General features: G+C 71.2%; 100 protein-coding genes and 2 pseudogenes (2 of these 102 running past the window's edge). 47 read left to right on the forward strand and 55 right to left on the reverse strand.

Features of this window, described 5'->3' with window-relative positions:
- The 6 genes and pseudogenes from ABEA82_RS00250 to ABEA82_RS00275 form a co-directional block, all read left to right on the forward strand.
- Nucleotides 1-1,115, forward strand: partial view of a hypothetical protein gene (locus ABEA82_RS00250; protein ID WP_345659250.1) — the 3' portion only. 352 nt of this gene lie to the left of the window's left edge; the window shows 1,115 of its 1,467 coding nt (coding positions 353-1,467); its start codon lies beyond the left edge, outside the window; its stop codon occupies nt 1,113-1,115.
- An 11-nt stretch (nt 1,116-1,126) separates the two neighbouring features.
- Nucleotides 1,127-1,507, forward strand: coding sequence for a cupin domain-containing protein (locus ABEA82_RS00255; protein ID WP_345659251.1), 381 nt, complete (start codon nt 1,127-1,129; stop codon nt 1,505-1,507).
- Between the two features lie 99 nt (nt 1,508-1,606).
- Nucleotides 1,607-2,524 (forward strand): zinc metalloprotease HtpX, encoded by a 918-nt coding sequence (gene htpX, locus ABEA82_RS00260; RefSeq protein ID WP_345659252.1) that lies wholly within the window; start codon nt 1,607-1,609, stop codon nt 2,522-2,524.
- Nucleotides 2,525-2,528: 4 nt separating this feature from the next.
- Nucleotides 2,529-3,113, forward strand: coding sequence for a PspA-associated protein PspAB (gene pspAB / locus ABEA82_RS00265; protein ID WP_345659253.1), 585 nt, complete (start codon nt 2,529-2,531; stop codon nt 3,111-3,113).
- Nucleotides 3,114-3,187: 74 nt separating this feature from the next.
- Nucleotides 3,188-4,867, forward strand: a pseudogene (locus tag ABEA82_RS00270) (alpha/beta fold hydrolase); the annotation flags it as partial.
- Nucleotides 4,868-4,953: 86 nt separating this feature from the next.
- A complete protein-coding gene (locus tag ABEA82_RS00275) occupies nt 4,954-6,141 on the forward strand; it encodes a winged helix DNA-binding domain-containing protein (protein ID WP_345659254.1) in 1,188 nt (395 codons plus the stop codon).
- A 102-nt stretch (nt 6,142-6,243) separates the two neighbouring features.
- Here the strand turns inward: ABEA82_RS00275 and ABEA82_RS00280 are convergent, their stop codons facing one another.
- Nucleotides 6,244-6,558, reverse strand: a complete 315-nt coding sequence (locus ABEA82_RS00280) for a hypothetical protein (protein WP_345659255.1) — start codon at nt 6,556-6,558, stop codon at nt 6,244-6,246.
- A gap of 228 nt (nt 6,559-6,786) precedes the next feature.
- Between ABEA82_RS00280 and ABEA82_RS00285 the strand changes: the two genes are divergently transcribed.
- The 9 genes from ABEA82_RS00285 (at nt 6,787) to ABEA82_RS00325 (ending at nt 15,191) form a co-directional block, all read left to right on the forward strand.
- Complete coding sequence (locus ABEA82_RS00285) at nt 6,787-7,146, forward strand: arsenate reductase family protein (protein WP_345659256.1); 360 nt, start codon at nt 6,787-6,789, stop codon at nt 7,144-7,146.
- 111 nt (nt 7,147-7,257) lie between these two features.
- On the forward strand, nt 7,258-7,962 hold the full coding sequence (locus ABEA82_RS00290) for an RlpA-like double-psi beta-barrel domain-containing protein (RefSeq protein ID WP_345659257.1): 705 nt from the start codon (nt 7,258-7,260) through the stop codon (nt 7,960-7,962).
- A 354-nt stretch (nt 7,963-8,316) separates the two neighbouring features.
- The gene (gene glnII / locus ABEA82_RS00295; RefSeq protein WP_345659258.1) at nt 8,317-9,348 is read left to right on the forward strand and encodes a glutamine synthetase; all 1,032 of its coding nucleotides are present in this window, start codon (nt 8,317-8,319) and stop codon (nt 9,346-9,348) included.
- A gap of 135 nt (nt 9,349-9,483) precedes the next feature.
- Nucleotides 9,484-9,606 carry a hypothetical protein gene (locus tag ABEA82_RS00300; protein WP_345659259.1) on the forward strand — a complete coding sequence of 41 codons (123 nt, stop codon included), beginning with the start codon at nt 9,484-9,486 and terminating at the stop codon, nt 9,604-9,606.
- A gap of 118 nt (nt 9,607-9,724) precedes the next feature.
- Nucleotides 9,725-10,312: a winged helix-turn-helix domain-containing protein gene (locus ABEA82_RS00305; RefSeq protein WP_345659260.1), complete on the forward strand. Its 588-nt coding sequence runs from the start codon at nt 9,725-9,727 to the stop codon at nt 10,310-10,312.
- 78 nt (nt 10,313-10,390) lie between these two features.
- Nucleotides 10,391-11,437, forward strand: coding sequence for an NAD-dependent epimerase/dehydratase family protein (locus tag ABEA82_RS00310; protein ID WP_345659261.1), 1,047 nt, complete (start codon nt 10,391-10,393; stop codon nt 11,435-11,437).
- Between the two features lie 51 nt (nt 11,438-11,488).
- Complete coding sequence (locus ABEA82_RS00315) at nt 11,489-12,748, forward strand: sensor histidine kinase (RefSeq protein WP_345659262.1); 1,260 nt, start codon at nt 11,489-11,491, stop codon at nt 12,746-12,748.
- Entirely contained in the window at nt 12,739-13,392 is a 654-nt protein-coding gene (locus ABEA82_RS00320) for a LuxR C-terminal-related transcriptional regulator (RefSeq protein WP_345659263.1), read from the forward strand. Before ABEA82_RS00315 ends, ABEA82_RS00320 begins: the two co-directional genes overlap by 10 nt.
- A gap of 203 nt (nt 13,393-13,595) precedes the next feature.
- Nucleotides 13,596-15,191 carry a DUF1996 domain-containing protein gene (locus ABEA82_RS00325; RefSeq protein ID WP_345659264.1) on the forward strand — a complete coding sequence of 532 codons (1,596 nt, stop codon included), beginning with the start codon at nt 13,596-13,598 and terminating at the stop codon, nt 15,189-15,191.
- A 76-nt stretch (nt 15,192-15,267) separates the two neighbouring features.
- Here the strand turns inward: ABEA82_RS00325 and ABEA82_RS00330 are convergent, their stop codons facing one another.
- Nucleotides 15,268-15,699, reverse strand: a complete 432-nt coding sequence (locus ABEA82_RS00330; RefSeq protein ID WP_345659265.1) for a hypothetical protein — start codon at nt 15,697-15,699, stop codon at nt 15,268-15,270.
- Between the two features lie 148 nt (nt 15,700-15,847).
- On the opposite strand from ABEA82_RS00330, the gene ABEA82_RS00335 reads away from it, so the two are divergent.
- The 3 genes from ABEA82_RS00335 to ABEA82_RS00345 all read left to right on the forward strand — a co-directional run bounded on the left by ABEA82_RS00335 (nt 15,848) and on the right by ABEA82_RS00345 (nt 19,171).
- A complete protein-coding gene (locus ABEA82_RS00335; RefSeq protein WP_345659266.1) occupies nt 15,848-16,375 on the forward strand; it encodes a tetratricopeptide repeat protein in 528 nt (175 codons plus the stop codon).
- Nucleotides 16,376-16,423: 48 nt separating this feature from the next.
- Entirely contained in the window at nt 16,424-18,388 is a 1,965-nt protein-coding gene (locus ABEA82_RS00340) for a hypothetical protein (protein ID WP_345659267.1), read from the forward strand.
- Between the two features lie 93 nt (nt 18,389-18,481).
- Nucleotides 18,482-19,171 carry a TetR/AcrR family transcriptional regulator gene (locus ABEA82_RS00345; RefSeq protein WP_345659268.1) on the forward strand — a complete coding sequence of 230 codons (690 nt, stop codon included), beginning with the start codon at nt 18,482-18,484 and terminating at the stop codon, nt 19,169-19,171.
- A 12-nt stretch (nt 19,172-19,183) separates the two neighbouring features.
- Here the strand turns inward: ABEA82_RS00345 and ABEA82_RS00350 are convergent, their stop codons facing one another.
- The 8 genes from ABEA82_RS00350 to ABEA82_RS00385 form a co-directional block, all read right to left on the reverse strand.
- Nucleotides 19,184-19,540 carry a 5-carboxymethyl-2-hydroxymuconate Delta-isomerase gene (locus tag ABEA82_RS00350; protein WP_345659269.1) on the reverse strand — a complete coding sequence of 119 codons (357 nt, stop codon included), beginning with the start codon at nt 19,538-19,540 and terminating at the stop codon, nt 19,184-19,186.
- 30 nt (nt 19,541-19,570) lie between these two features.
- The gene (locus ABEA82_RS00355; protein WP_345659270.1) at nt 19,571-21,190 is read right to left on the reverse strand and encodes a SpoIIE family protein phosphatase; all 1,620 of its coding nucleotides are present in this window, start codon (nt 21,188-21,190) and stop codon (nt 19,571-19,573) included.
- 72 nt (nt 21,191-21,262) lie between these two features.
- Nucleotides 21,263-26,698, reverse strand: a complete 5,436-nt coding sequence (gene pulA, locus ABEA82_RS00360; protein WP_345659271.1) for a pullulanase-type alpha-1,6-glucosidase — start codon at nt 26,696-26,698, stop codon at nt 21,263-21,265.
- Between the two features lie 138 nt (nt 26,699-26,836).
- Nucleotides 26,837-28,210: an alpha-amylase gene (locus ABEA82_RS00365; RefSeq protein WP_345659272.1), complete on the reverse strand. Its 1,374-nt coding sequence runs from the start codon at nt 28,208-28,210 to the stop codon at nt 26,837-26,839.
- A gap of 119 nt (nt 28,211-28,329) precedes the next feature.
- Nucleotides 28,330-30,012 carry a glycoside hydrolase family 13 protein gene (locus ABEA82_RS00370; RefSeq protein ID WP_345660090.1) on the reverse strand — a complete coding sequence of 561 codons (1,683 nt, stop codon included), beginning with the start codon at nt 30,010-30,012 and terminating at the stop codon, nt 28,330-28,332.
- 198 nt (nt 30,013-30,210) lie between these two features.
- A complete protein-coding gene (locus ABEA82_RS00375; protein WP_345659273.1) occupies nt 30,211-31,128 on the reverse strand; it encodes a sugar ABC transporter permease in 918 nt (305 codons plus the stop codon).
- Nucleotides 31,129-31,143: 15 nt separating this feature from the next.
- On the reverse strand, nt 31,144-32,148 hold the full coding sequence (locus ABEA82_RS00380; protein WP_345659274.1) for a carbohydrate ABC transporter permease: 1,005 nt from the start codon (nt 32,146-32,148) through the stop codon (nt 31,144-31,146).
- Between the two features lie 116 nt (nt 32,149-32,264).
- Nucleotides 32,265-33,533 (reverse strand): extracellular solute-binding protein, encoded by a 1,269-nt coding sequence (locus ABEA82_RS00385; protein ID WP_345659275.1) that lies wholly within the window; start codon nt 33,531-33,533, stop codon nt 32,265-32,267.
- Between the two features lie 390 nt (nt 33,534-33,923).
- On the opposite strand from ABEA82_RS00385, the gene ABEA82_RS00390 reads away from it, so the two are divergent.
- Together ABEA82_RS00390 and ABEA82_RS00395 are read left to right on the forward strand one after the other, a co-directional pair.
- Nucleotides 33,924-34,958: a LacI family DNA-binding transcriptional regulator gene (locus ABEA82_RS00390; protein WP_345659276.1), complete on the forward strand. Its 1,035-nt coding sequence runs from the start codon at nt 33,924-33,926 to the stop codon at nt 34,956-34,958.
- Nucleotides 34,959-35,068: 110 nt separating this feature from the next.
- Nucleotides 35,069-35,947 carry a phosphatase PAP2 family protein gene (locus ABEA82_RS00395; RefSeq protein ID WP_345659277.1) on the forward strand — a complete coding sequence of 293 codons (879 nt, stop codon included), beginning with the start codon at nt 35,069-35,071 and terminating at the stop codon, nt 35,945-35,947.
- Between the two features lie 9 nt (nt 35,948-35,956).
- Here ABEA82_RS00395 and ABEA82_RS00400 read toward each other — a convergent pair whose 3' ends face one another.
- Nucleotides 35,957-38,965, reverse strand: coding sequence for a bifunctional [glutamine synthetase] adenylyltransferase/[glutamine synthetase]-adenylyl-L-tyrosine phosphorylase (locus tag ABEA82_RS00400; protein WP_345659278.1), 3,009 nt, complete (start codon nt 38,963-38,965; stop codon nt 35,957-35,959).
- Nucleotides 38,966-39,244: 279 nt separating this feature from the next.
- Between ABEA82_RS00400 and ABEA82_RS00405 the strand changes: the two genes are divergently transcribed.
- Complete coding sequence (locus ABEA82_RS00405) at nt 39,245-39,691, forward strand: VOC family protein (RefSeq protein ID WP_345659279.1); 447 nt, start codon at nt 39,245-39,247, stop codon at nt 39,689-39,691.
- An 18-nt stretch (nt 39,692-39,709) separates the two neighbouring features.
- Here ABEA82_RS00405 and ABEA82_RS00410 read toward each other — a convergent pair whose 3' ends face one another.
- The 4 genes from ABEA82_RS00410 to glnA form a co-directional block, all read right to left on the reverse strand.
- Nucleotides 39,710-40,255: a TetR/AcrR family transcriptional regulator gene (locus ABEA82_RS00410; RefSeq protein WP_345659280.1), complete on the reverse strand. Its 546-nt coding sequence runs from the start codon at nt 40,253-40,255 to the stop codon at nt 39,710-39,712.
- Between the two features lie 19 nt (nt 40,256-40,274).
- Nucleotides 40,275-40,856, reverse strand: coding sequence for a sugar O-acetyltransferase (locus tag ABEA82_RS00415; protein WP_345659281.1), 582 nt, complete (start codon nt 40,854-40,856; stop codon nt 40,275-40,277).
- Nucleotides 40,857-40,912: 56 nt separating this feature from the next.
- Nucleotides 40,913-41,344, reverse strand: coding sequence for a DUF5959 family protein (locus ABEA82_RS00420; protein ID WP_345659282.1), 432 nt, complete (start codon nt 41,342-41,344; stop codon nt 40,913-40,915).
- Between the two features lie 96 nt (nt 41,345-41,440).
- The gene (gene glnA / locus ABEA82_RS00425) at nt 41,441-42,802 is read right to left on the reverse strand and encodes a type I glutamate--ammonia ligase (protein WP_003989771.1); all 1,362 of its coding nucleotides are present in this window, start codon (nt 42,800-42,802) and stop codon (nt 41,441-41,443) included.
- A gap of 290 nt (nt 42,803-43,092) precedes the next feature.
- Between glnA and ABEA82_RS00430 the strand changes: the two genes are divergently transcribed.
- Complete coding sequence (locus ABEA82_RS00430; protein ID WP_345659283.1) at nt 43,093-44,280, forward strand: globin domain-containing protein; 1,188 nt, start codon at nt 43,093-43,095, stop codon at nt 44,278-44,280.
- A 36-nt stretch (nt 44,281-44,316) separates the two neighbouring features.
- Here ABEA82_RS00430 and ABEA82_RS00435 read toward each other — a convergent pair whose 3' ends face one another.
- Nucleotides 44,317-44,751, reverse strand: a complete 435-nt coding sequence (locus ABEA82_RS00435) for an RrF2 family transcriptional regulator (protein ID WP_345659284.1) — start codon at nt 44,749-44,751, stop codon at nt 44,317-44,319.
- A 198-nt stretch (nt 44,752-44,949) separates the two neighbouring features.
- On the opposite strand from ABEA82_RS00435, the gene ABEA82_RS00440 reads away from it, so the two are divergent.
- From ABEA82_RS00440 to ABEA82_RS00460, 5 genes are all read left to right on the forward strand, one after another.
- Nucleotides 44,950-45,624 carry a thioredoxin-like domain-containing protein gene (locus tag ABEA82_RS00440; protein ID WP_345659285.1) on the forward strand — a complete coding sequence of 225 codons (675 nt, stop codon included), beginning with the start codon at nt 44,950-44,952 and terminating at the stop codon, nt 45,622-45,624.
- Nucleotides 45,621-46,241 carry a DUF305 domain-containing protein gene (locus tag ABEA82_RS00445; RefSeq protein ID WP_345659286.1) on the forward strand — a complete coding sequence of 207 codons (621 nt, stop codon included), beginning with the start codon at nt 45,621-45,623 and terminating at the stop codon, nt 46,239-46,241. Before ABEA82_RS00440 ends, ABEA82_RS00445 begins: the two co-directional genes overlap by 4 nt.
- Nucleotides 46,242-46,399: 158 nt before the next feature.
- Nucleotides 46,400-48,340 carry a S53 family peptidase gene (locus ABEA82_RS00450; RefSeq protein WP_345659287.1) on the forward strand — a complete coding sequence of 647 codons (1,941 nt, stop codon included), beginning with the start codon at nt 46,400-46,402 and terminating at the stop codon, nt 48,338-48,340.
- Between the two features lie 88 nt (nt 48,341-48,428).
- Complete coding sequence (locus ABEA82_RS00455) at nt 48,429-50,183, forward strand: NAD+ synthase (RefSeq protein WP_345659288.1); 1,755 nt, start codon at nt 48,429-48,431, stop codon at nt 50,181-50,183.
- 121 nt (nt 50,184-50,304) lie between these two features.
- Complete coding sequence (locus ABEA82_RS00460; RefSeq protein WP_345659289.1) at nt 50,305-51,123, forward strand: DUF3592 domain-containing protein; 819 nt, start codon at nt 50,305-50,307, stop codon at nt 51,121-51,123.
- Nucleotides 51,124-51,301: 178 nt separating this feature from the next.
- On the opposite strand, the gene ABEA82_RS00465 is transcribed toward ABEA82_RS00460, so the two are convergent.
- From ABEA82_RS00465 to ABEA82_RS00480, 4 genes are all read right to left on the reverse strand, one after another.
- Complete coding sequence (locus ABEA82_RS00465; RefSeq protein WP_345659290.1) at nt 51,302-52,519, reverse strand: MFS transporter; 1,218 nt, start codon at nt 52,517-52,519, stop codon at nt 51,302-51,304.
- Nucleotides 52,520-52,669: 150 nt separating this feature from the next.
- Nucleotides 52,670-53,719 carry an endonuclease/exonuclease/phosphatase family protein gene (locus tag ABEA82_RS00470; RefSeq protein WP_345659291.1) on the reverse strand — a complete coding sequence of 350 codons (1,050 nt, stop codon included), beginning with the start codon at nt 53,717-53,719 and terminating at the stop codon, nt 52,670-52,672.
- Nucleotides 53,720-53,897: 178 nt separating this feature from the next.
- Nucleotides 53,898-54,527, reverse strand: coding sequence for a TetR/AcrR family transcriptional regulator (locus ABEA82_RS00475; protein ID WP_345659292.1), 630 nt, complete (start codon nt 54,525-54,527; stop codon nt 53,898-53,900).
- A 48-nt stretch (nt 54,528-54,575) separates the two neighbouring features.
- Nucleotides 54,576-56,174 (reverse strand): MFS transporter, encoded by a 1,599-nt coding sequence (locus ABEA82_RS00480; RefSeq protein ID WP_345659293.1) that lies wholly within the window; start codon nt 56,172-56,174, stop codon nt 54,576-54,578.
- A gap of 214 nt (nt 56,175-56,388) precedes the next feature.
- Between ABEA82_RS00480 and panB the strand changes: the two genes are divergently transcribed.
- The 3 genes from panB to ABEA82_RS00495 all read left to right on the forward strand — a co-directional run bounded on the left by panB (nt 56,389) and on the right by ABEA82_RS00495 (nt 59,269).
- Nucleotides 56,389-57,264 (forward strand): 3-methyl-2-oxobutanoate hydroxymethyltransferase, encoded by an 876-nt coding sequence (gene panB, locus ABEA82_RS00485; RefSeq protein WP_345659294.1) that lies wholly within the window; start codon nt 56,389-56,391, stop codon nt 57,262-57,264.
- A gap of 161 nt (nt 57,265-57,425) precedes the next feature.
- On the forward strand, nt 57,426-58,445 hold the full coding sequence (locus ABEA82_RS00490) for an ATP-binding cassette domain-containing protein (protein WP_345659295.1): 1,020 nt from the start codon (nt 57,426-57,428) through the stop codon (nt 58,443-58,445).
- Nucleotides 58,442-59,269, forward strand: coding sequence for an ABC transporter permease (locus ABEA82_RS00495; RefSeq protein WP_345659296.1), 828 nt, complete (start codon nt 58,442-58,444; stop codon nt 59,267-59,269). The genes ABEA82_RS00490 and ABEA82_RS00495 overlap by 4 nt, the downstream gene beginning before the upstream one ends.
- 34 nt (nt 59,270-59,303) lie before the next feature.
- Here the strand turns inward: ABEA82_RS00495 and ABEA82_RS00500 are convergent, their stop codons facing one another.
- Together ABEA82_RS00500 and ABEA82_RS00505 are read right to left on the reverse strand one after the other, a co-directional pair.
- Nucleotides 59,304-62,579 carry an AfsR/SARP family transcriptional regulator gene (locus tag ABEA82_RS00500; RefSeq protein WP_425588459.1) on the reverse strand — a complete coding sequence of 1,092 codons (3,276 nt, stop codon included), beginning with the start codon at nt 62,577-62,579 and terminating at the stop codon, nt 59,304-59,306.
- Between the two features lie 574 nt (nt 62,580-63,153).
- A complete protein-coding gene (locus ABEA82_RS00505; RefSeq protein ID WP_345659298.1) occupies nt 63,154-63,894 on the reverse strand; it encodes a DUF6578 domain-containing protein in 741 nt (246 codons plus the stop codon).
- Between the two features lie 104 nt (nt 63,895-63,998).
- Here ABEA82_RS00505 and ABEA82_RS00510 point away from each other — a divergent pair, with 104 nt between their 5' ends.
- The gene (locus tag ABEA82_RS00510) at nt 63,999-64,799 is read left to right on the forward strand and encodes a site-2 protease family protein (protein ID WP_345659299.1); all 801 of its coding nucleotides are present in this window, start codon (nt 63,999-64,001) and stop codon (nt 64,797-64,799) included.
- Between the two features lie 4 nt (nt 64,800-64,803).
- On the opposite strand, the gene ABEA82_RS00515 is transcribed toward ABEA82_RS00510, so the two are convergent.
- Complete coding sequence (locus tag ABEA82_RS00515; RefSeq protein WP_345659300.1) at nt 64,804-65,034, reverse strand: hypothetical protein; 231 nt, start codon at nt 65,032-65,034, stop codon at nt 64,804-64,806.
- A gap of 13 nt (nt 65,035-65,047) precedes the next feature.
- Entirely contained in the window at nt 65,048-65,767 is a 720-nt protein-coding gene (npdG, locus tag ABEA82_RS00520; RefSeq protein ID WP_345659301.1) for an NADPH-dependent F420 reductase, read from the reverse strand.
- Nucleotides 65,768-65,913: 146 nt separating this feature from the next.
- On the opposite strand from npdG, the gene ABEA82_RS00525 reads away from it, so the two are divergent.
- Nucleotides 65,914-66,516 (forward strand): hypothetical protein, encoded by a 603-nt coding sequence (locus tag ABEA82_RS00525; RefSeq protein ID WP_345659302.1) that lies wholly within the window; start codon nt 65,914-65,916, stop codon nt 66,514-66,516.
- A gap of 57 nt (nt 66,517-66,573) precedes the next feature.
- On the opposite strand, the gene ABEA82_RS00530 is transcribed toward ABEA82_RS00525, so the two are convergent.
- Nucleotides 66,574-66,804 (reverse strand): hypothetical protein, encoded by a 231-nt coding sequence (locus ABEA82_RS00530; protein ID WP_345659303.1) that lies wholly within the window; start codon nt 66,802-66,804, stop codon nt 66,574-66,576.
- Between the two features lie 58 nt (nt 66,805-66,862).
- Here ABEA82_RS00530 and map point away from each other — a divergent pair, with 58 nt between their 5' ends.
- Nucleotides 66,863-67,720, forward strand: a complete 858-nt coding sequence (gene map / locus ABEA82_RS00535; RefSeq protein WP_345659304.1) for a type I methionyl aminopeptidase — start codon at nt 66,863-66,865, stop codon at nt 67,718-67,720.
- Nucleotides 67,721-67,846: 126 nt separating this feature from the next.
- Nucleotides 67,847-68,494: a biliverdin-producing heme oxygenase gene (locus tag ABEA82_RS00540; RefSeq protein ID WP_345660091.1), complete on the forward strand. Its 648-nt coding sequence runs from the start codon at nt 67,847-67,849 to the stop codon at nt 68,492-68,494.
- Nucleotides 68,495-68,518: 24 nt separating this feature from the next.
- On the opposite strand, the gene ABEA82_RS00545 is transcribed toward ABEA82_RS00540, so the two are convergent.
- Nucleotides 68,519-69,163, reverse strand: a complete 645-nt coding sequence (locus ABEA82_RS00545) for a PhzF family phenazine biosynthesis protein (protein ID WP_345659305.1) — start codon at nt 69,161-69,163, stop codon at nt 68,519-68,521.
- Nucleotides 69,164-69,455: 292 nt separating this feature from the next.
- Here ABEA82_RS00545 and efeO point away from each other — a divergent pair, with 292 nt between their 5' ends.
- From efeO to ABEA82_RS00565, 4 genes are all read left to right on the forward strand, one after another.
- Nucleotides 69,456-70,604: an iron uptake system protein EfeO gene (efeO, locus tag ABEA82_RS00550; protein WP_345659306.1), complete on the forward strand. Its 1,149-nt coding sequence runs from the start codon at nt 69,456-69,458 to the stop codon at nt 70,602-70,604.
- Between the two features lie 10 nt (nt 70,605-70,614).
- Nucleotides 70,615-71,853 (forward strand): iron uptake transporter deferrochelatase/peroxidase subunit, encoded by a 1,239-nt coding sequence (gene efeB, locus ABEA82_RS00555; RefSeq protein WP_345659307.1) that lies wholly within the window; start codon nt 70,615-70,617, stop codon nt 71,851-71,853.
- 5 nt (nt 71,854-71,858) lie between these two features.
- Nucleotides 71,859-72,701 carry an iron uptake transporter permease EfeU gene (gene efeU / locus ABEA82_RS00560; protein ID WP_345659308.1) on the forward strand — a complete coding sequence of 281 codons (843 nt, stop codon included), beginning with the start codon at nt 71,859-71,861 and terminating at the stop codon, nt 72,699-72,701.
- A 320-nt stretch (nt 72,702-73,021) separates the two neighbouring features.
- Nucleotides 73,022-74,020: an SCO2278 family lipoprotein gene (locus tag ABEA82_RS00565; RefSeq protein WP_345659309.1), complete on the forward strand. Its 999-nt coding sequence runs from the start codon at nt 73,022-73,024 to the stop codon at nt 74,018-74,020.
- Nucleotides 74,021-74,038: 18 nt separating this feature from the next.
- Here ABEA82_RS00565 and ABEA82_RS00570 read toward each other — a convergent pair whose 3' ends face one another.
- Nucleotides 74,039-74,773 carry a bifunctional DNA primase/polymerase gene (locus ABEA82_RS00570; RefSeq protein ID WP_345659310.1) on the reverse strand — a complete coding sequence of 245 codons (735 nt, stop codon included), beginning with the start codon at nt 74,771-74,773 and terminating at the stop codon, nt 74,039-74,041.
- Between the two features lie 210 nt (nt 74,774-74,983).
- Here ABEA82_RS00570 and ABEA82_RS00575 point away from each other — a divergent pair, with 210 nt between their 5' ends.
- On the forward strand, nt 74,984-75,889 hold the full coding sequence (locus ABEA82_RS00575) for a glycerophosphodiester phosphodiesterase (RefSeq protein ID WP_345659311.1): 906 nt from the start codon (nt 74,984-74,986) through the stop codon (nt 75,887-75,889).
- Here ABEA82_RS00575 and ABEA82_RS00580 read toward each other — a convergent pair.
- The gene (locus ABEA82_RS00580; RefSeq protein ID WP_345659312.1) at nt 75,868-76,503 is read right to left on the reverse strand and encodes a TetR/AcrR family transcriptional regulator; all 636 of its coding nucleotides are present in this window, start codon (nt 76,501-76,503) and stop codon (nt 75,868-75,870) included. The genes ABEA82_RS00575 and ABEA82_RS00580 overlap by 22 nt on opposite strands.
- 106 nt (nt 76,504-76,609) lie before the next feature.
- Here ABEA82_RS00580 and ABEA82_RS00585 point away from each other — a divergent pair, with 106 nt between their 5' ends.
- Both ABEA82_RS00585 and ABEA82_RS00590 read left to right on the forward strand, forming a co-directional pair.
- The gene (locus tag ABEA82_RS00585; protein ID WP_345659313.1) at nt 76,610-76,819 is read left to right on the forward strand and encodes a DUF6243 family protein; all 210 of its coding nucleotides are present in this window, start codon (nt 76,610-76,612) and stop codon (nt 76,817-76,819) included.
- Between the two features lie 133 nt (nt 76,820-76,952).
- On the forward strand, nt 76,953-78,317 hold the full coding sequence (locus tag ABEA82_RS00590; RefSeq protein WP_345659314.1) for a S28 family serine protease: 1,365 nt from the start codon (nt 76,953-76,955) through the stop codon (nt 78,315-78,317).
- On the opposite strand, the gene ABEA82_RS00595 is transcribed toward ABEA82_RS00590, so the two are convergent.
- Complete coding sequence (locus ABEA82_RS00595; protein ID WP_345659315.1) at nt 78,318-79,304, reverse strand: small ribosomal subunit Rsm22 family protein; 987 nt, start codon at nt 79,302-79,304, stop codon at nt 78,318-78,320.
- A gap of 296 nt (nt 79,305-79,600) precedes the next feature.
- Between ABEA82_RS00595 and ABEA82_RS00600 the strand changes: the two genes are divergently transcribed.
- A complete protein-coding gene (locus ABEA82_RS00600; protein ID WP_345659316.1) occupies nt 79,601-80,746 on the forward strand; it encodes a cytochrome P450 family protein in 1,146 nt (381 codons plus the stop codon).
- Nucleotides 80,747-80,892: 146 nt separating this feature from the next.
- On the opposite strand, the gene ABEA82_RS00605 is transcribed toward ABEA82_RS00600, so the two are convergent.
- The 4 genes from ABEA82_RS00605 to ABEA82_RS00620 form a co-directional block, all read right to left on the reverse strand.
- Entirely contained in the window at nt 80,893-81,687 is a 795-nt protein-coding gene (locus ABEA82_RS00605; RefSeq protein WP_345659317.1) for a thioesterase II family protein, read from the reverse strand.
- Nucleotides 81,684-83,579, reverse strand: coding sequence for an amino acid adenylation domain-containing protein (locus tag ABEA82_RS00610; protein ID WP_345659318.1), 1,896 nt, complete (start codon nt 83,577-83,579; stop codon nt 81,684-81,686). Before ABEA82_RS00610 ends, ABEA82_RS00605 begins: the two co-directional genes overlap by 4 nt.
- Nucleotides 83,566-85,413 (reverse strand): cobalamin-dependent protein, encoded by a 1,848-nt coding sequence (locus ABEA82_RS00615; protein ID WP_345659319.1) that lies wholly within the window; start codon nt 85,411-85,413, stop codon nt 83,566-83,568. Before ABEA82_RS00615 ends, ABEA82_RS00610 begins: the two co-directional genes overlap by 14 nt.
- 252 nt (nt 85,414-85,665) lie before the next feature.
- On the reverse strand, nt 85,666-86,562 hold the full coding sequence (locus ABEA82_RS00620) for a DMT family transporter (RefSeq protein WP_423659870.1): 897 nt from the start codon (nt 86,560-86,562) through the stop codon (nt 85,666-85,668).
- A 194-nt stretch (nt 86,563-86,756) separates the two neighbouring features.
- On the opposite strand from ABEA82_RS00620, the gene ABEA82_RS00625 reads away from it, so the two are divergent.
- Nucleotides 86,757-87,209 (forward strand): Lrp/AsnC family transcriptional regulator, encoded by a 453-nt coding sequence (locus ABEA82_RS00625; protein WP_345659321.1) that lies wholly within the window; start codon nt 86,757-86,759, stop codon nt 87,207-87,209.
- Here ABEA82_RS00625 and ABEA82_RS00630 read toward each other — a convergent pair.
- The 12 genes from ABEA82_RS00630 to ABEA82_RS00685 form a co-directional block, all read right to left on the reverse strand.
- Nucleotides 87,193-88,269 (reverse strand): histidinol-phosphate transaminase, encoded by a 1,077-nt coding sequence (locus ABEA82_RS00630; protein WP_345659322.1) that lies wholly within the window; start codon nt 88,267-88,269, stop codon nt 87,193-87,195. The genes ABEA82_RS00625 and ABEA82_RS00630 overlap by 17 nt on opposite strands.
- A gap of 38 nt (nt 88,270-88,307) precedes the next feature.
- Nucleotides 88,308-89,294: an ornithine cyclodeaminase family protein gene (locus ABEA82_RS00635; RefSeq protein WP_345659323.1), complete on the reverse strand. Its 987-nt coding sequence runs from the start codon at nt 89,292-89,294 to the stop codon at nt 88,308-88,310.
- 16 nt (nt 89,295-89,310) lie between these two features.
- Nucleotides 89,311-89,904, reverse strand: coding sequence for a prephenate dehydratase domain-containing protein (locus ABEA82_RS00640; RefSeq protein WP_345659324.1), 594 nt, complete (start codon nt 89,902-89,904; stop codon nt 89,311-89,313).
- A gap of 22 nt (nt 89,905-89,926) precedes the next feature.
- Nucleotides 89,927-90,904 carry a branched-chain amino acid transaminase gene (locus tag ABEA82_RS00645; protein WP_345659325.1) on the reverse strand — a complete coding sequence of 326 codons (978 nt, stop codon included), beginning with the start codon at nt 90,902-90,904 and terminating at the stop codon, nt 89,927-89,929.
- Nucleotides 90,901-92,325 carry a phenylacetate--CoA ligase family protein gene (locus ABEA82_RS00650; RefSeq protein ID WP_345659326.1) on the reverse strand — a complete coding sequence of 475 codons (1,425 nt, stop codon included), beginning with the start codon at nt 92,323-92,325 and terminating at the stop codon, nt 90,901-90,903. Before ABEA82_RS00650 ends, ABEA82_RS00645 begins: the two co-directional genes overlap by 4 nt.
- 21 nt (nt 92,326-92,346) lie before the next feature.
- Nucleotides 92,347-92,763, reverse strand: a complete 417-nt coding sequence (locus ABEA82_RS00655; RefSeq protein ID WP_345659327.1) for a DUF2000 domain-containing protein — start codon at nt 92,761-92,763, stop codon at nt 92,347-92,349.
- Nucleotides 92,764-92,794: 31 nt separating this feature from the next.
- Nucleotides 92,795-93,088, reverse strand: a complete 294-nt coding sequence (locus ABEA82_RS00660) for a Dabb family protein (protein WP_345659328.1) — start codon at nt 93,086-93,088, stop codon at nt 92,795-92,797.
- Between the two features lie 2 nt (nt 93,089-93,090).
- The gene (locus tag ABEA82_RS00665) at nt 93,091-93,972 is read right to left on the reverse strand and encodes a menaquinone biosynthetic enzyme MqnA/MqnD family protein (RefSeq protein WP_345659329.1); all 882 of its coding nucleotides are present in this window, start codon (nt 93,970-93,972) and stop codon (nt 93,091-93,093) included.
- Nucleotides 93,969-94,286, reverse strand: a complete 318-nt coding sequence (locus ABEA82_RS00670; protein ID WP_345659330.1) for a chorismate mutase — start codon at nt 94,284-94,286, stop codon at nt 93,969-93,971. Before ABEA82_RS00670 ends, ABEA82_RS00665 begins: the two co-directional genes overlap by 4 nt.
- A 402-nt stretch (nt 94,287-94,688) precedes the next feature.
- Nucleotides 94,689-97,556: an AfsR/SARP family transcriptional regulator gene (locus ABEA82_RS00675; protein ID WP_345659331.1), complete on the reverse strand. Its 2,868-nt coding sequence runs from the start codon at nt 97,554-97,556 to the stop codon at nt 94,689-94,691.
- A 435-nt stretch (nt 97,557-97,991) separates the two neighbouring features.
- Entirely contained in the window at nt 97,992-99,158 is a 1,167-nt protein-coding gene (locus ABEA82_RS00680; RefSeq protein WP_425588460.1) for a serine hydrolase domain-containing protein, read from the reverse strand.
- A complete protein-coding gene (locus tag ABEA82_RS00685; protein ID WP_345659333.1) occupies nt 99,119-100,414 on the reverse strand; it encodes a multidrug effflux MFS transporter in 1,296 nt (431 codons plus the stop codon). The genes ABEA82_RS00680 and ABEA82_RS00685 overlap by 40 nt, the downstream gene beginning before the upstream one ends.
- Before the next feature lie 85 nt (nt 100,415-100,499).
- Between ABEA82_RS00685 and ABEA82_RS00690 the strand changes: the two genes are divergently transcribed.
- Together ABEA82_RS00690 and ABEA82_RS00695 are read left to right on the forward strand one after the other, a co-directional pair.
- Entirely contained in the window at nt 100,500-101,522 is a 1,023-nt protein-coding gene (locus tag ABEA82_RS00690) for a Gfo/Idh/MocA family protein (protein ID WP_345659334.1), read from the forward strand.
- 91 nt (nt 101,523-101,613) lie between these two features.
- Nucleotides 101,614-102,203, forward strand: a pseudogene (locus ABEA82_RS00695) (SDR family oxidoreductase).
- Between the two features lie 263 nt (nt 102,204-102,466).
- Here the strand turns inward: ABEA82_RS00695 and ABEA82_RS00700 are convergent.
- A complete protein-coding gene (locus ABEA82_RS00700) occupies nt 102,467-102,793 on the reverse strand; it encodes a nuclear transport factor 2 family protein (RefSeq protein WP_345659335.1) in 327 nt (108 codons plus the stop codon).
- Nucleotides 102,794-102,944: 151 nt separating this feature from the next.
- Here ABEA82_RS00700 and ABEA82_RS00705 point away from each other — a divergent pair, with 151 nt between their 5' ends.
- Both ABEA82_RS00705 and ABEA82_RS00710 read left to right on the forward strand, forming a co-directional pair.
- Nucleotides 102,945-103,502, forward strand: a complete 558-nt coding sequence (locus tag ABEA82_RS00705) for a DoxX family protein (protein WP_345659336.1) — start codon at nt 102,945-102,947, stop codon at nt 103,500-103,502.
- A 47-nt stretch (nt 103,503-103,549) separates the two neighbouring features.
- On the forward strand, nt 103,550-103,891 hold the full coding sequence (locus ABEA82_RS00710; RefSeq protein WP_345659337.1) for a MazG-like family protein: 342 nt from the start codon (nt 103,550-103,552) through the stop codon (nt 103,889-103,891).
- 23 nt (nt 103,892-103,914) lie between these two features.
- Here the strand turns inward: ABEA82_RS00710 and ABEA82_RS00715 are convergent, their stop codons facing one another.
- The 9 genes from ABEA82_RS00715 to ABEA82_RS00755 form a co-directional block, all read right to left on the reverse strand.
- The gene (locus ABEA82_RS00715; protein ID WP_345659338.1) at nt 103,915-105,111 is read right to left on the reverse strand and encodes an ATP-grasp domain-containing protein; all 1,197 of its coding nucleotides are present in this window, start codon (nt 105,109-105,111) and stop codon (nt 103,915-103,917) included.
- A gap of 73 nt (nt 105,112-105,184) precedes the next feature.
- Entirely contained in the window at nt 105,185-106,135 is a 951-nt protein-coding gene (locus tag ABEA82_RS00720) for a cupin-like domain-containing protein (RefSeq protein WP_345659339.1), read from the reverse strand.
- 44 nt (nt 106,136-106,179) lie between these two features.
- Complete coding sequence (locus tag ABEA82_RS00725) at nt 106,180-106,923, reverse strand: alpha/beta hydrolase (RefSeq protein ID WP_345659340.1); 744 nt, start codon at nt 106,921-106,923, stop codon at nt 106,180-106,182.
- A 2-nt stretch (nt 106,924-106,925) separates the two neighbouring features.
- Entirely contained in the window at nt 106,926-107,531 is a 606-nt protein-coding gene (locus ABEA82_RS00730; RefSeq protein WP_345659341.1) for a GNAT family N-acetyltransferase, read from the reverse strand.
- Nucleotides 107,528-109,162 (reverse strand): AMP-binding protein, encoded by a 1,635-nt coding sequence (locus tag ABEA82_RS00735; protein ID WP_345659342.1) that lies wholly within the window; start codon nt 109,160-109,162, stop codon nt 107,528-107,530. Before ABEA82_RS00735 ends, ABEA82_RS00730 begins: the two co-directional genes overlap by 4 nt.
- Entirely contained in the window at nt 109,155-111,158 is a 2,004-nt protein-coding gene (locus ABEA82_RS00740; RefSeq protein WP_345659343.1) for a class I tRNA ligase family protein, read from the reverse strand. The genes ABEA82_RS00735 and ABEA82_RS00740 overlap by 8 nt, the downstream gene beginning before the upstream one ends.
- The gene (locus tag ABEA82_RS00745; RefSeq protein WP_345659344.1) at nt 111,155-112,249 is read right to left on the reverse strand and encodes an NAD(P)/FAD-dependent oxidoreductase; all 1,095 of its coding nucleotides are present in this window, start codon (nt 112,247-112,249) and stop codon (nt 111,155-111,157) included. Before ABEA82_RS00745 ends, ABEA82_RS00740 begins: the two co-directional genes overlap by 4 nt.
- The gene (locus ABEA82_RS00750) at nt 112,246-113,574 is read right to left on the reverse strand and encodes a lysine N(6)-hydroxylase/L-ornithine N(5)-oxygenase family protein (RefSeq protein WP_345659345.1); all 1,329 of its coding nucleotides are present in this window, start codon (nt 113,572-113,574) and stop codon (nt 112,246-112,248) included. Before ABEA82_RS00750 ends, ABEA82_RS00745 begins: the two co-directional genes overlap by 4 nt.
- Before the next feature lie 116 nt (nt 113,575-113,690).
- Nucleotides 113,691-113,788 carry the final stretch of an MFS transporter gene (locus ABEA82_RS00755; protein ID WP_345659346.1) on the reverse strand. It continues 1,174 nt past the right edge of the window, so only the last 98 of its 1,272 coding nucleotides appear in the window; the start codon falls outside the window, past its right edge; it ends in the stop codon at nt 113,691-113,693.

Genomic DNA, 113,788 nt, shown 5'->3' on the forward strand with positions numbered 1-113,788 from the left:
GGGCCGCCGGGTATCCCGCCCTCCTGCCCTTGGTCGTCGTTCGCTCTGCCGACTGGGCCGCCCCGGTGCGCGCCAGAGCACGGGAACTGCTGCCGGCTCGCCTCGATGTGGACACCGCCGTCTCCCTGGCGTCCCTGATCCTGCGCATCGGCCGCCGCGACCGGGGCGCGTACGGCGTCGAGCTGCTCGGCGAGGTGCTCCGCCAGGCATCGCCGCGCGGTCGTCTCGCTTCTCTGTTCGTCCACCCCGACCGCGCTGTGCGGCGGTTCGCGTACAGGCTCGCCTGCGAGGAGGGGCTCCTGTCCCCCGGACGACTGGCCCGCACCGCCGCCTGGGACGACGACGTCGTCGTCCAGACCCTGTGTGCCGAGGCCGCCCTGGCCGTCGTGCGGGAGGACGGCGACCACGACGACGTGCTCGAACCGCTGCTCGCCGCCCGCAACCCGCGGGCCCGTTCCGCCGGTGTCACCGCCCTGCGGCGGGCGGGCCGGGCCGGGCGGGCACGTGAATTCCTGGTCGACCGGTCGGCCCTGGTACGGGCCTGTGCGCGGTATGTCGTACGGCAGTCCGGCACGGAGCCGCTCCCCCTCTACCGGAACCTGTGCGCGGACGCGAGCGACCCGGCCCTGCCTCCCGGCGCGGCCATCGGACTGGCGGAGTGCGGGGAGCGCGCGGACGCCGATCTGCTGTACCCGCTGCTCACGCACCCTGCGCCGCAGGTCCGGGCCCGGGCGGTGGCCGGGTTGCGGACGCTGGAGGTGACCGACGTGGAGCGGCTGCGACCGCTGCTCGACGACCCCGCGCCCGCTGTCGTACGGGAGGCCACCGCGGCTCTGCTGCCCTCCGCGGCGCTGTTGCCCGACGCGTACCTGACGCGGCGCCTCGCTCCGGAGTCACCCCGGCACGTGCGCGCCGCCGCGTTCCGGCTGCTGGACGCGCGGGGTGGGATCGTGCGGCTGCGGGCCGCGGTCGGGCTGCTGGACGACCCCGACGGGAAACTGCGTACCCGGGCCGCGCGGTCGGCGGCGGCCTGGTATCCGGCGGCGGTCAGTGCCGACGCGGAGGGCGGTGAGCTGTTGGAGAGGGCGCGGCGACTGCTCCAGAGCGGCTGCTAGCGTCCGGCCTCGTGGGCGACAGTATGTACGTGGGCAACGCCGGTGAGGACGCCGCGTTGGACCGGGGGTGGATCCTCGGGCACTTCAAGGGCGTCGGGGATCCGCGGCGCAGTGAGGATGTCGAGGTCAAGTGGGGGGTCCATCCCCGCGGTGACGCGCGGGCGCGGTGGGTGCGGGGTGAGGAGCGTACGGCGCTGCTGGTGCTGATCAGCGGGCGTTTCCGGGTGGAGCTGCCCGGGCGCAGTGTGCTGCTGGAGCGGCAGGGGGACTACGTCGTGTGGGGGCGTGGAGTCGATCACTCCTGGTTCGCCGAGGAGGAGTCGGTGGTGCTGACCGTTCGGTGGCCGTCCGTGCCCGGATACGCGGTGGACTCGGAGCCGGACACCCCCTAGCACTCCTTTGCTCGTCCTGGGGGCGAGCGCGACCCGTTCATGGGCGGGGGCGGGTGCACACTGGCAGTGGGACGAGTGCCTGACTGCGGGGTGATGCAGATGCAGAGCCGCTTCCGGAGCGACCGGCGGTTGACCACCCGGATGGGGGTCACGCTGTTCCTGCTCGGGTTGTTGTACGTGGGGTTCGTCGCCGCGCTGATCGTGGTGCTGAAGTCGTGGGTGCTGGTCGTGGTGGTCGCGGCGGGGCTGCTGGGTGCGCAGTACTGGTTCTCGGACCGGGTCGCGCTGTTCGCGATGCGCGGGCGGGTCGTGGAGCGGGACGAGTATCCCGAGTTGCACAGCGTGATCGACCGGCTGTGTGCCATGGCCGACATGCCGAAGCCCGTGGTCGCCGTGTCCGCTATGGACATGCCGAACGCGTTCGCCACCGGGCGGAACCCGGACCACGCCGTGGTCTGTGTGACGACCGGGCTGCTCAGGCGGCTTGATCCCGCCGAGCTGGAGGGCGTGCTCGCGCACGAGCTGTCGCACGTGGCGCACAAGGACGTCGCCGTGATCACCGTCGCCTCGTTCCTGGGTGTGATCGCGGGGCTGATCGTGCGGTTCGCCTTCTACTCACAGCTGTTCAGCGAGGGCCGCAGGGACCAGAACACCGCGGCGATCTTCGCCGTGGTGATGGGTGTGTCGGCGGCCGTGTACGCGATCAGTTTCCTGCTGATCCGGGCCCTGTCCCGGTACCGGGAGCTGGCGGCGGACCGGGCGGCGGCGCTGCTCACCGGTCGGCCCTCGGCGCTGGCCTCCGCGCTGACCAAGGTGTCCGGGGACATCGCCCGCATCCCGACGAAGGACCTGCGGACCGCCCAGGCCTTCAACGCCTTCTACTTCACTCCGGCGCTGGGCAGCGAGCCCGGTGTCGCGCGGCTCTTCTCGACCCACCCGAGCCTGGAGCAGCGGCTCGACCAGCTGGGCCGGATCTCCGCCGAGCTGGGCGAGGCGGCGGCACCCGGAGGGGTGTGAGCGAATGGGGCTGCTGGACATCCTGCTCGGCAGGACGAAGCCGGTCGCGCCGGATCTCGACCGGCTCTTCGCCCTGCCGTCGGCGGCCGTGACGCTGGAGGCCGCGGCGGGCTTCACCCCGACCGGGCAGGGCGCGGTCTGTTTCGCCACGGTCGAGGGCGCGGCCTTCGAGCAGAGCCACCGCGAGGTGCAGGCGCTGCTGGACGCGGACACCGACCGCGAGGGCCCTCCGGTGGAGCTCCGGCAGGACGGCTACGGCTACTCCTGGCTGCTCTCGCACCGCACGCCCGACCAGCTGGCGGCCCTGGTGAACGACCTGCACGCCGTCAACAGCCAGATGGAGGTCAACGGGTTCGGCCCGCAACTGCTGTGCTCCCTGGCCGGGTTCCGGGACCGGTCGGGCCGGCGGCTCGCGCTGGTGTACCTCTACAAGCGCGGCACGTTCTACCCCTTCGCGCCCCTGCCGGGCGAGGCGGAGCGGCGCGACAACGCGCTGGAACTTCAGGTGCGGGCCGCGCTCGCCGACGATCTGCGCATCGAGCAGGACCTGAGCCGCTGGTTCCCGGTCTGGGGAGCTCCGGGACTGTGATCACACCTCAGGGGGCCGCCCCGCGTGGCCTCAGGGGGCCGCCCCGCGTGGCCTCAGGGGGCCGCCCCGCGTGAATGAATGGCCCCATGAGTGAGCTGATCCCTTTCACGCACGACGTCGACGGTGAACGACTCAGCGGGCTCTACGGCGGCACTCGCGCCGGTGAGGCGGCCAGGGCGACCGCCGTCCTGCTGCACGGCGCGGGCAAGGGCAGCAAGGAGCGCCTGATGCCGCTGCTGTCGGAGTTCGCCGCCCACGGCTGCCGCACCCTCGCCTTCGACTTCTCCGGGCACGGGGAGAGCACCGGCCTGCTGAGCGAGCTGAGTCTGCGCCGCCGCTTCGACCAGGCCGTCTCCGTCATCGACGCGCACGCGCGCGTGGACGAGCCGTTGGTCCTGGTCGGGTTCAGCATGAGCGGCCAGACGGTGGCCGACCTCGTCCGGCACTACGGGGAGCGGGTGGAGGCGCTGGGCCTGTGCGCGCCGGCGGTGTACGCGGCACAGGCCTGGGACGTGCCGTTCGGGGCGGGCGACGGGCGGTTCAGCGAGGTCATCCGGCGGCCCGGCAGCTGGCGGGAGTCGCCCGCGCTCGACGTCCTGCGGACGTACGAGAGGCGGGCGGTGCTCGTGGTGCCGGGCACGGACGAGGTCATCCCGCCCGCCGTGACGGAGGCCGTCTCGGAGGCACTGTCCCGGCGCGCGCAGTTCACCCACTGGGAACTGCCCGAGGCGGAGCACCGGCTGGGGCTGTGGTTCCGCGACCGTCCCGACGACGCCCGGGAGTTCGCCGGCGCGGTGCTGACCGGGCTCGGCGAGCGGGGCTGGACGGCGACCCGCGCCTGGGTGGCCAAGCAGCTCCCGGAGGGGCGTACCGTCGGCGGGTCGGCGTTCCTGACGGGTGGCTGGAGCGCCCAGATGCGGCGGCTCACCCTGGACGACGGCACGGCACTCGCCCTGCGGACCTTCGTGAAGCCCTTCTTCCGGCGGCACGCGCCCGGGCTGCTGGCGCGCGAGGCGGAGATGTTGGCCCTGCTGGCCGGGGAGGACGGTGTGCCGGCTCCCGGGCTGGTCGGGGTGGACGCGACCGCCGACCACTGTGACCACCCGTCCCTGCTGATGTCCGTGCTGCCGGGGCGGGTCCGGGTCGACGAGGAGGACCTGGATCGCCGGGTGGACCTGCTGGCGGCCCAGCTGGCCCGGATCCACCGGGTGGTTCCCGGGGTGCGGCCCCGGGACTACCAGGCGTGGACCTCTCCCGAGCGGGTGCGCGCCCCGGAGGGTGCGATGTGGGAGCGGGCGGTGGACGTGATCCGCCGGGATCCGCCGCCGTACGAGGGCTGCTTCCTGCACCGGGACTTCCACCCCGGGAACGTGCTGTTCACGGGCGCGGGCGACGGTCTGCGGATCAGTGGTGTCGTCGACTGGGTGGAGACCTCGTGGGGGCCCGCCGACCTGGACGTCGCCCTCCCCCACTGCCTTAAGGGCGTGGGAGGTGCCCCCAGCTCGACAGGGCTCGCGCTGCTGCACGGGCCCGAGCACGGCCTCGGTTTCCGGGAGCGCTACCAGGCGCACGGCGGGCGCCCGCTCTCCGACGGGCGGGACCATCTGTACTGGCGGCTGCTCGACACGCTGGCCTACGTCCCCGACGCGGCGAAACTGGCGGGCCCGTGGCGGGAGCTGGGCCGGACCGACCTGACGCCTCAGGTGCTGGCCGGGCGGCTGGAGGCGTACGTGGCGGGGCTGCTGGAGCGGTACGCTGACGCGGGCCGCCGAGGGTCGGTTGTCAGTGGTGTTCGCGATGATGCGGTGGGGTCGGACGGACGCGACGAGTGGAGGCCGGTATGGGCGGGGCGCGGCGGTTCATCGGGGTGGCGGAGCGGCGGGCGCGGCTCGCGCTGCGGCAGCGGCTGGCCGGACCGGCGCGGGCGCGGACGCCCGAGGAGGTCGCCGGTTCGCTCGTCGCCCTGCACGGCACGGACCCGGCGACGGTGTATCTGGCGGTGGGCGCGCGGCTGGCCGACCCCGCGCGGACGGTGGCGGAGACCGGGCGCGCGCTGTACGAGGACCGTTCCCTGGTGCGGATGCACGGCATGCGGCACACCGTGTTCGTGTTCCCCACGGCCCTGACCGCCGTGGTGCACGCCTCGACGGGTCTGGCGGTCGCCGCCCGGGAGCGGGCCGCGCTGCTCAAGGACATGGCGACGGCCGGGGCGCCGGACGCGGCCTGGCTGAAGGAGGTCGAGGAGTCGGCCCTGGCGGCGCTCGCCCGGCGCGGACAGGCGACCGCCGCCGAGCTGGCCCGGGACGAGCCGCGTCTGCGGGAGCAGTTCGTGTACGCGGCCGGGAAGCGCTACGAGGGGGTGCACACGGTCTCGACGCGGCTGCTGAGGGTGCTGGGGGTCGAGGGGAAGGTCGTACGCGGCCGGCCCCTCGGCTCCTGGACGTCCAGCCAGTTCCGCTGGGCCGTGGCGCCCGAGCATCCCGAGCTGGACGCCGCTCAGGCGCAGGCGGAACTGCTGAGGCGGTGGCTCGCCGCGTGCGGTCCGGCCACCGAGGACGACCTGAAGTGGTGGACGGGGTGGCGGGTGACGGAGGTCCGCGGGGCGCTGGCCGCGATCGGGGCGGAGCCGGTGTCGCTGGACGAGGGGACGGGATACGTGGCCGAGGGCGACGACGGCCCGCCGGGCGACATCGACGAGCCCTGGGCGGCCCTCCTCCCCGGTCTCGACCCGACGGCGATGGGGTGGCAGCAGCGCGACTGGTATCTCGCGCCCGAGCTGCGGCCCCGGCTGTTCGACCGCAGCGGGAACGTCGGGCCGACGGTGTGGTGGAACGGACGCGTGGTCGGCGGCTGGGCCCAGCGGCCCGGCGGGGAGATCGTCTGGCGCGTCCTCGACGAGAAGGGCGTGGGCCGGGATGCGCACGCGGCGATCGAGAGGGAGGCGGAGCGGCTGACCGGCTGGCTCGGCACGGCCAAGGTCACCCCGCGCTTCCGCACCCCACTGGAGAAGGAGCTGGCGGCGGGCTGACACCGCCCCGGCACCACGGCGACGTGGCGCGAGCGCCGGACGGGACAGCGGCGCCGGGCGCCCCGTCGGACAGGGCACCCGGCGCTCCGGAGCGGGTCGGGGTCAGCGCGCGTATCGCATCAGCGCCCGCACCATGTGGCAGGTGGTGTCGGACGGGGGGTGGACGCCGATCAGCTCCGCCGTGTCACGGATCGTCTCGTTGCGGGCCTGGTTCGGCATGTGGACACCGGAGTCGAGCAGGGCGATGGCGAGTCGCATCGCCTTGAGTCGACGGTTGTGCGTGACGTACCACTCGCGCGGCCGGCCCGGCGGCAACGGCCGCTTCGCCACGGGCGCGTACGGCAGGTCGAGCAGGACAGGGCGCTTCGCGGTGGACTGGGTGGGCAACGGCTTCGGCTTCAGAGCGGCAGCGGGCACAGGCATCCTCCTGTCGCGGTCGGGTGGCCCACGGAGACTTCGGCGTCCCCGGCGCCACCCTCGAACACTGCTTACAGTTTACCGCCGGGCACTGACATCAGGGAGTCCGCAGAGCCCGGCAAATGCCCAGGTGGGGAAGGAAATTGGCGCCGCGTCACAGCAGGTCCGGGAGGGGCGGATGGGTCGGCGGAAAATCGAACAGAGTCGAGGCGGCGTACTGTGAGCCGCATGGAAATCTGGATCAACCCGGCCTGTTCGAAGTGCCGCAGTGCCGTGCAGTTGCTCGACGCCGAGGGCGCCGACTACACCGTCCGCCGTTACCTGGAGGACGTACCGAGCGAGGACGAGATCCGGCAGGTGCTGGACCGCCTCGGCCTCGAGCCCTGGGACATCACGCGCACCCAGGAGGCCGAAGCCAAGGAGCTCGGTGTCAAGGACTGGGCCAGGGACGCGAGTGCGCGGGACCAGTGGGTCAAGGCCCTGGCCGGGCACCCCAAGCTGATCCAGCGGCCGATCATCACCGCGGACGACGGCACGGCGGTGGTCGGGCGCACCGACGAGGCCGTACGGGACGCCCTTTCCCGCTGACGACCCCACCGTGACGCAGGTCACTTCAGCGACTCACGGAACCGCTGAGTAACTTCGTTCGGTATCTCGTACATAGCGACGTACGCTCCCCTACCTCTTCAGGAGGCGCGCATGTCGCGCAGGAGAACTCTCGGGCCCAAGAAGAAGATCGCGCTGCTGGTGAGCGCGATGACCGTGGCGGGCGGCGGGGCCTTCGTCATGGCGAGCACGTCGAACGCCACGCCGCCGGCCACCAAGTCGGCCGCGGAGTCGACGGCCTGTCTGGGACTCGCCACCGCTCTCGGCAACAACGAGAAGTTCATCGCGGACCAGAAGGCCAACCCCGACGCCCAGTCGGAAGCCCGGATCGCCAACCGCGAGGCGGTCATCGAGGAGATCAAGCGGAAGCAGGAGGCGTCGGGGTGCGCGGTTGGGGAGTCGGCTCAGGACTCCCAGACCGCGCAGCCCTCGCAGCCCGCGCAGGACGGTGAGCAGGCCGGCGGCGCGGAGGAGGCCGGGGGTGCCCAGGCCTCGCAGCCCGCGGAGTCCGCACCGGCGGAAAACGCCGGTGGTGGCGCTGCGGCCTCCGGCCAGCAGGTGTGCAACGGCTCCACCGTCACGCTCTCCGGCGAGGGCGGTGCCCCTGCCGCGTCCAGCAACCAGTTCCCGGCCGGCACGAAGCTGAAGGTCACCAACCTGGACAACAACAAGTCCACGACGGTGGAGGTCACTTCGGTCTCCGGCAGCTGTGTGCTGCTCAACAACGCGGCCTTCGAACAGGTCCGTGAGGCCGGCAAGTTCCTCATCCGCCGGGCCGTGATCGAGAAGGTGGGGTGAGGCCGTACGGACGACTGAGTCACTGAGGCGGCGGCCCATCCCCTCGGCCGCCCCTCGTACGTGTCACCGGTCCTGCTGCTCCCGGCCAGGGGCAGCAGGACCGGCGCGTCGTCCGGGACGCCCGGCGCCGGTCACCGGCTTGACGGAGGGGAGCCGGTGACCGGCATCAGGGACTGCCGATCGCCCCCACGGCGTGAGCTGGGGCACAGTCCCGCCAGGTAACACGGGGTTCACATTCGAGCAATGGCCGGGAAATCGCCTGTTGACAAGCTGCCGGGCAGCAGACGCGGCGCACCGGTGCCGCAGCGCCGCGCACCCGCGATACGCGCCCAGACACACCCGAGGATGTGGCCCGTGACCTTCAAGGCTGAGTACATCTGGATCGACGGCACCGAGCCGACGGCCAAGCTCCGTTCCAAGACCAAGATCATCGCGGGTGAGCCCGCCGGTCTGGACGCGCTGCCGATCTGGGGCTTCGACGGGTCCTCCACCAACCAGGCCGAGGGCCACTCCTCGGACTGTGTGCTGAAGCCGGTCTTCACCTGCCCGGACCCGATCCGCGGCGGCGACGACATCCTGGTGCTGTGCGAGGTCCTGAACATCGACCTCACCCCGCACGCCACCAACACCCGTGCCGCGCTGGCCGAGGTCGCCGAGAGGTTCGCCGCTCAGGAGCCGATCTTCGGCATCGAGCAGGAGTACACCTTCTTCCAGGACGGCTACCCGCTCGGCTTCCCCAAGGGCGGCTTCCCGGCCCCGCAGGGCGGCTACTACTGCGGTGTCGGCGCCGACGAGATCTTCGGCCGTGACGTCGTCGAGGCGCACCTCGACAACTGCCTGAAGGCGGGCCTCGCCATCTCCGGCATCAACGCCGAGGTCATGCCCGGCCAGTGGGAGTTCCAGGTCGGCCCGGTCTCCCCGCTGGAGGTCTCCGACCACCTGTGGGTGGCCCGCTGGCTGCTCTACCGCACCGCCGAGGACTTCGACGTCGCCGCCACCCTCGACCCGAAGCCGGTCAAGGGCGACTGGAACGGCGCCGGCGCCCACACCAACTTCTCCACCAAGGCGATGCGCGAGTCCTACGACGCGATCATCACCGCGGCCGAGTCGCTCGGTGAGGGCTCCAAGCCCCTCGACCACGTCAAGAACTACGGCGCCGGCATCGACGACCGCCTGACCGGTCTGCACGAGACCGCCCCGTGGAACGAGTACTCCTACGGCGTCTCCAACCGCGGTGCCTCGGTCCGTATCCCGTGGCAGGTCGAGAAGGACGGCAAGGGCTACATCGAGGACCGCCGTCCGAACGCCAACGTCGACCCGTACGTGGTGACGCGTCTGCTCGTCGACACCTGCTGCTCGGCGCTGGAGAAGGCCGGCCAGGTCTGATCGACGCCGTCGAGGCTCCCGAGGGGGCGCCCACCGTTCGCGGTGGGCGCCCCCTCGCGTCGTCGGTGGGACGGCCGGTGTCCAAGCAGTGAGAGAAGGCTGCCCGTGCCGGGTCCCCTCTGGTTCAATGGGCCCATGGCCAGCTACCAGAAGCACACCGCGACGGGTCGTCACGACCTCGAGCCCTTCTGGCCGTCCCGTCAGCACCACGACTTCGACCGGGTGTGTTGCCGCGCGACGAACGCGCGGGCCCTCTAAAGCCGTACACCCCGGCCTTCGGCCAGCGCGAACCGCGTACGTCCTCGGCGACCCCGACCACGAACTCGCGGCCGTCGACCTCTCCGACGAACCTCTCGCGCGAAAGAGCTGACCTCTCATGGCGACCACTCGTTCCCTGTCCACCGCCACGCTCGACGCCCCCTCCACGAACGGTCCCCGGCACCGGCTGCGTGCCGTCGACCGGGACGAGGTGGTCACCGTCGCGGACCTGCTGCCGCCGGGCGCCACATGGCTGCCGGCGCCGCAGCACACCCTGCCCACGCTGCCGGGGCAGCCGCCGATGATCGGCTACCTGGTGCTCGTCCCGGCCGACCAGCAGCCGCCGTTCCCGGTGGCGGTGCCGGACCGGCCGGAGTCCGTCGGCGCCGCGTCCGGCACCGAGCCGGGCGGCGACGCGCTGATCAGCGTCGACACCGTGCAGCGCACCGCACAGGTGGCGGGGCGTCCGCTCGACCTCACGTACCTGGAGTTCGAGCTGCTGGCCCACCTGGTGGCGAACCCGGGCCGGGTGCACACCCGTGACCAGCTGGTCGGCACGGTGTGGGGCTACGGGCACGTGGGCGACGGCCGCACGGTCGACGTCCACGTCGCCCGCCTGCGCCGCAAGCTGGGCGCGGAACACCGCGACACGATCCGGACGGTACGCCGGGTCGGCTACAAGTACGTGCCGCCGACGGGACGCTGACCCCCGGGCCGGCCGGGCCGCCTCTGCTGACCGCAGATTCGGTTCCGCCGGACCGCCGCACCGGGCAGAGTCACCGGCATGAGACTTCTGATGCTGGGTGGTACGGAGTTCGTGGGCCGGGCCGTCGTGGAGACGGCCCTGGGGCGGGGCTGGGACGTGACCGTCTTCCACCGGGGACGGCACGAGGCGCCCCCGGGCGCGCGGTCGCTGCACGGCGACCGCACCGCGCCCGGCGGTCTCGCCGCCCTCGCGGCGGACGAGGGCGAGTGGGACGTCGTCGTCGACACCTGGTCGGCGGCGCCCCGCGCGGTGCGGGACACGGCGCGGCTGCTGCGGGGCCGCGCCGGCCGGTACCTGTACGTGTCGAGCTGCTCGGTCTACGCATGGGCCCCGCCCGCCGGGTACGCCGAGGACGCGCCCGTGGTCGAGGGCGCCTCGGCCGACGCGGAGCAGACCGCGTACGCGCAGGACAAACGGGGCGGAGAGCTGGCCGTCCTCGACGCCTTCGGCGAGGAGTCGTCGGTGCTCGTACGGTCCGGGCTGATCCTCGGGCCGTACGAGAACGTCGGCCGCCTCCCGTGGTGGCTGACCCGAACGGCTCGCGGTGGCCCGGTCCTGGCGCCGGGCCCCCGGGACCTCCCCCTTCAGTACGTCGACGTCCGGGACTTGGCCGAGTGGATCCTCGGCGCGGTGGAGCAGGGGCTGAGCGGGCCGTACAACCTGATGAGTCCACAGGGGCACGCCACGATGGGGACACTCCTCGACGCGTGCGTGCGGGTCACCGGCGGCGCGGCCGAACTTCGGTGGACCGAGCCCGAGGTGATCCTCGACGCGGGCATCGAACCCTGGGTCCAGCTGCCGGTGTGGGTGCCGCCGGGCAGCGACCTGCACGACGCCCTGCACAGCGCCGACGTCTCCCGGGCGCTGGCGGCGGGCCTGCGCTGCCGGCCGGTCGAGGAGACCGTGGCCGACACGTGGAACTGGCTGGGGGGCATAGGCGGTGTCGCGCCCCAGCGAGCGGACCGGACGCGGAAAGGGCTGGACCCGGAGGTGGAAGCGAAGGTGCTCGCGGCCGCAGACGCCCCCGGCACGGATGTCGGGGGTGTACGTAACACCACCCCGTGACCGGGTGTTCCGGCCAGTGACCCCGCGGTCCCGCTCCGCGAGACTGACGCCATGACCATGGACACGAAGAACGGCGACGTGCGGACGAAGGGGCGGGCCGTCGGGCTCGCCGCGGTGCGGGGGCTGGCGCTGGCCCTGATCTCGCTGCCGGGGGCGGTGCTGTGCTTCTGCCTGTCCCTCGTCTCCATCGCGCTGATCCCGATCGGGGTCGGGCTCGTCACGACGCCGTACGTGCTGGCGGGGGTGCGGGTGTTCGCCGACTGGCGGCGGGTGCTCGCCGCGGAGTGGGGCGGGGTGCGGATCCCTCCGGCGTACCGGCCGCTGCCGGAGGGCGCCAACCCCTGGGCGCGCACCTTCGGGATGCTGTCCGACCCGGCGACCTGGCGGGACCTGTTGTGGCTGCCGGTGGACATGACGGCCGGGTTCGTCACCGCGCTGCTGCCGGCGGTGCTGCTGGTCTATCCGCTGGAGGGCTTCGCGATCGCGGCCGGGCTGTGGCGGGTCTTCCCCGACGGGTACTGGTACGGGTTCGTGCCGGTCACCGGGCAGGTGTCCGCGCTCGGCGCGGCGGCCCTGGGCCTCGCCCTGCTGGGCTGCGCGTACTTCCTCACTCCGCGCCTGCTCGGCGTCCACTTCCGGCTCACCCGTGCCGTGCTCGGCTCGAACCAGGGGGAACTGGCCGAGCGGGTACGGATCCTGACCGAGACCCGGCGGGACGCGGTCGACACCTCCGCCGCCGAACTGCGGCGCATCGAACGGGACCTGCACGACGGGGCCCAGGCCCGGCTGGTCGCCGTCGGCATGGACCTCGGCACCATCGAGGCGCTCCTCGACAAGGACCCGGACCAGGCGAGGAAGCTGATCGCGCAGGCCCGCGCCTCCTCGGTCGAGGCCCTGTCCGAGCTGCGCGAGCTGGTGCGCGGCATCCATCCGCCCGTCCTCGCCGAGCGCGGGCTGGGCGACGCCGTACGGGCGCTGGCACTGCGGCTGCCGGTGGCCACCGAGGTGAGCGTGGACCTGCCCGGGCGGGCGGAGGCGCCCGTGGAGTCGGCCGCGTACTTCGCCGTCAGCGAGGTGCTGACCAACGCCGTGAAGCACTCCGGTGCCGACCGGATCTGGGTCGACCTGCACCGGGCGGACGGCATGCTGCGGGCGACCGTCACCGACAACGGCAAGGGCGGCGCGGTGATCGAGGCCGGTTCGGGACTGGCCGGGGTGGAGCGGCGACTGGGTACATTCGACGGCGTCCTGGCCGTCAGCAGCCCCGCGGGCGGTCCCACCATGGTCACCATGGAGATCCCTTGCGCGTAGTCCTGGCCGAAGACCTGTTCCTGCTGCGCGACGGACTCGTCCGGCTGCTCCAGGCGCACGGCTTCGAGATCGCGGCGGCCGTCGAGTCCGGTCCGGAACTGGCCGCCGCGCTGGCCGAGCTGGAGCCGGACGTCGCCGTGGTCGACGTCCGGCTGCCGCCCACGCACACCGACGAGGGGCTGCAGTGCGCGCTCGACGCCCGCAGGAAGCGGCCCGGGCTGCCGGTGCTGGTGCTCTCCCAGCACGTGGAGCAGTTGTACGCGCGCGAACTGCTCGCCGACGGCAGCGGCGGGATCGGATACCTGCTGAAGGACCGGGTGTTCGACGCCGAGCAGTTCGTGGACGCCGTACGGCGGGTCGCCGCCGGTGGCACGGCGATGGATCCGCAGGTCATCCAGCAGCTGCTGGCCCGCCGGTCGGGCGACGACCGGCCACTGGCACGGCTGACGCCCCGGGAGCTGGAGGTGCTGGAGCTGATGGCGCAGGGGCGGACCAACGCGGCGATCGCCGGACGGCTGGTGGTGACGGAACGGGCGATCGCCAAGCACACCGCGAACATCTTCGCCAAACTGGGACTGGAGGTCTCGGACGACGACAACCGTCGCGTGCTGGCGGTTCTCGCGTATCTCGACCACGGCCGGTGAAACCGGACCCGCCCCTGCACCCACGGTGGGTGATCAACAACTCCCGGTGGCAGAGGGGCTGTTGAGGCCACAAGGCCCTCACGAATCTCGCATCAATTTCCGAGACATCTGAACACCTGTGGGACCACCTCCGTATGGAAGGGAGCCGCTTCACTCCTGTCGGGCGCCTCGATGCCCCCGAAAAAGGAAGTCAGAGGAGTTCCATGGGACGCAACACAAGAAAACGCCGGACGCCGATGGCCACCAAGGCCATAGCCGCATCGGCGGCCCTAGCGCTCGGTGGGGGCGGGCTGATCTGGGCAAACTTCTATGCCTCGGCGCATGAGGAGAACTCGGCGAACCAGACGAAGTCCGCGGGCGCACAGGTCGCCACGATCCAGTGCCCGGACGTCGGTCAGCAGCTGACCGATGTGCCGGACGGTGCCCGCCAGGGGGTGGACAAGGAGCTGGCGAACCTCGACAAGCAGATCAGCGAGGCCTACACCCGGCTCGCGTCCACGCGTCAGGCCCAGGCCGGTGACTCCGGCTTCGTCAACAACGCCATCCTCGGCCCGCTGAAGTCGAAGCGGACCGCGGTCATCGACCGGATCGGCATCAACATCAAGCGAGTGGGCGGAAAGGCTCCGGACAACCTCGCCCAGATGGCCGAGTGCAAGGGCATGGCCGCCGACGCGAACACCACCGACGGCAACGGCGGCGGTGGGCAGAACAACGACGGCCAGAACCAGGACGGCCAGAACCAGGACGGCCAGAACCAGGACGGCCAGAACCAGGACGGCCAGAACCAGGACGGCCAGGACCAGGGCGGTCAGGACCAGGGTCAGAACAACGGCGGCCAGGACCAGGGACAGGGCGGCAACGGCGGTCAGGGCGGCAACGGCCCGGCGGCCGACGACTTCATCAACATCGAGGACGTCCAGCCCAACTCCCGCAACCTGCCGAACGGTCTGGCCGCCAACGGCGACGGCGGTTCCACCGGCACCTTCACCACCGAGTGCGGCACCAACGAGAACGAGAACCGCAACTCGGACAACGTGATCGTGGCGCCCGGTGTGTCCAACGGTGCGCAGCACCAGCACGACTACGTCGGCAACCAGAACAACAACGCCTTCGCCAGCGACGACGACCTGGCCAACGGTCAGACGACCTGCCAGAACCAGGGCGACAAGTCGACGTACTTCTGGCCGGTCATCCGTGTCCAGGACGGTTCGGACGACATCGACGCCGGTCAGCCCGGCGGTGGTCAGGACGGCAACGTCGGCAAGATCGTCGAGCCGGCCGAGGCGCAGCTGAAGTTCGTCGGCAACAAGACGAGCGACGTCGTCGCCATGCCGAAGGCCCTGCGCATCATCACCGGTGACGCCAAGTCCTTCACCAACGGCCTGAACAACGCCAACACCGCCTGGACCTGCACGGGCTTCGAGGACCGTCAGGTGACGGACAAGTACCCGATCTGCCCCGACGGCAGCAGCGTGGTCCGCCTGTCCAACTTCCAGAGCTGCTGGGACGGTCAGAACATCGACAGCGCCAACCACCGCACCCACGTGGACTTCGTGGAGGCGGACGGCAGCTGCTCGAACGGCTTCAAGGCCATTCCCCAGCTCCAGGTCCGTCTGGTCTACGACGTTCAGGCGCCGCAGATCAACAACGGCCAGGTGCAGAACGCCTTCGCGGTGGACTCCTTCCCGGAGCAGCTGCACAAGCCGATCACCGACCACAACGACTTCATCAACTTCTTCGACGAGAACGTGATGAACCAGATGGTCCAGTGCATCAACAGCGGGCAGGACTGCAAGTAGTCCTCGTCCGGGAACACGAGAAAGCCGGCGGTGGGATCTCCCACCGCCGGCTTTCTCGTGTTCCCGGACCGTGCGGTCAGCTGTGGTGGCCGCCCTTGTTGTGGCTGCCGCCGGGGTTCATGTGCTCGGAACCCTCCTCCATGGTCCCGCCGAGCGTGCCCTGGAGCGAGGTGACCGTCTTCTCCTGGCCGACCGCGACCCATTTGCGGCCGACCAGGTAGTAGCCGCCGTAGTCCTTGGCGCTGTTCAGCCACTCGCGCTGGCCGCGGTCGGTGGCGAAGGTGGCGAGGATGTACTTCTCCTTGCCCTTCTTGCAGATGGCCTGACGGATGGTGTCGGCGTCGGTCTGCATGTTGGGCTTGCACTCGGCCTCGGCCGCGATGTGCTCCAGGCTGCCGGTCACCTCCTTGGGGACGGCAGCCTCGTCCTTGCCGCCGGATCCGCAGCCTGCCAGCGCCAGTATCGCCACCGCGCCGCTCAGCGCGAGCATCGGTCGGGTCACCCTCATCTGTTCCTCCGGTCCTTGTCACGGCACGGTCCGGACGCATGCCGCACGGAGCCCCGGCAGAGGCTCTCTGGCCTTCGGTACGGCTGTGGAGCGCCCGGTGCTCAAATCTCCGGTGCCCGGGTGGACACGTCCGTGCGAGGGTGTCCGGGTGAACCAGGACTGGGAAGACCGTGTGGCCACCCTGTGGAGCCGATTCGACGACTACGGCGAAGGGGAGGGGGCCGAGGCGCGCTTACGGGCCGATGTCGACGCCCTCGTCGCCGAGCTGCCGGAGGGCAGCCCGCTCGGGCCCTTCGAACAGGCCTGCGCCTGGGACTCCACCGGCCACTCGGACAGGGCGGTCCCGCTGTACCGGGAGGCGCTGGCCCGCGGCCTTGGTGAGGTGAGCCCCTACAAGGCGCGCCGGACGAAGATCCAGCTGGCGAGTTCGCTGCGGAACATCGGGCAGGCCGAGGAGGGCGTCAAGCTCCTCGAAACCGAACTGGACGCCCCGTCCGACGAGCTGGACGATCCCGTGCGGTTCTTCCTCGCCCTGTGCCTGTCGAGCCTCGGCCGGGACCGGGAGGCGCTGTCCCTCGCCCTGGGAACGCTGGCGCCTCGTCTCGCTCGTTACCAGCGCTCGGCGGCGTACTACGCACAGGTACTCGTGAAGCCCGAGGAGCAACCGGGGGCGTGACGCTCCGCGGTCAGGTGACCATCGAACGATTCGCTCGTTCTGCTGAACGTGCAGCCACAGGATGTCGCCCAGCGCCCCGCGTCCCCCTCCCCCGCCGGCCCGGTCGTCGACGTCGAGCAGGCCGAGGCCGCTCTCGTCGAGCACTATCCGCGGCTCGTGCGGCTCGCCTACCTGGTGCTGCCGCCGAGCACGGGCCGCGGCAGGCGCGTCCTGACCGCGCACGCCCTCACCCAGCGGGCACTGCCCCGCGGCAACCGCACACCGGCCCCGGTGATCCCCACCCAGTCGACCGGCCGTGACGGCGACCCCGGCTACGCCCTGGTCCGTCTCCAGGTGCTGCGTACGGCGCTGGAGGCGGGGCTGCCGCTGACGCGCAAGGCGTGGCCCAGGCGGGCCCAGCTGCCGCCGCTGCTGCCGCAGGTGTGGGGCCTGAAGCTGTTCCCGCGGTCCGGCGGCGCCGACGAACTCGCCCTGGACCAACGGCTGTCCACCCTGTCCGGACCGGCCCGGGCCGCCTACGCGCTGCGCGGTCTGGAGCGGCTGGAGGACGACGCCGTGCGCAAGGTGCTCGCGGCCGCGGGCGTCGCCGACCCGGACGGCGCGCTGCTGGAGGCCGACGGGATCCCCGCCCAGTACGGGCTGCTCGACTCCCCCGAGTTCGACCCCTGCTCGCTCCAGGCCCGCCCCACCGACCTGATGCGCCGCCGCCAGCAGCTGAAGGCGGCGCTGGCCGCCGGGGCCGCACTGCTGGTCTGCGGGGCACTGCTCGGTCTGCCCGGCGGGGGCTGGGGCCCGGACGGCGCCGCCGCGCCCCCGTACGCGCGGAACGCGTCCGCCCAGGCCGCCCTGGACCCGGCGAAGCTGACCAGGGTCTCCCCCGCCGCCTGGCGGAGTTCGGCGCGCACCGACTTCTCCGTGTGGCCGGCCCGCGGCGATCTCACCGGCGACACCGCCCTGCTGCGCCGCGCTCTGGCCGTCTGGGCCCGTCCCGGCGGGACGGTCCAGGTGTCGGCGACGCCCGGCACCCCGTCCGGTGGCCCGGCCGGACCGCCGCAACTGCTGTACGCGGGGACGGTCGACGCCGCCCGGGTGGTGATCCTCTACGACGGTTGGCGCGTCGCCCGGTACGCCGAACCGAAGGACGGCACGCAGGGCGCCGTGCTCGACTTCGCCCGGGTCGACGGTGCCGGCCGGGCCGAGTCGAGCGCGGTGGTCCTGGGCCGGTCCGACGGCAACGTCCGTTACCTGACCGCCCCTTGGGTGGAGAAGGCGGGCGGGCGGGACCTGAGGAAGCCCGGCTCGGGCGCGATGGACCTCGCCCTCACCGACGGTGTCACGGCGCCGCTGGCCAGCCCGGTCCTGCGCTCCGGCGGGTGCACGTCGTGGCACGTGCTGCAACTGACCGACGGCACGGGCAAGCGGCTGCTGACCGACCTCGGCGAACTGGTCCCGGCCCGGCTCACCAGCGGGCGGCCGGGCTCACCGCGCGAGGTGTCCGGTGCCGAGGCGCTGCGCACCTGGAAGCCGTACGCGTGCTCGCTGGGCACGCTGCGCTCCGCGGGTGTGCGCAGCGTCAACGCCTGGGCGTTCAACAAGCAGCGGCTGCCCGACGCGAGCGAAGCGGGCTGGGGGTCCCCCCGCCCGGAGGGTGGGGCGGGCTACGCCGCATGGGTGTGCACACGGGCCGAGACCTGGCGGGGCGGCGGGGCGCGGGTGCTGGCGCAGTTCCACACGCCGGGCGGGACGCACGGGGCGGTCGCGGCGAAGGCCGAGAACGTCCCGGCGTGCGGGGCCCGCCATCCTCATGTGCTGGCCGGTGTGCTGTGGAAGTCGGGGGCGGGCGACTGGTATCTGCTGGCCGCCGGCAGCCGGGAGACCGCGTCGATCCGGGTGAAGGGCGGGGTCAGCGGGTCGGCGCGGGGCAGTCTGCTGACCGTGCCGGCCGAGCGGGGGGTGCGGGCCGAGCTGAAGGGGACGCTGCGGGACGGCCGGTCGGTCGGCGGGCTGCACTGACCGGCAGTTGAGGCGCCCGCCCGGCGCGGGTGTCTGAACCTCCGCGATCGATCCGGTCCGTTCGAGGCCGGAATCGATCGGTAAGGTGTTCGCATGACTACCGGGGTTCGCCGCAGATTGGGAGTCGAGGAGCGGCGGCAGCAGTTGATCGGCGTCGCCCTCGAACTGTTCAGCCGCCGCTCGCCCGACGAGGTCTCCATCGACGAGATAGCGTCGGCCGCGGGCATTTCACGCCCGTTGGTCTACCACTACTTTCCCGGCAAACTCAGCCTGTACGAGGCCGCGTTGAAGCGGGCCTCGGACGATCTCGCGGCGCGTTTCGTGGAGCCGCACGAGGGCCCGCTGGGGGCGCGGCTGCTGCGCGTGATGCACCGCTTCTTCGACTTCGTCGAGGAGCACGGACCCGGATTCTCCGCCCTCATGCGCGGCGGGCCGGCTGTCGGCTCCTCGAGGACCAACGCCCTGATCGACTCCGTGCGGCAGGCCGCGTATGTCCAGATCCTTTCGCACCTGGGCGTGACCGATCCGCCCCCGCGTCTGGAACTGGTCGTCCGTTCGTGGATCTCGCTCGCCGAGTCGACGGCGCTGATCTGGCTCGACGGCCGGCGCATTCCGCGGGCCGAGCTGGAACCCCAGCTCGTCAACGACTTCGCCGCGCTCGCCGCCGTCAGCGCCACCTATGACGAGGAGATGGCGGCCCTGCTGCGCCGCATCGTCGAGGACGAGCCGGCCGACGGCCCGTTCGCGAACCTGGCCGGCCGGCTGGTGGCGCTGGCGTCCTGAGCCCGACCGGCCTCAGCCCTCGAACTTCCGGTACGACGGGTCCAGGTCACGGACTTCGGCGGAGGCGTGCAGCACGATCCCCTCGGCGGGCTTGAGGTACGTCCGCAGCAGTTCGAGGGCGGCCTCGGTGAGCCGGGCCTTGGTCTGCTCGGTGCGGCCGGCGAGCAGCGCGAGGTGGACGTGCACATGGGCGTGTCCCTCGGCCTCCGGGCCGACCACGATGTCCTCGGTCGGGCGGAACCGGGTCTTGCACGCCGGCGGCTTCGCGGCCGCGATCTCGACGGTGGCCTCGTGCAGCGCCTTCGCGAACCCGGGCCGGTCGAAGTCGTCCGCGAGGTCGGCGGAATAGTCGACGGTGATCTGCGGCATCTGTGCTCCTGTTCTGGGCGGCCAACGGGCTCACCCTAACCGCAGGGCCAGCATCGCGATGTCGTCGTCCCGGTCGTGGCCGAAGCAGCCGAGCAGCACGTCACAGAGGGTGTCGAGGCCGTCGGGGGCGTCGGCGGCGGCGGTGCGCAGCTGTGCCATGGAGGTGTCGAGGGGGATGCCGCGGGTCTCGATGAGACCGTCGGTGACCATGAGGAGCCGGTCGGTGGGCTTCAGCTGCCCCTCGGTCGGCGGGGGACGCTCCAGCCCGAGCCCGAGCAGCGGACCACACGCGTCGACGTACCGGGCGCCGCCCCCACCGCCCAGGATCAGCGGCGGGATGTGACCGGCGTTGGCGATCCGCATCCGCCCGCTGCCGGGGTCGACCAGGGTCAGGCACACCGTGGCCGTGACGTCGGGGTGGTACAGCTGGAGCATCCGGTCGAGCCGCCCGGCCAGCACCGCCGGGTCGCTCTCGGTCACGCAGTAGGCGCGCAGGGCGTGCCGGATCTCGACCATGACGGTGGCCGCGTCCAGCGAGTGCCCGACGACGTCCCCGACGGCGGTGAGCACGCCCTCACCGGTGCGCAGGGCGGCGTAGAAGTCGCCGCCGATCTCGGTCTCCTGGGAGGCGGGCACATAGCGGACGACGATGTCGACGCCGGCCAGGTCGGGCAGCTTGTGCGGCTGCGGGAGGAAGCTGCGCTGGAGGGTGAGGGCGACGTGCCGCTCCACCTGGTACAGCAGCAGCGGTTCGGCGGCGAGCGCGGTGGCCTGGGCGAGGCGGGCGAGCAGCCCGTCGTCCGCGGGGTCGGGGACCGGGAGGCGCCGTACGGGCGTGGCCAGGCCCACCGCCGAGCGGCCGTCCTGGGCCGGCGCCACGGTCAGGCGGGCGTCCTCCTCGACGCCCGGCCGGAAGATCCCGGCCGGCCACAGCGGGGCGGGGACGACGGCGCTGTGCACACCCGTGCGGCCCTCCGCGAGCCGGGTGATGAGCCGGGCCGCCGTGCGGTGGGCGGCGCTGTCCGCCGGGGCGGGGCGGCAGTGCGCCGTGCCCCGGTGCGGCTCGCCGTCCGGGCCGATCACGAAGGCCACGGCGGGCGAGGCGGTGAGCCGTGCGGTGCCTTCGGCGGCCGCGGCGGCGAGCTCCTGCGGGCAGCGCGCCGCCTGTACGGTGATGATGGCCTCGGACAGCAGCGTCAGACGCTGTACGACCGACCCCGCGCCCGTGGCGCGGCGCGCACCGCGCACGGCGGCCCGCACCACGGCCTGGATCTCCTGTGGCTCGGCCGGCACGGTCAGGTAGGCGTCCCCGCCCGCGTCCAGGCCCCGGCACCGGTCGCCGGACGCGGTCGCGGCGGCGGAGAAGTGCACGACGGGCAGGGCCGCCATGGGCGGCTGGGCCCGGACCCGGCGGCACAGCTCGAAGCCGCTCATGTCGGGCAGGCCCACGTCGACGAGGGCCACGTCGGGCAGGGTGCCGTCCCGCAGCCGGACGTCGAGTTCGACGAGGGCCTCACCGCCGCTGGCGACCGGCACGACCTGGTGGCCGGCCCGGCGCAGTACGGCGCCCATGGCGTACCGGCTGGCCGCGACGTCGTCCACGACCAGCACGGTGGTGCCGTCGGCCTGCTGTGTGCCGTTGCCGTCCATCTCAGCCCTTCGAGGGCGTACGGGGGTGGGGCGGACCGTGGGACACGGCCCGCCCCACCCAACGTAGTGCGGCTACCGGGCGGCCCGGGTGAAGACCGCGACCGTGCGCCCCGGAACGGCGAACGTACCCGATTCCGCCGCGTAGGAGGAGGCCTTGACGGTAAGGTCCGCCCCCGCCGTCTGCACCGGGTGCAGGCGGTAGCCGGTTCCGGCGAGCGCGGGGACGCGCTGTTCGCGCCGCTCGGGTGTGGCGTTGAAGACGACGACGAGGTCACCGAGCCGCATGGTGATCACGCCGGGCGTCTCGTCCTCGCCGGAGAGCGGGAAGGAGAGCCGGGACTGCACCCGCTCGGCGGTGCCGAGGGAGAAGTCCTTCTCCGACGCCCGGATCCGCAGCAGGTCGCGGTAGGCGGCCGAGGCACCCTCGATCTGCTCGCAGCCCACCCTGACCTTGCTCAACAGGGGTTTCGCGTAGGGCCACTTGTCGGCGTTGTCGGCTGCCATGGGCAGTCCGCGGCCGAAGCCGTTGCCGTCGGCGCAGTTCCAGTGGACGGCGTTGAACCAGTCGCCGCTGTCGTAGGAGTTGCGGTCCAGGGACTTGGAGCGGAGCAGGTCGGTGCCCGCCTGGGAGAGGGCCGGGCCCTGGGACAGGGTGGCCGTCGCCATGGCCAGGACCTGCATCCGGGCGCGGTCGGAGGCGCTGGTCGTGGCGGGCAGTTTGAAGGCGAGGGCGTCGAAGAGCGACTCGTTGTCGTGGGCGTCGGCGTAGGCGAGGGCGTCGCCGGGTGCGTCCGCGTATCCGGCGGGTTGGCCGTTGTAGTCGACCTCGGAGCCCTTGACCTCCCTCCCGCCGGTGTCGGTGAACCGGTAGCCGGCGAGGTTGCCGGACAGGCCGACCTTGATCAGGTCCTGGTAGTGCAGCAGGCGGGCCTTCTGTTCGGCCGGAGTGCCGTTGTGCTCCGAGGAGTTGGGGTCGGTGTACAGGCCGGAGGCGAAGCCCTGGACGCCGGGGTCCTCGTCGAAGGGGCCGCCGCCGCGCACGGCGTCGCGGGCCCGGTCGGAGAAGGTGGCGATGCCGGTGCCCGCCATGTTCTTCTGCGTGGCCTGGACGAACCGGGCGTCGTCGGCGACCTCGCCGAAGTTCCAGCCCTCGCCGTACAGGATGATCTTCTTGCCGTCGACGCCGTCCTTCTCGGGCGTGAGCGCGTCGAGGGCCCTGCGGACCGCGAGGATGTTGGCCTTCGGGTGGTGGCCCATGAGGTCGAAGCGGAAGCCGTCGACCTTGTACTCCTTCGCCCAGGTGACGATGGAGTCGACGACGAGCTTGCCCATCATGGCGTTCTCGGTGGCGGTGCCCGCGCAGCAGGTGCTGTTCGCGACCGACCCGTCGGCGAGGAGCCGCTGGTAGTAGCCGGGCACGATCCGGTCGAGGACGCTCGTGCGCTCCTGGCCGCTCGCCGCGGTGTGGTTGTAGACGACGTCCATGACGACCCGCAGGCCGTCCTCGTTCAGTGCCTTGACCATCTCGCGGAACTCGACGGTACGGGCGGTGCCGTCCGGGTCGGTGGCGTAGGAGCCCTCGGGGACCGTGTAGTGGTACGGGTCGTAGCCCCAGTTGTAGGCGTCCTTGGCGGCGATCTTCCCCACGCACTCCTGCTGCTTGTCGGAGTCGGCCGGGTAGGAGGCCAGGTCGCAGTCGACCGTCGCCTGGTCGGCCTTGCGCTCCGGGACGGTCGCGATGTCGAAGGCGGGCAGCAGGTGGACGTACGAGGTGCCGGCCTTCGCCAGCTCGCGCAGGTGCTTGGAGCCGTCGCTGTCCTTGTCGGTGAAGGCGAGGTAGGTGCCGGGGTGTTGCGCCGTGCGGTCCTCGACGGAGAAGTCCCGGACGTGCAGCTCCTGGATCTGGGCGTCCCGCAGCGGCACGGCCGCGGGCTTCTTGAGGGAGGTCCAGCCGCGGGGCTTCAGGGCCTGGTCGCGCAGGTCGACGACGAGGCCGCGTTCGGAGTCGGTGGTGAGGGCGACGGCGTAGGGGTCGGTGACCTTGTTGGTGACGACCTTGCCGGCGCTGGGCGCCCAGACCTTGACGACGTAGCGGTAGGGCTTGTTCTTCCAGGACTTCGGACCGGTGACGGACCAGACGCCGGTGGCGGCGTCACGCCTCATGGGCACGGTGGCGGCACCGATCTCCAGCGAGACGCGCTGCGCGGTCGGCGCCCACACGGACAGTGTGGGGCGGCCGCGGGAGAACGTCGGGCCCAGGTCCGCCCGCGTCGCGCCGGAGTACAGGTCGTCGAGGACACCGGCGAGCTGGACCCCGGTCGCCGCGAGCACCGCGCCTCCCCCAGAGCCGAACGCCTGGGAGGTGCCCCCAGCGGCCCGCTGGGTGGCGACGACCTGGCCGCGCAGGGCCTCGCGCACCCGGTCGCGGTCGCGCGGGTCGACGGTCCAGGCGTCGTACTCCTTCAGGTGCGGGAATTTGGCCTTCTGCGCGTCGCCGAGCTCGGTCCTCGACAGCCGCAGCCACTTGGCGTCACCGGTGAGGGCGCCGTCCCGCACCGCGATCGAGCCGTCGCGGGCGTAGAGCAGCTGGGTGGAGGCGGCGGCGTCGGAGCCGTTCCAGGCGAGGGTGTTCCGGTCGATCCAGACCGCCTTGGACGTGGTCAGGTCGAGGGCGGCCGAGGCACCCGCGGGCTGCGGGAGCAGGTACTTCTCCTGGCCGCTCAACAGCCACACCTCGTGGCCGCTCGCCTTGAGGTCGAGCGACTGGTCGGCGGGCAGGTCCTTCTCGTCGCCCTTGTGGAGGATGTAGCTGAGGCTGGTGGCACCGTCGGTGAGCGGTACCTCGAAGACCGCACCATACGTATCAGTCTTGACCGGCTTCAGGGGATTCGACCACTCGGTGGGGTTCGCGGCGCCCGTCCAGACGTGCAGGCCCCAGCCGTCGTAGTTCCCGTCGGCGCGGTGGTAGTGCAGGACGGCCTTGGTCTTGTCGGGCGCCGGGTACGCGGGGCGCTCGGTGGTGACCTTCTCCTTGCCCTGCTCGATCCAGACCTCTCCGGTCTTCGTGGCGTCGATCGTGCGGTCGGCGGAGACGTCCTTGTCGCCGTCCTCGTCGATGACGAGGAAGTCGACGTTGGAGGCGCCGGGCTTGAGCTTGACGTAGGCGAAGGCTCCGTAGGCGTCCCGGCCGGTGAAGGGGTGGCTGTCGGGCCATTGAGTGGCCTCGCCGTCGGCGAGGTCGCCCCAGGCGTACAGGCCCCAGTCGGCGTAGTTCCCGTCGGCGCGCTTGTAGTGGACGACCACGTGGTCGCGGGAGGAGGCGCTGGGCGGCTCCTCGACGGGCGGGGTACCGGTGGTGGAGGTGGCCAGGGCGCTCGCGGTGCGGCCCGCCGAGTCGACCACGACCGCCTTGTAGCGCAGGGCCGTGCCGGGCGGTACGTCCTCGGCGATGGTGTGCGTGACCTTGTACGGGGCGTGGTCGGCGGAGCCGAGGGTCTGCCACTTGCCGTTGCCGGTCCGGGCCGCGAAGACGACCCGGTTCAGCCCCCCGCCGTCGACATCGGCGGAGAGCTCCACGGTGCCGGTGGCGCCGGCCGCCGGGGCCTTGAGGGTGATCGTCGGCTTCGTTGCGGGCTTCGGGAGCCTGCCGGCCGCCTTGAGGACGATCGCCGAACCGGCCGGGACGGTGACGGTGAGCTTCTTGTCGCCGTCGCTCCTCAGGGAGGCGTCGGTGCCGTAGACGCCCTTGAAGGTCATGCGGGCCGAGCCGGTGGCGAAGGTGGCGGTCTTCTTGCCGGTGGCGTTGTTGAAGGCGACGACGTACTCGGTGCCGGTGCGCGCGTCCGTACGGGAGAAGGCGTACACCCCCGGCCCGTCGGCCGCGTACCGCTGCTGCTGGACGCCGTCGGTGAGGGTGGGGTTCGCCTTGCGGAGCTTCGCCAGGGCGCTGATCCGACGGTAGAGGGGCGCACTCGTGTCGTAGGCGTCCTCGGCGTGGGTGCGGTCGGTGCCGATCCGGTCGTCGTCGAGGTAGTCGGCGGTGCGGGAGGCGAACATGCTCTGCCGGGCGTCCTTGTCGCCGCCCGCGCCCGTGAAGCCCTGTTCGTCGCCGTAGTAGACGACGGGGTTGCCGCGGCTGAGGAACATCAGCTCGTTGGCGAGCTTGTCCTTGGCGAGGATCCGGTCATCGGTGGCCGTGGGGTTGTCCTGCTTCAGGAAGGTCCCGATCCGGCCCATGTCGTGGTTGCCGAGGAAGGTGACCTGCTCGTAGGCGTTCGCCTTGCCGGTCGTGTACTTGTAGTCGTCGCCGAAGACGCCCGCGAGCTTCTGCGCGCTGCCGCCCTGCGAGGCGTACTGGCGGGCCGCCTCCTGGAAGGGGAAGTCGAGCGTGGCGTCGAGGCGGCCCCGGGTGACGTACGGGGAGGTGACGGCGGTGTCCGCCGAGTACACCTCGCCGAACATGAAGAAGTCGTCCCGTCCCTGCCTCGCCGCGTAGGCGTCGAGGGCGGTGGCCCACTGCGTCCAGAACTCCATGTCGACGTGCTTCACCGTGTCGATCCGGAAGCCGTCGACGTCGAAGTCCCGCACCCAGCGCTGGTAGATCTTCTCCATGCCCTCGACGACCTCGGGACGCTCGGTCCACAGGTCGTCGAGGCCGCCGAAGTCGCCGTGCTCGGAGCTCTCACCGGCGAAGGTGGAGTCGCCGCGGTTGTGGTACATCGTCGGGTCGTTGAGCCAGGACGGCACCTTGGCGTTCTTCTCGGCGGCCGTGACGGTCGGCCGGCGCGGGAAGGAGTCGGTGTCGACCGGCGGGAACCTCTTCGTGCCGTCCGCGTAGTCGGCGTCGTCGAACGGCACGCCGTCCTCGGTCAGGTACGGGAAGGCTCCCTTGGAGAGGTAGTCGTACGACTTCTCCTCATAGTCGACGACGTCCGCCGTGTGGTTGGTGATGACGTCGAAGAAGACCTTCATGCCCTTGGCGTGGGCCTTGTCGATGAGGGTCTCGAGGTCCTTGTTGGTGCCGAAGTGCGGGTCGACCTGGGTGAAGTCCGTGACCCAGTAACCGTGGTAGCCGGCGGAGGCGTTGGCCCCCGTCCCCTGCACCGGCCGGTTCTTGAAGATCGGGGCCATCCAGAGGGCGGTGGTGCCGAGGCCCTTGATGTAGTCGAGCTTCCCGGTCAGGCCCTTGAGGTCACCGCCCTGGTAGAAGCCCTTGTCGGTGGGGTCGTATCCGGTGGCGAGGCGCGAACCGGTCAGTCCGCCCTGGTCGTTGCGCGGGTCCCCGTTGGCGAAGCGGTCGGGGAGGACGAAGTAGAACTGCTCACGGGTGGCGTCGTGGCGGGCGGGCTCGGCGGCGAGCTTCGCGTCGGACGGGGGCGCGGGCGGAGTATCGGCCCGGGCCGCGAGGGGCTGGACGAGTGCTGCGGCCAGTGCGGTCGCGGTGACCGCAGCGACCCGTCCCGCACGGGCGGTTCGGCGCCTGGAGGGCACCGGCCATCTCGGTATCACTGACGTGGACTCCTTGCGATGTGCGGCTCTCTCGGGTCCGACCCCGCGCGACCGTATCGCCGCCGCAACGCTTACAGCAAGAGTCCTGAAACTGTTGGAAAGAACTTTCAGCGAGCCCTCACGCGCCCCGCGGACCGCTCAGCAGGTCGGCCTGCCCGTCTGGAGGGCGAGAGCCGTGTTCGCGCCGAGCGTCGCGGTGAACTGGCCACCGGAGTTCACGGTCACCGTCGTGTTGTTCTGCACGTCGCAGTACGTCCCCGCCGGCAGCGAGGTCTGGTAGGTCCGGGTCAGCGAGCCCGACTCGTGGTTGATGGCCACGAAGCCCTTGGCGCCCCGGCCGAAGGCGATGGCGTCGCCTCCGTTGTCCCACCAGTTGGTGACGGCCTCGCCGCGCGTGGCGTTGCGGAAGGCGACCATGGACCTGATCTCCGGCCAGTTGTGCTGACACTTCCAGCCGTCCTGCCAGCAGGCGTTCACCTGTCCGCCGCCCGGCGGACCCGCGTCCGTGTCCGAGAACTCGTAGCCGGAGTTGATGTCCGGGGCGCCGTAGGGCCAGGCCAGCATGAAGACGTTGGCCAGGGTGTAGCTGGCGCCGTCCTTGTAGCTGAGGGTGGAGCCGTTGCGCTCGGTGTCGTGGTTGTCGACGAAGACACCGGAGAGGCCGCTGTTCATGTAGCCCCAGCCTTCGCCGTAGTTCTTCAGATAGGCGAGGTTCTCGTTGTTGAAGACCCGTTTGAGGTCGTAGGCGTAGCGGAACTCCTGGACGTCGCCGTTACTCGTGTATTCGGTGGGCTGGACGGCCTCGCCGGCGCCGTAGATGGCCTCCTGCTTCCAGTACACCGACGGATTGCTCAACCGGGACTTGATGTTCGCCAGGTCGGCGGCGTCCATGTGCTTGGCCGCGTCGATGCGGAAGCCGTCCACGCCGAGGGAGAGCAGGTCGTTCATGTACCCGGCGATGGTCCTGCGGACGTAGTCCTCGCCGGTGTCGAGGTCGGCGAGGCCCACCAGTTCGCAGTGCTGGACGTTCCAGCGGTCCTGGTAGTTGCTGATCCGGCTCGTGCAGTCGTCGAAGTCGTACGAGGAGTACAGCCCCGGATAGTCGTACTTCGTGTACGACGAGCCGCCGGTGCCGGTGCCGCCGCCCGCCGACATGTGGTTGATGACGGTGTCGGCGACGACCTTCACGCCGGCCGCGTGGCAGGTGTTCACCATGTTCCGGAAGGCCGTGCGGTCACCGAGCCGGCCGGCGATCTTGTAGCTGACCGGCTGGTACGACGTCCACCACTGCGGGCCCTGTATGTGCTCGGCGGGCGGGGAGACCTGGACGTAGCCGTATCCGGCGGGGCCCAGGGTGTTCGTGCACTCGCGGGCGACGGAGGCGAAGTTCCACTCGAAGAGGACGGCGGTGACGTCCTTGGCGCCAGGTGGGGAGGCCTGTGCGCTAGTCGGGTTCATGACAACCGCAGTCGCGGCGAGCGCGACGGCGGCGGGAAGGAATCTGCGTGCCATGTGGGGTTTCCTTCTTCGTTGAAGGTTCTTGCTGCAAGGTTCAGAAACCTTGCGGTGACGCAGATGTTAAAGGCCCGCCACCCGAAAGGGCAGCGGGCCGTACGAAATTCAAAGGAAAATCAGGCGGTGCTCGCGGTGGTCCACCACACCGTGGTGTCCGCCGGCACCTTCGCCTCGTCGTCGACCTGGAGGATCTCCCCGCTCGCGACCAGCACCCGGCCGTACGCCGGCATCGCCACCGACTCGCCGGTGGTGTTCGCGACGCAGACGAACTCCCCGCGCCGGAAGGCGAGCACACCCTCGGGCGCCCGCAGCCACTCCACCGACGAACCGGCGCCGAGGTCGCGCTGCTCGCGGCGGACCGCGAGCGCGGCCCGGTACAGCTCCAGGGTCGAGCCGGGCTCGCCGGTCTGCGCCTCGACGCTCAGCTCGCCCCACCCGTCCGGCTGCGGCAGCCAGCTGCCGCCGTCACCGAAGCCGTACGACGACCCCGTCCGGGTCCACGGGATCGGCACCCGGCACCCGTCACGGAAGCCGTCCTGGCCCGCGCCCCGGAAGTACGCCGGGTCCTGGCGCACCTCGTCCGGCAGGTCGACGACGTCCGGCAGGCCCAGCTCCTCGCCCTGGTAGACGTAGGCCGAGCCGGGCAGCGCGAGCATGACGAGGGTCGCGGCCCTGGCCCGGCGCAGGCCCAGGTCCCGGTCGCCGGCCAGGCGGATCTGGGTGCCGAGGCCGGGCGGGTTGGCGAAGCGGGTGGCGTGCCGGGTCACGTCGTGGTTGGACAGCACCCAGGTGGCGGGTGCGCCGACCGGTCGCATGGCGTCCAGGGTCCGGTCGATGACCTCGCGCAGCTCCGCGGCGTTCCAGTGCGTGCTGAGGTACTGGAAGTTGAAGGCCTGGTGCAGCTCGTCCGGGCGGACGTAGTTCGCGGTGCGCTCGATGGTCGGCGTCCACGCCTCGGCGACGAAGATCCTCTCCCCGGCGTACTCGTCGAGGACGAGCCGCCACTGCCGGTAGATCTCGTGCACGCCCTCCTGGTCGAAGAACGGCATGACATCGTTGCCCAGCAGCTTCACCTGGTCGTGGGATCCAAGGTCGGGCAGGCCTTCCGCCTTCACCAGACCGTGGGCGACGTCGATGCGGAAGCCGTCGACGCCCATGTCCAGCCAGAACCGCAGGATGGAGCGGAACTCGTCGCCGACCGCCGGGTGCTCCCAGTTGAAGTCGGGCTGCTCGGGGGCGAAGAGGTGCAGGTACCACTCGCCGGGCGTGCCGTCGGGTTCGGTGACCCTGGTCCAGGCCGGGCCGCCGAAGATCGACTCCCAGTCGTTGGGCGGCAGCGCGCCGCCGGCTCCCTTGCCGGGACGGAAGTGGTAGCGCTCCCGCAGCGGGGAGCCCGGCCCCTCGGCGACGGCCCGCTTGAACCACTCGTGCTGGTCGGAGGAGTGGTTGGGCACCAGGTCGACGATGATCCTCAGACCCAGCTCGTGGGCGTCGCGGATCAGCGCGTCGGCGTCCAGGAGGTTGCCGAACATGGGGTCGACGGCCCGGTAGTCGGCGACGTCGTAGCCCGCGTCGGCCTGCGGCGAGGCGTAGAAGGGGCTGAGCCACACGGCGTCGACGCCGAGGTCGCGCAGGTACGGCAGACGGGTGCGGACACCCTCCAGGTCGCCCATGCCGTCACCGTTGCTGTCGGCGAAGCTGCGCGGGTACACCTGGTAGATCACGGCGTCCCGCCACCAGTCGCCTCGCTTGGCGACGGTGGGGGTCATGGCAGGGGCGGCAAAGGGCTGCTGGCTCATGTCGTCCTTGATGCGTAACAGGGTGTCGGTCATGGAAGGCGTGGGTGGGGTGTTGGGGCGGCCGCGGCACAGCGGGGTCGGATGGGCACCGCGGCCGCCACACCCGCGCCCCTAGGGGCGCGGGACTCTACCGATCTGCGGCTCCGCCGCGTGGGCGCGATCGGCCACGACGGCGCCGCAGCCGATCGACGGGGGAGGTCACCCCTTCGTACCACCGGCGGTCAACCCGGCCACCAGGTTCTTCTGCACGAGGTAGAAGAACAGGGCAGCCGGTATCGCGATCAGCACAGCCGTCGCGGCCATCAGGTTCCGCTGGGCGTCGTGCTCGCTCACGAACGTCTGCAGACCGACGGCGAACGTGTACTTGTCGTCGCTCAGCATGAACGTCGAGGCGAACGCGACCTCACCGAAGGCCGTGAGGAAGCTGTAGAACGCGGCGACCGCGAGACCCGGCTTGGCGAGCGGCAGGATCAGCCGCGCGAACGTGCCGAAGGGGGTCAGCCCGTCGACCCGGCCGGCCTCGTCGATCTCGAATGGGATGGTGTCGAAGTAGCCCTTCATCAGCCAGGCGCAGTACGGCACGATCGTGGTGCAGTTGACAAGGATGAGACCAAGGTAGCTGTCGATGAGCTGTAGATCCGAGAGGATCTGGTACATCGGCACGATCAGTACCGCGATGGGGAACATCTGGGTGACCAGCAGCACCCACATGAGCTTGCGGTAGCCGGGGAACCGCATGCGGGAGACGGCGTATCCGGTGGACGCGGCGACGACGACGCCGATGAGCGTCGTGCCGAGCACCACGATCAGTGTGCTCTTCAGCCAGTCGAAGAAGCTGGTGTCCTGGAGGACGAACGCGTAGTTGTCGAGCGTCATCTTGCTCCAGATGCGCCCGGGGTGGAGATAGTCGTCCTTGTCCGGGCCGAGGGACAGGAACACCAGCCAGGCGACCGGGAAGAGCGCGATCAGGCTCGCGCCGATCAGCACCGCGTGCGAGGCGAGGGAGGCGGCGCGGCTGTTCTCGCCGCGGCCGGGAACCCTGCGGGGCGCGGCGGCGGCGCGCCGCCCGGTCACCGCGGCGGAGGCCTCGACGGTGGTCGTACTCGTCGTACTCATGGCGATACTCCTGCCTCAGATCGCGAGCTGCTGCTCGTTGCGGTTCAGCCAGCGGCGGTAGAAGGAGGTGAAGACGATCAGGATGGACAGGAGCAGGATCCCGTAGGCCGCGGACTGGGCGTAGTCACGCGGCTGCTGCCCGAAGCCCAGGTAGTAGGCCCAGGTCACGAGGATCTGGGCGTCGGGCGCGGTGTTGCCGAACAGCAGGAAGATGATGGCGAACTGGTTGAAGGTCCAGATGACGCCGAGGAGCACGACGGTGGTGCTGACGGACCTGAGGCCGGGCAGGGTGACGTACCGGAACCGCTGCCAGGCGTTGGCGCCGTCCATCTCGGAGGCCTCGTACAGGCTCGCGTCGATCGACTGCAGTCCGCCGAGCAGCGAGACCATCATGAACGGCACCCCGCACCAGGTGTTGACCATGATCGCGGCGAACCGCTGCCAGAAGGTGTCCTCCAGCCACAGCGGGCTCGGCAGGCCCAGCAGGTCCAGGCCGCTGTTGATGACGCCGCCGTCGGCGAGCATGAACCGCCAGCCGAAGACGGTGACGAAGGTCGGCACCGCCCAGGGCAGCACGAGGATCATCCGGTAGAGGGCGCGGCCGCGCAGCTTCTGGTTGAGGAGCAGGGCGAGGCCGAGGCCGATGCCGTAGTGCAGGGCGACGCAGGCCGCCGTCCAGAAGATGGTCCACAGGAAGTGCGACCAGAAGCGGTCGTACGCCGTCGGGCCCCACAGGATGTCGGCGTAGTTGTCCAGCCCGATGAACTTGTAGGTGGCGTCGATGTGGTTGACGCCGATCGTGCGAGCGGTGTTCAGGCTGTTCGCGTCGGTCAGTGTGAGGTACAGGCCGTACGCCAGCGGGTACAGCACGAGGACCCCGAGGACGATCGCCACCGGGGCGATCATCGCGTAGGCGTACCAGTGCTTGTGGAAGCCGTTCTTCAGCCGCTGGCCCGGCCCGGGTCGCGGTTCCCGCTCACCGCGTCGCTTGCCGGTCGCTCGGTCGATGGCGACTGTCATGGTTCGACACCTTCTGGAGGTTCAAGGAGTTCAAGGGGAGCTGCCCGGCCCGGGCGCAGGCCGGTGGCCGCCGGCTCCCCTTCCCCATGACGGGGGGTCCGGCGGCCACGCGGCGGTCACTTGGAGAAGTCCGGCACCAGCTTGGCGATGGCGGTCTCGGCGTCGCCGAGGCCCTTGTCCAGGGACTCCTTGCCGCCGGCGATCTCGAGCAGCTGGTCGTCGAGCGGGGCCCACAGAGAGCTGTACTCGGGCAGCGCCGGGCGCGGCTGGGCGGCGGACAGCACGCTCTGGTAGCCGGCGATGCCCGGGTCGGCCTTGACCTCGGCGGTGTAGGCGTCCGCGCGGGTGGGGAGCGTGGAGTTCTTCAGCGCGATGGTCTCCTGGGCCTTGGCCGAGGTCATGAACTTCACGAACTTCAGCGAGGCCTCCTGGTGGGCCTTGTCCGAGCCCGCGTACACGGAGAGGTTGTGCCCGCCGGTCGGGGCGCCCGCCTTGCCGGTGGAGCCGGCCGGGACGGTGGCGATGCCGAGGTTGTTCTTGTCCTTGAAGGCCGAGCCCTTGTAGAAGTTGGTGATCTCCCACGGGCCCTGGACGATCGAGGCGACCTTGCCGCTGACGAACGCCTCCTGGATGTGGGCGTAGGCGTCGGCGGTGGTGTCCGCCTTGTGCAGGCCCTTGCCCTGGAAGAGGCTCTGCCAGGTGCCGTAGGCCTTCTTGGCCGCGGGCGAGGCGACGGTGATCTTCTTGGCGTCGGCGTCGACGGTGTCGGTGCCCTCGCCGTAGAGGAAGGACTGGGCGTAGTAGGCCTGGGTGGAGCCCCAGTAGCCGTCGACGCCGGTCTTGTCCTTGACGGTGGCGGCGGCCTTCTTCAGGTCGTCCCAGGTCCCCGGGGCCTCGACGCCGGCCTTCTTGAACAGGGCCTTGTTGTAGACGAGGGCGAGGGTGTCCGTGGTGAAGGGGACGCCGTAGGTCTTGCCCTCGTACGTGGCCTGCTCGATCAGGCTGGGCTGGAACGCGGCCTGGTCCTTGAGGGCCTCGGTGCCGTCCAGCGGCAGGAAGAAGCCCTTCTTGGCGAAGGCCGGGGTCCAGCCGACCTCGGAACGCAGCACGTCGGGGGCGCCCTTGGAACCGGCGGCGGTGTCGAACTTGTTCTGCGCCTGGTCGAAGGGGACGTTGACGTAGTTGACCTTGACGTCCTTGTGGGCGGCTTCGAACTCCTTGACCAGGGCCTTGTAGGTCGGCGCCTCATTGGTCGCGTTGGAGGTGTCCCACCAGGTGATGGTGACCGGGCCGTCGGCCTCGTCGCCGCTGTCGCTTCCGCCGCAGGCCGTCGCCGCCAGGGCGAGGGACGCCACCAGCGCGGTGGCCGCTATGCCACGCCGCATGAGTTCTCCTTGAGGGTGAAAGCCCGTTCGTGCTGCCGACTGCGCCGTTGGCCGCCGGGCGTCGGTGAGATTAGCCGCGCTGCAAGGAGTTGCGAAAGACCTTGCAGCAAAAAGTTGCAAGGGGTGCGGATGGTTATCCCGCCGTGACCTCCCTCCGACTGCCCGCTTCCCTGATTTCCGGCTGCTCGACGGGGAGTCGGACAGTTGTGCAAGACTCTGCAAGCACTTGCCATCCGTGTCCGCCAGAGGGAACATCCGTTGCGGATCGGACGCCGACCACGATTTCGAGGGACCGCGATGACCAAGCCATCCGCAGCGGGCCGCGCGACGGCACGCACCAGGCGTCCCGTCGGTGTGCAAGCAGAATCCCGGCCGCTACAGTCCGGTGCTGTGACCACCCGGCTTGCCGACATCGCCGCGCAGGCGGGGGTGAGCGAAGCGACCGTCAGCCGCGTCCTCAACGGGAAGCCGGGCGTCGCCGCCACCACCCGCCAGTCCGTGCTGGCCGCCCTCGACGTGCTGGGCTACGAACGCCCGGTGCGGCTGCGCCAGCGCAGCGAGGGCCTGGTGGGCCTGATCACCCCGGAGCTGGAGAACCCGATCTTCCCGGCCCTGGCCCAGGTCATCGGCCAGGCGCTGACCCGGCAGGGCTACACCCCCGTCCTCGCCACCCAGACGCCGGGCGGCTCGACCGAGGACGAGCTCACGGAGATGCTCGTCGACCGCGGGGTCGCCGGCATCATCTACGTCTCCGGGCTGCACGCGGACACCACCGCCGACATGCAGCGCTACGACCGGCTGCGCGCGCAGGGCGTGCCGTACGTGCTGGTCGACGGCTTCTCCCCGAAGGTGCAGGCGCCGTTCATCTCCCCCGACGACCGCGCGGCGATGAACCTGGCGGTCACGCACCTGGTGTCCCTCGGGCACACCCGGATCGGCCTGGCCCTCGGGCCCAAGCGGTTCGTGCCCGTGCAGCGCAAGATCGAGGGGTTCGTGCGCACGATGCAGGACCAGCTGGGCCTCGGCGCCCAGACCGTGGAGACGGAGCTGGTCCAGCACTCCCTCTACACCCTGGAGGGCGGTCAGGCCGCGGCGACGGCGCTGATCGAGCGGGACTGCACGGCCGTGGTGTGCGCCAGCGACATGATGGCGCTGGGCGCGATCCGGGCGGCGCGGCAGCGCGGTCTGGACGTGCCGAAGGACGTCTCCGTGGTCGGCTTCGACGACTCCCCGCTGATCGCCTTCACGGACCCGCCGCTGACCACGATCCGCAAGCCGGTCCCGGCGATGGGGCAGGCGGCCGTGCGCACGCTGCTGGAGGAGATCGGCGGGACGCCCGCGCCGCACAGCGAGTTCGTGTTCATGCCGGAACTGGTGGTGCGTGGCTCGACGGCTTCGGCACCCGGGGAGCGCGGTCGCTCCTAGGCCTCGGAAGCTCCCGAGCTCCATGGCCCGATTTCGCCGCAGAACATGCGGGTCCGACCGGGCCGCGGGATGATCGGTGAGGAAGTCCTTTTCTGGCAGACTCTGCGCCTATGAGTGACACGACCGTGACGACGCCGGAAGGCCGGGAAGCGGCCTTCCCGGACCCCGTCGCGGCCGAGACCCGACAGGGTCCGCTGCACCGGCTGCGCACCCCCCGTCGCCCCCGGTTCTGGTTCGAGATCCTGCTGATCGCGGTCAGTTACTGGACGTACTCGCTGGTCCGCAACGCCGTGCCCGAGCAGCGGGCCGAGGCGCTGCGCAACGCCGACTGGATCTGGCAGGCCGAGCGCTATCTGGGCATCGCGTTCGAGGAGTCGCTCAACCATGCTGTGAACTCGGTGACTTGGCTGATCATCGGCATGAACTACTACTACGCGACGCTCCATTTCGTGGTGACGCTGGGTGTCCTCGTGTGGCTGTACCGTCGCCATCCCGGCCGCTACGCGGCGACCCGCCTGGTGCTGTTCGCGACGACCGCCGTCGCGCTGGCCGGCTACTACCTGTATCCGCTGGCGCCCCCGCGGCTGATGAACGGCGGCGACTTCATCGACACGGTCATGGTCCACCAGACCTGGGGCTCGATGGCGTCCGGCGACCTGAAGCACGTGTCCAACCAGTACGCCGCGATGCCGTCGATGCACATCGGCTGGTCGGTGTGGTGCGGCCTGACGATCTTCGCTCTTTCGAGGGTCCCCTGGGTGCGGGTGCTGGCCCTGCTGTACCCGGCGCTGACGCTGGTGGTGATCGTCGCCACGGCCAATCACTTCTGGCTGGATGCCGTCGGTGGCCTGCTGTGCCTGGCGTTCGGTTTCGCGGTGTCGAGGGTGTGGTACGGCAGGCAGCCGTACGCCCTGCCGAACGCGGTGCCGGCCCAGCGGCCGGACGCGTCCCGGGGCAAGGACGTGCCGTCGGCCCGGGCCAGGGCCTGACCCGGGCCGTCAGCGCTCGGCGGCCCCGTAGAACAGCTCCTCCACCACGGCCCGGGCCCGGCGCGCCGTCCGCCGGTACGCGTCGAGCATGTCGCCCACGTGCCCGGGGCCGTACCCCAGGTACCGGCCCACCGCCGCCAGTTCACGCGGCTCCGAGGGGAACGTGTCGCCGGCCCGGCCGCGTACCAGCATCACCGCGTTGCGGACCCGGGTCGCGAGGACCCAGGCCTCGTCCAGGATCTCCGCGTCCTCGTCCGTGATCAGCCCGGCCGTGCGGGCGGCGGCCAGTGCCTCTCGGGTGCGGGTCGTCCGCAGACCGGGCTCGTCCGCGCCGTGCCGGAGCTGCGTCAGCTGCACGGTCCACTCCACGTCGGACAGACCGCCCGGCCCGAGCTTGGCGTGCAGCTTGGGGTCGGCGCCGCGCGGCAGCCGCTCGGACTCCATACGGGCCTTCAGCCGCCGGATCTCGCGGACGGCCTCGTCGCCGAGCCCGCCCGCCGGGTAGCGCAGCGGGTCGACCAGCTCGATGAACCGGCGGCCCAGGTCCTCGTCCCCGGCCACGGGCTCGGCCCGCAGCAGCGCGTGCGACTCCCACGTCAGGGCCCACCGGCGGTAGTACGCCTCGTACGAGGTGAGGGTCCGCACGAGCGGCCCGGACTTGCCCTCCGGGCGCAGGTCGGCGTCGATGAGCAGGGGCGGGTCGGCGCTCGGGATCTGTAGCAGGCGCCGCATCTCGGAGACGACCTTGTTGGCCGCCTGGGAGGCCTCGCGCTCGTCGACACCGTCGCGTGGCTCGTGCACGAACAGCACGTCCGCGTCGGAGCCGTAGCCCAGCTCGTGCCCGCCGAACCGGCCCATGCCGATGATCGCGAACCGGGTGGGCAGGTTGTCGCCCCAGCCCTCCCGCACCACGGCCCGGAGCGTGCCGGCGAGGGTCGCGGCCGTCAGGTCCGACACCGCGCCGCCGACCAGGTCCACCAGGGCGCCCTGGTCGGCCTCGGCGGGCTGCTCCTCGGTGCCGTAGGAGCCGACGATGTCGGCGGCTGCCGTACGGAACAGCTCGCGGCGGCGCACTCCGCGGGCGGCCGTGACCGCCTGGGCGGACCCGTCGGCCCGGCGCACGGCGGCGAGTATCTCCTGTTCGAGGTGGGGACGGGAGCGCGGCTCGAGGCCGCCGCCGTCCCCGTCGCCGAGCAGCGCCACCGCCTCCGGCGCGCGCATCAGCAGGTCGGGCGCGAGCCGGCCGGCGGACAGCACCCGGGCGAGGTTCTGCGCGGCGGCGCCCTCGTCCCTGAGCAGCCGCAGGTACCAGGGGGTCTTGCCGAGGGCGTCGGACACCTTGCGGAAGTTGAGCAGGCCCGCGTCCGGGTCCGCCGAGTCGGCGAACCAGCCCAGCAGGACGGGGAGCAGGGTGCGCTGGATGGCGGCCTTGCGGGTGACGCCGGAGGCCAGCGCCTCCAGGTGGCGCAGGGCCGAGGCGGGGTCGGCGTAGCCGAGGGCGACCAGGCGTTCCCGGGCCGCCTCGGCGCTCAGCCGGGCCTCGCCGCTCGCGAGCTGGGCGACCGCGTCGAGCAGCGGCCGGTAGAACAGCTTCTCGTGCAGCCGCCGTACGACGGTGGCGTGCCGCTTCCACTCGCGGATCAGCTCGGCGACCGGGTCGGTGCGCAGTCCGAGGGAGCGGCCGATGCGGCGCAGCTCGGCCTCCTCCTCGGGGACGAGGTGGGTGCGGCGCAGCCGGAACAGCTGGATCCGGTGCTCCATGGTGCGCAGGAAGCGGTAGGCCTCGTCGAGTTGCGCGGCGTCGGTCCGGCCCACGTAGCCGCCGGCGGCGAGGGCCCCCAGCGCGTCGAGGGTCGTGCCGCTGCGCAGGGAGGTGTCGGTCCGGCCGTGCACCAGCTGGAGCAGCTGGACGGCGAACTCGACGTCCCTGAGGCCGCCCGGGCCCAGCTTCAGCTGGCGGTCGACCTCGGCGACGGGGATGTTCTCCACGACCCGGCGGCGCATCTTCTGCACGTCGGGGACGAAGTTCTCGCGCTCGGCGGCCTTCCACACCAGGGGCTGGACGGCGGCTACGTACTCCTCGCCGAGCTCCAGGTCGCCGGCGACCGGGCGGGCCTTGAGCAGCGCCTGGAACTCCCAGGTCTTGGCCCAGCGCTGGTAGTAGGCGAGGTGGCTGGAGAGGGTCCGCACGAGCGGGCCGTTCCTGCCCTCGGGACGCAGGTTGGCGTCCACGGGCCAGATGGAGCCCTCGACCGTGGTCTCCGAGCAGATCCGCATCATGTGCGAGGCGAGCCGGGTGGCGGCCCGCACTGACTTGGTCTCGTCGGCACCCTCGACGGCCTCCCCGACGAAGATGACGTCCACGTCGGAGACGTAGTTCAGCTCGTGGCCGCCGCACTTGCCCATCGCGATGACCGCGAGCCGGCACAGCCCGGCGTCCTCCGGCGCGGCGGCCTCGGCGATACGCAGCGCGGCGCGCAGGGTGGCGGTGGCCAGGTCGGCGAGTTCGGCGGCGGACTCGGCGACGCCGGTGGTGCCGCAGACGTCCCGGGCGGCGATGGACAGCAGGCAGCGCCGGTAGGCGACGCGCAGGGAGACCGGGTCGTCCGCCTCGGCGAGACCGGCCTCGAACTCCTCCACCCCGGGGTGCAGGTCGTACGACTCGTACATGACGAGCGCCTGCCAGTCGTCGGGGTGCCGGGTGAGGTGGTCGGCGAGGGCGGTGGAGGCGCCGAGCACGCCGAGGAGCCGGTCGCGCAGGGGCTTGGCGGAGATCAGCGTGTCGAGCAGCTCCTGGCGGGCGCCGGGGTTCGGCTGGGCCTCCAGCAGCCGGACGAGCCCGAGCAGCGCGAGATCGGGGTCGGCGGTCGCGCCCAGCGCGTCCAGCAGCACCGGGTCGTCGCGCAGGGGCGCGAGTTCGGGGCTGTCGAGGAGCCGTTCGGCGGCGGAGGCGTCGGTGAAGCCGTGCCGCAGCAGTCGTGTGAAGGTGCTGCTCCTGCGCCCCGGCGCCGCCGTCATTCCGGGCCTCCCTCGGACTTGCCTCGGACTTTCCTCGGATCAAGGTCGTACGGCTTTGAGCGTAACCGCAGAGCCAGGGGTAAGCGTGGGTGAGTTCGGCGGGCGGACGGGTTCCGCCGCCCGTGAGGACGCCGAGGGGGCCAGGAACGCACGGCGGGGAACTTCGCCGCGTCGCCGTCCACTCGGTGGCGCCGCGCCCCGTTTTCGGCTTCGGTGAGGGGGAGCCGTTCCGCCGGACGAGGTGGCGGCTCGCATGACGCCGGACGAAGGAGTCTCGCCATGGACATCACCCTCGAAGTCATCCCGCTGCCCGTGACCGACATCGACCGCGCCCGGGACTTCTACCGGGACAAGGTCGGCTTCCACGTGGACATCGACCAGGAGGTCATGCCCGGGATGCGGATCGTCCAGCTGACGCCCCCGGGCTCCGGCTGCTCGATCGCCCTCGGCGACTCCATCTGGGAGATGACGCCCGGCCCCACCCCGGCACCCGGCTCCTACCAGGGCCTGCAACTGTGCGTGGCCGACATCAAGGCGGCCCACGCGGAGCTCGTCGCCCGCGGACTCGACGTCTCGGAACCCGTCCAGTACGCCCCCGACGACGGCGCCACCTTCATGCACTTCCAGGACCCGGACGGCAACGGCTGGGCGGTCCAGGAGTACCGGCGGCGGGCGACGGAGCCGCTGCACCGGGTGCTGGCGGACATGAAGCGGCAGCAGGCGTAGTGGGGCCCGGGGCCGTTCTCAGGTCCCGGACGTCATGCGGTGCACCGCCAGTCGCGTGAGCTCACGGCTCTGCGGCTCGGTGTCGAGGGAGCGGTGCAGGGTCAGTCCCTCGATCAGCGCGTCCAGTTGGCGGGCGGTGTCCGTGTCGAAGTGCTGCTCCAGGAGCAGCCGGCTGCGGACCATCCACGCGTGCGTGAGCCGGCGGTACTCCGGCCGCCGGGCGGCCAGGGTGTACAGCTCGTGGGCGAGCACGAGGTCGCGGCGGGGCCCCTCGGAGAGGGCGTGCACGAGGCCCGTGACGGCCTCACGGGCCTCATCGGGCGTCCCGGCGCGACCGAGGTGCTGCTCGAAGACGGCCACGATGTCGTCGGCGAACCGGGTGAAGGCCTCGCGCAGCAGCTCGTCGATGCCGGTGAAGTGGTAGGTCATCGAGCCGAGCGGCACGCCGGCCCGGACGGCGATCTTGCGGTGGGAGACGCCGGCGACTCCCTCGTCGGCGATGTGGTCGAGCGTGGCGGCGATGATGCGTTCGCGGCGCCGCGGGTCCGCGTGCCCGGTGGCCATGGAACTCCTTCTCCGGTGGTCAGAAGTTGCGGACGGGCCGGGCGGGGTTGCCGACGGCGACGACGTTGGCCGGCACGTCCCTGGTCACCACCGCGCCCGCGCCGACGACCGCGTTGTCGCCGATGGTCACGCCCGGGCACACGATGACTCCCCCGCCGAGCCAGACGTTGTCCCCGATGACGATCGGACGCGCGGCCTCCAGCTTGTCCCTGCGCGGCTCCGGCTCCACCGGGTGGGTGGGCGTGAGGAGCTGGACGTTCGGGCCGATCTGGCAGTCCTCCCCGATGGTGATCCGGGCGACGTCCAGCGCGGTCAGGTTGTAGTTGACGAAGGTGCGCGCCCCGATGGAGATGTTGCTGCCGTAGTCGACGTACAGCGGCGGCCGCACGTCGGCCCCCTCGCCCACCTCCCCGAGCAGCTCGCCCAGCATCGGCCGCGCCGTCTCGGCGTCCTCGGTGTAGGCGGCGAGGTACCGGGCGGCGAGCCGCATCGCCCGCTGCTGCCGCCGGGCGATCTCCGGGTCGTCGGCGATGTAGAGGTCGCCGGCGAGCATGCGTTCGAGGTTGGTGCGGGGATCGTTCGCGAAGTAGTCCGTGGCCATGCGTACGATCGTACGCTCTGGATGTACGATCGTACGCTCCTGCCTCGGTTCTCGCCTCAGTTCCCCTCGGGCGGCCAGGTCTCCAGCGCCAGGTCCAGGCGACGGTAGGCGTCGTCGAACCAGGCGTCGGCCAGCGGGACCGTCACCGTCACCGCCGTCAGGGACGCCGAGTGGTCCCGGACCGTGACCCGGCACCGGTCGTCGTCCTGGTCGCGTTCGATGAACAGCCCGGGCGCCCGGGTGTCCGCGCGCCAGGCGATGTCCTGTCCCGCGTCGAGCAGGTCCAGGGCCTGCTGCCACTGGCGCAGGTCACCGGGGAGGAGCCAGGTCGGGAGACCGCCGCTCACGAAGGGCGTGTCGATCCGGAACTCTCCGGCCAGGACGTCGGTCCGGCCGGGATGCTCCCGCCGCTCTCGTCCGGTGATCCGGAGGACGACGCTGTTGCCCTCACCCTCCAGGCGTATCAGGTCGATCGGCTCCTCAGCCATGGGGCACCTTCCAGTTCGCGCACGCCGAGGGCCGACGGCTCACGGCCGTCGGCCCCATGTTCCGGTCGCGGGGGAAACCCCGCTCCACCCTGTCTTTTACAGCGCCGGCAGGTTCTTCCGCAGCTCGAACGCGGTCACCTCGGACCGGTACTCCTCCCACTCCTGCCGCTTGTTGCGCAGGAAGAAGTCGAAGACGTGCTCGCCGAGGGTCTCGGCGACCAGGTCGCTGCGTTCCATCAGGGTCAGGGCCTCGCCGAGGTTCTGGGGGAGCGGCTCGATGCCCATCGCGCGGCGCTCCGCGTCGGAGAGGGCCCAGACGTCGTCCTCGGCGCCCGGCGGGAGCTCGTAGCTCTCCTCGATGCCCTTGAGGCCGGCGGCGAGCAGGACCGCGTAGGCCAGGTACGGGTTCGCCCCGGAGTCCAGGGAGCGGACCTCCACACGCGCCGAGCCCGTCTTGCCGGGCTTGTACATCGGCACGCGGACCAGCGCCGAGCGGTTGTTGTGGCCCCAGCAGATGTACGAGGGGGCCTCGCCGCCCGCACCCGCCGTGCGCTCCGCGCCGCCCCAGATGCGCTTGTAGGAGTTGACCCACTGGTTGGTGACCGCGGAGATCTCCGCCGCGTGCCGCAGCAGGCCGGCGATGAAGGAGCGGCCCACCTTCGACAGCTGGTACTCCGAGCCCGACTCGTAGAACGCGTTGCGGTCACCCTCGAAGAGCGACAGGTGGGTGTGCATGCCGCTGCCGGGGTGCTCGGAGAACGGCTTCGGCATGAACGTCGCCTGGACGCCCTGCTCCAGCGCCACCTGCTTCATGACCAGGCGGAACGTCATGATGTTGTCGGCCGTGGAGAGCGCGTCGGCGTAGCGCAGGTCGATCTCCTGCTGGCCGGGGGCGCCCTCGTGGTGGGAGAACTCGACCGAGATGCCCATCGACTCCAGCATGGTGATCGCCTGGCGGCGGAAGTCCATGCCGACGTTGGTCGGGGTGTGGTCGAAGTAGCCGGAGTTGTCGGCGGGCGTCGGGCGGCTGCCGTCCAGCGGCCGGTCCTTCAGCAGGAAGAACTCGATCTCCGGGTGCGTGTAGAACGTGAAGCCCAGGTCGGAGGTGCGGGCCAGGGCGCGCTTGAGCACGTAGCGCGGATCGGCGAAGGACGGGGAGCCGTCCGGCATGAGGATGTCGCAGAACATCCGGGCCGTGCCCGGCGCCTCCGCGCGCCAGGGCAGGATCTGGAAGGTCGACGGGTCCGGCTTGGCGATCATGTCGGACTCGTAGACCCGGGCGAAGCCCTCGATCGCGGAGCCGTCGAAGCCGATGCCCTCGTCGAAGGCCTGCTCCAGCTCGGCCGGGGCCACGGCGACGGACTTGAGGAAGCCCAGCACGTCCGTGAACCACAGGCGTACGAACCGGATGTCGCGCTCCTCCAACGTCCGGAGCACGAACTCCTGCTGCTTGTCCATCTTCCGCTTCCCCATCCTTGCTGGTCAGGCCGCCTTCTCTTCCGTACCACGGGAGGCGGTCGGGCACCTGAGCATCCCACCACACCATTTCGTACGCGTTGCACACCATGATCGCCCGGACGACCCGGATCCGAACGCTCCTGTACGGCGGGTGGACTGCTCTACCGCCCATAGTGCCTGCTCGCGCCCGCGTCCGTAATGGCCGGTCCCTTTCGCCGCTCCGACCCTTAATTTGCATCTCAGATGCAACTTTAAATATCGTGCGCCCAGTCGAGCACCGAGGAGCCCCGATGCTGTCCGAGCCGTCCGCCGCCACCGTCCGCGCCACCCTCCCCGCCGTCGGCGCGGCCCTGGGCACGATCACCGAGCGTTTCTACGCCGGACTCTTCGCGGCCCACCCCGAGCTGCTGGACGACCTGTTCAACCGGGGCAACCAGGCCGCCGGCACCCAGCGGCAGGCCCTCGCCGGTTCCATCGCCGCCTTCGCCACCCACCTGCTCGACCACCCGGAGCAGCGGCCGGACGCGATGCTGCACCGCATCGCCCACAAGCACGCCTCGCTGGGTGTCACGCCCGAGCAGTACGGGATCGTCCACGAGCACCTGTTCGCCGCCATCGCCGAGGTACTCGGCGACGCCGTCACGCCCGAGGTCGCCGCCGCCTGGGACGAGGTCTACTGGCTGATGGCGAACGCCCTCATCGCCGTCGAGCAGCGGCTGCGGGAGGAGCGGGGCGGGCACACCTGGCGCTCCTGGGAGGTCGTCGAGCGGGTCGCCGAGACCGACGACGTCGCCACCTTCCGGTTGCGGCCCGCCGACGACGGCCCGGTGCGGGACTTCCTGGCGGGCCAGTACGTCTCGGTCCGCGTCGCCCTCCCGGACGGCGCCCGGCAGATACGGCAGTACAGCCTCTCCGGGGCACCCGGCCCGGAGCTGCGGCAGATCAGCGTGAAGCGGGTCCACGAGGACGGCGCCCCCGACGGCGAGGTCTCCAGTCACCTCCACGCGCGCGTGGAGGTGGGTGACGTCCTGGAGCTGTCCGAGCCGTACGGCGACCTGGTCCTGGACGCCGACTCCGACACGCCGCTGCTGCTGGCCTCGGCGGGCATCGGTGTGACCCCGATGACCGCGATGCTGGCGCACCTCGCCGGCACGGGACACCGCGCCCCGGTCACCGTCGTGCACGGCGACCGCTCCCCCGCCACCCACGCCCTGCGCGCCGACCACGAGGCCTACGCCGCCAAGCTGCCCGACGCCGCCGTCCACTTCTGGTACGAGCAGGACGCCCCGGCGGGCACCCGCTCGGGCCTGGTCGACCTCACCGGCGTCCCGGTCGCCCCGGGCACGCGCGCGTACCTGTGCGGCCCGCTGCCGTTCATGCGGGTGGTCCGGGCCCAGCTGATCGACCGGGGCGTGGCACCGGCCGACATCCACTACGAGGTGTTCGGGCCGGACCTGTGGCTGGCCGGGCAGGCGTAACCGGGCGCCACCCCCTCGGCCCCCAGGGCCCCGCCCCTAAGGCCCCCGCGAGATCCCCAGCAGCAGCGCCCCGGTCGGCTCCGAGACGATGTCCGCCACGGTGATCGGGTCCAGTGAGGCGAAGAACGCCTCCTGGGCCCGGCGCAGGGCGCCGCGCAGCCGGCAGGCGGAGTTCAGGGGGCAGGGGGTGGGGCCCTCGCAGTCGACCACGTCGCCGTCGCCCTCGAAGGCGCGCACCACGGCTCCCACCGATGCCGCGCGGCCCTGCTCGGTGAGACTGAGGCCGCCGCCACGGCCGCGCCGGGCGGTGAGCAGGCCCATGTGCTGGAGCTCGGCGACGACCTTCGCCAGATGCGTGTACGGCACGTCCATGCCCTCGGCGACGTCCCGCGTCGTCGGACTCGACTCGCCCGCGACGGCGAGCCGCATCAGAACCCGCAGGGCGAGGTCGGTGGAGCGCAGCAGCCGCATGCGGGCAGCGTAGATAACCGGCATCTCGGGTTCAAATTTTCAGACGCCTGGTCCAGGCGGCGGACACCCGAAGCTGTCGGGCACCTGTCGGTGCCGTATCGATTCGGCCCATTCCCGCGACCGCGCTACGTAAGGCCAGGTCTCCCCCATTACGATCAGCCCACCCGACCGTCCCACTTTCCCCACGAAGGACACCTCATGGGCTCCGCCAACAAGAGCAACACGGCACGCAAGGCTCGAATAGAGGAGATGCGGCGTGCCGAGCAGGCCCGTGAGCGTCGCAACCGGATCCTCACCATCGCGGCCAGCGTCGTGGTGGTCGGCGGCCTCGTCGTCGGCGGTGTCGTGCTCGTGCGGTCCCAGTCCGGCGGCGACGGCGGCAGCGACACCGCCGCGTCGAGCGACTCCTCGGCCAAGGGGAAGTTCGTCACCGGCAAGGACGGCGTGAAGACCTGGGAAGGGGACCTGGCCCGCAACCACGTCACCAAGGCCGTGAAGTACGCCTCCGAGCCCCCGGTCGGCGGTGACCACAACCCGGTCTGGCAGAACTGCAACGGCGACGTGTACACCAAGAAGATCAACAACACCAACGCCGTGCACTCGCTGGAGCACGGGGCGGTGTGGGTGACGTACAACGCCGAGGCGAAGAAGGCCGACGTGGACGCGCTCGCGGCGAAGGTGAAGAAGACGCCGTACACGCTGATGAGCCCGATGGACGACCAGAAGGACCCGATCATGCTCTCGGCCTGGGGCCACCAGCGCACGGTGAAGAGCGCGAGCGACCCGGACGTCGACAAGTTCCTCGAGAAGTTCGTCCAGGGCAAGCAGACGCCCGAGCCGGGCGCCGCCTGCACGAACGGTCTGTCGCAGTGAGGCATGCCGGTCTGGTCGCCGGGGCCGCGGCGACGGCGGTCGTCGCGGCCGGCGCGATCACCTACGCCGTCGCGGGTGACGACGGCGGCAGCCGGACCCCCTCCGCCGAGTCCGCGGACGCCGGGTTCGCGCGGGACATGGCGGTGCACCACCAGCAGGCGGTGGAGATGTCGTACATCGTGCGCGACCGCACGAAGGACGAGGAGGTGCGGCGCCTCGCCTACGACATCGCGCAGACGCAGGCCAACCAGCGCGGCATGATGCTCGGCTGGCTCGACCTGTGGGAGCTGCCCAAGGTCTCCTCCGAGCCGCCGATGACCTGGATGGACATGGGCGGCATGGCCTCCGGCAAGGACGGCGCGCTGATGCCGGGCATGGCGACCGGCGCGGAGATGAAGAAGCTCGGCGAGCTCAGCGGGAAGCAGGCCGAGGTCTTCTACCTCCAGCTGATGACGGCCCATCACAAGGGCGGCGTCCATATGGCCGAGGGCTGTGTGGAGAAGTGCGCGGTCGGCGTGGAGAAGCGGCTCGCGCGGGGCATGGTGGAGGCGCAGCGGTCGGAGATCGCGTTGATGACGGACATGCTGAAGGAGCGCGGCGCCGAGCCACGCCCCTAGGGCATAAGCGTCAAATCGCCCCGCCCTGCGGCTCCTTGGGCTCTTCTTGGCCTGGGTAGGGCGCTTCTTGGGCTCCGTATTCCCCTTGCGTGAACGGTTCGTCGCGAGAGTGGCGACCGTCGAGTGATCCACTCGCGACGGACCGCACAGGGGGTTCCATGAGATCCAACCGCGCCACCGTGCGCGCCGGGGTGAGCATGGCAGCGACACTGCCGATGCTCGCCGGTGCGCTGGCGCTCGGCATACCCGCGGCGCACGCCGCCGGCCATCCGGGCCGTGACCCGCTCGCCGGGACCAGGCCCGCCTGGGCCACGACACGGGCCGACCAGGGCGCCACGTCCGACGGCGCCCAGCTGTCGGCCCGGGTCTATCTCCGGGGCCGCGACGCCACCGGCCTCGCCGCGTACGCGAAGGCCGTGTCCGACCCGAAGTCGGCCTCGTACGGCAAGTACCTGACCGCCGGGCAGGCCCAGGCCCGTTTCGGCGCGACCAGGGCTCAGGTGGCAGCCGTCAAGGCGTGGCTGACGGGTGCGGGGCTGAAGGTCACGGGCGTGACGCGGCACCACGTCGCCGTCACCGGTGACGTGGCCGCCGCCGAGAAGGCGTTCGGTACCCAGCTGCACGACTTCGCCAAGGGCTCGAAGACCTACCGCGCACCGGCGAGCACCGTCTCCGTGCCGGAGAGCCTGGCGGGCGCCGTCCTGACCGTCACCGGCCTGGACAACGCGCCGCACCGGGTGACGCACGACGACCGGCTGCCGCCGCCGGACACCGTGTTCCGCAACGCGGGGCCGTTCTCCTCGTACTACGGTTCGAAGATCGCGAGCACGCTGCCGGACGCGTACGGCACGAAGATCCCGTACGCGGTCAAGGGCTACACCGGCAAGCAGCTGCGGGCCGCCTACGGCGCGGGCACGCGCACCGGCAAGGGCGTCCGGGTCGCCATCACGGACGCCTACGCCTCACCGACCATCGCCTACGACGCCGGCACCTACGCCTCGCGGAACGGCGACGCGGCGTGGAAGACCGGCCAGCTGCACCAGGTGCTGCCGAAGAAGTACACGAACACCAAGGACTGTTCGGCCTCCGGCTGGTACGGCGAGGAGACCCTCGACGTCGAGGCCGTGCACGCGGTCGCGCCGGCCGCCGACGTCACCTACGTCGGCGCCGCGTCCTGCACCGACGCCGACCTGCTGGACGCGCTCGGCAAGGTCGTCGACGACCACCTGGCCGACATCGTCTCCAACTCCTGGGGCGAGGTCGAGGCGGCCCAGACGCCCGACCTCGCGGCCGCCTACGACCAGGTCTTCCAGCTCGGCGCGGTCGAGGGCATCGGCTTCTACTTCTCCTCCGGCGACGACGGCGACGAGGTCGCGAGCTCCGGGACGAAGCAGGTCGACTCCCCGGCCGACTCGGCCTGGGTGACCGCCGTCGGCGGCACCTCGCTGGCCGTCGGCAAGGGCGACACGTACCTGTGGGAGACCGGCTGGGGCACCGAGAAGGCCGTTCTGTCGGCCGACGGCAAGAGCTGGACGGACTTCCCCGGTGCGTTCACGTCCGGCGCGGGCGGCGGCACCAGCAGGACGGTGGCCGAGCCCGCCTACCAGCGGGGGGTCGTACCCGACGCGCTGGCCACGGCCGACGACGCGGCCGGCAACCGGGTCGTCCCGGACATCGCGGCGATCGCCGACCCGAACACCGGCTTCCTGGTCGGCCAGACGCAGACCCTGCCCGACGGGAAGAAGCAGGCGTACGGCGAGTACCGCATCGGCGGCACCTCCCTCGCCGCGCCGGCCATCGCCGCCGTCCAGGCCCTGGCCCAGGAGGCGCGCGGCAAGGCGATCGGCTTCGCCAACCCGGCGATCTACGCCAAGCCCGGCTCGAAGGTCTACCACGACGTCACCGACAACCCGACGGGCTCCGGCCTCGCCGTGGCCCGCGTCGACTTCGTGAACGGCTACGACGCCACGGACGGTCTTGCCACGTCCGTGCGCAGCCTCGGCAAGGACAGTTCGCTCGCGGCCGTGAAGGGCTACGACGACGTCACCGGCGTGGGCTCGCCCGCCAACGGCTACGTCGAGTCGTACGGGCGCCGCTGAGGTTCTCCGTCGAGTTTCTCCGGGGGACGGGGTGGCCCGGGTGACCCAGGCCACCCCATTGCGTCGCTCTGACGATTACACTGGGCCCGTGCCTCAACTACGTCTCGCCCTGAACCAGATCGACTCGAGCGTCGGCGACCTCGCCCAGAACGCCGAGTCGATCGTCCGCTGGACCCGGCACTCCGCCGAGCAGGGAGCGCATCTCGTGGCGTTCCCGGAGATGGCGCTGACCGGGTATCCCGTCGAGGACCTCGCGCTCAGGTCGTCCTTCGTGGAGGCCTCCCGGGCGGCGCTGCGAAGTCTCGCCGCCCGGCTGGCCGACGAGGGCTTCGGCGAGCTGCCGGTGATCGTCGGCTACCTCGACCGCAGCGCGACCGCCCAGCCGAAGTACGGCCAGCCGGCCGGCGCGCCGCAGAACGCGGGAGCGGTGCTGTACGGCGGGGAGGTGGTCCTGAACTACGCCAAGCACCACCTGCCGAACTACGGCGTCTTCGACGAGTTCCGCTACTTCGTGCCCGGCGACAGCATGCCGGTGCTGCGCGTGCACGGTGTGGACGTCGCCCTGGCCATCTGCGAGGACCTGTGGCAGGACGGCGGCCGGGTCCCGGCGGCCCGCTCGGCGCGGGCGGGTCTGCTGCTCTCGATCAACGCCTCCCCCTACGAGCGCAACAAGGACGACACGCGCCTGGACCTGGTCCGCAAGCGGGCCCAGGAGGCCGGCTGCACCACGGCCTACCTCGCCATGATCGGCGGCCAGGACGAGCTGGTGTTCGACGGCGACTCGATCGTCGTGGACAAGAACGGCGAGGTCGTGGCCCGGGCTCCGCAGTTCTCCGAGGGCTGTGTGGTCCTGGACCTGGACCTGCCGGCGGCGTCGCCGGACGCGCCGACGGGTGTCGTCGACGACGGCCTGCGCATCGACCGGGTGGTGCTGTCGGAGGAGCCTCTCCCCGCGTACGAGCCGGAGCTCACGGGCGGTTACGCGGACCGCCTGGACGACGACGAGGAGGTCTACTCGGCGCTGGTCGTGGGCCTGAGGGCGTACGTCGCGAAGAACGGCTTCACGTCGGTCCTGATCGGCCTGTCCGGCGGCATCGACTCGTCGCTGGTCGCGGCGATCGCCTGCGACGCGGTGGGCGCGCAGAACGTGTACGGCGTGTCGATGCCGTCGAAGTACTCCTCGGACCACTCGAAGGACGACGCGGCGGAACTGGCCCGGCGCACGGGCCTGAACTACCGCACGGTCGCCATCGAGCCGATGTTCGACGCGTACATGGGTTCCCTGGGTCTGTCGGGCCTGGCCGAGGAGAACCTCCAGTCGCGCCTGCGCGGCACGCTCCTGATGGCGATCTCCAACCAGGAGGGTCACATCGTGCTGGCCCCCGGCAACAAGTCGGAGCTGGCGGTCGGTTACTCGACGCTCTACGGCGACTCGGTCGGGGCGTACGGCCCGATCAAGGACGTGTACAAGACGTCGATCTTCCGCCTGTCCGAGTGGCGCAACCGGGCCGCCCGGGAACGCGGCCAGACCCCGCCGATCCCCGAGAACTCCATCACCAAGCCCCCGAGCGCGGAACTCCGCCCGGGCCAGGTCGACACGGACTCGCTCCCCGACTACCCGGTGCTGGACGCGATCCTGGAGCTGTACGTCGACCGGGACCGGGGCGCGGACGAGATCGTGGCGGCCGGGTACGACCCCGCCCTGGTCACGAAGACCCTGCGCATGGTGGACACGGCGGAGTACAAGCGACGGCAGTACCCGCCGGGGACGAAGATCTCGGCGAAGGGCTTCGGCAAGGACCGTCGGCTGCCGATCACCAACGCCTGGCGGGAGTCGCTCTGACGAGGCCCTTTCGAGGCTCCCCGCTCACGGGCCGAGGGGCCGACGGCCACAGACCGTCGGCCCCGGCCCTCCAGCGGGCCTCGACGTGCAACCGTCCGTCGAACGCGGCCGTCATAGGAGCGTGACGACAACGCCTTCTCCGCCTTCCCTCGTCCTGCGTGGCCGCAATGCCACGGCCCGATTCGCCGGTGATGGCGACCATGTGGAGTGGGAGCAGGACGGACGTACTCTGCGGATCCCGCTGGAGGGCATCGAGGAGGTCCGCAGCCTCGAGCGCGCCGTCGAGGTCGTTCTCACGTCCGCGCGGGTCGGCCGTCCGGCCGCTGTGTACGCGCTGCACGGTGCCGGCGCCCCCGCTGTCGCCGCGTTCAGTGCCGCCGTACAGGCCCGCCTTCGGGAACGGGCCCCCGACAGGCCACGAGCGGACGGTGAGGACCTGGTCGTGACCGTCTCCGTGCGGACGGGCCGGCGGCTCACCCGGCGCGCCTCGGCCATCGCCGCCGCGATCGCCGTCTGCGTGGCGATCGATGTGACGGTGTGGCTCCTCGGTGGCTCGCAGCCCGTGGTGGCACTGCCACTTGCCCAGCTCTTCGCGGCGGCGGGCGTGTTCATTCTGACGTTCCTGGGACGGGGCCTGTACGACGGCCGGCGCCTGCCCGAGCACGGCATCACCGTGCTGGCCGAACTCGACCACTACACCCACAACACCAAGGTGTACCGGTACACGGACCTCGACGGCGAAGTCCACTACTACCGGGAGGCGACGGGAGGACAGCAGCTGGAGCTCAGCTACGACCCCCGGCGCCCCAGCCGGGCCGTCGCCCGCCTGTCCCCCTACATGCAGGTCATGATGGCCCTGATGACGCTGGTGGGCCTCGCGATGGCCTGCGCGGGGGTCGGGTTCACGTTCCACGAACTCGCCGTCGCACTGCGCGGATGACACGTGGCTCTTCAGCGAGTTCCACCTGGTCGCCGGACTCGCGAACCGGCCGGTGAAGGTCCTCACCACGCCGACCGGTGCGGTGGTGGTCGCGGCCCGCAGGGGCTGACCGGACGAACGCAGCGGCGGTTCGCAGGATCCTCACCTGCGAACCGCCGCTCCTGTCATCGGGACCGCGTCAGTGGTGCACCGTTTCCACCTCCTGCGGGACGTGGCTCGCCACGACCCGCTCGTGCCCGGTGGCCGGCAGCGCGCGCCGGTCCACCGCGTAGGCCAGCGAGGCCACACCCAGACCGAGGACGGCCAGGGCCGCGCCGGCCAGCGCCGGGGAGGTGACCCCGAAGCCCGCGGCCAGCGCGAGGCCGCCGATCCAGGCGCCGCCGGCGTTGGCCAGGTTGAAGGCGGCCTGGTTGGCGGAGGAGGCCAGGGACGGGGCCGAGGAGGCCTTCTCCATGACCATCAGCTGGAGCGGGGAGCCGGTGGCGAAGGCCGCCATGCCGAGCAGGATCACGGCGACGGCGGCGGTGACCTCCGTGCGCATCAGGACCGGGAACAGCGCGAGGACGACCACCAGCGAGCTCAGGCCGCCGAACAGCGTGCCCCGCAGGGAGTGGTCGGCCAGTCGGCCGCCCAGCAGGTTGCCGGCGGTCGCGCCGACACCGAACAGGGCGAGCAGCAGGGTCACGCTGGCGTCGGCATAGCCGGCGGCGTCCATGAGCATCGGCGTGATGTAGCTGTACGCCGCGAAGAGGGCGCCGAAGCCCGCGACCGTGGTGCCGAGCGACAGCCAGACCGGGACGGAGCGCAGGGCGGCGAGTTCGCCGCGCAGGCCCTTGGCGGTGGTGTGCTCGTGGTCGTGCGGGATGAGGAACGCGAGCGCGGCGATCGCCGCCAGGCCGATGGCGCTGACGCCGAGGAAGGTCGCCCTCCAGCCGAGGTTCTGGCCCATGAGGGTCGCGACCGGTACGCCCGCGACGTTCGCGACCGTCAGGCCGAGGAACATCAGCGAGACCGAGCGCGCCTTGCGTTCGGGGGCGACCATGTTCGTGGCGACGACGGCGCCGACGCCGAAGAAGGCGCCGTGCGGCAGACCGCTCAGGAAGCGGGCCGCCAGCAGCCAGCCGTTGTCGGGCGCGAGGGCCGACAGCGCGTTGCCCACGACGAACAGCCCCATCAGCCCGATCAGGACCGTGCGGCGGGACATCTTGGCGGTGACCGCGGCCAGCAGCGGGGCGCCGATGACGACGCCCAGCGCGTACGCCGACACCAGATGGCCGGCGCTGGGTATCGAGATGTGCAGGTCGTCCGCGACATCGGGCAGCAGCCCCATCATCACGAACTCGGTGGTACCGATGCCGAAGGCGCCCACGGCGAGGGCGAGCAGGGCCAGGGGCATGTCGAACCTTTCGAGACTTGCTTGGGGATCCGTACTTTGTATGTTCAAGTACGGAACAAAGTCTCGCAGGCCGACTATTCCGTGAGGTTCCCGAGAAGTGAAGCCAGGGTTGCCGATCCGGGCCCGAACCGCTCTGACCAGCGGTTTCCCTCAGCCGCCTGTGGTGACCCTCACACGTGCCGCTATGGGCAGATGATCGCTGCCCGTCTGCGGAAGGGTCCACGAGCTCTCCGGCTTCAGGCCCTTGACCATGATCTGGTCGATCCGCGCCATGGGGAACGACGCGGGCCAGCTGAACCCGAAGCCGCTGCCCGCCGCGCCCTGGGTGGAGCGCATCTGGGCGGTGACGGCGTTGAGCGCGCGGTCGTTCATCGTGCCGTTCAGGTCACCGAGGAGTACGACGTTCTTCAGCGGTTCGTGGGCGATGGCCTCGCCCAGGAAGTCGGCGCTCCGGTCGCGCTGCCGGGCCGTGAACCCGGCCTCCATCTTCACGCGCACCGACGGCAGATGGGCGACGTAGACCGCGACCTGCCCGGCCGGCGCGCTCACGGTGGCGCGCATCGCCCGCGTCCAGCCCAAGTCGATGTCGACGTCCCGCACACCGGTCAGCGGGTACTTGCTCCACACTCCGACCGTGCCCTGCACCGCGTGGTACCGGTACGTCGACGCCAGCGCCTTCTCGTACGTCGGGACGGCCTCCTCCGTCAGCTCCTCCAGGGCCAGCACGTCCGCGCCGGAGGCGGCCACGTCACGGGCGGTGCCGGACGGGTCCGGGTTCTCGGCGTTGACGTTGTGCGTGACCACGGTCAGATCGCCGCCGGAGGCGGTCTTGTCGGTGAGCTGGCCGCCGAAGAGGTTCAGCCAGACCATCGACGGCAGCAGCACGGCGATCAGCGCGGTCGCCGACCTGCGCACCAGGGCGAGCACGAGCAGCACCGCGACGAGGAGCCCCAGCCAGGGCAGGAACGTCTCGGTGAGACTGCCCAGGTTGCCGATCTTGTTCGGGATGTGCGAGTGCAGCAGCATCACCACGGCCAGCAGTACCGCGCCGAGGGCGACGAACAGGCCCCGCCGCCAGATCCGCGGGTCGCCCCGCCGGCCGCCGAGCAGCCGGTCGAACAGGCGCCGAAGCCGGTTCCCCCGGGGCTCGTGCCCCGAGCCGCCGTTGTCCGTCTCCGTCATGTACGCCTGCTGCGCCATACCGTCGCCTCACTGCCTGCCGTGCACACCATCGCCCCCGTGTCTTTACGACCCTAGGGGATGATCCGTTCCGTTCCCGCCGTCCCTCGACGGCCGTACGGGGGCGAGGACGTTCGAGCCGGTGCGGCGAGTTCCGGTACGGCCCGGGGTAAGCGCCCTCTGTGACGAAACGCGCACACTAGCGGGCAGGTGGCCTGACGGGGCGTAGGCCTTCGAGCAGCGTGTCGACGACCCGGGCGGCGAGGTCGTCGGGAAGGTCGGCGTCCGGACGCAGGAGGGAGCGTACGAGCACGGGCCCGATGAACATGTCGCTCAGCAGCTCGACATCGACGTCCGTGCGCAACTCCCCGTTCTCCTGGCCGCGTCGCAGGACCTCCAGCCCGAGCCGGCGGCGCGGCGCTATGACGGTGGCGTGGTACGCCGACCAGATCTTCGGGCTGCTCTTCATCTGTGCGTGCACGTTGTGCAGGATCGCCGACGAGCGGCTGGCCAGGCCCCGCCGGCGCGCCTGTTCGAGAATGACCACGAGGTCGTCGCGCAGGGAGGTGCCGGGGAGCGGGGGGTCGTCGGGTTCGGCGGCGCGCAGGACGTCGACGAAGAGTTCCTCCTTGCCGCTCCAGCGGCGGTAGATGGTGGCCTTGCCGACCCCGGCGGTGCGGGCGACGCGCTCGATGGACAGCTCCGCGAGCGGCACGCCCTCCTCCAGGAGCTTCATCACGCCCTCGATGATGGCCCGTTCGACGGCCTCGCTTCTGGGGCGGCCCCTCGGGGGCCCGTCGTGCCGGGGGTGCCTTTCGGCGAGGCTCACGTCGCTCCGTCCCTTCTCGACCGGGTGTCGCTGCATTCTCGCGCAGGACTACGACCGCGCGTCCGACAACTCCTTCTCCTCCTCCCCCGGCCGGGACGCCGGGAGCTTGCCGGGCAGGAACAGCGCCACGACGACCGTGCCGATCAGCGCGACGCCCGCGCCCCACAGGGCGGTGACGTGCATCGCGTGCAGGAACGCGTCGTTGGCCGGGGTGACCAGGGCCTCGCCGCGCGGGCCGAGCTTCGCCGCGACACCGAGGGTGGCCTCGATGGACTCCCCCGCGGTGTGGCGGACGGCCGGGGGCAGCAGGCCCAGCTTGTCCTCGATGCCCGTGCGGTACGCCGTGGACAGCACCGAGCCGAGGACGGCGATGCCGAGGGCGCCGCCGACCTGCCGGAAGGTGTTGCTGAGCGCGGAGGCGGATCCGGCCTTCTCGCGGGGCAGGGCCTGCATGATGACGACGCTGACCGGCGTCATGATGTGCGCCATGCCGGTGCCCATGAGGAAGAAGACGACTTCCAGGATCCAGATGGGCGTGTCCGCGTCCAGCGTGGCGAAGGCGGCCAGCATCGCGGCGATGACCAGCATGCCGGCGGTCGTGGTGGCCTTGTTGCCGAAGCGGTCGACCAGCAGCCGGGCGCGTGGCGCGAAGATCATCTGGGCGGCGGCCAGCGGCAGCATCAGCAGACCGGTCTGCAGCGGCGAGTAGCCGCGCACGCTCTGCGTGTAGAAGACGGAGAAGAAGGTCACGCCCATCAGCGCGAAGAAGACCAGCGCGATGGCGGCGATGGCCGCCGAGAAGACCTTGTTCTTGAAGTACGTGACGTCGATGGACGGATGGTCGCTGCGCTTCTCGAACACGACGAAGGCGACGAGCACGGCGAGTCCGGCCCCGATCGTCGACAGCACGGTGACGTCGCCGAAGTCGGCGAGCTGGCCGCCCTTGATGATGCCGTAGACGAGCAACACAAGGCCGACGACGGACAGCACCACGCCGACGGGGTCGATGCGGCCCGGGTGCGGGTCGCGGGAGTCGGGCACCAGCCACAGCATCAGCGCCAGCGCGAGCAGCACGATCGGCACGTTGATGAGGAAGACCGAGCCCCACCAGAAGTGGTCGAGGAGCACCCCGCCGGTGATGGGCCCGATGGCGATGGCGAGGCCGACTCCACCGGCCCAGATGCCGATGGCCTTCGGTTGCTCGTCGCGCTCGAAGACGTTCATGAGGACGGCGAGGGTGGCGGGCATCACGAACGCGGCCCCGAGGCCCATCACGGCACGGAACGTGATCAGCTCCCCCGGGGAGCCGGAGAACGCGGCGAACGCCGAGCCGAGGCCGAACACGAGGAGACCGCCGAGCAGGACCTTCTTGCGGCCCAGCCGGTCACCGAGCAGCCCGGCCGTGAACAGCAGGCCCGCGAAGACGAGGGTGTAGGCGTTGATCGCCCACTCCAGCTCGCTCTGCGTGGCGCCCAGGCCGGTCGGGGCCGGGGTGGAGATCGTCTTGATGGCGACGTTCAGGATCGAGTTGTCGAGTACGACGATCAGCAGGCTCAGCATCAGTACGCCGAGGATCGCCCAGCGGCGCCGGTGCACCGCTTCCGGTATCCGGGGGCTCGCGGGTGCCCGGTCGGCAGGAGAAGTCATGCCGTCGAGCCTAGGACCATTGCGATACGAGACCGTCTCGTATCGGAAAGCTTTACCGAGAACTTAACCGCCGTGTGCGCGGGGCGCCGGGGCAGGGCCGTCCGGGCGGAACTCACAGGGGCTCCCCTAGCCCTCGATGGCACGAGGTGCCACCATGGACGTGGTCCGGGGACGCCGACAGGGCGCCTCGAGATGACGTGTAAGGAGCCGTGCAATGACGCAGCTTACGGCTGCCCAGACTGCTCAGAAGAAGCCCTCCGACGGCGGCAGGACGCTGTACGGCGGCAAGGGCACCCGGCGCATCACCGTGCGCGACATCGCCGCCGCCAAGGAGCGCGGCGAGAAGTGGCCCATGCTCACCGCGTACGACGCGATGACCGCGTCCGTCTTCGACGAGGCCGGGATCCCGGTCATGCTGGTCGGCGACTCGGCGGGCAACTGCCACCTCGGGTACGAGTCGACCGTGCCCGTCACCCTCGACGAGATGACGATGCTGTCCGCGGCGGTCGTACGGGGCACCTCGCGCGCCCTGATCGTCGGCGACCTGCCCTTCGGCTCCTACCAGGAGGGTCCGGTGCAGGCGCTGCGCTCGGCGACCCGGCTGGTGAAGGAGGCCGGTGTGCAGGCCGTGAAGCTGGAGGGGGGCGAGCGGTCGCACGACCAGATCCGGCTCCTCGTCGAGTCCGGCATCCCGGTCATGGCCCACATCGGGCTGACCCCGCAGTCCGTCAACGCCATGGGCTACCGCGTGCAGGGGCGGGGCGAGGAGGCGGCCCAGCAGCTGCTGCGCGACGCGAAGGCCGTACAGGACGCGGGCGCGTTCGCCGTGGTGCTGGAGCTGGTACCGGCGGAGCTGGCGGCCGAGGTGACGCGGGTGCTGCACATTCCGACGGTGGGGATCGGGGCCGGTCCCGAGACCGACGCGCAGGTGCTGGTGTGGACCGACATGCTGGGTCTGACGGGCGGGCGGGTGCCGAAGTTCGTCAAGCAGTACGTGAATCTGCGTGAGGTCATGGGCGACGCGGTGAAGGCGTTCGCCGACGATGTCGTGGGCGGAACGTTCCCGCAGGAGGAGCACTCCGTGCACTAGGACCACTGCGGTACCACGGGCAGCCCGCCGATCTTCCCCCGTCGGCGGGCTGCCGCGTTCCGCCCGCCGGCCCACGCGGTCGGACGGAGCACGGCAGGGCGTCGGAGGGCTGTCGGCGGTCTGTCGGTGGTTTGTCGGTGGGCCCTGAGACCGTCTGTCCCATGACGCGAATCGACACACGAACCGGCGGCGCCGCTGTCACCGTGCGGGGGCTGGTGAAGCACTACGGGGAGACCAAGGCGCTGGACGGGGTCGACCTGGAGGTGCGGGAGGGCACCGTGATGGGGGTGCTCGGGCCGAACGGGGCCGGGAAGACCACCCTGGTACGGATCCTGTCCACCCTGCTGAAGGCCGACTCGGGACAGGCGACCGTGGCCGGCTACGACGTCGCACGGCAGCCGCGGCAGCTGCGGCGGGTGATAGGACTCACCGGGCAGTACGCCTCCGTCGACGAGAAGCTGCCCGGCTGGGAGAACCTGTACCTGATCGGACGGCTGCTCGACCTGCCCCGCAAGGAGGCACGCACGCGTGCCGACGAGCTGCTGGAGCGGTTCTCGCTGACCGAGGCCGCCAAGCGGCCCGCGAGCACCTACTCCGGCGGTATGCGGCGGCGGCTCGACCTGGCCGCCTCGATGATCGGCCGGCCGGCCGTCCTCTTCCTCGACGAACCGACCACCGGGCTCGACCCCCGCACCCGCAACGAGGTGTGGGACGAGGTGAAGGCGATGGTCGGCGACGGCGTGACCGTGTTGCTGACCACGCAGTACATGGAGGAGGCCGAGCAGCTCGCCTCCGAGCTGACCGTCGTGGACCGGGGCAAGGTCGTCGCTGACGGGAGGATCGACGACCTGAAGGCCAAGGTCGGCGGGCGGACGCTGCGGATCCGGCCGGCCGACGCCCTGCAACTGCGCCCGCTCGCCGGGTACCTGGACGGCCTCGGCATCACCGGGCTCGCGACCACCACGGTCGACGGCGACAGCGGCACCCTCCTCGTGCCGATCCTCAGCGACGAGCAGCTGACCGCCGTCGTGGGCGCCCTCACGTCCCGCGGCGTCACGCTCGCCTCCATCACCACCGAACTGCCCAGCCTCGACGAGGTGTTCCTGTCGCTCACCGGCCACCGTGCCAGTGCCCCGCAGGACTCCGCGCCCGTCGACGACCGCGAGGAGGTCGCCGTATGAGCGCCACCACCGCCACCACCACCGCCGTGACCGCCACCGACGACGCCCGTATCTCGCTGCGCGGGCATCTGCGGCACACCGGCGCGCTCGTCCGCCGCAACCTGCTGTGGATCCGGCAGGACCCCGAGTCGATGGCCGACGCGCTGCTGATGCCGGTCATCTTCACCCTGCTGTTCGTCTTCGTGTTCGGCGGCTCGATCGGGCAGGCGCTGGGCGGCGGGCAGGACCAGTACGTGCAGTACGTGATCCCCGGCATGATCGCGATGATGAGCATGACGCTGTCCCAGGGCGTCGGCACCGGCTTCAGCCAGGACTTCAACTCCGGTGTCATGGACCGCTTCCGGTCCCTGCCGATCGGGCGCGGCTCGGTGCTGTTCGCGAAGATCTCCGTGGAGCTGCTGCGGATGCTGTTCGCGACCGCCGTGCTGATGATCGTCGCCGTGGCGGTCGGGTTCGAGATCACCGACTGGCCCGGGCTGTTCGCCACCGTGGCCCTGTCCACGGCGTTCGCCTCGTCGATCATGTGGGTGTTCCTCACCCTGGGCGTGATCATGAAGAACGCGCAGTCCGTGCAGGCGATGGGCTTCCTGGTGCTGTTCCCGCTCCAGTTCGGCTCGTCGATCTTCGCACCGACCACGTCGATGCCGGGCTGGTTGCAGGCGTTCACCGACTACAACCCGCTGTCCACGCTGGCGGACGCCGCGCGCGGTCTGATGGTGGGCGGGCCGGTCGCGCACGACCTGTGGGTGACGCTCGGCTGGTCGGTGGCGATCACGGCCGTGATGGCGCCCGTCGCGATCCACAAGTTCCGGACCAAGAGCTGACGGGGCGGGCCCGGGCGCTCACGGAGAAGGGCCTTCAGAGCAGGGCGGTGGCCTCCTCGGGGGAGAGGCCGCCGCCTTCCGCGTACGCGGCCTCGTAGGCCGTGTCGCCGAGCGCCGCCCGGGCCCGCCGCTCCGCCTGCTCGCGCGTCTCGCGCTCCTGCCGCCGGGCGACGTGGCCGGGCGGCAGCAGGGCATCGGCGGCGCCGAGGCAGCGGGCCGCGTCCGCGGCGCGGTGCCCGCCGTCGAGCGCGGTCAGGGCCGTGGCCCCGGTGGTGAGGTACACGGCGGGCATATGGGGAGCGATGGCCGCCGACACCGGGTCGGCGGCTCGCTCCAGTGCCCTGCGGATCCGGTCCAGGCACTCCTCGTACCGGCCCTCCACGGCGTCCAGCCACGCCTCGGCGCCCAGGATGAACGCGTCGAAGACGATGAAGTGGGCGATCCGGAAGTCCTGGCGCAGCCGCCGCAGTTGCTCGCGCGCCTCGGCGACGCGCCCGGTCATGCCGAGCCAGCCGGACAGGAAGAGGCGGGCGGCGGGCATGGCCTCGCTGTGCGAGTCCTCGCGCTGGGCGATCACCTCGCGCAGCAGCCGCTCACCGCGCTCACCCTCACCCGCCTCCAGCAGCACGATGCCGAGCCGGGCGCTGAGCACGGCCGCCTGGGCGTGGGCGCCGAGGAGTTCGGCGTGCCGGATGGCCGCCTCGAAGTCCGCGGCGGCCAGGGCGTACTCGCCCTTGCGCTCCTGGGCCTCGGCGCGTGCGGAGAGGGCCTCGGCGATGCCCCAGTCGTCGCCGAGACGGCGGTAGATCTCCAGCGACTCGTCGGCGTCACGGGCGGCGTCACCGGCCCAGTCGGTGCGGTTGGCGAGGAAGTTGGCCCGCATCTGGAGGCCGGAGGCCAGCTCCCAGTCGAAGCCGGGAGTGTCCCGGCAGGTGCGGATGGACGCGTCCATGATGACGCGCAGCCGGTCCATGTCGCCGGTCAGCATCACGGCGAAGAACCAGAGCAGGCCGGGGAGCCGGCAGTTCTGCGGCAGGCCGGGCTCGTAGGTGCCGGCGATGGTCCGCAGCTTCCGCTGGGACCGGGCGTTCTGCCAGGCGTCCAGTTCCGTGTCCATGCAGGCGAGATGGGCCAGGTGGATCCCGCGCCGGGCCTCCCACAGGACCTCGCCGGTCATCGGGGGCGGGGCGTCGGTGCAGCGCTCCCACACCGGGGCGGCGCGGCGGACGGGCTCGGTGAACGGGTCGGGGCCGAGGGCCATGACCTCGCGGCACCAGGTGCGGGCCTCGATGCGCAGGTCGCGCATCTGCCAGTACCAGACGAGGGACAGCGCCAGGCACAGCGCCTCCTGCTCGTCACGCAGGGCGACGGCGTGGCGCAGGGCGGTGCGCAGGTTCTCGTACTCCCGCTCCAGCCGGTGGATGGCCGCGAGCTGGCCGGAGCCGCGCAGCAACGGGTCGGTGACGCGGGCCAGTTCACGGAAGTACGTCAGGTGGGCGCGCTCGGCCGCCGGGCGCTGCCCGGACTCGTCGAGTCGTTCGGCGGCGTACTCGGCGACGGTCTCCAGCAGCCGGTAGCGCATCTCGCCGTCGGCCGTCTCGCCGGGCGGGGCGGCCACGACGAGGGAGCGGTCGACGAGGGAGCCGAGTGCCTCCAGGGCGACCGGCCCGCACACGGCCTCGGCGGCGGGCAGGTCGCAGCCGCCCGCGAACACCGACAGCCGCCGCAGCACGTCCCGTTCGTCCTCGTCGAGCAGGTCCCAGGACCAGTCGACGACGGCTCGGAGGGTCTGCTGGCGGGGCAGGACGGTACGGCTGCCGGAGGTGAGCAGACGGAAGCGGTCGTCGAGCCGGTCGGCGATCTGGCGGGGCGTGAGCATCCGCAGCCGGGCGGCGGCGAGTTCGATGGCCAGGGGCAGGCCGTCGAGGCGCCGGCAGATCTCGGCGCACGCCTCGGGGTCGTCCTCGACGCGGAAGCCGGGCCGGGCCGCCGCGCCCCGGTCGGCGAGCAGCCGCAGCGCGACCGGCTCGGGCAGCGGTTCCACGGGCCGCAGCAACTCCCCCGGCACGCCGAGGGGTTCGCGACTGGTGGCGAGGACGGTCAGGCCGGGGCAGCGCGCCAGGAGTTCCTCGGTGAGCCGGGCGGCGGCGTCGGCGACGTGCTCGCAGTTGTCGAGGATCAGCAGCATGCGGGGCCGGGAGCAGTGCTCGGCGAGCCGCTCCACGGGGTCGTCGAGCCGGTCCCCGACGACGGCCCGGATTCCCTCGGCGCCGGCGCCGTACAGCACGGTCTCGCGGGCGCCGACGGCGGTGAGCACGGCCTCGGGTACGGCGGCGGGGTCGTCGACCGGGGCGAGTTCGGCGAGCCACACGCCCCCCGGCATGGTGTGCCGCACGGTCTCGGCGGCCTCCTGCGACAGCCGGGTCTTGCCGGCCCCGCCGGGTCCGAGCAGGGTCACGAGCCGGGCGGTGGTGAGATCACCCCGGATGGTGTCGATGTCGGTCTCGCGGCCGATGAAGGAGGTGAGCCGGGCGCGGAGGTTGCCGACGGGCGGCGGTGTCCCGCTGCCGCGCCTGGGCACCGGACCGTCTCCGAGGCTCAGCAACTCCGCGTGCAGGGTACGCAGTTCCGGGCCGGGGTCGGTGCCGAGCCGGTCGGCCAGCCGCCGCCGGACGTCCTCGTACGCGTCCAGCGCCTCCGCCGTGCGGCCGACGTCGCGCAGGGCCCGCAGCCGGAGCGTCTGGAGGGGTTCGTCCAGGGGGTGACTGTCACACAGGGCGGTCAGCTCCGGCAGGGACCGCTCCGCCTCGCCGAGGGCGAGGGCGGCGCTGTGCCGGGCGCGCTCCGCGTCCAGGCGGCGGGTGTCCCAGCGGGCCGCCTCGGCGGTGCGGTCGGGGAGGTCCGTGAGGGCCGGTCCGTGCCACAGGGCGAGGGCGTCGTCGAGGACCACGGCGGCCTTGGCGGGGTCGCCGTCGGCCAGGGCCCGCACCCCTTCCCCGGCCAGCCGCTCGAACCGGTGCAGATCGACGTCGTCGGGGGCGGCCGTGAGCCGGTACCCGCCCTCCACGGAGGCGACCGCGTCCGCCCCGAGCACCCGCCGCAGCCTCCCGACCAGCGCCTGGAGCGCCCCCGGCGCGTCGGCGGGCGGATCGCCGCCCCACACCTCCTCGACCAGCAGCCCCACGGGCACGGTACGGCCGGCCCGCAGGGCCAGCACGGTCAACAGCGCACGCAACCGCGCCCCGCCCACCGGTACGACCGTGCCGTCGGTGCGGAGCGCCTGCGTGGTGCCGAGGATGCGGTAGCGCACGGGGTCATTGTCCCTGCTGGCCGGAGAACGGGTCACGGTGTTCCGACGGCGCGGCGGTCACGGAACACCGGGTCCGCGGCGGGCGGGAGGGAGGAAGCGCCACTCGGTGACGCGAGCGGCGTGGAACCGGCACCCGTGCCCGGCCGGGGGCGCACGGCGAGAGTCGGCGGGACGACAGGCGGCGAGGCGGCAAGCGGCGAGGCCGACCGGTCGACAGGGAGCGAAACCGGCGTGACCGCAAGCAGTAGGGCCGGGCCGGCAGGAGACGAGGCCGGCACCGGCCGGCCGTAAGGCAGGCCGGGAGACGAGCAGTGAGCCCGGCCGGGAGACGAGCAGTGAGACCGGCCGGACGGCACGCCACGACACCGGCGCGCGGCCGGCGGCCGAGCCGACGCGGCGGCAGGCGACGAGACCGGCGGGCCGACGGGCGACAAGACCCACGGCCCCTCCCACCGCAAGGCCGGCCGGTCCGCAGACGGCCGACCGGCTGGGTGGTCGGCCACACGGCCGGTGTGGCGGCGGGCGGTCAGGGCTGTGCGGCCGCGGGCGGCCAGGGCCGGGTGGGGGTCGGTGGTCACCGGCGGGTGCCTTTGGTGCGGCCGTGGCGGCGGCCGGCGGTGGGGGCCGGTGGGGGCGTGACCGTGCTCAGGGTTGCCAGCAGGGCCGTCAGGGCCGCCGCCGGGAGGTCCTTCGTCTCCGCGCCGGGCTCGGGGTCCCGCTGGGGCATGCCCCGGGCCTCGCGGACGGCGTACGAGAGCCAGGAGTCCGTGCCCGGTACCTCCAGGGTCACCACCACTCCCGACGTGCGCCACCGCCGCCCCTGCCCGTCGGCCCGCTCGGCGTCGGCGTCGGCGTCGGTGAACCACTTCGGGCACCGCTCCACCGTCCGCAGCCGGCGCCGCCCCGCGACCGGCTCCCAGGTGCGCGAGCCCGGCGCGCTCTCGGCGTAGGCCTGGGTCAGCACCTGCACGGCCCGCACCAGCCCCGCGACCTGGGGCCATCGCGCACCGTGCCGTTCGACGGACAGCATTCCGACCGACCGGGTCCAGTCCCCCGGCAGCGGGCGCCGGTCCTCGTCGTCGTCGGGGTCCGCGCCCAGGGCCACCGTGAGGCCGGTCTCCTCCCGCACGACCCGGACGCCGCCCACGTCCTCGACCGGCCCGGCGACCTTGGTGAGCTGGTCGTGCCAGCCGCCGCCGAACATGTCGTCCGCGTCCAGGAGCAGCAGGGGCCAGCTCACCTCGTCCCCCACCGAGAACGGCGTGCCGCAGCACTCCATCTGCCAGTCCGCGTAGAACACGTGCCAGAGCCCCATGCCCCCACCCTCTCCGGAACCGACCGCCCCGCGCGAGACGTTTTCCCCTCGCGCCCGGTACGGTCGGGCCGTCCCATCGCGTGTTCGAGACTGCAGGGAGTCCGATGACCACCGCCACCAGCCGCCACAGTGAGCGGCGGATCAGTCCCGTGTTCCTCGGGATCCTGGCCGTGACGGCGGTCACGGGCTGGGCGACCTGGACCGGCTTCGCGGAGCAGCCCGGGGTCGCCGTGTTCCTCTTCGTGACGGCGGCGTGGGTCGTCTCGCTGTGCCTGCACGAGTACGCGCACGCCCGCACCGCCCTGCACAGCGGGGACATCTCGGTCGGGGCGAAGGGGTACCTCACGCTCAACCCGCTGAAGTACACGCACGCGCTGCTCAGCATCGTGCTCCCGGTGATCTTCGTGATCATGGGCGGGATCGGGCTGCCCGGCGGTGCGGTGTTCATCGAGCGAGGGCGGATCCAGGGGCGCTGGCGGCACAGTCTGATCTCGGCGGCGGGTCCGCTGACGAACGTGCTGTTCGCGGTCGTGTGCACGGCGCCGTTCTGGCTGGACGCGCTGGACGGCGTGCCGACGGACTTCCGGTTCGCGCTGGCGTTCCTCGCCCTGCTCCAGGTGACGGCCGCGCTGCTGAACTTCCTGCCGGTGCCGGGCCTGGACGGCTACGGCGTGATCGAGCCCTGGCTGTCGTACAACATCCGCCGCCAGGTGGAGCCCTTCGCGCCGTTCGGCCTGCTGTTCGTGTTCGCGCTGCTGTGGCTGCCGACCGTGAACGGCGTGTTCTTCGACGTGATCGACTCGATCCTGAAGTCCCTCGGGATCAGCGATTTCGAGACGTACTGCGGTCAGGAGCTGTACCGCTTCTGGAAGGGCTCGAACGACTTCTGCTCGGCCGCCCCGTGACGGGTCAGCCCGTGACCGACTTCCGTGCCTTGGCGCGCTTGACGTAGTACCAGGTCATGTTGGACGACAGACCGGCGAGCAGCACCCAGACGATCCCCAGCCAGCTGCCCTGCACGAAGGAGACCACGGCCGCGGCCACGGACAGAACGCAGAAGATCAGGGCGTAAACGGCGAGGCGGGGCATTTCGGTCGACTCCTGTCGGGGGACACTGCTACGGCCACCAGTGTCCCCCATGCGTCTCACCGGCTCACACGTCGGTGACGCGCAGCCCCGCGTGCGCCTTGTACCGGCGGTTCACGGAGATCAGATTCGCCACCAGCGACTCCACCTGGTGCGCGTTGCGCAGCCGCCCGGCGAAGACGCCGCGCATGCCGGGGATGCGGCCGGCCAGCGCCTGGACGATCTCGACGTCCGCCCGCACCTCGCCGAGGACCATCACGTCGGTGTCGATCTCGTCGATCTCCGGGTCCTGGAGCAGCACGGCCGACAGGTGGTGGAAGGCGGCCGTGACACGGGAGTCCGGCAGCAGGGCGGCGGCCTGCTCGGCGGCGCTGCCCTCCTCCGGCTTCAGCGCGTAGGCGCCCTTCTTGTCGAAGCCGAGCGGGTTGACGCAGTCCACGACGAGCTTGCCGGCCAGCTCCTCGCGCAGGGACTCCAGGGTCTTGCCGTGGCCGTCCCACGGCACCGCGACGATCACGATGTCGCTGCGGCGCGCGGTCTCGGCGTTGTCGGCGCCCTCGACGCCGTGTCCGAGTTCCTCGGCGGCGGCCCGGGCCCGCTCGGCCGCCCGCGAGCCGATGATCACCTTCTGGCCGGCCCGGGCGAGCCGGTAGGCGAGGCCCTTGCCCTGCGGCCCGGTCCCGCCGAGCACTCCGACGACGAGTCCGGAGACGTCGGGCAGGTCCCAGGGGTCCTTGGCGGGGGCCTTCTGGGCGTTGTCGGTGGCAGCACTGTCGGTAGAGGTCATGGCCCTGACTCTACGTCCGACGTGTTCACCCACGGTTCCGCCGGTCGTTCGACGGTGGTACGGGTGACCGGTCCGACTGCCCTGGCCGGGCGAATGCGTGTCGAAGTCCCTGCCGGCCGCGACCGGTCGGTGCAGGATGCGGTCGCATGGACGCGGTACGCGTGGCGCTGTTGCGGGAAGTGCTCGCCGGGACCCAGTGGCTGGGGGCGACGCGGCGGTTCGCCGGGGCGCTGCGGGGGTCGGTGGTGTCGCACGGGGGCGGGCTGCTGCTCGTCGGCACGCCGGAGTTCGAGCCGTGGCACCTGGCGGCGCACCTGGTCGACGAGGCCGCGTGGTCGGGCACGCCGGAGCTGGCCCCGACGCTGGTACGGCATGACGCGCGCCCCTCGGATCCGGCGCACCTGGCGGTCGGTCTCGGCCGGCTGGAGGCGGCCCGGCGGGGCGAGACGCTGCTGGTGGTGTCCCCCGAGGCGCCTGCCGCGCCCCTCCTCGAACGGGTTTCCGACGCCCGGCGCGCCGGAGCGACGGTGCTGTCACTCGGCCCCGGAGAGGGCGAACTGACGGCGATGGCCCACGAGCGTCTGGCCGTCCCGGACGGCTCTGAGCTGGACCTGGACACGGTCCAGCACCTGGTCAGCGCGGCGGCCGGGGAGAACGCCCTGCCGACGCCGCGCGGCCGACGCCGCTTCCGGGACCGGGTGGCGAGACTGGCGGAACACCTGACGGCCCCACCACCCGCACGCTGGTAGGGCCGGTTCCACCGGTGGTGCGGCCGCGTGAAGGGCACGCGGCCGCGGGAGTTGCGCCTACTCGTCGTTCCGGCCGCCCGCGGGGGCGTCGTGCCACTTGGGGTCGTTCTCCCACTGGACGTTGCGTTCGCGGGCCGTCTCCATCGCGTGCTCGGCCTCGGTGCGGCTCGCGTACGGGCCGAAGCGGTCCTTGCCCGGGCACTCCGGCCCCTCTTCGACCTTCTTGTGCTCCAGGCAGTAGTACCACTCGCCCGGCTTGCCGACCGTCCGCTTCTTGAACAGGGCCATGACCAGCTCCTCTCGCCATCGACATGTTCCCCCACGCGCGCTGGTTAGACTCGCTGGCATGTCTGGCCAGTCGCTGCTCGTACCGGGGGAGCTGTCCCCCACCCGTCCCGTGCCCGGAAACATCCGTCGTCCCGAGTACGTCGGCAAGCCCGCGCCGACGCCGTACACCGGTCCGGAGGTGCAGACGCCCGAGACGATCGAGGCGATGCGCGTCGCCGGCCGGATCGCCGCCCGGGCGATGGCGGAGGCCGCGAAGCTGATCGCCCCCGGGGTGACCACGGACGAGCTGGACAAGGTGGCGCACGACTACATGTGCGACCACGGCGCCTACCCCTCGACGCTCGGCTACCGCGGCTTCCCGAAGTCGCTGTGCACGTCGGTCAACGAGGTCATCTGCCACGGCATCCCGGACTCGACGGTCCTGCGCGACGGCGACATCGTCAACCTCGACGTGACGGCGTACATCGGCGGCGTGCACGGCGACAACAACGCCACCTATCTCGTCGGTGAGGTCGACGAGGAGTCACGGCTGCTGGTGGAGCGGACCCGGGAGTCCCTCGACCGCGCGATCAAGGCGGTCAAGCCGGGCCGGCAGATCAACATCATCGGGCGGGTCATCGAGTCGTACGCCAAGCGCTTCGGCTACGGCGTGGTGCGGGACTTCACGGGCCACGGCATCAACTCGTCGTTCCACTCGGGCCTGATCATCCCGCACTACGACAGCCCGCACGCCACGACCGTCATCCAGCCCGGCATGACGTTCACGATCGAGCCGATGCTGACGCTCGGGACGCACGAGTACGACATGTGGGACGACGGCTGGACGGTCGTGACGAAGGACCGCAGGCGGACGGCGCAGTTCGAGCACACCCTGGTCGTGACCGACACGGGCGCGGAGATCCTCACACTGCCGTAGCCCCGCACACGCCCTCCGACGCCCCTGACGGCCCGCCCTCCTCCCGAGGGCGGGCTTTCGCATGCCCTCACCGCATCACCGGAGTAGCGTTTTTACCGACACCGCGTCGGGAAAGTGGGGCTCATGGTGGAATCCTTCTCGACCCTCATCCGAACCGCTTCCCGGGAGCAGCACGAGGAGGTCAGGGGCTCGACGTTCATCAGCGACCTGCTGGGACACCGGCTGGGGGTCGACGCGTTCGCGCGCTACACGGAGCAGCTGTGGTTCGTGTACGGGGCGCTGGAGTCCGGTGCGGAGCGCCTGGCCGCGGACCCGGTGGCCGGCCCCTTCGTCCGCCCGGAGCTGTTCCGCATGGCCGCGCTGGAGCAGGACCTGGAGTATCTGCGCGGCCCGGACTGGCGGTCGGGCATGGACGCGCTGCCCGCCACGCGGGAGTACGCGCGCCGGGTCACGGAATGCGCCCGCGGCTGGCCGGCCGGCTACGTCGCCCACCACTACACCCGCTACCTCGGCGACCTCTCCGGCGGGCAGATCATCCGCGACACGGCCGAGAAGACGTGGGGGTTCCCCGTGAAGGGCGACGGGGTCCGCTTCTACGTCTTCGAGCGGATCGCCAACCCGGCCGCCTTCAAGCGGAGTTACTGGGAGCTGCTGGACGCGGTGCCGGGTGACGAGCTGGAGCGGCAGCGGGTCGTGGCCGAGTGCAAGAGGGCGTACGCGCTGAACAACGCGGTGTTCGAGGCGCTGGGCGAGGAGTTCCCGCTGTCGGCCTGAGCGGCACCGGGAGTTCGCGGCCGGTCAGCGTTCGAGGTGGACCCGGCCGCCGACCTCGGTCCATCCGCCGGGCTGCGGCGCCGTCAGGATCTGGGAGCCCGCGCCCTGGGTGATGTTGAGGGCCCGGCCCAGCCGGTCGGTGAGCAGCAGGGCCGCGGCTCCGGTCGCCTCGTCCTCGTCGATTCCGTCGCCGCGCCCGGGGAAGGCCCGGGCCCGAACCCGCCCGGCGGGCTCGTCCTCCCACGCCCAGGCGTACACCCACTCCCCCGGCGGCGGCACGGCCAGGTCGTCGACCTCGGCGGCGCTGCCGTACTGCCGCAGGGTCCGCGCGGGCACCCACTCCGCCCGCGCCTCGATCCAGCAGAACTCCCCGTCCTGCCGGGCCCCGACCACCCCGGCGGGCGTGACCAGTTCGGGCACGTCGAGCAGCCAGGCCGTGCCGACGCAGGGGTGCCCGGCGAAGGGCAGCCGGAGGGTCGGCGTGTAGATGTCGATCGCACCCCGCTCGGGGTCGTCGACGAACACGGTCTCGCTGAACCCGACCTTCGCGGCGAACACCTGCCGTTCGCTCTCCTCGGGCAGCACCGAACCCTCGCGCACGACCCCGAGCTCGTTGCCGTATCCGCCGTTCGGCCCGCAGAAGACGCGCAGCACGTCGTAGTCAGTCACAGAGGCATTCAAGCACCGCCCGGGCGACTGGCCGAAAGTCATGCCCTCCCGGTCAAGGGCGCACGCCGGTGACATGGTGGGCGTGGTGGTGCACGACGTTGAACTCGTCGTCCCCTCGCGCATCGGGCCACGCCCCGGTGCGCCGGTCATGCCTCGGCGGACCACCCGCCGGTCGGGACCTTCGACACGACCTTTGACCTTCCCTTGACCCTTTCATGAGGTCATTTTTTGGCCACTTAGGTGATCCTTATGTAGCTTAGGTGAGCCTCACCTTCCCGTCTCTGGAGCCTGCATGCGACCCGCCCGACCCGTTTCCGTCGTGATCGCCGCCGCCGCGGCTCTGTCCGCCGTCACCGGCTGCACCGAGAAGAGCGACGCCAAGGACGGCGACCACGTCGTCAACGTGACAGCGACCGACGACAAGTGCGAGGTGTCGAAGAAGGAGTTCCCGGCCGGGCACGTCGAGCTGGCCGTCGAGAACAAGGGCTCCAAGGTCACCGAGGTCTACGTCCTCTTCCCCGACGACCGCGTGGTCGCCGAGCGGGAGAACATAGGCCCCGGCACCAGGCAGCGGGTCACCGCCGAGGTGAAGGCCGGTGACTACCAGATCGCCTGCAAGCCCGGCATGAAGGGCGCCGGCATCCGCCAGACCGTCAAGGCCACCGGCGGCAAGGCCGTCCAGCGCGATCCGCGTCTGGACAAGGCCGTCGCGGCCTACCGCGCCTACGCCCAGGCGCAGGCCGACGAGACCCTGCCCAAGGCGGAGGCCTTCGCCAAGGCCGTCAAGGACGGCGACATCGAGGCCGCGAAGAAGGCCTACGCCCCCTCCCGCATCGGCTGGGAGCGCACCGAGCCGGTCGCCGAGTCCTTCGGCGACATCGACCCGAAGGTCGACGTCCGCGAGGACGGCCTGGAGGACGGCCAGGACCCGGCCAAGGACTGGACCGGCTGGCACCGGCTGGAGAAGTCCCTCTGGCAGGACAAGAAGATCGGCGACCGCGAGAAGGAACTCGCCGGCCGGCTGATCACCGACCTGAAGGACTGGCAGAAGCGGGTCGGCACGGCCGAGATCACCCCCACCTCCATGGCCAACGGCGCCAAGGAACTCCTCGACGAGGTCGCCACCGGCAAGGTCACCGGCGAGGAGGAGCGCTACTCGCACACCGACCTGGTCGACTTCAAGGCCAACGTCGAGGGCGCGCAGAAGTCGTACGCGCTGCTGAAGCCGGTCGCGCAGGAGAACGACAAGGCGCTCACCACCGAACTGGACAAGCAGTTCGCCGCCCTGGACGCCCTGCTCGACAAGTACCGCCCGAACAAGACGTCGTACGACTTCACCTCGTACGACAAGGTCGGCAAGGCCGACCGCAAGGAGCTCTCGGACGCGGTCAACGCGCTGGCGGAGCCCCTGTCGAAGCTCGCCGCCGCCGTCGTGAAGTAAGGGAGGCGCCATGACGGACAACGACACTCCCTCTCCCTCCCGGCGTTCGCTGCTCGGCTGGGGCGGCGCGGGCCTGGCCCTCGGCGCCGCGGCGGCGGGCGGAGCGGTGGCGATGGCCCGGCCGGACGACGAGTCCCCGCCCAACGCCTCAACCGCCGTGCCCTTCCACGGACCGCACCAGGCGGGCATCGCGACTCCGGTCCAGGACCGGCTGCACTTCGCCGCGTTCGACGTGACGACGGACGACCGGGAGGAGTTCGTCCAGTTGCTGAAGGACTGGACGCAGGCGGCCCGCCGGATGACGGCGGGGCACCCGGTGGGTGACGGCGCCTACGGCGGCCTGCCCGAGGCGCCCCCGGACGACACCGGCGAGGCGCTGGGCCTCAAGCCCTCCCGGCTGACCCTCACGATCGGCTTCGGCCCGTCCCTGTTCGAGAAGTTCGACCTCGCGGACCGGCGCCCCGACGCCCTGGTCGACCTGCCGAAGTTCGCCGGTGACGCCCTGGACAAGAACCGCAGCGGCGGCGACCTGTGCGTCCAGGCCTGCGCGGACGACCCGCAGGTCGCCGTGCACGCCATCCGCAACCTGGCCCGCATCGGCTTCGGCAAGGTCGTCATCCGCTGGTCGCAGCTGGGCTTCGGAAAGACGTCGTCGACGACGCCCGAGGCCCAGACACCACGCAACCTGATGGGCTTCAAGGACGGCACCCGCAACATCGCGGGCACCGAGACGGACCGGCTCCGGAAGTTCGTCTGGGCGTCGGAGAAGGACGGCCCGCGATGGATGGCGGGCGGCTCCTACCTGGTCGCCCGCCGCATCCGCATGCACATCGAGACGTGGGACCGCACCTCGCTCCAGGAGCAGGAGGACATCTTCGGCCGGGACAAGGGCGAGGGCGCGCCGGTCGGCAAGGCGAAGGAGCGCGACGAGCCGTTCCTGAAGGCGATGAAGCCCGACGCGCACGTCCGGCTCGCGCATCCCGACGCCAACCACGGCGCGACGATCCTGCGCCGCGGCTACTCCTTCACCGACGGCACGGACGGACTGGGCCGCCTGGACGCGGGCCTGTTCTTCCTGGCCTACCAGCGGGACGTCCGCGAGGGCTTCATCCCGATCCAGCGCAACCTGGCCACGGACGCGCTCAACGAGTACATCCAGCACGTGGGTTCGGCACTGTTCGCGATCCCGCCGGGCGTCCGCGACAAGGACGACTGGTGGGGCCGGACGCTGTTCTCCGAGGAGGCGTAGACCGCATGTTCTCCAACTATCTGATCGGCCTGCGCGAGGGCCTCGAGGCGAGCCTCGTCGTCTGCATCCTCATCGCGTACCTGGTCAAGACGGACCGCAGGGACGCTCTGAAGCCGATCTGGATCGGCATCGGCATCGCGGTGGCCCTCGCCTTCGGCTTCGGCTGCGCGCTGGAGTTCGGCTCCCAGGAGCTGACGTTCCAGGCCCAGGAGGCGCTCGGCGGTTCGCTGTCGATCCTCGCGGTCGGTCTGGTGACGTGGATGGTGTTCTGGATGCGGCGCACGGCCCGGCACCTCAAGTCGGAGCTGCACGGCAGGCTGGACGCGGCGCTGGCGATGGGTACGGGAGCGCTGGTCGCGACGGCGTTCCTGGCCGTGGGCCGGGAGGGGCTGGAAACGGCCCTGTTCGTGTGGGCGTCCGTCCACGCGGCGAGCGACGGCACGCCGCGACCCCTGGCCGGTGTCGCCCTGGGCCTGCTGACGGCGATCCTGCTGGGCTGGCTGTTCTACCGGGGCGCGCTGCGCATCAACCTGGCGAAGTTCTTCACGTGGACCGGCGGCATGCTCGTGGTCGTGGCCGCGGGCGTCCTGGCGTACGGCTTCCACGACCTCCAGGAGGCCGACTTCCTGCCCGGCCTCACGAACAAGGCGTTCGACGTCTCCGGCACGATTCCGCCGGACAGCTGGTACGGAACGCTCCTCAAGGGCGTCTTCAACTTCCAGCCCGACCCGACGGTCCTTCAAGTCACGGTGTGGTTGCTGTACTTGGTCCCGACCATGCTGCTGTTCCTGCTGCCGGCAGGCCTCGGACAGCGCCGGACGGCAGCGGCGGCGACCCAAGACAGCTGAGGCCGGGTGGGTGCGCAGCCCGGCGTTGCGGGGTGCCGCTGCGCCCACCCTCCCCCAAGCTCTCGACTTCGCTCGAGCAGGGGGGACCCCCATCGCCCCAGCGGCACGACTGCCCGCAGCGGGGGCACCACGCAAGGGGCCGTGTCGGGGGGTGTCCGCCCGCAGTGGGCGGCGCGTATAACTCCAGTTAGCCGGTAGGCGACTTGGTCGCGCCGTTCCGAGGACGGACACCCCCCGGCGCGGCCCCGACCCACCCCCACCCCACCGCCGGAGGCACCCGGTAGGGTTCGCCTCCGGAAAGGGGAAGGTGAAGAAAGCCGATGAGCTGGGATCGCGACCCTAGAACGCTCCGCAGGCCCGCCCGGAGTGCACTCATAGCCGCCTCGATGACCGCTATGTCATTGACGGCCAGTGGCTGTGTCGTCGTGCACGGCGAACGGGAGATCCTCCCGTCCACCACCCGCGCCGAAGCCGCCAAGGCCCTCCAGGAGTTCACGACCGCGTACAACGAGGCCGACAAGGCCTACGACGGCTCCCTGGACGCCGACCACACCACGGGCGCCCTCGCCGACATCGACTCGGCCCGTCTGAAGGCCGGAAAGGCCAACAACCCGGGCGGCAACCCGAACCACACGCCCCTGAAGCTGACGGACGCGAAGTTCACCATCCCCAAGAAGGCCGGCTGGCCCCGCTGGTTCCTCGTGGACGCGGCCGGCAACAAGGGCGGCACCGCCCGCTGGCTGCTCGTGTTCACCCGCAGTGGCCTCGACGACCCTTTCCAGGTCGCGTACCTGACCCTCGTCGCCCCCGGCAAGGTCCCGGAGTTCAAGCAGGACGCGGACGGCTGGGCCGAGTCGGTCCCCGCGAACGAGACCGGCCTCGCCGCCGGCCCGCAGACGCTGAGCCAGGACTACTCGACGTACCTGAAGAACGGCGGGGACACCTTCGCGGACGGCTCCCACACCAGCCAGTGGCGCGCCCTGCGCGAGAAGAACGCCAAGAAGCCGGGCATGGCCACCCAGTACATCGACGAGCCGCTGACGAACGGCGACTACGCGCCGCTGGCGCTGCGCACCAAGGACGGCGGAGCCCTGGTGTTCTTCACCACGCGGCACTACGAGAAGCAGACCGCGTACGCGGGCACGTCGATCCCGGCCCCCAACAAGGACGTCCTCGCGCTCACGACCGGTGAGATCAAGCAGTCCCTCACGATGGAGTTCGTCTCCAACGAGGTGGCACTGGACCCGCCGAAGGGCGCGGACCAGCAGGTGACGATCCTGGGCCGGATCCAGGGAATGACGTCGGCGGAAGGCTCGTAACGCCCGGGCCGACCCGGCTCAGTGCCGCAGGGGCCAGGCCGCACCCGCGTGGTCGGCCTCCTCGCCCGCGTACCGGGCGCAGGCCTCCGTCAGGGCCTCCAGCAGGCTCAGCGGATCCGGCAGCGGATGCTCCGGCCCCCGTACCCAGCGCACCCCCTGCTCCTCGCCGGGCAGCCGCGCCGGCGGCATCAGGACGTAGGAGCCGCGGCAGTGCCACCGCAGCCCGGGGTGCTCGTCCATCGTCTCGGGGTGGCAGTCCAGTTCGCACGGCCACCACTCGTCCTCGTCCTCGGGCGTACCGCGGGTGAGGGTGAAGAAGAGCAGGCGCCCGTCGTCGCTCTCGGCGACCGGCCCGACCTCGACACCGTCGGCGAGGAGCCGCTCCAAAGCACCGCGACCGGCATCCAGGGGCACGTCGAGGACGTCGTGCACCATGCCGGTCGCGGTGATGAAGTTGGCCTGCGGCTGATGGCGGGCCCAGCGCTCGATCTGGGCGCGGTCGGTGGTGGACTGCGTCTGCCAGGCGAAGGACACCGGATGCCGGGCGGGGGTGGGACAGCCGACCCGCTCGCAGGAGCAGCGGTAGCCGGCCGGGTGCGCGGCGGGCGCGAGGGGCAGCCCCGCGTCGGCGGCGGCGAGCAGCAGGGCCTCACGGTCGCCGTCCCCGGCGGCCTCCTTCGGCCGGCGTCCGGCGCGCAGCCACTGGGTGAGTTTGCCCTGCAGGCCGCTCCGGCCGCCGAACTCCGCGCTCATCTATCCCCTCGCCTCGCCGTCGTGCCGAACAGCATGCCCTATGGTCGCATCTTCCCGCGCACCGGGGGGCCAGTGCCCACATCCGGGGCACGAGGGACGAGACACGTACCAGCGGGGCGAGGCATATGCCGCCGGGGCGAGGCGTACTCCATACCCGGATGGGGTGTCATTGCCTGCTTTGATATGACATGGCGTCCTACCGTGGTCGCCATGCTCACAAGGATCGCGCTGACGGGACTGGCCTCCGCGGCTTCCCTGGTCTCGCTGACCTTCACGGGACCGGCCAGTGGCGCCCTGGCCCCGCTCGAGTGGGGCAGCGGCCCGCTGACGGTGGCGGCGCTGCCGCGGATCACGTACGTCGCCCACCGCGGCGGCGCCCGCGAGGTCCCCGAGAACAGCATGTCGGGACTGATGGCCGCCTACGAGCGCGGTACGGCACAGGTGCTGGACTTCGACACGCGGCTGCTGCGCGACGGCACGCCGGTGGTGTTCCACGACGAGACCCTGAACCGCACCACCTACCTCGGCGGCGAGGTGCGCCGCCTGGACGCCCGGGAGTGGCAGGGCGTACGGCTGCGCCCGAAGGACGCGCTGCCCGGCAGCTGGCGGTCGGAACGGCCACCGACCGTCGCCGAGGTGCTGGATCGATTCGGCGGCCGGATCGTGCTGATGCTGGAGGCGAAGGACCCGCGGAGCCTGCCTCGGCTGGCCGGGCTGATCCGGGCCCGCGGCCTGACCCGCTCGGTCTTCGTGAACTCCAACGACCCCGAGGTGGCCAAGCGTGTCCACCGCCTGGGACTGCTCTCGCAGTTGTGGCGCTCGGCGCAGCAGCTGCGCACCGACCGCCCGGAGCGCTGGCGGTCGTACGTGGACCTGCTGGACGTGGACCACCGGGCGCGCGACGCGGACCTGGTGCGGGCGGTGCGGTCGGGGATCGGGCGGGTGTGGGCGCACACCGTGGTGACGGACGCGCAGCGGAACCGGGTGCTGGCGCTGGGCTGCGACGGAGTCATCACGGACGCGCCGGGACGGCTGGCGCGGGCCGCCCAGCGGGGCGCTCAGCAGGGAGCTCAGCGAGCCGCCCAGCGGGGCGCTCAGCGGGGCGCGAGGCCGTGAAGGGCGTAGTCGACGAGGGTGTCCGTGTACTCGTAGGAGATCGGGCCCGTGTGCTGGAGCCAGCGCTGGGCGAGGGGGGAGATGAAGAACTCCAGGGCGATGCGCGGGTCGATCTCGGGCCGCACCTGGCCGGCGTCCTGAGCGGCGCGCAGCCGGCCGATGTAGAGGTCGAGTGAGGGCTGCATCAGCTTGGCGACGAGCTCGCGCCCGAGCTGCTCGTTGACGACTCCCTCGGCGGCCAGCGCGCGGGACGGCACCTCGAAGCGCGGGTCGCGCAGCTGGTCGACGGTGGCGCGCAGCACGCCCTTGACGTCGGCGGCGAGGTCCCCGGTGTCGGGGAAGACGTACGGCACCGGTCCCGCTTCCCTCATCGACTGCTCCCCCAGGTCGAGGAACGCCTCCATCAGCACGTCCGCCTTCGACGACCACCACCGGTAGATCGTCTGCTTCCCCACGCCGGCGCGGGCGGCGATGCCCTCGACGGTGGTCTTCGGGTAGCCGACCTCCACGACGAGGGCGAGAGCGGCGTCGTAGATGGCGCGGCGCGACTTCTCGCTGCGCCGGGTGGAGTCGGGGGCGGGCTTGGCGGGCTGGGTGGACTTCTGGGCTGCCATGGCTCGAATTTATCAGGTTGACAAGACGGTGCGTCTCGCCGACAGTGAACGGCATGCGCGAGACGAACCGTCTCGTCGCGAGGGAAGGTCAGGGAAGGAGCCCGAGATGACCCGAGGCGGAGCCGGAAACATGCTGGGTGTCGGCGGATCACGCAGGAACCTCGGCCGCGAGGAGCTGCGCGGCGGCGGCCGGGGCGGCCGGATCGGCGGCGGACTCGATCCGCAGGCCCAGAAGCGCGAGCTGCTGCGCAAGCTCCAGGAGAAACGGCAGCAGCAGGAGCGTCAGGAGGGCCGTACGACCGACCGGTCGTCATGAGCCTCCCCCGCACGGGGGAGACCGTCCCCTCGTGCGCGGGATCCTCCCGGGACGTCCGGCGGATGTACTGAAGCGGTCGCGAACCCGCGGCCGGGGACAGGCACACCCGACGGACATCCCGGGAGGACCAATCATGCGCGTGTGGACGAGACGACGGCTGCTCACCTCGGCGGCGACGGCCGTCTCGGCGGCGGGTCTCGCCGCGACGACGGCCCTGCCCGCGCGGGCCGCGGCCGGCGGCACCCCGTCCGGGGACCCCGACATCGCGGCCACCTTGCGAGCCCTGCCCGGTCTGCGGCTGATCGAGGAGCGGCAGGACGCCGAACCCGGGTACCGGCACTTCGTGCTGGGCCTGCGCCAGCCGGTCGACCACACCGACCCCGCCGCCGGCACCTTCGAGCAGCGCCTCACCCTGCTGCACACCGGTGCCGATCGCCCCATGGTGCTCACCACCACGGGCTACCACGCGGTCGTCTCGCCGTGGCGAAGCGAACCGACGATCCTGCTCGGCGCCAACCAGCTCCAGGTGGAACACCGCTACTTCGGCGACTCACGTCCCGCGGGGGCCGGCTACGCCCACCTCACGATCCGTCAGGCCGCCGACGACCACCACCGCGCCGTCCGCCTCTTGCGCGGGCTCTACCCCGGCGCGTGGATCTCCACGGGCAGCAGCAAGGGCGGCATGGCGAGCGTCTACCACCGCCGCTTCCACCCCCACGACGTGGACGGCACGGTGGTCTACTCGGCCCCGAACAACGTCGACGACCGCGAGGACTCGGCCCACCTCCGTTTCCTGGAGACGGTCGGCACCGCCACGGACCGCGAGGCCGTCAAGGCCGCCCAGCGGCGGATGCTGCTGCACCGGGCCGAGATGGTCGCCCGCTACGAGGCCTGGGCGGCGGCGAACGACGACACCTTCCGCATCATCGGCAGCGCCGACCAGGCATTCGAGATCGCCGTGCTGCGGGTGCTGTTCATGTTCTGGCAACGCAGCACACCGGCCGACGCCGCCGCGATACCCGGCCCGGACGCGACGACCGACGAGCTGTACACGTGGCTGGACGACTGGGCGGGGCTGTCCCTGTACGCCGACAAGGCGGCCCAGCGGTACGTCCCGTACTGGTACCAGATCGGCACGCAGCTCGGGTACGGCGACGTCCCCACGGACCATCTGAAGGACCTGCTGCGCCACTCCGGCGGCATCGCGGCGCGCAACTTCGTCCCCCGGGACATCCCCATGGTCTTCGACCGGGACGCCATGCCGGACATCGACCGCTGGGTCCGCCGGCGCGGCAGCCGGCTGCTGTTCGTCAACGGGACCCAGGACCCGTCCGTGGCCGAGTACTTCCACCCCGGCGGCCGCGACTCGCGGGTCCTGTGGGTGCCGGACGGCAATCACAGTGTCGACATCGCGAACCTGTCCCCCGCCGACCGGGCGTCCGCGCAGGACGCTCTGCACCGCTGGGCCGGCCAGGAGGTGCCTGCCAGGAACTCCTGATCAGGGCGCCGGCGGCCAGGCGTCGCCCCAGTCCGCGTCCCGTGCCGCCTTGTAGAGGTCGCCGTGGCGTTTGGTGACGGTGGTGCGGCGCAGTGAGGGGTCGGTCTCGCACAGGTCGAGGAGGACCTGGCCCTTGCGGATCTGCGGGCGCCGGACGACGCGGGAGGGCGCCGGAGAGACGGGGAACCGCGTGGCGGCGACGTAGCTGAACTTCTCGTCCTCGTACGGAAGGGAGCCGCCCTTGACCTGGCGGTGCAGGGAGGAACGGCTGACCCGGGCGGAGAAGTGGCACCAGTCCGTGCCGGGGGCGATGGGGCAGGCGGCGCTGTGCGGGCAGGGGGCGGCGACGTGGAAGCCGGCGCTGATCAGGCGGTCGCGGGCCTCGATCACGCGGGCGTAGCCGTCGGGAGTGCCGGGTTCGACGATCACCACGGCCTGAGCCGCGCCCGCGGCGGCGTCCACGAGGGCGGTGCGGTCGGGGGCGGCCAGCTCGTTGAGGACGTAGGAGACGGTGACGAGGTCGGTGCTCTCCAGGGTGAGCGCCGCTCCGATCCGGGAGCGCTGCCACCGTACGTCCCGCAGCGCCGGGTCGGCCGCGGCGATCTCCCGTCCGAGCGCGAGCGCGGGCTCGGCCCAGTCGAGCACGGTGACGGGCCGCTCCCCCTCCCAGGTGGCGCTGACGGCCCAGGCGGCCGCCCCCGTGCCGCCGCCGACGTCCAGATGCCCGCCGGGCACCCACTCCGGCACGGCCGCCGCGAACGCCGCGAGCGCCGACCGGACCGCCTCGAAGGTCGCCGGCATCCGGTAGGCGGCGTAGGCGGCCACGTCGGCCCGGTCGCGGAGGATGGGGGCGTCGGTCGGGGTGGCCCCGCGGTAGTTGGCGATCAGCCGCTCGACGGCCTGCGAGGCCTGCCGGGGCGGGAGCCCGTCGAGCAGGCCGGCGAGGGCGGCGCGGAGGGTCTCGTCGGTGCGTACGGGGGCGTTCACCCGGCGATTCTACGAGGGGCCGGGGACGGAGCCGCCGGCCGTGGGAGGGTCGTCGTCCTCGCCAGGGTCACCGACGGGCCGTCACGAAATATGCCGAATGGAACTCGACGGTTAACCAGCAATAGCTTTCCCGTGCTGCGCTCAGGAATTGAGCGGCATTACCCGCGGCAACTCCATCCGTATCCCTTGAGGACAAAGGCGCTCTTGGTTAGGCTGCCGACATGGTGAATACTGGGGGGAAAGCGCCGCTCACGACCGAGCGGCTCGGCGATTCATTTTTCCAGGATCCTCAGAGCTTGTTCGCACGGCTGCGCTCGTCGGCGCCGGTGACTCCGGTCATCACGCCCGAGGGCGTGCGGGCCTGGCTCGTCACACGGTACGAGGACGTGCGCGCCGCGCTGGCCGACCCCCGGTTGGCCAAGGACTGGGTGACGCACATGACGCCCGAGGATTTCGACATCAACGTCGACCCCGTGCAGGCGTACCTCGATCAGCACATGCTGAACCTCGATCCGCCCGACCACACCCGGCTGCGCCGCCTGGTGGTGAAGGCGTTCACGCCGCGCCGGGTGGCCTCCCTGCGGCCACGGATCTCGGACGTCACGGGCGAGTTGCTGGACACGATGGCGGCCGGCCCCGCCGAGACGGACCTGATCGAGGCGTTCGCGTTCCCGCTGTCGGTGACCGTGATCTGTGAACTGATGGGCATCCCGGTCGCCGACCGGAAGTCGTTCCGCGAGTGGTCGGGGACGCTGCTGTCCTCGCGAGGGACACGCGAGGAGGCCCGATCCGCCGCCGTCGCCATGCACGCGTACTTCACGCACTTGGTCGCGGAGCGCCGGGAGGCGCCGGCGGACGACCTGCTCTCCGCACTGATCGCGGCCCGGGACTCGGGTGACTCGCTGTCGGAGAACGAACTGCTCTCCATGATGTTCCTGCTGCTCGTCGCCGGGCACGAGACGATGCTGAACCTCATCGCCGGCGGGGTGCTGGCGCTGCTGACGCATCCGGCCGAGCTGAAGCGGCTGCGAGAGGATCCCACGCTGCTGCCTTCGGCGGTCGAGGAGTTGCTGCGGTACGCGAACCCGCTGAACCACGCGACCGAACGGTTCACGCTGGAGCCGGTGACCATCGGCGGCACCGTCATTCCCGCGAAGGAATGGGTCATGCTCGCGACGGCGTCGGCGAACCGGGACCCCTCGCGGTTCCGCGACGCCGACCGCCTGGACGTGGGCCGGGACACCTCGGGCCACGTGGGGTTCGGGCACGGGATCCACTACTGCCTCGGCGCGCCGCTGGCACGGCTGGAGGGCGAGATCGCGTTCGGCATGCTGCTGTCCCGGTTCCCCGAGCTGGCACTGGCCGTGCCCGAGTCGTCGCTGCGGTGGCGGCCCTCCAGCCTCGTCCACGGGCTGGAGGTCCTGCCCGTCCGACTGCGCTGACCCGCGTCTCCTCCGGTAGCCCGTACACGCGCAGGCTGATACTCGGGACCACCCGAGTATCAGCCTGGACGCGCAGAATTCCGAGTATCAGTCAGACCCCCGCACACGGCGGTTATCAGACACCGCGCGAATTTCTCGTGACCGCGCTATTCCGTGCTTTTCGGTGCCGTCGGGACGCGCTCCCCGAGCCGCTCCCTGATGACCGCCAGAACTTGGTCCGGCGCCGCGTGATGGTAGAAATGGCCGCCGTCGAACACCTCGAGATGGAAGTCGGCCGACGTCAGTTCCTTCCAGGCCCCGAGCAGGTCCAGGCCGACGCCGGGATCGCGCCGGCCGCCCATCGCCGTGATCGGCACGGGGAGCGGACTCCGGCGGTGGCTGTACGTCTCCCAGACCTCGAGGTCCGCGCGGAACAAGGGAAGCAGGAGCTGCACCAGCTCCGGCTGGGCGAGTACGTCCGGTGAGGTCCCTTCCAGTTTCGCGATGACCGTCACCAGCTCGTCGTCCGGCAGGTCGCACAGGCGTGGCCCCGTGGGCGGTATGTGCGGTGCCCCCAGCCCCGAGACGAACAGGTGTCTGGGGGGCTTTCCGAGCGCGGACAGCACGTGCGCCAGTTCGTAGCAGAGCAGGGCGCCCATGCTGTGCCCGAACAGGGCGAAGTCCCCTCCGGCGCGGCGTGCGACAGGCCCTTCCAGCGCGGCGACGAGCTCGACGGCGGAATGGAGCGCCGGCTCGCCGTGGCGGCTCTCGCGTCCCGGCGGCTGCACGGGTATCGCCTCGATGCCCGGGGCCAGCAGCACGGGCCAGTCCCGGTAGACCGACGCGCCCGCCCCGGCGTGGGGCAGGCAGAACAGCTGGATCGCGTCCGCGTCCAGTGCCGGCGCGGGAGTGGCCTCCGGCCGGCAGGGAGGGAACCACGGCATGTCGGTCGTCTCGGTCATGGACGCCCTTCCCCGGGCTGGGCGACCGCCTCGTCCGCGGGTGCGGCGGAGGCCGAGGGGCCCGCGGCGCGGATGTACCGGGCGATGCCGCGTGCCGTCGGGTCCTCGAAGAAGTCGGCCAGCGTCATGGTGACGCCGTAGCGGCGGCCGACCTGAGTGAGCAGCCGGATCGCCAGCATGGACTGCCCACCCCCCTCGAAGAAGTTCTCCTCACGACCGAAGCTGGGCACGTCCAGCAGTCGCCCGATGATGGCCGTGATCTCGTCTTCGAGCGTCTCAGGAGCCGCTGCGCCGGCGTCGTCGTCCGCCGGCGGCGAGGAGACCGCCGGGGAGGGCAGCTGTGCCCGGTCGACCTTCATGTTGCTGTTCTTCGGCAGTTCCGGGAGGCAGATCAGCCGGGACGGGACCATGTATTCGGGCAGCCGGTCACGAAGGAACGCCTTGAGGTCGTCCGTCTGCGGGGAGGCTGCTCCGGCTCCCGCGTAGTAGCTGACGAGCGTCTTGTCGCCGGACTGGGTGTCGGCGTCGGCGATGGTCACCGCCTCCCTGACCCCGGGATGTTGCAGCAGCGTCGCATCGACCTCGCTCAGCTCGACCCGGAAGCCCCGGATCTTGACCTGGAAGTCGGAACGGCCGAGGAAGTCCAGCGAGCCGTCCGGCAACGCGCAGACGAGATCTCCCGTCGCGTACATGCGCGCACCCGGCTCTTGCGCGAAGGGGTCGGGAAGGAACCGCTCCTCCGTCAGCTCCGGTCGGCCGAGGTACCCGCGTGCGACACCGTCACCGCCGATGAAGAGCTGGCCCGGCACCCCGGCCGGCTGAGGTCGCATTTCGTCGTCGAGCACGTAGCAGGTCGTGTGCGAGATGGGGCGGCCTACCGGGACGCGCAACGTGCCGGCGGGCAGCGGGGTGACCCGGTGTGCGGTGGCGAGGGTCGTGCACTCGGCCGGGCCGTAACCGTTGAGCAGGGTGCAACCCGGCAGTGCCGCCACGGAGTTGGCCTGGCTGACACCCATGACGTCACCGCCGACCAGGATCTGGGAAACCGTGGCGAACGTCGAAGGGTCGTCCGCCGCAAGCTGGTTGAACAGCGGTGTCGGGATCACCATGGTGTCGATGTGACGCTCGCGCAGAGCGGGCCCCAGCCGACCCGGCGAGAGAAGGGTGTCACGGTCGAATCCGACCAGTTCCGCCCCGTTCAGAAACGCGCCCCACACCTCGATCGTGGCAGCGTCGAAGGCGGCGTTGGAGACCTGCGCGACCCGGTCCCCCGGCGCGAAGGTGAGGTAGTCGACGTTGCGCGTGCGCTGCACCACGTTGCGGTGCGTGACGCAGATGCCTTTCGGCGTACCGGTCGAGCCCGAGGTGTACACCACGTAGGCCAGGTCCTCGGGGTCGCCGCCCGTGTGGAGCCGGACGTCATGCTCGGCCCCGTCCCGCTCGGCGGCCTCGAGGTGCGCCGCGACCGGGACCACGGGTATGCCGAGGCCGCTCGGATCGTCCTCGCCCGCCTCCGTCAGCAGCGCCACGGGCCCGGCCTCCTCCAGGATCGTGCGCAGCCGGGTGGTCGGCTGGGCGGGATCCAGGGCCAGATAGGCCCCGCCGGCCTTGACGGTGGCCAGCATGCCCACGGGGACGCCGAGGCTCCGGTCGGCGAGGATCGTGACCAGTCGGTCGGTCCCCACGCCGAGTTCGCGCAGCCGGGAGGCGAGTGAGTCGGTCACCCTGTCGAGCTGCCGGTAGGTCAGCGTCACGGGGCCGTAGGTCACGGCGGGTGCATCGGGACGGCGAGCGACGTGCTCGGCGAAAAGGTCGCACAGCGAGCGGTCACGGTCCGACGGAGCGAGAGTCGCCGTGTCGGCCCCCTCGATCGTCACTTCAGACTGCGGCATGTGCGTCAAGTCCTTTCTCCTCGGACGACGGCGAGACCGGCTGCCACAACGGCAGGACGTTCCCGACCTTCTCGATCATTCCGTGACAGTAAGAGCCGCTGTGGTCACGGCTCTGCGTCGGCATGAAGGGGTACTGAAGCCGTTTGTGCTCAACCGTGTAGATGCCGTCCTCCGGCGTCGCCGGCAGGTGGACCGCGTCGGCCAGTTCCGTCAGGTGTTCCGCCGGCACCTGCACCGTGTAGCTGCGAGGACCGCGTTCCAGGACGCGGAGCGCCTGGAATTCCTCCCCGTGCACGTCCATGGGCGTATTGCTGTACATGTAGGGGCGGTTCACCTGGTCGATCTCGAACAAGGCTCGCGCCTTGCTGTCATCCCACCAGTCCTGGCTCTGCGCGAAGCGGCGCACATGACGGGCGGAGACTTCCCGGTGCTCGTGCAGCACGGAATGGATGAAGAGACCGTAGTTGTTCACGTCGTAATAGTCGGCGTCCCGGACGGAGCGTTCTATGTACGACAGGATGGGGTCGTCCTCTCCTTGCCGGCGCAGGAAATCGGCGAAGGCGGAGAAGATGTCCTGGTACTTCATCCCCTTCTCCCGCACCAGGTAGCGGCTCACCGTCCGGAGGCTGTGCGTGTTGTGCAGCGCGTGGAAGGCATAGAAGTAGTACATGCCCTCCTCGAAGTCCTCCACGGTGGCCTCTTTGGTGCCGATGACGATCCGGGCCTCCGCGACGTCCCCTCCGGCCGGCCGGGTCACGATCCCCATGGTGTCGGCGCTGTGGTAAATGGGGGTGTTGTTGAGCAGCAGGTGCGGGTAGGCGATCACGGTCTGCGCCTCGTTCTCGCACAGCGTGGCGATGCCGCGCTTGAAGGAGTCGAGGGTTTCCCCCGGCAGCGGCCAGATGAGTTCGATGAAGGAGCTGATCCGCTTCTCCCGCAGGTCCTCCTGGATCGCGGAGAATGCGCTCAGCTTGATGTTCGAGCGGGCGATCAGATCAAGGCTGGTCGGCTCGAGGGTCTGCAGCGACACCGGCTGGGAGGCGATGAGGTTCGCGTCCTGGAAGATGCCGGTGATCTTCGTGACCGCCTGCGGCTTGTTCTTCGCCGCGGAGAAGTAGACGACGTTCGGCGCCCCGTGCTCGGTCGCGCAGTCGGTGATGTGACGGGAGATGTCGACGTCCCGGCTCAGCATTCCCCAGTTCGCGTCGGCGATGAAGAGGAAAAGGATCTCGTTCTTGGCGACCCACTTGATTTCCTCACGGACCCGGTCCTCGTCGAAGCGGTACACGCGGTCGTTCGTCGCGGCACCCCAGAAACAGAACCCGCAGTGGTAGGGGCAGCCCCGGTTCGTCTCCAGGATGGCGATGCTGTAGTGGGAGTCGAAGATTCCGTTCAGGAACGGTGAGGGAATGTCGTTCAGACTGCTGATGCGCGGCTGTTTCGCGGTCGTCACCAACTCGCCGTCGCGGTAGAAGCTGAGGCCACCGACCTCCTCGAACCGCGGACTCGACTCGGTCAGCGCGCGAAGGTACTGCGAGAAGGTGATCTCCCCTTCTCCGTTGCAGATGACCGTCTTCTCGTCGGTCCTGCTCAGATAGCGCTGGGCCTGCGACATCACCTGCGGGCCGCCGAGGATGATCTGCGCCTGCGGCCGCGCCTGCCTGATCGCCTCCACCACGGCCCTCACCAGGCCCATGTTCCATACGTAGCAGCTGATCGCGTACACATCCGCCGCCGCCCCGATGAGGTCCCTGACGACATCGGCCCGGGGCGTCCTGGCGACGGTCGAGTACCGCTCGAACCGGTACTCGCTGCGAATCACCGAATCCGTCATGGCATACGCCTGAAGGTAACCGGAGGCCAGTGGTGTCATCCGCTCGAAGACGGAAAGTTCGACTAACAGGACCTTCTTCACATCGCTCACCCTTTCAAGAGGTGGGAAGCACCCGGCGAGTGACGCCGACGGCAACCTCGTGACGAGCAGCCGGCGCCGCTCCGGCGCCGGCTGGAAAGCATGTTCGGTGGGCCTCTCCGAACCCGGTGCGTCGCCGGAGCCGCCTCGGCGGGGAAGTGGTCCGCGGACCGTTCAGACGCGCTTGGCGACCGGGGCCGGCTGGACAACCACGGGCTTCTCCACGGTCGTTCGGCGCTCGACGACTCCCAGCGCCACACCGGCGATGATGATGGCGCCGCCGAAGGCCTGCGGGAGCCGGACCGTCTCTCCGTTGATCAGAACGGCTCCGAGCACGCCGAACACCGGCACCAGGTTGAGGATGTTGACCGCGACGCTCGACGTCATGCGGCGCAGGCCGTAGTTGTACAGAAGGAAGCCGCCGACGGAACACGCCACGGCCAGATAGGCGAGAAGGAGCCAGGCGGTCCCGCTCGGCGCCTGCCACTCCCCCAGCTCCAGGCACGAGGCGAGCAGGAACCCGGCAGCGCCCGCCACGGTCTGGTAGTAGGTGAGGTTCATCGAGTCCTGCCCGCGGCCGGCGTACTTGGCCAGCACGTTGTACCCGGCCCACACCAGTCCGCCGAGCAGCAGCAGGACATCGCCGAACCAGCGCTCGCTGCCTCCGACCTCCGCTCCGTTGCGGACGACCAGGAAGGCACCCACGGTGGCGAGCAGCACACCGCCGACCCGGAGCAGCGGCATCCTGGCCCGGAAGACCACGAGCTCCAGGAGCATGGTCATCAGCGGGTAGGTGGCCACGATGAGGGAGGCGTCGGAAGCTGTCGACAGCTCGACACCGATGTTCTCCAGCACGAAGTACGCGGTGATGCCGAGCAGGCCGCTCAGGTAGATCATGCGCCGCTGCCGGGCGTCCGGCCGCGCTGCCGGATTGCGGCGCATGCGCACCATGACCGCGAGCAGTCCCGCGGCGATCGTGAACCGGATGGCCCCGATGGTCAGCGGCCCGACATCCGCCAGCACCTGCTTGGTCACCGCATAAGAGCTGCTCCAGAAGAGCGCGGCAGCCACGACGGCACAGATTGCCCAGCCCCTTCCCCTCCGCTCGTCCACCGTCGATCTCCCCTTCCGCTCCTGCTCCCCGGCTCCGCCAGACCGTAGAGAAACGAATCATGAACGGAGTGATGGCTGTCAGGTTAGCAATCGCACAGGGAATTATGCATACTGGCCGAATATAATTCGGCAGGGATGGAGTGTGACAGAACATGGACGAACTTGATTCGGCGCTGCTGCGGCTTCTCCAGCAAGACGGTCGGCGCACCAACCGGGACCTCGCACAGGAGTTGAGGATCGCGCCCTCGACCTGCCTGGAGCGGGTGCGCTCCCTGCGGGAGCGCGGTCTGCTGCTCGGATTCCACGCCGAGGTGGATCTCGCCTCACTGGGCCGGGGGTTGCAGGCCATCATCGCCGTGCGGGTGCGACCTCCGACTCGTGCGGTCATCGAGCAGTTCCAGGCCTTCGTGGCGCGGATGCCTGAGGTGATCTCGGTTTTCGTGCTGACGGGCACCGACGACTTCCTCCTCCATGTGGCGGTTCGCGACACGGACCATCTGCACTCGGTGGTCCTGGACAAGCTGACCGAACGACAAGAACTCGCGGACGTACGCACCTCGGTGGTCTACGGGCACCTGCGGAAGACCGTCATCGACCCGATCTGAGGTCCGCCAGGGTCGAGATCAGCAGATCGTTCGCCTCCGGGCTGCCGACCGTGATCCGCAGCCCCGTGCCGGAGAAGGTGCGCACCAGCAGCCCGCGCTGCTCGAGGGCAGCAGCGACCCGGTCGGAGTCGTCGCCGAGCGGCATCCAGAGGAAGTTGGTCTCGCTGGACGGGACGCTCCAGCCCTGTCGGCCGAGGGCCTCCCGCAGCCGCTCCCGCTCGGCGATGATCCGGCCCACCTGCTCCAGCAGTTCGTCCTCCGCGTTCAGCGCGGCCAGGGCCGCCTGTTCCGCGATCCGGCTCACCCCGCACGGCACGGCGCACTTGCGCATCGCCTCGGCGATCCGGGGGTGGGCCACGCCGTAGCCGACCCGCAGCCCGGCCAGCCCGTAGGCCTTCGAAAAGGTGCGCAGCACCACCAGGTTGGGCCGGTCACGATGGAGGTCCACCCCGTCCGGCCGGTCGGGGCCCCGGTAGAACTCGAAGTAGGCCTCGTCCAGCACCACCAGGACGTGGCTCGGCACCCGGTCCAGGAAGCGCTTGAGCTCGGCGGCGCCGACGGCGGTGCCCGTGGGGTTGTTGGGCTCGCACAACAGCACCATGGTGGTCCGCGGTGTGAGTGCCGCGGCCATGGCGTCCAGGTCATGGGTCTCGCCGGTGAGCGGCACCTCGACCGGAACGGCGCCGGCCATCCGCACGACGATCGGAAACGCCTCGAACGAGGGCCAGGCGTAGACGACTTCGTCGCCCGGCGAGAGCATGGCCTGCCCGATCTGCTGGTAGATGCCGACCGATCCGGGACCGGTGACCACGTGTGCGTGCGGCACGTCCAGCTTGCGGGCGAGGGCGTCCGTGAGCTGGTCGGGGAAGATCCCCGGGTAGAGGTTGGTCCGCGACGCGGCCCAGGAGATGGTCGCGAGGGCGGAGGGCAGCGGCGGACAGGGGTTCTCGTTGAGGAAGAGCCGGTACGACGTGCCCGCGGCCGGCGGTTGCGGCGGCTTGGGCACGTAGGCCGGGATGCCGTCGAGCACGGCGCGCGGCGCGGGCGGCTGAGCACTCACTGCGGTCGTTCTCCTCTGTTGTGTCCTGGGTGTACCGGTCAGTCGAGTGCGAAGGTGCGGCCCAGCCCGCGGGCTGCGGCCTCCTCGGCGACGGCGAAGCCGGACATGATGTCCTGGACGCCGAGGCCCAGCGACTTGAAGACGGTGATCTCGGTCTCCTCCCGGCGTCCGGCATGGGTTCCGAGAAGCACTTCGCCCAGCTCGGCCTGGATGTGGTCGGGCCCGACGAGGCCCTCGGTGAGCGGCGCGCGCAGGTCACCGGACTCGGCGAGGGCCGATTCCCGGCTGTCGACGAAGAAGGAAGCGCCCGCCACGGCCCGGGAGGACAGTTCGCGGTGGTCGACGAAGGAAGCGCCGACGGCGTTGACGTGCGCTCCGGGTGCCAGGTCCCCGGCCTGGACGACGGGCTCCCTGGCCGCCGTCGTGGTGCACACCAGGTCGGCCCCGGCCAGCGCCGCCGACGGGGTGCTCACGGTCTCCACCTCGAGGTCGAGCTCCGCCGCCGCCCAGGTACGGAAGGCCTCGGCGTTCTCCGCGGTACGGCTCCACACCCGGACCCGGCGCAGCGACCTGACCAGCCGCATGGCCTCCAGGTGGCTCCGGGCCTGCACCCCGGAGCCGAGCACGGCGAGGTCCCCGGCGTCCGGCCGCGCCAGCGCCTCGGTGGCGACGGCGGACACGGCGGCGGTGCGCACGGCGGTCACCGCGCCCGCGTCCATCAGCGCCAGCGGAGCGCCGGTCTCCGGGTCGAAGACCAGGACGACACCGATGTGCAGTTCGAGACCACGGGACGGGTTCTCGGGCTTGAGCACCATGGCCTTCAGGCCGTACCCGGCCAGCTCGTCGCCGCCGACGAACCCGGGCATGGTGCCCAGCAGACCGGTGTCCTTCTCGGGACGGAGGATGGTCCGCAGCGGCAGGTCCACCTGTCCGCTGCTGTACCGGCGCATGGCCTCCGCCATCACCGGCACGGCCCGCTTCACCGGGTAGAGCTCACGCACCGTGGCACGGTCGATCAGGAGCATGGGTCACCTGTTTCTTTCAGGAGTCCGTACCGGCGAGGGTGAAGACCGACCACAGCATGCGGATGGGCCGGGTACGGGAGATGAATTCCAGCGCGTGGGCCTTGGCCGCCGGCCGCGTGGTGAGCGCCAGATCGGTCTCCCTGCTGCTGGCCTTGCGGGCTGCCGCGCTGGTGGAGGTCGCGTAGGTGATCTCCGCCACCGAGTACTCACGCGGGAGGAGTTCCGCGACCAGCGGGACCGGCGCCGGGTGGGTGGCGATCCGGGCGGCGGCGGGCACGCGGTGCCCCGGCGAGACGGCGATGCCGTAGTCCGGGGTGTCGAAGAGGAACGCTCCGGCGAACCGCAGCGACGGGTCCATGTAGAAGCTGTGCACCGAGGCGTACGCGTTGGCGATCACGACATGACTGACGGCGCCCTCGCGCAGTGCCGTGCCGGCCTCCTCGTAGGTGTCGTAGAGCCGGATCCCGGGCGGGCCCCCCCGCCCTCGATCCGCCCAGAAGTACAGCGCCGCCTGTTCACTGCTGGTGCCGGCGGGGCCGAGCGTGCCGATGGTCTCGATCGGCGGCCCCGAGGTGAGGGCGGTGTCTATCCATCCTGCTGGCTGAACCATGTCTCCCCCTTGAAGCAGACGCTCAGTCCGTGGCGGAGCCGACGGGCTGGAGCCAGTGCTGATATCGCTGGTCCTTGCCGCGGACGACCTCGGAGTACGCGGTCGTCAAGGCGGTGGTGAGAGGTCCGGGGACGCCGTCCCCGACCGGGCGGCCACCGATCTCGGTCACCGGTACGATCTCCGCGCCCGTGCCGGTGAGGAACACTTCCTCGGCGTCGCACAGGTCGTCGCGGCCGAGATCGTGGAAGGCGGTGTCGACGTCCAGCAGGTCGGCCGCGAGGGTGACCACCGTGTCCCTGGTGATGCCCTCGAGCAGATCGGCGGTGACCGGCGGTGTGACCAGCCGGCCGCGGACGACGGCGAACACGTTGGAGGTGCTGGCCTCGGCCACCTGGCCACGGCTGTTGAGCAGGATGGCGTCGTCGTATCCGGCGGCACGTGCCTCGTCCACGGCGAGCGCGTTGTTGACGTAGCCGCCGGTGACCTTCGCCCGGACCGGGAGCACAGCGGACTGCGGCCTGCGCCAGGAGCTGATCGCGACGCGGATCCCACCGCGGTCGCTGTACGAACCCATGCGGAACGCGTTGATCGACAGCGCGTCCGAGACTCCGGTGAGCTGCACGCCGGGTGGCGTCCCGGGCAGCAGCGCGCGCTTGTACGCCAGCGGACGGACGTACATGTCGGTGGTCGCGCCGGTCCGGCGCAGCAGCTCCGCCGTCACCTCGCACAGGTGCTCCGCGTCCAGCCCGACGTCGATGCGCAGGGTCCGCGCACTCCTGAGGAAGCGCAGATAGTGGTCGTGCCCGCGGAAGACGGCCAGACCGCCGTCCGCCTGTACATAGGCGCGGATTCCCTCGAAGACGCCCGTGCCGTACTGGAGAGCCTGCGTGCTGACCGGCACCTGGGCCTGCTCCAGCGGGACGAACTGGCCGTCGTGGTAGGCCAGGGCGGCGATGACGGGCGTCGTCGCGCCCGGTTCAGCTGCTACGGCGCTGGTCACTGGGCCCTCCCGCCGGCGACGGCGAGAGCGGCTGTGCGCTCCTCGTCCGGAGCCGAGCCGCGCCGGTCCTCGACCCGGGCGGCCTTCCAGCTGACCATGGCGCCGGTCGTGGTGACGCCGCCGAGCGGGCCGTACGCGAACCGGACCTGGACGCCGAGCCGCTCGCGCACCGCCCGGGCGATGGCCGCCTCGTCGATACGCACGCCTTCGTCGTCGGGGGGCGTCTCGAGGTGGAGCGTCAGTTCGTCCTGACCGTCCACCGCGTCGATGACGATCTGGTAGTCGAGGTAGCCCCGGGGGTGGGTCAGCAGCAGTTCCTCGAGGTCGTAGCCGCTGATCCGCTCACCGCCGATGGACAGGGTGTCGCGGGTCCGGCCGAGGACCTCCAGGGTGGGCGCGGGCAGGGTGCGGCCCGCGGCGGCAGGGCCCAGCCGGACCAGGTCCCCCGTGCGGTAGCGGACCAGAGGCTTGCTGCCCTGGTAGAGGGAGGTGACGACGAGTTCGCCGGTGCGTACCCCGTCGGGCCCCGGTTCGACCGCACGTGTGGTGTCCGGGTCTATCACCTCGTACAGGTTGAGCAGCGGAGCCGTGTACAGAGCGCCGTCGGCGCCGGCCGCACCCATCACGGACGCTTCCTGCGAGGCGTACAGGGCGTTGTAGACCTTGGCGCCCCACACCTCGCCGATGTTCTCCAGGAGGCTGCGAGAGGCGAGTTCCCCCGTGCACATCACCACGTCGAGGCGGAAGTCCCGCCGCGGGTGGAGGCCGGCGGCGTACGCCTTCTTCGCCAGGGACAACGCCATCCCGGGCGTGCTGAACAGACCGGTGGCCGGAAGGACGCGCAGGGTCTCGAGCGCGCGGTCGTACCCGACCATCGGCGAGTGCGGCCACATCTTGGCGACCGCGTGACCCAGGTTGCGGCAGACGTCACCGAAGGTGTCCCCGAAGGCATGCAGCTCGGTCGGCCCCGAGACGCCGATCACCTGCTCGTCGCCGAACTGCCGGAAGATCGTGTCGTAGTACACCGTCAGCGCCGTGTTGTTGTGCAGCGAGTCGGTGTTGCTGCGCGGGCAGGGCGTGCTCCGGCCGGTGGTACCGGTGGTCTCGTAGAAGATCCACGCCTTTGACAGCGGCAGCGAGAGCACGTTCTCGAACTCGCGTCGCAGGTCGTCCTTGGTCGTGAACGGTACGGAGGCCAGGTGCTCGGGAGCCAGGGACGTGAGGGCGCCGGGGTCCACGGAGGCCAGGTGCCGCGCGTAGAACGGTGACTTCTCCTTCACGTACGCCACCGTGCGGCGGAACTCCTGGAGTTGGTGGTCGGCCAGGGCCGCGTCGGTCCACCGGCCCGCGGTGAACGCCTGGTGCCGGTCGCGTATCTCTCGTGCGAGCTGGGCGAGTTCTTCGTTGAAGACGGTGAACATGGTTCCCTCGTGTCGGTTGCGTCAGCGGTACAACGGCAGGCTGCCGGTGAGCTTGTTCACCGCGCTCTTGCTGCCGCAGACGGCGACTCCGATGTACGGCAGGTCGGCGGTGGCCAGTTCGGCCGTCCGTCGGGTGTACTCGTCGTAGCTCCTTGACGACTGCGCGACCGCGGTGAAGTCGACCACGAAGACGTCGGGCAGGTCGGCCGCCTTCAGCACGATGTCCCGCAGGTCCGTCGCCTCGCCCTTCAGGATGGGCAACGGGATCGCCGTGACGCCCGTGTGTGCCTGGCCGTCGGCGTCCTTGACGGCGTCGCCGACGATTCCCTCCACAAAGCGTCCGACGGACATCGAGAGTGCCGCCACCGTGTTCATCGCGAGCCCGGCCGCGAGGTCTCGCTCAATGACAAAGGCACACTTCTCGTACTTCGCACTCACCGCTGGTCCTTGCCCTTCTGTTGTTCTCTCGTCATTCCTCGAGATCGGCGATGACCCAGTCGCTGATCTCTCTCCACAGTCGGATCGCTTCCTGGTGGAACGGGTGCACCAAATAGCGCTCCAGCGCCTCTTCGTCGCCCAGCAGACCGATCGCTGCGAAATCGTAGGCAATGGGCCGGCCGGATATGTTGCGGCCGACGCTCCATTCATGGAGTTCCGGCACCTCGCTGCCCACCTTGGCAGCGACGCGTTCGGCTTCCTGCGCCCTGGGGTCGTCCCAGGAGACTCCCGGCTTGAACTTGAAAAGAACGATGTGCCGAATCATGTTCATCCTCCAAGAGCGGGTGCGTGGACGGGGACGCGCGCGGAGACGGGTCCGGGAACCTCACCGCGCGCGGCGGCGCGTGCGGCGAACTCCTGGATCGCGGCCAGCTGGCGTTCCCCGAGCGAGTAGTCCAGAGCCCGGTAGTAGTCGAGCAGCACAGGCGTCCCGAGGGCGCCGGCCCGGCCGCTGCGTGCCTCGCGAGCCGCCGCGGCCGCCACCTCCTCGGGGTGCGACCGGGCTCGCCCGACCGCGTCCAGGAGCGCGGCCCGCACCTCGCGCACCACGTCCGGCCGGGCCTGAGCGAACTCACGGCGCGCCGCCCAGACGGCGAAGACCATGGGCAGGCCCGTCCAGTTCCGCCACATCGCGCCGGTGTCGTGCACGGTGAGGCCGCGCGGCACGTCGGCCTGCAGTCGCAGGGCGTCGTCGCCGATGACCACGGCGGCCCGGGCCGTCTTCAGCATCCCTTCCACGTCCTGGCGCAGGGTGCGGTACACGGGGCGCACACCGATCGCGTCCTCGAGCAGCATCCTGGCCAGCAGGGTGGTGCTGCGACTGGCGTCGGAGAGCGCGACCTCGCGCCCGTCCAGGTCTTCGAGCGGGTCGCGCGAGACGATGTGGCACGAGCGCACCGGACCGTCGCTGCTGATCCCGAGGCCGGGCAGCACATACAGGTCGTCGGCGTGGCGCAGATACCTGACGAGACTGATCGGGCTGATGTCCAGATCACCCGACAGCAGGCGTGCGGCCAGTCGTTCGGGTGCCGCGGAGACCAGGTCGACATCGTGTACGGCTCCGCTGTCCGCCAGACCCCAGCGGATCGGCGCGCAGTTGAGGAAGGAGATGTCGCCGAGGCGTGCCGTCAGCGTCCCGCACGCCGTCACCGGGCCCCCTGCGGGCCGCCGCCCGCCCCGGGCTCAGCCGTGGTGACCCGGCCCCGGCACAAACTCAGAATGTTCAGGGCAAGAGCGGTCCCCCTCGCACCCAGTCCGGTCGCGTAACGGTCGAGGATGCGTTCCTCCCGAGAGAGAACGGTCCGTGTCCCGCCCTCACTCATGCGCTTCTGCTGAATCTGGAGCGATATGGCCTGGCGACGCTGGATGATCTCTATGATCTGCAGGTCAAGAGCGTCGATCGCCTCGCGAGCGCTGTCGATGTGAAAGTCTGTTTGAACTGCGACGTTCTCGTACTGCTCCATGGCAACCTTTTCTGTCCGGTATGGACGAACGAAGAAGCTATTTCGCGAAAGTAATAGGGACGCTCAGGCCGGACATGCGCGGTTAACGCACGCCACCATACCGGTTTTTGATCTGTTCATCTCCCCCGTGCTTTCGCTGCCTTCCACACGTTGCTGCGTCAGTGAAACCCGCCGCTGTCCGTAATCATTTCCGATTTCGGCTGCGGGCGGCAAGGGCGTTCCTCAACGATGTTCCACACCCTTGAAACCCTGCCTGACCTGCGGGTTTTCATGGACATCTGACGGAAATCGAAGGGAAAGACCCGACCGCTAGAATGCACGGGGAAACCTGCCGAGGACTCCCTCCGAGAAGTCCGCTCGGACGGTCGGCGCCGTGCCCCTGAGACGGGGCGCCGGGCCCGGTCACAACACCAGGGGATAGCGCGGGCCCGCCTTCGGGCCGAGCGCCTTGGCCGCGAGGGGGGAGCCCGTGCCGGCCACCGCGGCCGCCGCCCGGGCGCGCAGGTCGGCCGCCTCGGTGGGGTCCCCGCCCTGCTGGTCGATCACTCCCGCCACCGCGTGCAGGCAACGCGCGTAGCGAACCGGCGTGCCGAGGTCACGGTAGAGCGACGCGGCGTCGAGCAGCAGTTCCTCGGCCCTGTCCAGCCTGCCCTCGTGCCAGAAGGCGACGGCCAGACAGAACATGCTGAGCGCCTCGAGCAGTGGGTCGCCCACCGCACGCGCCGACTCCAGGCACGTACCGAGGAGTCGGCGGCCCTCGGCCCTCTGGCCACGCTCGAGCGCGACGACACCGAGACCGCACTGGGCGTAGCCGATGCCGAAGACGTCGCCGAGAGCCTCCGCCAGCTCCTGCCCCCGGGCATACTCGGCCTCCGCCTCGTCCAGCCTGCGCCGTGCCCGCAGCAGATCGGCCAGGGCCAGCCGCACTTGACCGGCCGAGCGGCCCGCGAAGCTCCGGGTGACCTCCTCGGCCTGTCTCAGATACGGCTCGGCGCCCTCTCGGTCGTGAAGTTCGAGCAGCGTCAGACCGAGCCAGCGCAGCACCTGGGCCCGGGCCTGGAGGTCCCCGTGTGCGCTGAACACGGGCAGACTTTCCCGCCAGCGCTCCAGCGCCTGCTCGTAACGGCCCACGATCCGGTCCACGCAGGCCGCCTTGCGCAGCGCGAGTGCGGCACCGTATTCCTCCCCCACCTCGATGAACGCCGTGTGCGCCCGCTCCAGAAGGACTGCCGCCCGCCCGTAGTCGCGCTTGTCGAGGTACAGGTCGCCCAGGCCGAGAAGGAGCGCGGCCTCGCCCTTTCTGTCGCCGGCCCTGCGGACGGCGGCCAGCGCGTGCTGATGGGTCGCCAGCCAGTCGTCGTAGTGCGCGCGCGTGCTGAACAGGCAGCGGCACACGGCGGCGAGGTCCCAGGCGACGTCGTGGAATCCGTAACCGGCGGCTTGCCGCACCATGGTGGTCAGGGTGGTGCGCTCCACCTCGGACCAGCGCAGGGGATCGACGTCCTCGTGCTTGGCGAAGCCGCACTCGCTCCCGGGGACGGCCGCACCGCTGCGTACGACGGTGTAGTCACCGCCGCAGACCGTGCGGTGCGCCACATCGGCCCGGGCGAGAGCCGCGCGGGCGGTGCGGGCGACCGCGTCGCGGCGCTGGGACTCCGGTTCGCCGTCGGCCCGTTCGGAGCCGAACAGCCGGACCAGGTCGTGGAGGCGGTAGCGGAGCTGGCCCGCCCGGTCCCGCCCCATCACCTCGATGAGCCGGGCGTCCACCAGCTCCTCGACCAGGTTCTCGGCCTCGCTCCAGTCCAGGCCCACCAGATGCCGGGCGAACCAGTCCGCGAAGTCGGGCGCGGCGAGCACCGACAGACGGCGCAGGAGCAGCTGGGCGTCGGCGCTGATGCCGTTGTAGGAGAGCTCGAAGGTACTGCGGACGGTCAGGCTGTCGTGCTCCAGTTCGTCGAGCCTGCGCCTCTCGTCGGCGAGCCGCTGCGCGGCCCGGTGCATCGTCCAGTGCGGTTTGGCGGCGAGCTTGGCGCCGACGATGCCCACCGCGAGCGGCAGGTGGCCGCAGTACTCGACCAGTTGGCGGGCGGCACCCTGCTCGGCGGCCGACCGCTCGCGCCCGGCGCTGCGGTACAGCAGTTCCAGGGCTTGTTCCATGGGGAGCCCGCCCAGTTCCACGACCTGCGCGGAGAAGGACGAGGCGACCCTGGACCGACTGGTGACGATGACGGCACACCGGTCCGTTCCGGGCAGCAGGGGGCGGATCCCATTGGCTTCGGAGGCATTGTCCAGAATGATGAGAACGCGCTTGTCCGTCAGCAGCGCCCGGAATTTCTCGGCACGCTGGTCCAGCCCGTCAGGAATGTCGGGTCCCGGTATTCCCATCTCCCGGAGAAATCGAGCGAGGGCCTCCTCCGGCATGACCGGGTCCTTGTCGAGCCCGCGCAGATCGATATAGAGCTGACCGTCCGGGAAGTTGACTCGCTGCCGATGCCCGACATGAATGGCAAGGGTCGTCTTGCCCGTGCCGCCCGCGCCCACCAATTCAACGATAGGAACGTTTCTGCCCTTGGGTTTCAGAGATTCGACCAGGTTGGCCATCTCCTGGTCCCGGCCGACGAATTCACCGATGTCGCTGGGGAGCAGACACGGCCCGACGGGGGACGGCGCCGGAGACGGCGACGGGGCGGGGGACGGCGACAGCGTCGCGGGCGCGGCATGCGAAATGTGCGCCGTGTTCGCGGTGTGCGCGGTGAGCGCGCTCTCGGAGCCGGGCGGCAGGGCTCCCTTGAGGATTTCCTGGTGCAGTTGCTGGAGTTCGGCGCCAGGCGCTATGCCGAGCGCCTCGTCGAGCAGACGGCAGGTGTCACGGTACAGGCGGAGCGCGTCCGCCTGCCGGCCCGACCGGTACAAGGCGGTCATGAGCTGGGCCCGCGGCCTCTCCAGGAACGGACGCTCCGGCAGGAAGGCCGACAGCTCGGCGATCACCGACTCGTACTGCCCGAGCTCGAGTTGCAGTTCCGCCTTCTTGACCTGCAGCGCCGCCTGCGTCTCTTCCCATACTCGGGCCTCGGCGCGCCAGGCCTGCCGGGTGATGCCCGCGAGCAGCGGGCCGCGCCACTGCCCGAGCGCCCGCTCGAGGCAGGAGACCGCCTCGGCGTAGTCCCGGGCGGCTGTGAACTCGTCGGCCTCCGCTTTGAGGTTCTGGACACGCTGCGTGTCCAGCTCGGCCTCCTTCATGGTCAGGAGGTAACCGGGCGGCTGCGTCACGATCAGGTCACCGACGGTCCGTGTCCGCTGAAACCTGCCGCGGAGCTTGGAGATGCAGACGGCGATCTGATTTGCGGGATCGGCCGGTAATCGCCCCTCCCAGATACTGTGCGCCAGCTCTTCCACGGATACAATGCGGTCCGGCTTCAGCAATAGCGTTCCCAGAGTGACCTGAAGCCGCGGCGCGGTCAGCTGTAGCCGTTTACCGCCCGCCCATATTTCCAGTGGACCCAATACCCGGAACCGCAGCTTATCGACACGCGACGACAGCACGCGGCCACCCCCCGCCAGTACTTCAATCCCCGTGAACCATCGTAGCTCACATTACACAACCACCAGGTAATGACTACGCCCTGTCCACATGGAGAGACGCAGAATTAGCCTTCTTAGCGGGAGGTGTCGCGGGAAGTGGCGCGGACCTGATCGAGGGCTCTCTCACATCCCCCGCACCGCCCGAGCCACCCTCGACCCCGCCGCGGCCCGGGGCTCGTTGTCCGGGCGTCTGCGGCGGGGATGGACCGCGTTCGTCAGAAGGATCAGGAACGTGTCCGTCGCCGGGTCGAGGACGAGGGACGTACCCGTGAAGCCCGTGTGGCCCGCCGCGCCGCGACCGGCGAGGTCGCCCATGAACCACGGCTGGTCCAGGGAGAAGCCGAGGCCGGGCGGGGTGAACAGCAGCTCGACGAAGTCCGGGCCGAGGATGCGGGCGGGCCCGTGGGAGCCTCCGGCGAGCAGGGTGCGGCAGAACACCGCGAGGTCCCGGCCCGTCGAGAACAGGCCCGCGTGGCCCGCCACGCCCCCGAGCGCCCACGCGTTCTCGTCGTGCACCTCGCCCCGCAGCATCCCCCGGTCCGCCTTGGCCCAGGGCCGCCGCTGGTCTTCTGTCGCCGCCGCCCCGGGGCACGGCCCGAACTCCGTCGCCGTCATACCGAGCGGCCGGGTGATGCCGTCGCGCACGAGGACGTCGAGGGTGCGGCCGGTGACGCGTTCCAGGACGTGCTGGAGGAGGATCATGTTCAGGTCGGAGTAACGGTACGTGCCCGGCGCCCCGACCGGGGGCTCCGACTGGAGCATGGCCAGCCTCGCCGCGGCGTCGGGGCAGTCGTACAGCGGGAGTTCGGGGCGCAGTCCCGAGGTGTGCGTGAGCAGGTGCCGCACGGTGACGCCGTGCCGGGCGGCGGCCGTGAAGTCGGGCAGGTAGGCGCCCACCTTCGCGTCGATGCCCAGGGTGCCGCGCTCCAGCTGCTGGACGGCGGCGACGGAGGTGAACAGCTTCGTGAGGGACGCCAGGTCGAAGGGTGTGCCGACGGTCATGGGGACGCGGTCCTCGACGGGCAGTTCCACACCGGCGTCGGTGTCCTCGTCGTAGGCGGAGTACCGCACGGCCCAGCCCGCCGCCTCCTCGACGGCGATCACCGGGCCGCGTCCCACGACCAGGACCGCGCCCGGCGCCCAGGGGCGGGTGCCGGTGGTGAGGACGTGGACCTCCCGGACGAGGTGACGCAGCTCCGCCGGATCGAGTCCGGCCCGTTCCGGTGTGCCGTCGCGCAGTCTCGGTGCGCTCAGCTGTCCACTCCCTCCACGCTCGCGCGGGCCTGCCACGGTCGGCACATTCCCATGAAGCACGCCAGTGCCACCAGCGCGGCGGCCAGTTGGACGACGGCCATCGGGACGGCGGTGCCCTCGCCTGCGACGCCGACGAGCGGGGAGGCGATCGCGCCGATGAGGAACGACGACGTGCCGAGCAGGGCGGACGCGGAGCCGGCGTTGTGCTTGGTGCGCATCAGGGCGAGGGCCTGCGTGTTGGGCAGGGTGATGCCCATCGCCGACATCAGGACGAACAGCGCGACGGCCACGGGCGTGAGACCGACCTCACCGAACACGCCCGTGGACATCAGGAGCAGCGCGATCGCGGCGGTGATGACGATCGTCAGGCCGATCCCCAGCACCCGGTCCAGGCTGACCCGGCCGACCAGGATCTTGCCGTTGATCTGGCCGACGAGGACGAGCCCGACCGAGTTGACGCCGAACAGCAGGCTGAACGTCTGCGGGGAGGCTCCGTAGATCTCCTGGATGACGAACGGGGACGCGGAGATGTAGGCGAACAGCGCGGCGAAGGCGAAGCCGCCGGTGAGCATGTAGCCGGCGAAGGAGCGGTCGGCGAGCAGGCCGCGCATCGCGCGCAGGGCCTCGCCGACGCCGCCGCTGTGGCGCTCGGCGGGCGGCAGCGTCTCGGGCAGCTTCGTCCAGGCCAGGGCCCCCATCGCGAGGCCGATGAAGGTGAGGACGACGAACACGCCCCGCCAGTCCGTGACGCGCAGGATCTGCCCGCCGATCAGCGGCGCGACGATCGGGGCGACGCCGGAGATCAGCATGAGGGTGGAGAAGAAGCGGGCCATGGCCATGCCGTCGTAGAGGTCGCGGACCACGGCCCGGGCGATGACGATCGCGGCGGCACCGGCGAGTCCCTGCGCCAGCCGGAAGGCGACCAGGAGTTCGACGGTGGGCGCGAGGGCGCACAGGACGGTGGCGACGACGAAGACGCCGAGCCCGGCGAGCAGTGGGCGGCGGCGGCCCCAGCGGTCGCTCATCGGCCCGACGACGAGCTGGCCGAGGGCCATGCCGGCCAGGCAGGCGGTGAGGGTGAGCTGGACGGTCGCGGCGGGGGCGTGCAGGGAGCGGGTGACCTCCGGCAGCGACGGGAGGTACATGTCCATCGCCAGCGGGGGTACGGCCGTCAGGCCGCCGAGGAGAAAGGTGACGAGGAGCCCGGTGCGGTGCGGTGCGCGGACGGGCCGCTCCGCCCCGGCCGCGGTCCCCTGTGTGGTGTTCGATATGGACGCCCCACCCTCGGGCATGAGTCCCTCCCTGTTCGATTCGATCGCACCTATGCTCTCAGCTCGTACGGACTGCTCGGGGTCACAAGGTGAAGGCGGGACGGGAATGACGGCGGACACGGTGCGGTGGGGGGTCCTGGCGACCGGAGGGATCGCGGCGGCGTTCACCGCGGATCTGATCGACCTGCCCGACGCGGAGGTCGTGGCGGTGGCCTCACGCTCGCAGGAGTCGGCGAAGGCGTTCGCGGAGCGGTTCGGGATACCCCGGGCGTACGGCGACTGGAACGCGCTCGCGCAGGACGAGGACATCGATGTCGTCTACGTCGCCACCCCGCACACGGCCCACCGGACCGCCGCCGGTCTGTGTCTCGCGGCCGGGCGGAACGTGCTGTGCGAGAAGCCGTTCACGCTGAACGTGCGGGAGGCGGAGGAACTCGTCGCGCTGGCGCGGGAACACGGGCGCTTCCTGATGGAGGCGATGTGGATGTACTGCAATCCGCTGGTGCGGCGGCTGAAGTCGCTGGTGGACGACGGCGCGATCGGTGAGGTGCGCAGTGTGCAGGCGGACTTCGGGCTGGCGGGGCCGTTCCCGCCGTCGCACCGGCTGCGCAACCCGGCGCTGGGCGGGGGCGCGCTGCTCGATCTCGGCGTGTACCCGGTGTCGTTCGCGCACCTGCTGCTCGGGGAGCCGTCGGACGTCGCGGCGCGAGCGGTGCTCTCGGAGGAGGGCGTGGACCTCCAGACGGGCGCCCTGCTCTCCTGGGAGGGCGGCACTCTCGGTTCCGTGCACTGCTCCATCGTCGGCGGTACGGCCACCTCGGCCTCGGTCACCGGCGCGCAGGGCCGTATCGACATTCCGAACGGCTTCTTCTTCCCGGACCGTTTCGTGCTGCACCGGGACGGCCGTGACCCCGAGGAGTTCACGGCCGACCCGGCGGACGGTCCCCGCAACAGCCTGCGGCACGAGGCCGCCGAGGTGATGCGCGCCCTGCGGGCCGGCGAGACCGAGTCCCCGCTCGTCCCGCTCGACGGCACGCTCGCCGTGATGCGGACGCTCGACGCGATCCGGAACCAGGTCGGCGTCCGCTACCCCGACGAGACGGGCGAGCCGGAGCTCACGCCGGCTTGAGGCCCTGCTCCCCCACCTCCGTCACGAAGGACGTCGAACGTGACGGAGGGATGAGTTCCGCATGGCGGAGCCTCCCGTACGCTGCGGGCCCATGAATGCCGAGGAAGATGCAATCGCGGTGGTGACCGGGGCGGGCTCCGGCATCGGCCGGGCGGTCGCGGTGGAACTGCTGCGCGCGGGCTGGTCGGTGGCGCCGGCGGGGCGGCGCGTGGAGACCCTGGAGGAGACGGCGGCCCTGGTCCCCGGGGGCGCGGTTCTCACCGTACGGACGGACGTCTCACGGCCCGAGGACGTGACGGCCCTCTTCGCCGCCACCGTCGAGCGGTTCGGGCGGGTCGACCTGCTGTTCAACAACGCGGGCACGTTCGGGCCCGGCGGGGTTCCGGTCGAGGAACTGCGACCAAGCACGCGCTGACCGGCCTGACCAAGTCGCTGTCGCTGGACGGGCGGCCGTACGGGATCGCCGTGGGGCAGATCGACATCGGCAACGCGGCGACGGACATGACGGCCCGTATGGAGACGGGAGCCGTGCAGGCGAACGGGGAGGTCGCCCCGGAGCCGGTGATGGACGTCGCCGACGTGGCCCGCACGGTGCGGCACATGGCGGAGCTGCCGTTGGAGGCGAACGTGCAGTTCGCGACGGTACTGGCGACGGCGATGCCGTACGTGGGGCGCGGCTGAGCCACGCCCGTGGTCGTCAACTCGTCAACGTGCACAAGCGGAATTTGAACATCCGCACCATTGCGGCCGGTCGGCCACATATGCTCAACTCTCCTACACCAAAGCTTCACACTTGGAGCAGAGGGCTTCCGTCGGCCGTATCCGAGCCACATCCAGGGGGGGGAGGCGGCAGTCGTTCCACGGCACCGGGTGGGGGTGGATCCCGCGTGGGACCGCGGGGTACGCACCGGTGCGTGGAACGACTGCCGCTTCGGCCTGTCGCGTCAGGCCTGCCCGGTCTCGAAGCGGGAGATCCTGCCGTCGTCGTCCACGGTGAAGCTCCAGCGGGTCCGCATCTCGCCCCAGGTGTCGTTGGCGTAGCGGGCGATCAGGGCACGGCCGCCGTTGGACTCGTTGTCGACCTCGATGTGGCCGTGTGTCGAGAAGATCTCCCGCTCGACCCAGTCGGCGAGGTCGCGGTCGGAGCCGTCGTCCGCCATGGTCGCGCCCGGCGCGAGGAGCGCCATGAACCCCTCGCGGTCGTGGTTGTTCACGGCGGTCACGAAGGCGCGGACGGCCGGATCGCTGAGGCGCGTGGTCTGAATCGTCATGCGAGCCAGCCTCGTACCGGCCACCGGAGCCCGCCACCCGGACCACCCGAACGGCGTCCTGGGCGGGTCCGCCGGATGTCGTCGGGTGTCAGGAGTGCGACGGTGGAAACGCGGGAGGGGACCTGTCCCTGCTGACCTCTCAGGAGTCATCGTGACCGCATACGACCGACGTGATCTGGGCCTGCTGCTGCTCCGACTGGGTACCGGAGGGGTGCTGGCCGCACACGGCACGCAGAAACTGTTCGGCTGGTTCGGCGGGCACGGCATCGAGGGCACCGGGCAGTTCATGGAGTCCGTGGGCTACGCACCCGGCAAGGCCAGCGCGACGGCGGCCGGCCTCGCGGAGACCGGCGGCGGCACGCTGCTGGCCCTGGGGCTCGCCACGCCGGCCGCGGGCGCGGCGGCGGCCGGCGCGATGGCCGGTGCGGCCGCGGTGCACACCCCGAACGGCTTCTTCAACCAGAGCGGCGGCTACGAGTACGCGGCGACCCTGGGCCTGACGGCGGCCGGCCTGGCCGTCACCGGCCCCGGACGGATCTCCCTGGACCACGTGCTCGGGCACGCGGTGAACCGGGGCTGGATGATCCCGGCGGCGTTCGCGGCGGCGGCGGCCGGGACGGCGCTGGTCGTGGGGGCGCGCGCCAAGCGGCTGCGCCAGGCGAAGGAGGGCGAGCAGGACCCGCTGTTCGACGAGGACTACATGGAGTAGGACGGCGGCCCGGGGCGTTGTCAGACCCACGTGGCAGGCTCCCGCCCATGAGCGATCACACACCGCCCGCGCCCGACCTGTGGGCCGCCGTCGACGCCCTGTCGGAATGGCTCGACACCAACCGCCCGGTCGAGGGCCGTGAGGACATGCTCCTGCGCATCCTGAAACTGTCCGAGGAGGTCGGGGAGGTCGCCGAGGCGGTGATCGGCGCGACCGGCCAGAACCCGCGCAAGGGCGTGACCCACACGTGGGACGACGTGCGGTCGGAGCTCTGTGATGTCGTCATCACGGCACTGCTGGCGCTGCGGACGCTGACGCCGGAGGCGCGGGAGGTGTTCACCCGGCACCTGGAGCGGGTGACGGAGCGGTCGCTTGCCTCGCGGAGCTGACCGCCCCGGTCACCCCTGCCCGGTCAGAGCGGCTGCGTCACCACCTTGACCAGGTCGTGTGCCCGTTCCGCCGCCGCCATCGCCCCGGCCGTGTCCGCGCCCGTGCACAGGACGTACCCCTGGCGGGCCGTGGACGAGGTGAGGGGGCCCAGTTCCTGGCCCGGTTCGAGTGTGCAGAGGAGCCTCAGCACACCCGGGGCGGTGCGGGCCTCGCTGAGGCCGTCGACGCCGAGGATCCGGACGTTCTCGTAGGAGAAGAAACGGATCGCGGCGCCGCCCGCCACGCGAGTGCGGGGCGGGCGGGGCAGGCCGAGCAGCGCGGCGAACGTCTCCGCCATCAGGTCGACTCCGCTCACCAGCTCGCACAGCTCCCAGATCTGGTCGCCGCCGACCCGTGTCTGCGCCTCGATGAGCCTCGGCCCTGAGGCGGTGAGCCGCAGCTCCGTGTGGACCGGGCCGTCCCGTTGCCCGACGAGGGTGAGGAACCGCGTCACGAGCTCCTCGACCGCCGTCCGGGACGCGTCGTCGAGCCGGGCCGGTACCTGGTGCCCGGTCTCGACGAAGCGGGGCAGGTCGGTCGTCACCTTCTCGGTGACGGCCGCGATCTCGTGCCGGCCCCCCACCGAGACGGACTCGACGCTGAACTCCGGCCCGGTGAGGAACTCCTCCACGAGCAGCGGCCCGTCCGCGGCCCGGCGCGACCACTCCCACCGCTCGGCGAGTTCCTCCTCGGACGCCGCCAGGTACACCCCTTCGCTGAGCCCGCCGTCGCGCGGCTTCAGCACGACCGGGCCGCCGCCGAGCTCCCGCAGGAAGGCGCGGGCCTCCTCGACGCCGGCGCACAGCCGGTGCCGTACGGGACTGAGCCCGTGCCGGTCGAGCAGCTCGCGCGTGCGCGCCTTGTCCCGGGTCAGTTCCACCGCGGTCAGGTTGTCCCCCGCGATGCCCAGCTCCCGGGCGACCCGGGAGGCCGGGTGCAGCCCGTACTCGGTGAAGGAGGCGACCGCGTCGAAGGGGTCGACGCGGTGCCACGCGCGGGCCACCGCCAGGACCTCGTCGAGGTCCCGGTAGTCCAGCACCGCGTAGTGGGCCGCGCTCGTGTACTGCCGGGCGGCGACCCGCTCCGGGATCTGCATCATGGAGAAGCGGACCCCGAGCCGGTCCAGCTTGTCGAGTTCGCTGCCCGGCCCGCCGACCAGCAGCACGTGCTTCTGCGCCATCGCCTCGACCCTCGTCGTAGGAACGTGAAGAAACCGGACGTGAAGAACTGGACGTGAAGGGACTCTACGGCGGCTACGGCCGCAGCCTGGACAGGTCGATGCCCATGCGATTCGCCCAGGCGCGGCTGCGCATCAGCACCACGTCGAACAGCTCGGGGTGCGTCCGCCTGACCTCCTCGGGGTTGAGGGCGAGGGCGAGCAGCTCGGTCATGCGCTGGCGGATGTGCGCCTGGAGGTTGATCTCGTCCAGGCACTTGCGGCCCAGGCCGATGGAGTCGCTCAGCAGCTCGATGCGGTGGTACCAGTTGGCCGGCAGGTAGAGCACGTCGCCGGGCTTCAGCACGAATCGCGCCAGCTGGGTCTCGGGCGCCTCGACCAGCCGGGTCCAGTCCGCCTCGGTGTCCTCGTGCAGGACGGCGTCGGGGCCCATGACGTACCACAGCTTCTCGCCGACGATCTGGGCGTGCATCACGTCGACGGTGTACGAGTCCTGGTGCAGCCGGGTGACGCCGCCCTGCTGTCCCAGCCACAGCTGGTGGTTGGTGGAGGCCGCGTCGCCGTACAGGTTCCGCCGGAAGTCGTACCGGGCGATCTCCATCTCCGGCATGTCCGCGGCCAGTTCGGGAGCGGTGGTCTGGTAGTACCACTCCTGGAGGTAGATCGGCGTCGCGCCCTCGTGCCGGTTCTCCTTCAGCAGGTGGACGAACTCGGCGACGGTCGCCTCCCGGGCCGCCTTGGTGTTGTAGCTGTCGACGACGACCCGGACGTCGCCGACGCGGTCGGCGAGGTGGTCGAAGGACCAGGTCTGTACGGACGGCCAGTCGGCGACGTGGTTCTCCAGGACGACGGGGCGCTGCGGGCCGCGGTATTCACGGACGAACTCCTCGGGCGTGAGTCCGCTGCGCCGCTCCAGTTGCGGGGCGTGCCCGACCGCCGCGGAGAGCGGGCCGGTGTGGAAGGCGCGCTCGACGGCCGCCAGGCTTTCGAGGTCGTGCCGCCTCAGGATGTTGGGCTCGGTGTGCACGGTTTCCTCCCCGGATGTGCGGCGGACGGTCCGCCGGTCGGTGGTCAACGGAGGCTGTCGGTGACGAGTGCGCGAAGGGCCCCCAGCACCTCGCGCCGCCGCTCCGCCCGGTCGGGCAGCCGGCGGTGGATGAAGTGGTCGCAGTCGAGCCGGATCAGCCGCCGGGAGCGGGCCTTGACGGAGTGGGCGAGATAGGCGTCGATCACGGACCCGGGCACCACCTGGTCGTGGTCGCCGGCGACGATCAGCAGGTCGCCGTCGAACTCCCGGATCCCGGCGAAGGCCGGTGAGTCGGCGTAGGGGCCGGGCCTGGCGCGCTCCTGGCCGAAGCGGACGTCGGCCTCGCTGTCCGGATAGGCGGCGGGGCAGAACAGGGCCAGGGCACGGGGCCGGAGGTCGGGCACCGTCCAAGCGGCCAGGTGGGCACCCATGCTGGTGCCGATGAGCACGGGGCGCCGGTCCTCGGCCAGCAGCCGGGCCGCCGCCAGGGACTCGTTCCGTCGCTGCCGCAGGGTCGTCTGCTCCAGCTCGCCGGTGCTCTCCCCGTTGCCGGAGAACTCGAAGGTCAGCGAGGAGTGCCCGTGTCCGGCCAGGTCGTCCAGCAGGTAGCGGACGGCGTGCCGGGAGGCGGTGGTGCCGAAGCCGTGCAGATGCACCACGTCGGGCGGGGCGCCGTCGGGCGCGTCGATCCTGGTCGCCGCCAGGCGCTGGCCGGCCGCGTGCAGGAAGAGGTCCTCGGCATGCGGGAGGGTCGCGGCGGGCGGTGTGCCGTGGTCGTGGAGGGGCATGGTCAGACCCCGGTTCCGTCGGTGAGCGCGGCGAACCGCTCCTTGCGCAGGGCGGGCCACTCGTCGCGCAGGATGCTGTAGTAGACGACGTCCCGGCGCCGGCCGCCCGGCATGTAGTTGAAGCTGCGCAGCACGCCCTCCTCTCGGGCGCCGAGCGTGGCGAGGCCGGTGCGGGCGACGGTGTTGAGCACGTCCGTCTTGAACTCGACGCGCTCGCATTCCAGGACGTCGAAGGCGTGGTCGAGCAGCGCGAGTTTCGCGGCCCGGTTGATGCCGGTGCGGCGGGCGGCGGTGGCGACCCAGGACCAGCCGATCTCCAGACGGCGGTCCGCCGGCGCCAGGTTGCCGTAGGCGCTGCTGCCCATGATGCGGCCGCTGTCGCGGTCGACGATCGCGAACACGATCCGTGTGCCGCTCAGGGTGTCCTTGATGGCGGTCTCGAGGAAGGTGTCGAGGTCGGCCGGTGTCGCGATCCTGGTGACGAAATAACGCCAGATCTCCTCGTCGTAGACGACGCGTTCGAGGTCGGCGCGGTCCGTGACGCGGATCCGCCGCAGTTCGACCCTGGAGTTGGACAGCACCGCGTCCGGCAGGTCGTTCCAGCTCACGTTGTACTCCTCGGTGTCGGCTCTGTCGCGACGACCACCAGGGGACGCTCGGCCGACGGACCGGGGGCGGGGCCCCCGTAGACATCCGACAGCTCCCGTGCGTACCGCTCGTGGACGGCTCGCCGCTTGGGCTTGAGCTGGCCGGTCAGCAGTCCGTTCGCGGTGGAGAAGCGCTCGGTGGCGATCACCACGGCGTGGACGCGCTGGTCGGGCAGCAGTTCCTCGTTGACCCCGGCGACGTGGCGGCTCAGCTCGGCGGGGCCGAGGCCGGGGCCAGGGCTGGGCGACGACAGCGACATGACGGCGGTCAGGAACTCCCTGCCGTTGCCATAGAGCACGCAGTCGCGGATCGCGGGGTGGGTGCGCAGGCGTTCCTCGACGAGGGGCGCGAGCACGTTGTAGCCGCTGCTCACCGTCAGGACGTCGTCCACCCGGCCGTGGATGAAGAGGAACCCGTCGTCGTCCAGGTGGCCGATGTCGTGGGTGCGCACCTCGCCGGTGGGCAGGAACATCTTCTCGTTGGTGCCCGGGGCGCACCAGGTGTAGCGGTGGTTGACGGGGTGGCGGCTGCCGACGATGAGGACGCCGTCCCGGTCGAAGCGGACCGTCTTGTTCGGCAGTACCTTGCCGACGCTTCCCAGGCGGAAGGCGCCGGGGTGGTTCTTCGCCACGATGCAGGTCTCGTTGAGGCCGTAGCCCTCGTAGAGCGGCACGCCGCCGTCGTTGAAGAACTCCAGCACCGCCTGGCTCGCGGGGGCGGAGCCGGTCCACAGGTAGCGGACCCGGCCGCCGAACTCCGCCTGGAGGATCTCCTTGCGCTTGCCGGGGTCGGCGGGCAGTTCCATGGCCTCCAGGCGTTCGCGGATCTCCTCGTAGAAGCCGGGCACGCCCATGACGACGGTGGGGTGGGTGCGCCGGGCCGTGTCGAGGGCGTCGTCGATCCGGGCGAGCGTGACGTCGTGGCCGTGCGCCAGCGCCGAGTAGATCCAGTAGCGCTGCTGGAGGAACCAGTTGCCGAGGAAGACCAGCAGGTTGTCGCCGTCGCCGTGGGCGAACATCCGCTGCACCTCGTGCAGGGAGCTGTTGACGCTGGCGACGGTGGCCTCCAGGCCCTTGGGGACGCCCGTGCTGCCCGAGGTGAACTTGACGGCCAGGATGTCGGCCGGGTCGTAGCCCTCGTGGTACCGGGGCAGGGTGTCGGGGGCGAAGTCCTCGGCCCAGCCGTCGACCGTGCCGATGTCGCGCAGGGCGCCGGTCTCCGCCGCCCCCTCCACCTCGGCGAAGAGCAGCTTCAGCCCGTAGTCACCCGGCAACCGCTCAGGGTCGAACCGACCCGGTTCAAAACCGGCCGTGACCGCGCCGAGTTTGATCAGGGCGAGGTCGAGCAGCACCCAGGCGAGGCTGTTGGGCGCGAGGATGCCGACGCGGTCCCGCGGCCGGACGCCGAGGGCGTGCAGATGCCGTGCCACGTTGAGGGCCCGGGCGTCGAGCTCGGCCAGGGTGAGGGAGCGGACCTCACCGCCCGGGCCGCGGTAATGGAAACGGTGCCGGGTGTCGGCGCACGGGTGGAGGGCCAGGGTGTTGACGACGTCGGTGACGTCGCCGGCCGGTGCGGCCGAGGGGTCAGTCATCGGACGTGGCCTTCTCGTCGGTGGCGCGGAAGAACACCGCGTCGCTGAGGGACACCTTCGTACCGGCGGGCAGCAGTTCGGGCGTGGCGGGCCAGACCTCCGGGCCGGTCAGCCCCAGCGCCGCCGCCAGCCGGCCGGCGAACCGGGGCATGACCGGGGCGGAGCACCGGGCGAGCAGCCGGGCCGCGGCCAGCTCCAGCGCGAGCGCGGTGCGCGTACGGTCCTTCTCGGCGGGGCCGGTCAGGAGGTACTCGCGTGCGGTGAAGCGGACGGTGTCCTCGACGATGCCGTGCAGTTCGTCCGCCGCCTGGTTCAGCGAGAAGCCGTCCTGCCCGAGGCTCTGGGTGACAGCCGCGAGGCGGACACCGAGCCGGGCGAGGAACGCGGTGTGTTCCGGCGTCCAGACCCCGGCGTCGGGTGCCTGTCCGTCGTACCACGCGTCGACGCGGCTGCCGAGGTCGCCCAGCCAGCGCTGCCAGGTGCCGATCAGTGTGTCGGCGAGGGCCGATTCGTACGCGGCGGGGTCGAAGTTGGTGCGCCGTCCCTCGGGGCGGGTGCGGGCGAGGAAGAAGCGGACCGCGTCGACGCTGTCGGCGGTCAGGACGTCCTTGCCCCACACCGCGTGCCCGCGGCTGGTGGAGAACTTCTGGTGCTCCAGCAGGTAGAACTCGTTGACGTGGTAGTCGATGTCCGGCTCCCAGCCCGGGAAGGCCAGCTTGTACAGCACCGGGTAGAGCAGTGAGTGGTAGAAGCTGTTGTCGTAGCCGAAGAAGTGGACGATCTTCCAGTCCTGCTGCGGCGCCGCGGCCTTCCAGTCCTTGCCGAGGCCGCGGCCGAGCGCCTCGATGCCGTGCAGGAATCCGTACGACATCTCCGGCCACACCCAGATGACCTGCCCGTCGGCGCCGGTCTCGGCGGGGTTCACGCCCCAGCCGGAGGGGTGGGTGACCGGCAGGTCGAGCCGGGCGCCGGACAGTACGCGGTGGGCGAGTTCGCGGAGCCGGACCGGGACGCGGCCCAGTTCGTGGTGGGCGGCGAGGTCGTCGCGGAACTCATGCAGCGGCAGGCAGTAGCGGGCGAGGTCGGCGCGGCGCGGGGGCTCGCCGGTGCGCCGGGTGCGCGGGTCGGTGAGGTCCGCGCACACGTTGGGTTCGCCGCACTCCTCGCAGATGTTGCCGCTGGTGGGCGCCGAGCAGCCGGGGCAGCCGCCGGAGACGTCGACCTCGTACACGTAGGCGCCGGTCTCGGCGTCGAACAGCGCGGGTGTGCTGCGCGGGTTCACGGAGCCGGAGTCCACCAGACGGGTGAAGAACGCCCGCAGTCCGTCGGGATAGGACGGGTCGGCGTCGGTGACGGTGTACTGGTCGGGCCGGATGTCCATCAGCGCGAGGGTCGCGGCGATCTCCGCCGAGAAGTGGGCGGCCGTCTCGGCCGGTTCGCGCCCGTCGCGCCGGGCGCGCTCGGCGACGTAGCTCTGGTAGTCGTCGCTGCCGGTCAGATGCCAGGCCTGGACGCCGTTCATGCGCTGGAAGCGGACGAACGCGTCGGCACCGAGGTAGGGGCCGGACAGGTGGCCCAGGTGGAGGTCGCCGTTGGGGGTGGGCGGGGTGGAGAAGACGAACACCGGCCGCGCGCCGAACCGCCTGCGGTCGGCGGCATCGGCCGCGGCGGCCCGCGCCGCGTGAGCGGGGTCGCGCCAGTAGAGGTCGAAGAAGAGCAGGTCGTCGCTGCCGGTGTTCTCGATGACATGGGTCTCGAACGGCTCGAACATGGCAACGGTGCCGGGGGCGGCCGGAGTGCGCTCGCCGTCCACGACGAGGTCGCCGGTGCCCTGGACGATGACGAAGACCTCCGTCTCGTCGTGCTGGTGCGCGTCGCTCGCACCGCCGGCGGGCACCCGGCCCCAGCCGGCTCCGGGGCCGAAGCCCTCGACCGAGCTCATGTCGATGCCGAACGCGGCGGACAGCGCGCCCGGTTCGTAGTGGGTGATCTTCACGCTGCGGTCCTTCGTCCCGTCGGGCCCGGGTGGCCGGGGTGTCCCGTGCCTCCCGGGGCGATGTGCAGGAGATCGGCGGTCTCTGCGGCGAGGGCGGGCGCCAGCCGGTACCCGGAGCCGCCCGCGGCGCCCGCGAACACGACCCGGCCGCCGTCGTCCAGCGTCCGGACGATCGGTTCGCGCGTGGGGCTGTAGGCGTCGCAGAAGACCCGCCCCGAGGTGGTGCGTTCGGCCAGCGCGGGTGCGTACCGGTTCAGGCAGGCGTGCGCCTGAGTCAGGTCGGCGGCGGACAGTCCGCCGGCGAGGGCGTCGGGGTCCACGTCCCATTCCTGGCAGGTGTAGCTGAACAGCCAGTGGCCGCGGTGGCGCAGCGGGAGGAGGAAGGCGTCCTCGTCCTCGAAGACGATCACGCCGTCGTCCTCGGTGGGTGCCCGGTCGACGTGCAGGGCGACGATCTTCTTGACGCGGGCGCCGAGCGGCTCGACCAGTGACGCCCAGGCGGGGTCCGCGAGCCAGGGCCCGGGCGCGAGCACCACTCGGGACGCGGTCAGTGTGCCGCCGGTGGACAGGTGCAGGGTGACGTCGCGGGGGCCGGGCTCGACCGCCGTGACGCGGGTCGCCTCGCGCAGGGCGAGGCGAGGGCGCAGGCTCGTCGCGAGCGCTTCGGTGAGTACGCCGACGTCGGCGTACTGGCAGCCCTGCCCGGTCCACACGCCGGTGCCCGGGGGTACGGCGACCAGACCGCCGGGGACCTGTTCGGCGGGCGCCGGCCGGGCCGTGGTGAGGTAGGTGCGCCCGATGTGGGCGGGGTCGGTCGCCAGCATGTGCAGGGGCAGCGGGTGGATGGGCAGCGTGGGGTCCTCGGCCGCGAGCCGGGCGTAGGCGGCCTGGCTGTGGGCGGACAGCCGCCGGACCCGTTCGGTCGCCCCGCGCGGGAAGTGCAGCCCGGCCGATCGCCTGCTGGCGCCGCTGGCCACGACGTCCCGGTCGAGGAGCGTGACGCGCGGGCGCGGGTCACGCCGGGTGATCTCGTGGGCGACGAGGCAGCCGATGATGCCGCCGCCGACCACGGCGATGTCGGCGTCGCTCATCCGCTCACCCCCTGGGCCGCTTCGGACGGGTGCGACTTGGGCGCCCAGTCGAGGAACGACTCGGCCTGCTCGTCGGTGCGGACGCCGCGCATCCGGTCGGCGATGCGCCGGCTGCGCCAGGCGACCAGGCTGAGGTTGCGGTCGGCGAGACCGCGCTGTCCCTGGGCCGCGTTGTGCACGAAGATGTTGCGGTCGCCCGGGCCGTCCCAGCGCACGGCGAAGCTGTCGTCGATCCGGTACTCGTCGCCCTCCCGCTCCAGCCGGCCGGCGAGCGGTTCGAGGAAGGCCGGGGTGGCGGGCCGGAATCCGGTGGCCCAGATGACGACGTCGGTCTCGAACCGGGTGGCGGTGCCCGGGTGGTCGCCGCTGCGGATCTCCACGGACCAGTCGCCGACGGCGCCCCGCTCGACCTCGGTGACCGAGTGGCCCGGGTACAGCGCGACCAGGTCCCGGTCGCCCTCGACGAAGCGGTGCACGTAGACCTGCTGGTACACCTCGCGCAGCGTCGCCTCGGAGATGCCGTCGCTGCTCAGCACCAACTGGGCGTTGAGCTGCTCGCGGGTGGCGCGGTCGAGGCGGGCGAAGTAGTCCGAGTAGCTGGGCATGTAGAAGTCGTTGGTGAACGGGGAGTCGTCCATCGGGAAGTAGTTGCGGCGGCGCGAGACCCAGGCGACCCGGCGCGGCCGTTCGCCGTCCGGCCGGGAGATCAGGTCGAGGAAGACCTCCGCTCCGGACTGGCCGCCGCCCACCACGCAGACCCGTTTGCCGCCGAGGTTGCGGCCCTTGTCGACGACGTCGCAGACGTGGAACTGGTCGTCCCGCGGCAGCAGGGGCGCCACCGGCGGGACCCACGGGGAGGTGCCGATGCCGACGGAGATGTTGTCGGCGGTGAGGGTCCGGCGGTCGGTCTCCACGACGAAGGTGCCGCCCGAGGTGCCGTCGAAGTCGACGGAGAGCACTTTCTCGTTGAAGACGACGTTCTCGTTCTGTTCGCTCGCCCAGCGCAGATAGTTCCGGTATTCCTGGCGCGGCATGGCGTCGAACTGCGCGTTGATGAAGTGGTAGATCTTTCCGTGGGCGTGCAGATAGGAAAGAAAGGAGAATCGGTTCGTAGGGTCGGCGAGACTTACCAGGTCCTTGAGCATGGATACCTGGAGCGTGGTGCCGGGAAGTTGCTGACCGTCGTGCCAGCCGAAGTACTCCTTCTGCTCGAGGAAAAGGCTGGAGATGTTCTCGTCGCCGTGCAGGAGAGAGGCGAGGCTCAAATTGGCCGGCCCGACTCCCACACCGATGCAGCCGTAAGGGCGGCTGTCGTTCTTGCGCATGCGGGTACCCCTAGGTGTTGTGTGACACCGGTGCCTGGAACCGAATCGGCGCGATTGCACGGCTGCACGGCGAAGCCACGCGCCGGTCAGTGGCCGTTCGGTAATGGGGTGGTGCGTTACTGACTGCGGACGCCGAGTTCCGGTTCGTCCGGTGCCTCGCCGCGCAGGTGCGGGCGCCGGGCCGCCGCGGAGACCACCGGGCGTACGCACAGGC

The organism is Streptomyces venetus (assembly GCF_039540295.1).
Lineage (GTDB): Bacteria > Actinomycetota > Actinomycetes > Streptomycetales > Streptomycetaceae > Streptomyces > Streptomyces venetus.

Coding starts and splice junctions, on each gene's coding strand:
- ABEA82_RS00530 (WP_345659303.1), bottom strand. CDS start 66,804: ATGGCCCTGTTCAAGAAGCGGACGGTCGGCAAGCCGGGCGAGTGGTAC.
- ABEA82_RS00435 (WP_345659284.1), bottom strand. CDS start 44,751: ATGCGGCTGCTGCGCTCCACCGACCTCGCCCTGCGGGTTCTGATGCGG.
- ABEA82_RS00670 (WP_345659330.1), bottom strand. CDS start 94,286: ATGGAGCAGTACGAGAACGTCGCAGTTCAAACAGACTTTCACATCGAC.
- ABEA82_RS00580 (WP_345659312.1), bottom strand. CDS start 76,503: ATGGCAGCCCAGAAGTCCACCCAGCCCGCCAAGCCCGCCCCCGACTCC.
- map (WP_345659304.1), top strand. CDS start 66,863: ATGTCTGGCCAGTCGCTGCTCGTACCGGGGGAGCTGTCCCCCACCCGT.
- ABEA82_RS00590 (WP_345659314.1), top strand. CDS start 76,953: ATGCGCGTGTGGACGAGACGACGGCTGCTCACCTCGGCGGCGACGGCC.
- htpX (WP_345659252.1), top strand. CDS start 1,607: ATGCAGAGCCGCTTCCGGAGCGACCGGCGGTTGACCACCCGGATGGGG.
- ABEA82_RS00700 (WP_345659335.1), bottom strand. CDS start 102,793: ATGACGATTCAGACCACGCGCCTCAGCGATCCGGCCGTCCGCGCCTTC.
- efeO (WP_345659306.1), top strand. CDS start 69,456: ATGCGACCCGCCCGACCCGTTTCCGTCGTGATCGCCGCCGCCGCGGCT.
- ABEA82_RS00510 (WP_345659299.1), top strand. CDS start 63,999: ATGACCACCGCCACCAGCCGCCACAGTGAGCGGCGGATCAGTCCCGTG.
- efeU (WP_345659308.1), top strand. CDS start 71,859: ATGTTCTCCAACTATCTGATCGGCCTGCGCGAGGGCCTCGAGGCGAGC.
- ABEA82_RS00575 (WP_345659311.1), top strand. CDS start 74,984: ATGCTCACAAGGATCGCGCTGACGGGACTGGCCTCCGCGGCTTCCCTG.
- ABEA82_RS00710 (WP_345659337.1), top strand. CDS start 103,550: ATGAGCGATCACACACCGCCCGCGCCCGACCTGTGGGCCGCCGTCGAC.
- ABEA82_RS00350 (WP_345659269.1), bottom strand. CDS start 19,540: ATGCCGCAGATCACCGTCGACTATTCCGCCGACCTCGCGGACGACTTC.
- ABEA82_RS00355 (WP_345659270.1), bottom strand. CDS start 21,190: ATGGACGGCAACGGCACACAGCAGGCCGACGGCACCACCGTGCTGGTC.
- ABEA82_RS00400 (WP_345659278.1), bottom strand. CDS start 38,965: ATGACGGCGGCGCCGGGGCGCAGGAGCAGCACCTTCACACGACTGCTG.
- ABEA82_RS00635 (WP_345659323.1), bottom strand. CDS start 89,294: ATGCTCCTGATCGACCGTGCCACGGTGCGTGAGCTCTACCCGGTGAAG.
- ABEA82_RS00505 (WP_345659298.1), bottom strand. CDS start 63,894: ATGGGGCTCTGGCACGTGTTCTACGCGGACTGGCAGATGGAGTGCTGC.
- ABEA82_RS00285 (WP_345659256.1), top strand. CDS start 6,787: ATGGAAATCTGGATCAACCCGGCCTGTTCGAAGTGCCGCAGTGCCGTG.
- ABEA82_RS00470 (WP_345659291.1), bottom strand. CDS start 53,719: ATGGCGCAGCAGGCGTACATGACGGAGACGGACAACGGCGGCTCGGGG.
- ABEA82_RS00605 (WP_345659317.1), bottom strand. CDS start 81,687: ATGACCGAGACGACCGACATGCCGTGGTTCCCTCCCTGCCGGCCGGAG.
- ABEA82_RS00615 (WP_345659319.1), bottom strand. CDS start 85,413: ATGACGGATTCGGTGATTCGCAGCGAGTACCGGTTCGAGCGGTACTCG.
- ABEA82_RS00690 (WP_345659334.1), top strand. CDS start 100,500: ATGACGGCGGACACGGTGCGGTGGGGGGTCCTGGCGACCGGAGGGATC.
- ABEA82_RS00515 (WP_345659300.1), bottom strand. CDS start 65,034: ATGGGGGACACTGGTGGCCGTAGCAGTGTCCCCCGACAGGAGTCGACC.
- ABEA82_RS00585 (WP_345659313.1), top strand. CDS start 76,610: ATGACCCGAGGCGGAGCCGGAAACATGCTGGGTGTCGGCGGATCACGC.
- glnA (WP_003989771.1), bottom strand. CDS start 42,802: ATGGACAAGCAGCAGGAGTTCGTGCTCCGGACGTTGGAGGAGCGCGAC.
- ABEA82_RS00525 (WP_345659302.1), top strand. CDS start 65,914: ATGGACGCGGTACGCGTGGCGCTGTTGCGGGAAGTGCTCGCCGGGACC.
- ABEA82_RS00640 (WP_345659324.1), bottom strand. CDS start 89,904: ATGGTTCAGCCAGCAGGATGGATAGACACCGCCCTCACCTCGGGGCCG.
- efeB (WP_345659307.1), top strand. CDS start 70,615: ATGACGGACAACGACACTCCCTCTCCCTCCCGGCGTTCGCTGCTCGGC.
- ABEA82_RS00650 (WP_345659326.1), bottom strand. CDS start 92,325: ATGTTCACCGTCTTCAACGAAGAACTCGCCCAGCTCGCACGAGAGATA.
- ABEA82_RS00625 (WP_345659321.1), top strand. CDS start 86,757: ATGGACGAACTTGATTCGGCGCTGCTGCGGCTTCTCCAGCAAGACGGT.
- ABEA82_RS00290 (WP_345659257.1), top strand. CDS start 7,258: ATGTCGCGCAGGAGAACTCTCGGGCCCAAGAAGAAGATCGCGCTGCTG.
- ABEA82_RS00385 (WP_345659275.1), bottom strand. CDS start 33,533: ATGCGGCGTGGCATAGCGGCCACCGCGCTGGTGGCGTCCCTCGCCCTG.
- ABEA82_RS00490 (WP_345659295.1), top strand. CDS start 57,426: ATGACGCGAATCGACACACGAACCGGCGGCGCCGCTGTCACCGTGCGG.
- ABEA82_RS00315 (WP_345659262.1), top strand. CDS start 11,489: ATGACCATGGACACGAAGAACGGCGACGTGCGGACGAAGGGGCGGGCC.
- ABEA82_RS00300 (WP_345659259.1), top strand. CDS start 9,484: ATGGCCAGCTACCAGAAGCACACCGCGACGGGTCGTCACGACCTCGAG.
- ABEA82_RS00365 (WP_345659272.1), bottom strand. CDS start 28,210: ATGGCACGCAGATTCCTTCCCGCCGCCGTCGCGCTCGCCGCGACTGCG.
- ABEA82_RS00745 (WP_345659344.1), bottom strand. CDS start 112,249: ATGAGCGACGCCGACATCGCCGTGGTCGGCGGCGGCATCATCGGCTGC.
- ABEA82_RS00660 (WP_345659328.1), bottom strand. CDS start 93,088: ATGATTCGGCACATCGTTCTTTTCAAGTTCAAGCCGGGAGTCTCCTGG.
- ABEA82_RS00380 (WP_345659274.1), bottom strand. CDS start 32,148: ATGACAGTCGCCATCGACCGAGCGACCGGCAAGCGACGCGGTGAGCGG.
- ABEA82_RS00465 (WP_345659290.1), bottom strand. CDS start 52,519: ATGCCCCTGGCCCTGCTCGCCCTCGCCGTGGGCGCCTTCGGCATCGGT.
- ABEA82_RS00415 (WP_345659281.1), bottom strand. CDS start 40,856: ATGGCCACGGACTACTTCGCGAACGATCCCCGCACCAACCTCGAACGC.
- ABEA82_RS00495 (WP_345659296.1), top strand. CDS start 58,442: ATGAGCGCCACCACCGCCACCACCACCGCCGTGACCGCCACCGACGAC.
- ABEA82_RS00405 (WP_345659279.1), top strand. CDS start 39,245: ATGGACATCACCCTCGAAGTCATCCCGCTGCCCGTGACCGACATCGAC.
- ABEA82_RS00725 (WP_345659340.1), bottom strand. CDS start 106,923: ATGCCCCTCCACGACCACGGCACACCGCCCGCCGCGACCCTCCCGCAT.
- ABEA82_RS00430 (WP_345659283.1), top strand. CDS start 43,093: ATGCTGTCCGAGCCGTCCGCCGCCACCGTCCGCGCCACCCTCCCCGCC.
- ABEA82_RS00715 (WP_345659338.1), bottom strand. CDS start 105,111: ATGGCGCAGAAGCACGTGCTGCTGGTCGGCGGGCCGGGCAGCGAACTC.
- ABEA82_RS00345 (WP_345659268.1), top strand. CDS start 18,482: ATGACTACCGGGGTTCGCCGCAGATTGGGAGTCGAGGAGCGGCGGCAG.
- ABEA82_RS00395 (WP_345659277.1), top strand. CDS start 35,069: ATGAGTGACACGACCGTGACGACGCCGGAAGGCCGGGAAGCGGCCTTC.
- ABEA82_RS00450 (WP_345659287.1), top strand. CDS start 46,400: ATGAGATCCAACCGCGCCACCGTGCGCGCCGGGGTGAGCATGGCAGCG.
- ABEA82_RS00565 (WP_345659309.1), top strand. CDS start 73,022: ATGAGCTGGGATCGCGACCCTAGAACGCTCCGCAGGCCCGCCCGGAGT.
- ABEA82_RS00305 (WP_345659260.1), top strand. CDS start 9,725: ATGGCGACCACTCGTTCCCTGTCCACCGCCACGCTCGACGCCCCCTCC.
- ABEA82_RS00310 (WP_345659261.1), top strand. CDS start 10,391: ATGAGACTTCTGATGCTGGGTGGTACGGAGTTCGTGGGCCGGGCCGTC.
- ABEA82_RS00610 (WP_345659318.1), bottom strand. CDS start 83,579: ATGCCGCAGTCTGAAGTGACGATCGAGGGGGCCGACACGGCGACTCTC.
- panB (WP_345659294.1), top strand. CDS start 56,389: ATGACGCAGCTTACGGCTGCCCAGACTGCTCAGAAGAAGCCCTCCGAC.
- ABEA82_RS00420 (WP_345659282.1), bottom strand. CDS start 41,344: ATGGCTGAGGAGCCGATCGACCTGATACGCCTGGAGGGTGAGGGCAAC.
- ABEA82_RS00375 (WP_345659273.1), bottom strand. CDS start 31,128: ATGAGTACGACGAGTACGACCACCGTCGAGGCCTCCGCCGCGGTGACC.
- ABEA82_RS00685 (WP_345659333.1), bottom strand. CDS start 100,414: ATGCCCGAGGGTGGGGCGTCCATATCGAACACCACACAGGGGACCGCG.
- pspAB (WP_345659253.1), top strand. CDS start 2,529: ATGGGGCTGCTGGACATCCTGCTCGGCAGGACGAAGCCGGTCGCGCCG.
- ABEA82_RS00480 (WP_345659293.1), bottom strand. CDS start 56,174: ATGACTTCTCCTGCCGACCGGGCACCCGCGAGCCCCCGGATACCGGAA.
- ABEA82_RS00750 (WP_345659345.1), bottom strand. CDS start 113,574: ATGCGCAAGAACGACAGCCGCCCTTACGGCTGCATCGGTGTGGGAGTC.
- ABEA82_RS00370 (WP_345660090.1), bottom strand. CDS start 30,012: ATGAGCCAGCAGCCCTTTGCCGCCCCTGCCATGACCCCCACCGTCGCC.
- ABEA82_RS00275 (WP_345659254.1), top strand. CDS start 4,954: ATGGGCGGGGCGCGGCGGTTCATCGGGGTGGCGGAGCGGCGGGCGCGG.
- ABEA82_RS00410 (WP_345659280.1), bottom strand. CDS start 40,255: ATGGCCACCGGGCACGCGGACCCGCGGCGCCGCGAACGCATCATCGCC.
- ABEA82_RS00330 (WP_345659265.1), bottom strand. CDS start 15,699: ATGAGGGTGACCCGACCGATGCTCGCGCTGAGCGGCGCGGTGGCGATA.
- npdG (WP_345659301.1), bottom strand. CDS start 65,767: ATGACCTCTACCGACAGTGCTGCCACCGACAACGCCCAGAAGGCCCCC.
- ABEA82_RS00735 (WP_345659342.1), bottom strand. CDS start 109,162: ATGACTGACCCCTCGGCCGCACCGGCCGGCGACGTCACCGACGTCGTC.
- ABEA82_RS00570 (WP_345659310.1), bottom strand. CDS start 74,773: ATGAGCGCGGAGTTCGGCGGCCGGAGCGGCCTGCAGGGCAAACTCACC.
- ABEA82_RS00440 (WP_345659285.1), top strand. CDS start 44,950: ATGGGCTCCGCCAACAAGAGCAACACGGCACGCAAGGCTCGAATAGAG.
- ABEA82_RS00325 (WP_345659264.1), top strand. CDS start 13,596: ATGGGACGCAACACAAGAAAACGCCGGACGCCGATGGCCACCAAGGCC.